The 115,343-nt window shown below is 66.6% G+C and carries 69 protein-coding genes (1 of these 69 running past the window's edge); 14 read left to right on the top strand and 55 right to left on the bottom strand.

Going from position 1 to position 115,343, the window contains the following annotated elements; all coding sequences use genetic code 11:
* From ACQR1F_RS17815 to ACQR1F_RS17700, 24 genes are all read right to left on the bottom strand, one after another.
* Positions 1–53, bottom strand: the start of a protein-coding gene (locus ACQR1F_RS17815) for a (2Fe-2S)-binding protein (protein WP_316180567.1). The gene continues 427 nt to the left of window position 1, outside the view; the window shows 53 of its 480 coding nt (coding positions 1–53); it begins with the start codon at positions 51–53; its stop codon lies beyond the left edge, outside the window.
* 3 nt (positions 54–56) lie between these two features.
* Positions 57–878 carry an FAD binding domain-containing protein gene (locus ACQR1F_RS17810; protein WP_434913554.1) on the bottom strand — a complete coding sequence of 274 codons (822 nt, stop codon included), beginning with the start codon at positions 876–878 and terminating at the stop codon, positions 57–59.
* Between the two features lie 15 nt (positions 879–893).
* Positions 894–1,337, bottom strand: coding sequence for an SRPBCC family protein (locus ACQR1F_RS17805; protein WP_315802954.1), 444 nt, complete (start codon positions 1,335–1,337; stop codon positions 894–896).
* A gap of 4 nt (positions 1,338–1,341) precedes the next feature.
* Positions 1,342–1,779 (bottom strand): SRPBCC family protein, encoded by a 438-nt coding sequence (locus tag ACQR1F_RS17800; RefSeq protein WP_315802953.1) that lies wholly within the window; start codon positions 1,777–1,779, stop codon positions 1,342–1,344.
* Between the two features lie 6 nt (positions 1,780–1,785).
* On the bottom strand, positions 1,786–4,683 hold the full coding sequence (locus ACQR1F_RS17795; RefSeq protein ID WP_434892579.1) for a flotillin domain-containing protein: 2,898 nt from the start codon (positions 4,681–4,683) through the stop codon (positions 1,786–1,788).
* Between the two features lie 74 nt (positions 4,684–4,757).
* Positions 4,758–5,603, bottom strand: coding sequence for a phosphoenolpyruvate hydrolase family protein (locus ACQR1F_RS17790; protein ID WP_315802951.1), 846 nt, complete (start codon positions 5,601–5,603; stop codon positions 4,758–4,760).
* Between the two features lie 5 nt (positions 5,604–5,608).
* Positions 5,609–7,828, bottom strand: coding sequence for an ABC transporter permease (locus ACQR1F_RS17785; protein WP_434838932.1), 2,220 nt, complete (start codon positions 7,826–7,828; stop codon positions 5,609–5,611).
* Positions 7,821–8,603 carry an ABC transporter ATP-binding protein gene (locus tag ACQR1F_RS17780; RefSeq protein ID WP_434913553.1) on the bottom strand — a complete coding sequence of 261 codons (783 nt, stop codon included), beginning with the start codon at positions 8,601–8,603 and terminating at the stop codon, positions 7,821–7,823. The genes ACQR1F_RS17785 and ACQR1F_RS17780 overlap by 8 nt, the downstream gene beginning before the upstream one ends.
* Positions 8,596–9,684 carry a branched-chain amino acid ABC transporter permease gene (locus tag ACQR1F_RS17775; protein ID WP_434899059.1) on the bottom strand — a complete coding sequence of 363 codons (1,089 nt, stop codon included), beginning with the start codon at positions 9,682–9,684 and terminating at the stop codon, positions 8,596–8,598. The genes ACQR1F_RS17780 and ACQR1F_RS17775 overlap by 8 nt, the downstream gene beginning before the upstream one ends.
* A gap of 1 nt (position 9,685) precedes the next feature.
* A complete protein-coding gene (locus ACQR1F_RS17770; RefSeq protein ID WP_434913552.1) occupies positions 9,686–10,696 on the bottom strand; it encodes a branched-chain amino acid ABC transporter permease in 1,011 nt (336 codons plus the stop codon).
* Between the two features lie 199 nt (positions 10,697–10,895).
* Entirely contained in the window at positions 10,896–11,720 is an 825-nt protein-coding gene (locus ACQR1F_RS17765) for an AraC family transcriptional regulator (RefSeq protein WP_315802948.1), read from the bottom strand.
* Between the two features lie 119 nt (positions 11,721–11,839).
* Complete coding sequence (locus tag ACQR1F_RS17760) at positions 11,840–13,090, bottom strand: ABC transporter substrate-binding protein (RefSeq protein ID WP_434884342.1); 1,251 nt, start codon at positions 13,088–13,090, stop codon at positions 11,840–11,842.
* Positions 13,091–13,407: 317 nt separating this feature from the next.
* Entirely contained in the window at positions 13,408–13,761 is a 354-nt protein-coding gene (locus tag ACQR1F_RS17755; protein ID WP_315803163.1) for a hypothetical protein, read from the bottom strand.
* A 182-nt stretch (positions 13,762–13,943) separates the two neighbouring features.
* Positions 13,944–15,275, bottom strand: coding sequence for a lysine N(6)-hydroxylase/L-ornithine N(5)-oxygenase family protein (locus tag ACQR1F_RS17750; protein ID WP_434913551.1), 1,332 nt, complete (start codon positions 15,273–15,275; stop codon positions 13,944–13,946).
* 18 nt (positions 15,276–15,293) lie between these two features.
* A complete protein-coding gene (locus tag ACQR1F_RS17745) occupies positions 15,294–16,355 on the bottom strand; it encodes a GNAT family N-acetyltransferase (protein WP_434913550.1) in 1,062 nt (353 codons plus the stop codon).
* A gap of 133 nt (positions 16,356–16,488) precedes the next feature.
* Positions 16,489–18,222 carry a cyclic peptide export ABC transporter gene (locus tag ACQR1F_RS17740; protein WP_434913549.1) on the bottom strand — a complete coding sequence of 578 codons (1,734 nt, stop codon included), beginning with the start codon at positions 18,220–18,222 and terminating at the stop codon, positions 16,489–16,491.
* Positions 18,219–19,202 carry an alpha/beta hydrolase gene (locus ACQR1F_RS17735; protein WP_315802944.1) on the bottom strand — a complete coding sequence of 328 codons (984 nt, stop codon included), beginning with the start codon at positions 19,200–19,202 and terminating at the stop codon, positions 18,219–18,221. The genes ACQR1F_RS17740 and ACQR1F_RS17735 overlap by 4 nt, the downstream gene beginning before the upstream one ends.
* Positions 19,203–19,209: 7 nt before the next feature.
* Positions 19,210–35,610 carry a non-ribosomal peptide synthase/polyketide synthase gene (locus ACQR1F_RS17730; protein WP_434913548.1) on the bottom strand — a complete coding sequence of 5,467 codons (16,401 nt, stop codon included), beginning with the start codon at positions 35,608–35,610 and terminating at the stop codon, positions 19,210–19,212.
* Positions 35,603–42,184 carry an amino acid adenylation domain-containing protein gene (locus tag ACQR1F_RS17725; RefSeq protein WP_434913547.1) on the bottom strand — a complete coding sequence of 2,194 codons (6,582 nt, stop codon included), beginning with the start codon at positions 42,182–42,184 and terminating at the stop codon, positions 35,603–35,605. The genes ACQR1F_RS17730 and ACQR1F_RS17725 overlap by 8 nt, the downstream gene beginning before the upstream one ends.
* The gene (locus ACQR1F_RS17720) at positions 42,181–51,903 is read right to left on the bottom strand and encodes an amino acid adenylation domain-containing protein (protein WP_434913546.1); all 9,723 of its coding nucleotides are present in this window, start codon (positions 51,901–51,903) and stop codon (positions 42,181–42,183) included. Before ACQR1F_RS17720 ends, ACQR1F_RS17725 begins: the two co-directional genes overlap by 4 nt.
* 43 nt (positions 51,904–51,946) lie before the next feature.
* Positions 51,947–52,873 (bottom strand): TauD/TfdA family dioxygenase, encoded by a 927-nt coding sequence (locus tag ACQR1F_RS17715; protein WP_434913545.1) that lies wholly within the window; start codon positions 52,871–52,873, stop codon positions 51,947–51,949.
* A 122-nt stretch (positions 52,874–52,995) separates the two neighbouring features.
* The gene (locus tag ACQR1F_RS17710) at positions 52,996–53,724 is read right to left on the bottom strand and encodes a thioesterase II family protein (RefSeq protein WP_434873067.1); all 729 of its coding nucleotides are present in this window, start codon (positions 53,722–53,724) and stop codon (positions 52,996–52,998) included.
* A gap of 20 nt (positions 53,725–53,744) precedes the next feature.
* Positions 53,745–53,975 (bottom strand): MbtH family protein, encoded by a 231-nt coding sequence (locus tag ACQR1F_RS17705; protein WP_315802938.1) that lies wholly within the window; start codon positions 53,973–53,975, stop codon positions 53,745–53,747.
* A 355-nt stretch (positions 53,976–54,330) separates the two neighbouring features.
* Complete coding sequence (locus ACQR1F_RS17700) at positions 54,331–56,625, bottom strand: TonB-dependent siderophore receptor (protein ID WP_434881123.1); 2,295 nt, start codon at positions 56,623–56,625, stop codon at positions 54,331–54,333.
* Between the two features lie 252 nt (positions 56,626–56,877).
* Here ACQR1F_RS17700 and ACQR1F_RS17695 point away from each other — a divergent pair, with 252 nt between their 5' ends.
* Positions 56,878–57,222 carry a hypothetical protein gene (locus ACQR1F_RS17695; RefSeq protein ID WP_316180539.1) on the top strand — a complete coding sequence of 115 codons (345 nt, stop codon included), beginning with the start codon at positions 56,878–56,880 and terminating at the stop codon, positions 57,220–57,222.
* Between the two features lie 67 nt (positions 57,223–57,289).
* Here the strand turns inward: ACQR1F_RS17695 and ACQR1F_RS17690 are convergent, their stop codons facing one another.
* The 7 genes from ACQR1F_RS17690 to ACQR1F_RS17660 form a co-directional block, all read right to left on the bottom strand.
* Entirely contained in the window at positions 57,290–57,538 is a 249-nt protein-coding gene (locus tag ACQR1F_RS17690; RefSeq protein ID WP_316237919.1) for a hypothetical protein, read from the bottom strand.
* Positions 57,535–58,665 (bottom strand): PepSY-associated TM helix domain-containing protein, encoded by a 1,131-nt coding sequence (locus tag ACQR1F_RS17685; protein ID WP_316180733.1) that lies wholly within the window; start codon positions 58,663–58,665, stop codon positions 57,535–57,537. Before ACQR1F_RS17685 ends, ACQR1F_RS17690 begins: the two co-directional genes overlap by 4 nt.
* Before the next feature lie 346 nt (positions 58,666–59,011).
* A complete protein-coding gene (locus tag ACQR1F_RS17680; protein WP_434913544.1) occupies positions 59,012–60,463 on the bottom strand; it encodes an aldehyde dehydrogenase in 1,452 nt (483 codons plus the stop codon).
* A complete protein-coding gene (locus tag ACQR1F_RS17675) occupies positions 60,460–61,218 on the bottom strand; it encodes an ABC transporter ATP-binding protein (RefSeq protein ID WP_434913543.1) in 759 nt (252 codons plus the stop codon). The genes ACQR1F_RS17680 and ACQR1F_RS17675 overlap by 4 nt, the downstream gene beginning before the upstream one ends.
* Positions 61,211–62,878 (bottom strand): branched-chain amino acid ABC transporter ATP-binding protein/permease, encoded by a 1,668-nt coding sequence (locus tag ACQR1F_RS17670; protein WP_434907794.1) that lies wholly within the window; start codon positions 62,876–62,878, stop codon positions 61,211–61,213. The genes ACQR1F_RS17675 and ACQR1F_RS17670 overlap by 8 nt, the downstream gene beginning before the upstream one ends.
* Positions 62,875–63,750, bottom strand: a complete 876-nt coding sequence (locus ACQR1F_RS17665) for a branched-chain amino acid ABC transporter permease (RefSeq protein ID WP_315752511.1) — start codon at positions 63,748–63,750, stop codon at positions 62,875–62,877. The genes ACQR1F_RS17670 and ACQR1F_RS17665 overlap by 4 nt, the downstream gene beginning before the upstream one ends.
* A 75-nt stretch (positions 63,751–63,825) precedes the next feature.
* Positions 63,826–65,046 (bottom strand): amino acid ABC transporter substrate-binding protein, encoded by a 1,221-nt coding sequence (locus ACQR1F_RS17660; RefSeq protein WP_434887604.1) that lies wholly within the window; start codon positions 65,044–65,046, stop codon positions 63,826–63,828.
* Between the two features lie 219 nt (positions 65,047–65,265).
* Between ACQR1F_RS17660 and ACQR1F_RS17655 the strand changes: the two genes are divergently transcribed.
* Together ACQR1F_RS17655 and ACQR1F_RS17650 are read left to right on the top strand one after the other, a co-directional pair.
* Entirely contained in the window at positions 65,266–66,159 is an 894-nt protein-coding gene (locus ACQR1F_RS17655; RefSeq protein ID WP_434838914.1) for a helix-turn-helix domain-containing protein, read from the top strand.
* A 1,069-nt stretch (positions 66,160–67,228) separates the two neighbouring features.
* A complete protein-coding gene (locus tag ACQR1F_RS17650) occupies positions 67,229–70,294 on the top strand; it encodes an ATP-binding protein (protein WP_434887603.1) in 3,066 nt (1,021 codons plus the stop codon).
* An 8-nt stretch (positions 70,295–70,302) separates the two neighbouring features.
* Here ACQR1F_RS17650 and ACQR1F_RS17645 read toward each other — a convergent pair whose 3' ends face one another.
* The 3 genes from ACQR1F_RS17645 to ACQR1F_RS17635 form a co-directional block, all read right to left on the bottom strand.
* Positions 70,303–73,428 carry an NAD(P)-binding protein gene (locus ACQR1F_RS17645; RefSeq protein WP_434913542.1) on the bottom strand — a complete coding sequence of 1,042 codons (3,126 nt, stop codon included), beginning with the start codon at positions 73,426–73,428 and terminating at the stop codon, positions 70,303–70,305.
* Between the two features lie 360 nt (positions 73,429–73,788).
* A complete protein-coding gene (locus tag ACQR1F_RS17640) occupies positions 73,789–75,165 on the bottom strand; it encodes an ATP-binding protein (RefSeq protein WP_434913541.1) in 1,377 nt (458 codons plus the stop codon).
* A gap of 2 nt (positions 75,166–75,167) precedes the next feature.
* Complete coding sequence (locus ACQR1F_RS17635; RefSeq protein WP_434913540.1) at positions 75,168–75,890, bottom strand: response regulator; 723 nt, start codon at positions 75,888–75,890, stop codon at positions 75,168–75,170.
* Between the two features lie 326 nt (positions 75,891–76,216).
* Here ACQR1F_RS17635 and ACQR1F_RS17630 point away from each other — a divergent pair, with 326 nt between their 5' ends.
* Positions 76,217–78,580, top strand: coding sequence for a polysaccharide biosynthesis tyrosine autokinase (locus tag ACQR1F_RS17630; RefSeq protein WP_434913603.1), 2,364 nt, complete (start codon positions 76,217–76,219; stop codon positions 78,578–78,580).
* Positions 78,581–78,649: 69 nt separating this feature from the next.
* On the opposite strand, the gene ACQR1F_RS17625 is transcribed toward ACQR1F_RS17630, so the two are convergent.
* The 3 genes from ACQR1F_RS17625 to ACQR1F_RS17615 form a co-directional block, all read right to left on the bottom strand.
* Complete coding sequence (locus ACQR1F_RS17625) at positions 78,650–78,910, bottom strand: hypothetical protein (RefSeq protein ID WP_434913539.1); 261 nt, start codon at positions 78,908–78,910, stop codon at positions 78,650–78,652.
* 119 nt (positions 78,911–79,029) lie between these two features.
* Positions 79,030–80,064, bottom strand: a complete 1,035-nt coding sequence (gene opgC, locus ACQR1F_RS17620) for an OpgC domain-containing protein (RefSeq protein WP_434913538.1) — start codon at positions 80,062–80,064, stop codon at positions 79,030–79,032.
* Positions 80,065–80,232: 168 nt separating this feature from the next.
* Positions 80,233–81,441: a WecB/TagA/CpsF family glycosyltransferase gene (locus ACQR1F_RS17615; protein WP_434913602.1), complete on the bottom strand. Its 1,209-nt coding sequence runs from the start codon at positions 81,439–81,441 to the stop codon at positions 80,233–80,235.
* Positions 81,442–81,737: 296 nt separating this feature from the next.
* Here ACQR1F_RS17615 and ACQR1F_RS17610 point away from each other — a divergent pair, with 296 nt between their 5' ends.
* Positions 81,738–83,129, top strand: a complete 1,392-nt coding sequence (locus ACQR1F_RS17610) for an O-antigen ligase family protein (protein WP_316180513.1) — start codon at positions 81,738–81,740, stop codon at positions 83,127–83,129.
* Positions 83,130–83,159: 30 nt separating this feature from the next.
* Here the strand turns inward: ACQR1F_RS17610 and ACQR1F_RS17605 are convergent, their stop codons facing one another.
* The gene (locus ACQR1F_RS17605) at positions 83,160–85,211 is read right to left on the bottom strand and encodes a glycosyl hydrolase family 28-related protein (RefSeq protein WP_434913537.1); all 2,052 of its coding nucleotides are present in this window, start codon (positions 85,209–85,211) and stop codon (positions 83,160–83,162) included.
* 180 nt (positions 85,212–85,391) lie between these two features.
* Here ACQR1F_RS17605 and ACQR1F_RS17600 point away from each other — a divergent pair, with 180 nt between their 5' ends.
* From ACQR1F_RS17600 to ACQR1F_RS17590, 3 genes are all read left to right on the top strand, one after another.
* The gene (locus ACQR1F_RS17600; RefSeq protein ID WP_434913536.1) at positions 85,392–86,342 is read left to right on the top strand and encodes a glycosyltransferase family 2 protein; all 951 of its coding nucleotides are present in this window, start codon (positions 85,392–85,394) and stop codon (positions 86,340–86,342) included.
* Between the two features lie 76 nt (positions 86,343–86,418).
* The gene (locus ACQR1F_RS17595; protein ID WP_434913535.1) at positions 86,419–87,690 is read left to right on the top strand and encodes an acyltransferase family protein; all 1,272 of its coding nucleotides are present in this window, start codon (positions 86,419–86,421) and stop codon (positions 87,688–87,690) included.
* 206 nt (positions 87,691–87,896) lie between these two features.
* A complete protein-coding gene (locus ACQR1F_RS17590) occupies positions 87,897–88,673 on the top strand; it encodes an SDR family NAD(P)-dependent oxidoreductase (protein ID WP_315802918.1) in 777 nt (258 codons plus the stop codon).
* A 46-nt stretch (positions 88,674–88,719) separates the two neighbouring features.
* On the opposite strand, the gene asnB is transcribed toward ACQR1F_RS17590, so the two are convergent.
* The 11 genes from asnB to ACQR1F_RS17535 all read right to left on the bottom strand — a co-directional run bounded on the left by asnB (position 88,720) and on the right by ACQR1F_RS17535 (position 102,551).
* The gene (asnB, locus tag ACQR1F_RS17585) at positions 88,720–90,660 is read right to left on the bottom strand and encodes an asparagine synthase (glutamine-hydrolyzing) (protein WP_434889795.1); all 1,941 of its coding nucleotides are present in this window, start codon (positions 90,658–90,660) and stop codon (positions 88,720–88,722) included.
* A gap of 110 nt (positions 90,661–90,770) precedes the next feature.
* A complete protein-coding gene (locus tag ACQR1F_RS17580; protein ID WP_434913534.1) occupies positions 90,771–91,802 on the bottom strand; it encodes an NAD-dependent epimerase/dehydratase family protein in 1,032 nt (343 codons plus the stop codon).
* On the bottom strand, positions 91,799–92,857 hold the full coding sequence (locus ACQR1F_RS17575) for a Gfo/Idh/MocA family protein (protein ID WP_434889793.1): 1,059 nt from the start codon (positions 92,855–92,857) through the stop codon (positions 91,799–91,801). The genes ACQR1F_RS17580 and ACQR1F_RS17575 overlap by 4 nt, the downstream gene beginning before the upstream one ends.
* Positions 92,857–94,158, bottom strand: coding sequence for a glycosyltransferase family 4 protein (locus tag ACQR1F_RS17570; RefSeq protein ID WP_316216141.1), 1,302 nt, complete (start codon positions 94,156–94,158; stop codon positions 92,857–92,859). Before ACQR1F_RS17570 ends, ACQR1F_RS17575 begins: the two co-directional genes overlap by 1 nt.
* 139 nt (positions 94,159–94,297) lie before the next feature.
* Positions 94,298–95,797, bottom strand: coding sequence for a lipopolysaccharide biosynthesis protein (locus ACQR1F_RS17565; RefSeq protein WP_316216140.1), 1,500 nt, complete (start codon positions 95,795–95,797; stop codon positions 94,298–94,300).
* Between the two features lie 175 nt (positions 95,798–95,972).
* Positions 95,973–97,130: a glycosyltransferase family protein gene (locus ACQR1F_RS17560; RefSeq protein WP_434913533.1), complete on the bottom strand. Its 1,158-nt coding sequence runs from the start codon at positions 97,128–97,130 to the stop codon at positions 95,973–95,975.
* 58 nt (positions 97,131–97,188) lie between these two features.
* Positions 97,189–98,508: a DUF4910 domain-containing protein gene (locus ACQR1F_RS17555; RefSeq protein WP_434838904.1), complete on the bottom strand. Its 1,320-nt coding sequence runs from the start codon at positions 98,506–98,508 to the stop codon at positions 97,189–97,191.
* A gap of 24 nt (positions 98,509–98,532) precedes the next feature.
* Positions 98,533–99,501 (bottom strand): phytanoyl-CoA dioxygenase family protein, encoded by a 969-nt coding sequence (locus ACQR1F_RS17550; RefSeq protein WP_316180496.1) that lies wholly within the window; start codon positions 99,499–99,501, stop codon positions 98,533–98,535.
* A gap of 103 nt (positions 99,502–99,604) precedes the next feature.
* The gene (locus ACQR1F_RS17545; protein WP_316180494.1) at positions 99,605–100,147 is read right to left on the bottom strand and encodes a dTDP-4-dehydrorhamnose 3,5-epimerase family protein; all 543 of its coding nucleotides are present in this window, start codon (positions 100,145–100,147) and stop codon (positions 99,605–99,607) included.
* Positions 100,148–100,189: 42 nt separating this feature from the next.
* Entirely contained in the window at positions 100,190–101,452 is a 1,263-nt protein-coding gene (locus ACQR1F_RS17540; protein WP_434913532.1) for a methyltransferase domain-containing protein, read from the bottom strand.
* A 61-nt stretch (positions 101,453–101,513) separates the two neighbouring features.
* Complete coding sequence (locus ACQR1F_RS17535) at positions 101,514–102,551, bottom strand: NAD-dependent epimerase/dehydratase family protein (protein WP_315802907.1); 1,038 nt, start codon at positions 102,549–102,551, stop codon at positions 101,514–101,516.
* Positions 102,552–102,941: 390 nt separating this feature from the next.
* Here ACQR1F_RS17535 and ACQR1F_RS17530 point away from each other — a divergent pair, with 390 nt between their 5' ends.
* Positions 102,942–104,042, top strand: a complete 1,101-nt coding sequence (locus tag ACQR1F_RS17530) for a hypothetical protein (protein WP_316180490.1) — start codon at positions 102,942–102,944, stop codon at positions 104,040–104,042.
* A gap of 109 nt (positions 104,043–104,151) precedes the next feature.
* On the opposite strand, the gene ACQR1F_RS17525 is transcribed toward ACQR1F_RS17530, so the two are convergent.
* The gene (locus ACQR1F_RS17525) at positions 104,152–104,805 is read right to left on the bottom strand and encodes a PIG-L deacetylase family protein (protein WP_316237937.1); all 654 of its coding nucleotides are present in this window, start codon (positions 104,803–104,805) and stop codon (positions 104,152–104,154) included.
* Entirely contained in the window at positions 104,802–105,599 is a 798-nt protein-coding gene (locus ACQR1F_RS17520) for a glucose-1-phosphate cytidylyltransferase (RefSeq protein WP_315802904.1), read from the bottom strand. Before ACQR1F_RS17520 ends, ACQR1F_RS17525 begins: the two co-directional genes overlap by 4 nt.
* A 490-nt stretch (positions 105,600–106,089) precedes the next feature.
* Here ACQR1F_RS17520 and ACQR1F_RS17515 point away from each other — a divergent pair, with 490 nt between their 5' ends.
* Positions 106,090–107,562: an undecaprenyl-phosphate glucose phosphotransferase gene (locus ACQR1F_RS17515; protein WP_434863896.1), complete on the top strand. Its 1,473-nt coding sequence runs from the start codon at positions 106,090–106,092 to the stop codon at positions 107,560–107,562.
* A 209-nt stretch (positions 107,563–107,771) separates the two neighbouring features.
* On the opposite strand, the gene ACQR1F_RS17510 is transcribed toward ACQR1F_RS17515, so the two are convergent.
* The 3 genes from ACQR1F_RS17510 to ACQR1F_RS17500 form a co-directional block, all read right to left on the bottom strand.
* Positions 107,772–108,158, bottom strand: coding sequence for an H-NS histone family protein (locus tag ACQR1F_RS17510; RefSeq protein ID WP_315802902.1), 387 nt, complete (start codon positions 108,156–108,158; stop codon positions 107,772–107,774).
* Positions 108,159–109,148: 990 nt separating this feature from the next.
* The gene (locus tag ACQR1F_RS17505; RefSeq protein ID WP_434887595.1) at positions 109,149–109,553 is read right to left on the bottom strand and encodes a hypothetical protein; all 405 of its coding nucleotides are present in this window, start codon (positions 109,551–109,553) and stop codon (positions 109,149–109,151) included.
* 427 nt (positions 109,554–109,980) lie between these two features.
* On the bottom strand, positions 109,981–110,307 hold the full coding sequence (locus tag ACQR1F_RS17500) for a hypothetical protein (protein WP_316180484.1): 327 nt from the start codon (positions 110,305–110,307) through the stop codon (positions 109,981–109,983).
* A gap of 670 nt (positions 110,308–110,977) precedes the next feature.
* On the opposite strand from ACQR1F_RS17500, the gene ACQR1F_RS17495 reads away from it, so the two are divergent.
* The 4 genes from ACQR1F_RS17495 (at position 110,978) to ACQR1F_RS17480 (ending at position 114,515) form a co-directional block, all read left to right on the top strand.
* Positions 110,978–112,087, top strand: a complete 1,110-nt coding sequence (locus tag ACQR1F_RS17495; RefSeq protein ID WP_316180482.1) for a polysaccharide biosynthesis/export family protein — start codon at positions 110,978–110,980, stop codon at positions 112,085–112,087.
* A gap of 236 nt (positions 112,088–112,323) precedes the next feature.
* Positions 112,324–112,626 (top strand): hypothetical protein, encoded by a 303-nt coding sequence (locus ACQR1F_RS17490; protein WP_315717381.1) that lies wholly within the window; start codon positions 112,324–112,326, stop codon positions 112,624–112,626.
* A gap of 117 nt (positions 112,627–112,743) precedes the next feature.
* A complete protein-coding gene (locus ACQR1F_RS17485; protein WP_316180480.1) occupies positions 112,744–113,625 on the top strand; it encodes a sterol desaturase family protein in 882 nt (293 codons plus the stop codon).
* Entirely contained in the window at positions 113,622–114,515 is an 894-nt protein-coding gene (locus ACQR1F_RS17480; RefSeq protein ID WP_434913531.1) for an alpha/beta hydrolase family esterase, read from the top strand. Before ACQR1F_RS17485 ends, ACQR1F_RS17480 begins: the two co-directional genes overlap by 4 nt.
* Positions 114,516–114,579: 64 nt before the next feature.
* On the opposite strand, the gene ACQR1F_RS17475 is transcribed toward ACQR1F_RS17480, so the two are convergent.
* Complete coding sequence (locus ACQR1F_RS17475; protein WP_315802897.1) at positions 114,580–114,999, bottom strand: DOPA 4,5-dioxygenase family protein; 420 nt, start codon at positions 114,997–114,999, stop codon at positions 114,580–114,582.
* Positions 115,000–115,343 lie beyond the last annotated feature (344 nt).

Here is a 115,343-nt window from a genome sequence, read left to right as displayed (position 1 = left end):
AACAGCGCGACGTCGCGGCCGTTGTGCCGGAATTGAAGGGGAGTCTTTGTCATGGCCTAGCTCTCCTGCCCCGACAACAGCCGCCGCAGATGCACGCCCGCGACCTCGCGGCGGTACCACGCGCTGGCCAGCGAATTGTCCGTGGGAGCCGTCCCCTCGCCCGCCGCCGCAGCCGCCGCGCTGATCGCGGTCGCATCGAGCGGCCGGCCTTCGAGCGCGCGCTCGGCCGCCTTGGCGCGGATGGCGGTCGGGGCCATCGATCCCAGCGCGATCCGGGCCCCCGTCACGCGACCGCCGCCGAGGGGAACATGCGCCGCGATCGTGATCACAGATCCGCCCTTCGGCTTGATGCGGGCGATCTTGCGATACCGGAACGCATCCACCGATGCCGGCCGAATGCAGGAGACCGCGACGACCAGCGCACCAGCCTGGCGATCGCGCGACTGCAGAAACTCTTCCAGCGGCATGTCCCTGACGCCGAAGCCGCCCTGCACCGAGACCATGCCGTCCAGCGCCAACAGCGCCACGGTGAAATCGCCGAATGGCGCAGGCGCGAACAAATTGCCGCCGACGGTGCCCATGTTGCGGACCGCCGGCCCGCCAATCGAGCGCGCCGCCGGATGCAGGAACGCAAGCTCGCGCTCGGCCAGCACGCGGGCAAAAGTGACCGCGGCGCCGATGCGGATGCGCGCGCCCGCCGCATCGATGCTCTGCAGCGCGCGGTCGGTCGCGCGGACCACGGTCGCAATCGAGACGTCGCCTTCGTTCAGATCGCGCATCACCAGCGTGCCGCCGCCGAGATAGCGGGCTGCGCGATCGGACGACAGCGCCGACGCCGCGTCGCTCGCGGCCTGAAACGTCTTCACCGTGACCGGCATCGGTTCACCTCTTGCTCATGCCGCCTGCTTCAGATGCGATCGGATCGCCTCGAAGCCGGCCTGGTAGATGTCTTCCGCCACCATGCGCGTCAGAGCCTCGGCCTGCTCGGGCCGCGTCGTGAAGCGGCTCTCCCAGTGCCAGAAGGTGCGATCACCATCGGTGACCGGCAGCAGCCGGACATGGGCGACGTAGTTGAACAGCTGGATCGGCGTGTCGAGCAGGCAGTAGCTGAAGCTCTGTTCGAGATCGGACAGCGCCAGCAGTTGCTCGCGCAACTCCGACCCGTCCTTGAGCCGGAAGCGCCTGACGCAGCCGATCTTGTCGGACGTCTGCGAGCGCTCGATCGCCGAGGTCGCCACCGCCGGGTGCCAGCGATCATGACCGTTGAAGTCGCGCAGCACCTCCCACACCCGGTCAGTCGGCGCGTCGATGATGGTGCTCTTGACGACGTGCGGCACGGCGTCAGCCTCCGAACGCCCGCTTGAGCGCATCGAAGCCGCCCTGGAACACGCCGCCGCCGATCGAGCCGGCCAGGTCGGCCTCGCGCTCCGGGGCGCAGTCGAATTCGGCGGTCCATTCCAGGAAGGTCTTGTCGCCGTCGGTAACCGGCGTCAGGCGCAAGGTCGCGACGTAGTTCGACACGCCCATCGGCGATTCCAAAATCGAATAGGTGCAGAACATGTCGTAGTCGGACAGGCCGAGCAGCTTCTCGCGGATGCGGTCGCCATTGCGCAGCCTGAAATCCCTGACACAGCCGATCTTGTCGGCGGGCTCGCCGCCCTCGATGCGGCTCTCGGCAATCGCCGGATGCCAGTTCGGCAGGCCGTTGAAATCGCGCACCCGCGCCCACACCCGGTCGTTGCGGGCATTGACGACGGTGGAGACGTAGACTCTCGCCATGGTGCCTCACCCCTTCTTGCGCGGACCGCGGTCGGCTGGCAGCTCGGATGGGCTGGCATCATTTGCTCCACCTCCGCCGCCTGCATCCTTGCGCGCGGACGTCTCTTTCCGGATGCCCTGCATGTCCCTGGCTTCGCGGATCAGGCCGGGCATCTTGGCGAGGCTGCCGCCCTCGACTCCGATGTCGGAGAGGATGGAGTCGATCAGTGGCGCCTGCACGCGGTAGCGCAGCGCGGAGTCGATCACCTCGTCGGTCGCGCTGCGGCCGCCATTGCCGTTGCCGCCATTGCCGTTCAAGCCGTCGACCTGCAGGATGCGGATGCCCTCGATCTTCTCCATCGGCTTGACGCTCTCGCGCACGATGCCCTCGATGCGGTCGAGCAGCTTGCGCCGGAACAGCGAGTAGCGCGCCTGATCGGTCAGGACGTTCTCGGCCTCGTTGAGCAGCTTCTGCGCTTCGGCTTCGACCGCGGCACGAACCCGCTCGGCCTCGGCCGCGATCCGCGTCTCTTCGGCCTGCTTCTCGGCGAGCAGCACCTCGACGGTCTTACGACGGCGGGCGATCTCGCTCTCGCGCGCGGTGACCACTTTCTCTGCCGCTTCCGTTGCGCGCGTGCGCGCCTCCTCGGCTGCGACCTTGGCCGCGGATTCCTCCAGCGACTTCTGATACAGCGCGATCGCCTTCTCCATCAGCGCAGTCTCGACGTCCTTCTCGCGATTGACTTCGAGCTTGCGCAGCTCGCGCTCGCGGCCGATGCGGGCCTCGTCGAGACCGCGATCGGAGGCGATGCGGGCGCGTTCGACCTCCTCACGGGCCGCGATCTCGGCCTCCTGCAGCGACTGGACGCGCGCGACCTCGAGCTGCTCGATCGCCCGGCGACGCTCCAGCCGGACAGCCTCCAGCGCCTGCTCGCGCGAGACATCGGCGGTCTCGACCTGCTTGCGCGCGACGATCTCGGCTTCCTTGACCTGGCGATCCGCATCGATGCGCTCGGCGCGCTTGGCAGCGAGCTCGATCACGCGGGTTTCGTCGGCGAGCTCGATCGCCTTCTTCTGGTCGATGTTGAGCACCTCGCGCGTCCGCGACGAGGCGATGCGCTCGGCCTCCAGCGCCAGCTCGACCTCGATGCGACGCCGCTCGACCGCCTCCCGACGCTTCAGATCGGCGGCCTCGACGGCCTCCGTGCGCTCGATCTCCAGGCTGCGCGTCTCCTTCTCCGACTGGATCCGCTTGGCTGTTACAGCCAGCTCCTGGGCGATGCGGGCCGCTTCGATCGCCTCGCGCGAGGCGATGTCCGCCTCCTCGATGGTCCGGATGCGCGCGATCTCCAGCGCACGCACCCGCTCCTCCTGCGCGATGCGGCTGGCTTCCGTCGCCTCGCGCGCGGCGATGCCGGCGATCTCGACGCCCTGGTTGCGCTCGATCTCCAGCTTGCGCGTGGCGTGCTCGGCAGCGATCCGTTCTGCCGACAATGCCTGCTCGCGCGCGATCCGGGCGGCCTCGACCGCCTTCTGCGCTTCGATCTCGGCCTCCTGGATGTTGCGCACCTGGGCAATCTCGGTGGCGCGGGTGCGCTCGTCGGAGCTGATGCGCTCCAGATTGACGGTCATGGTCTGCGCGATGCGCGCCTTCTCGGTCGCCTCGCGCGCGGCGATCTCCGCCTGCTCGACCGCGCGGGTGCGTTCGATCTCGCGGCGGCGTGTCTCCTCGTCATTGGCGATGCGCGCATCGGAGACGACGCGATCCTGCTGGATCCGCGCCTTCTCGACCGCCTCGCGCGCCGCGATCTCTGCTTCCTCGATGGTGCGGGTCCGCTCGATATCGCGTTGGCGCACCTCGCGCTCGGATTCGATCCGCGCGGCATCGATGGCCCGCTGATTGGCGATACGAGCCTTCTCGATATCCTCGCGCGCCAGCAGCTCCCTCTCTTCGACGGCACGCGTCCGCTCGATCTCGCGCTGCCGCGTGTCGCGCTCGGCCGCGATTCGGGCCTCGGCAATCGTCAGCTCGTTCGCGATCCGCGCCTTCTCGATCGCCTCGCGCGCCATGATCTGTGCCTGCTCGGCCTCGGTCTCGCGCAGCGCCCGCTCGCGCGCCACTTCCGTCCGCTGCAGGGCGCGGCGCATCTCGATGTCGCGCTCCTGCTCCAGCCGCGCCGTCTCGCTCTCGCGCTCGATATCGAGCGCCTCGCGCTCGGCTTCGAGGTTGCGGGTGCGAATCTTGATCATCGAGTCCTGCTCGATGTCGTTGCGCAGCTTGCGCTTGCTCTCGATGTCCTCCATCAGCCGCGTCAGGCCCTCGGCATCGAACCGGTTCGAGGGGTTGAAGAATTCGAGGTCGGTCTGGTCGAGATCGGTGATCGCGACCGATTCCAGCTCCAGGCCATTCTGCGCCAGCGCCTCGGAGGCGGCCGCCTTCACGCGGGACACGTAGTCGCCGCGCTCCTCGTGCATCTGCTCCATCGTCATCTCGGCCGCGACCGCGCGCAGGGCGGAGATGAACTTGCCGGAGAGCAACGCGTGCAGTTTTTCCGGTTCGAGCGTGCGCCGGCCGAGCGTCGCGGCCGCAATCGACACCGCTTCCCTGGTCGGCTGCACACGTACGTAGAAGTCCGCTTCGACGTCGACCCGCATGCGGTCACGCGTGATCACGGCGTCCTGCTTCGCGCGCGTGATTCCCATCGGCAGCACGTTCATGTTGACCGGCGTATAGTCGTGAATGAACGGCATCACGAAGGCGCCGCCATTGATGACGACGCGCTCACCCATGAAACCGGTTCGGACGAAGGAGACCTCCTTCGACGAACGATGATACAGCCAGTTGACGATGTAGACTGCGACCACGATGACGATGATCGCGATGATCAGCCAAAGGATCAGCTCACCGATCAGAACCCCGGACATCTCATTCCTCCCTCAGTCTCCGTCCGGCGAGCGTGGCGCCAGGCGCCAGGGCTGCCGGATCTCGTGTTGTCACCTCAGACGCGGCGTGGCCGCGCGCTGATTGCCTTGAAATGTCGTACCTGCTCCGTCAGCGCGCGCTCCACCGGCAGCCGCTCCATTGAGGAGGCGCCGTAGAAGCCGTGGCAGTTCTTGGTGTGCTTCATGATGAAGTCGGCGTCGGACGGCTCCGCGATCGGGCCGCCATGGGCCAGAACCAGAATCTCCGGGTTGACGCTGAGCGCGGCCGAGGCCCAGCTGTCGATCAGGCCGGGGCAGTCTTCGAGCTTGGGCGCGGTCTGCGCGCCGATCGAGCCGCCGGTTGTCAGACCGAGATGGCAGACGATGATGTCCGCGCCCGCGATCGCCATGCCCGCGGCCTGGGCTTCATTGAAGACGTAAGGCGTCGTCAGCAGGTCCTTGTCGTGCGCGCGCCCGATCATGTCGATCTCCAGCGCGTAGGAAATGCCCGTCTCCTCGAGGTTGGCGCGGAAAGTGCCGTCGATCAGGCCGACGGTTGGGAAGTTCTGCACACCGGAGAAGCCGAGCGACTTCAGCTCGTCGAGGAACACATCCATGTCGCGGAACGGGTCGGTGCCGTTGACGCCCGCGAGCACCGGGGTCGACTTCACCACCGGCAGCACCTCGCTGGCCATCTCGACCACGATGGCATTGGCGTCGCCATAGGCCATCAGGCCGGCGAGCGAGCCGCGGCCGGCCATGCGATAGCGGCCGGAATTGTAGATCACGATCAGGTCGATGCCGCCGGCCTCCTCGCATTTGGCAGACAGGCCGGTGCCGGCGCCGCCGCCGATGATCGGCACGCCACGGCGCACCATGTCGCGAAACTTCTTCAGCAGCGGTGCGCGCTCATATCTCGGCATCACCATCACCTCGCCTGTCTGCGCCGCGCCGGCAGCCGCCCGAGCAACGGCCTGACGGCACCGACGATCGCTGCTGCGAACTCATTGTCGTTGATGTGATGCGGCACGCGGATCAGGCGCCGGCTCGACGTCTGCCGCACCGTCTGTTCGAGGCTGCGAAACAGCGCCTCGTCCGCCTCGCGATCGAAGAACGGCTGTCCCTGTGCATCGAGGGCCGACACGCCCTTCTCGGGCAGGAAGAACCGGACCGGCCCGTCCATGCGGTTGAGCCGCTCGCCGATCCAGCGCCCCATCTGCGCGTTCTCCGCCGCCGTCGTCCGCATCAGCGTGACCTGCGGGTTGTGGACGTGAAACTTGCGGCCGCGATAGCGCTCCGGAATGGTCTCGGGCGCGCCGAAATTGACCATGTCGAGCGCGCCGACCGAGCCGACATAGGGCACGCGGGTGCGGATGACCGCGCCGAAGCGATCCTCGGTTGCCGGAAACACGCCGCCCATCAGCAGGTCGCAGACCTCAGTCGTGGTGAGATCGATGACGCCGGCGAGCATGCCGGAATCGACCAGCTTCTCCATCGAGCGGCCGCCGACGCCGGTGGCGTGGAAGACGAGGCACTCGTAGTCGTCGCGCAGCTCGGCGGTGAGCTTCTGCACCGCCGGCGTGGTCACGCCGAACATGGTGATGCCGATCGCGGGACGTTGCGGTCGGGTGCGATCAGCGACAGCGGACCGTTGCTCGCGCGCCATCACCATGCCGGCAAGCGCATGCGCGCCATTGCTCAGCACCATCAGCGAAATCGAATTGAGTCCTTGGACGTCGGTGACCGAGTACATCATCGCGATGTCGGCCGGCCCGACATAGGCGCCGACGTCTCCCGAGGCGACCGAGGAGATGATCAGCTTGGGCACGCCGACGGGGAGCTCGCGCATGCCAGGTGCGACCAGCGACGTTCCACCGGAGCCGCCCGCCGAGATGATACCTGCGACATTGTCCTGCCGGCGCAGCCAGCGCGCGAACGCGTCGGCCATCGCGGTGACGGATGCACCGCGATCGGTGCCGAACACGGCGGAGCCGCCGCGCGGATGATTGAGCGCGATCTCCTGGGCCGAGACGTCGCAGCTCGTATGGCGTCCGCTGGTGGAGACGTCGACCAGCCGGGTGCGCAGCCCGTGGCTCGCGACGAGATCGCGAATGAAGCGCAGTTCGTCACCCTTGGTGTCGAGCGTGCCGGCGACGATCACCGCGGGCGGACCTGACGCGATCGGCACGGCGCGCTCACGGCCCTGGCGCGCGGCTTCGTCAAGCCGGCTGACGCTGGTGGAGAGCGTGCGCGCCTTGGCCTCGATCTGCGCGATCGGCACCGGCTGCGACCAGCGCGTCGGCAGCACGGGATTGGAGACGTAAACCTTGACGGGCGCAGCTTTCGGCGTCGTTGGCACCGCCGCACGTGCGGCGGGCGCGTCGCCGTCCTGCCCCGTGCCGAGATCCGTCTCGTCGCCGGCATGCTGGCCGACGCCGAGCAGGCGCTGCTGCAGCTCGCGGTCGGCGGCGAGCCGGGCCGAGTCGATGATGCGGTTGATGCGGCCATTGACCATGATCGCGACGCGGGCCGAGATTGCGGTTGCAACGCCGATGTTCTGCTCGATCACGAGCACCGCCATGTCGCCGTCCTGGCCGAGCCGGATCAGCATCTCCTCGACCTGGGCGACGATCACCGGCGCCAAGCCCTCCGTCGGCTCATCCATGATCAGCAGCTGCGGATTGGTCAGCAGCGCGCGCGAAATCGCCAGCATCTGCTGCTCGCCGCCGGACAACTGCCCGCCGCCATTGTTGCGGCGCTCGGCGAGCCGCGGAAACGTCTCGTAGACGCGCTCGACAGTCCAGGCGCCGCGGCGCTGGCCGGCCGCGAGCCGCAGATGCTCGTCGACGCTGAGCGAGCGCCACAGACGCCGCCCCTGCGGCACGTAGCCTACGCCGAGCCGCGCGATGCGCGCGGGATTGAGGCCCGTGATATCCTCTCCCCGCAGCCGCACCGTGCCGCCGGACGGCCGCAGCAGGCCCATGATGGCCTTGCACAGCGTCGTCTTGCCCATGCCGTTGCGGCCGACCAGCGAGAACACACCGCTGTCGAGCCGGAGGTCGACGCCCTGCAGCGCATGCGAATGGCCGTAGTAGACGTCGAGGCCGCGGACCTCGAGCGCAGGCGCGGAGCGGCGGATATCATTCATGGCCGCCTCCGAGATAGAGCTCCTGCACCTCCGGATCGGATTCGATCTCCTGCGGTGCGCCCTCCTTGAAGATGCGGCCGTTGTGCATCATCGTCACGCTCTCGACGACGCGCAGCGCCACGTCCATGTCGTGCTCGATGATGATGTAACCGATGTGCGGCGGCAACGACGTCAGGATCTCGACCAGCTCGCGCCGCTCGGTCGGCGACAGACCCGCCGCCGGCTCGTCGAACAGGATGAATCGGGGCGCGCCGGCCAGCGCCAGCGCGATCTCGAGCTGCCGCTGCTGGCCATGGGCGAGCTCCGAAACCAGTTGATCACGCACCGACGTCAGATGCACGGCCTCGATCAGGCGCTCGGCCGCCTGCATCAGGGCGTCGTTGGCGTTGGGACGCAGCATCGAGAAGCGCGCGCGCGAGACGCCACGGCATGCCAGATAGACATTGTCGCGAACCGACAGACCGAGGAACAGTGCCGAGATCTGGTAGGTGCGGCGCAGCCCGCGGCGGATCCGCTCGTAGGGCGGAAAGGCGGTGATGTCCTCGCCGAAGAAGCGGATCGTGCCTGACGTCGGCAGGAAGTCGCCGGTCACGCAGTTGAACAAGGTGGTCTTGCCGGCGCCGTTCGAGCCGAGCACCGCGCGCCGCTCGCCAGGCCGCACCGTGATCGTGATATCGGTCAGCGCGGCGAGCGCGCCGAACATCCGCGTCACGCCACGCAATTCGAGGGCTGCGGTCGAGCCGAGCGCTGAGAGCCGGTCCGCGACCCTATCCATGGCCGTGACCTCCCGGACGGGGCCGCTCCTCCGTGCGCTGGCCGCGTTTGCGCCACCGCTCATAGAGGCCGATGACGCCGTCGGAGGACCAGAACACGATGGCGAGGAAGCCGAGCCCGATCAGCAGCCGGAACCGGTTGCCGTCGAGCCCGACCTTGACCAGGAAGTCGAGCGCGAAGGTGCGCAGGATGACGAAGATGAACGCGCCGATATACGGCCCGACCGGCCGGGTGATTCCGCCGACGACGGCGACGATGAGAATGTCGATGCAGCGCTCGACCGCGACCGATCCGGGCGAGATCTGCCGATAGTTCCAGACCTGCAGCACGCCCCCCATGCCGGCGATCAGGGCCGCGAACGCATAGGCGGCGATGCGATGCGCATTGACGTTGAAGCCGAGCGCGGCCATGCGCCTGGGATTGTCGCGCACGCCCTGCAGCGCCAGGCCGAACGGCGCGCGCGATAGATAGAGCACAGCGAAATAGCAAAGCGCGGCCACCGCAAGCGTCAGGTAATAGAACGCGATATCCGTGCGCCAATCGACGCCGAGAACATGCGGCGTGGCGATCGTGTTGATGCCGGTGTGGCCGTTGAAGATCGCCCAGTTCTGGTTGGTGAAATAATAGAACGCCGCGCCGATCGCGAGCGTGATCATGATGGTGTAGATGCCCTCGGTGCGCACCGCCAGCGCACCACCCAGCGTGCCGAACAGCACCGCGAGCACCAGCGCCACCGGCGTCGCCAACCACCACGGCCAGCCGAGGCTGATATTGGCGTTGCCGCTGACGCCGAAAACGGCAACCATGTAGCCGGCAAAGCCCGCGATCGTCAGCTGCATCAGACTGACCATGCCGCCATAGCCGGCGAGGAACATCAGGCTCAGCGCGATGGTGCCGAGGATCAGGGTCGTGCCGAAGATCTCGATCAGGAAGAAGCCGTTGGCGATCAGCGGCATGATCAGCAGCAGCGTGGCGACCGCCCAGGCCCAGGGCTGCTCGGTGGCCGACCATGCGACCGGCTGCCGTGCGGCGCCGCCTGCCAGCATGCTCTCCCGCGCGCGTGCCTCCTGGATCAGCGACATCTCATCGCCTCGCCAGCAGGCCCTGGGGCCGCAGCGCGAGCACCAGCACCATGATCAGGAAGGTCACGACGATCGCATAGGTTGGGATGTAGACCGAGCCGAGCTGCTCGGCGAGCCCAATGATCAGCGCGCCGAGCGCGGCTCCCGGGATCGATCCCATGCCGCCGACGATGACGACGACCAGCGAGGCCAGCAGAAAGCGCGTGTCCTCGCCGGGTGAGATGGACTGGAAGGTTCCGCCGACCACGCCGGCAATGCCGGCCAGCCCCGCGCCCAGTGCGAACACCAGCACGAAGACGAGCTGGATCTGCACGCCGGTTGCCGCCAGGATCTCGCGATCATCCACGCCGGCCCGCACGATCATGCCGACGCGGGTGCGGTTGAGCGCGAGCCACATCGCAATGCCGATCACGACCGAGCCGCAGAAGATCACCAGCCGCACCAGCGGATATTGCAGGAACACAGCCTCGCCCGACGATTTCATCGCCGTCATCAGCGGCAGCTGCACCGGCCCGATCAGCCAGGCCGGCGTCTGGATCTGATAGAAGTCGCCGCCGAACGCCCACAGCATCAGATCGGCGAACACAATCGAGAGGCCGATCGTCACCATGGTCTGGCGCAGGTCCTGCCCCTCCATGCGGCGGAAGACGAGCAGTTGCAGGAGAACACTGATGGCCGCCACGGCGATGAAGGCGGCGGCAAAGGCAAGGATCCATGACCCGGTCGCGGCGGACACGCCGTAGCCCACATAGCCGCCGAGCAGATAGAGTGAGCCGTGCGCCAGATTGACGTTGCGCATCAGGCCGAAGATCAACGTGAAGCCGCTCGCGACCAGGAAATACAGTCCGCCCAGCGTGATGCCGTTGAACACGGCACTCAGGAACACCTTCTTGCGGCCGATCGCCTCCTCGAGCCCCGGCGGCCACACGGCGAAGATCAGCCACGCCAGCAGCGCCAAGGCGAGGAGAATGATGAGGGACCAGATCGGGTGACGCTCGATGAAGCGGCTCATCACCCCTCCCTCAGGATACGAGGGACGGATCCGTCGTCACAGCGGAAAGGCGCATTCAGCCGAAGATCGCCGGGTCTGCCGGCCATCGCTCGTCCTCCCTCGTCGGATCCTTTTGCGGATCACGTTGCCCAGAGTGTAGCGGCAGACGAGAGTGCGCACTTGATCGACAGTCTCTTTTCGCGCAACGCGCAGCAGCAGGTCAGGCGCGCAGAACTTTTGCAGCGCGGCGATAGTCTGTCGGCGCCATGCCGACATTGCCGGCGAAGAACCGCGTGAAGCCGCTCTGCGAGGTGAATCCGAGATCGAAGCCGATATCGGCGATCGGCGCTTCCGTTGCCACGACGGCATCGAGCGCTCGCTCCATCAGCAGCGTATTCAGATAGAGATTGGGCGTCACACCGGTCTGGCTGCGGAACAGCCGATAGAAATGAGGCCGTGACAGTCCTGATTCGCGGGCGATGTGATCGAGCTCGATCTCGGCGCACGGACTGTCCGACATCAGCTTGATGCACTTGCGAACACGAAAGTCCGTCACTTCCGCGCATGGCCGTTCGGGCATCTGCTCCGAGACGCGCCAGCTTTCCTCGTAGCAACTGTCGATGAGCTGCCTCAGCTCGCCATCGAGACAGCCGAGCGATGGCGCGCCACATACCAACGCTGCGGTGCGGCGAATACAGCGATCGAGCGCGGCAGTCCGCCGGAAGCAGGTACGGCCAAACCGCAGGCCCTGCTCGCGCGCAGCCGAGGGCGTGAACCACTCCGCATTGACGTAGAGCACAAAAAAGATGGCGCCGTTGTCGATGTCGTTCGGCAGGAAATTGTGCGGTTCCCACGGATTGACCGCGACGATCCAGTCCTCGCCGATCTGATAGTGCTGGTCGCAGACGTCGATGTCGGCCGGCGTCCCACCAACGTGAAAGATCAGATGTCCCTCGCGATGGGCATGCACATTGAATGGCCGATTGAGCTGATAAACCGTCGCACGGCCGAAGCGAGCATGAAAGACGGCGAGCGCCCTACTCATCACTTCCTCACCGAAATGGCTTTTATTATTCGTCAGCGTCGATCATTGCATGTCAGAAAGCAAGGGACGCGACGACGCGGCCCGAGCCCGCTCGAGCCGCGCCGCTCCCTGTCGAAAGGTCAGTACTTCTTACATTCAGGCACGGTGCGGCTCGGCAGGCCGATCTTCGCGAAGGTCGCGGCGTCGTATCCCAGCGTCTGGTTGACGTCGGGGATCACCTTCACGACCTTGCTGAACAGCGCGCCCTTGCCGTCGTCGACCACCTCGGTGACGAAGTTGGTGCCGATGGCCTGGCGGTTGGCGTCGAGCTTGATCTTGCCGTTGGGGGCATCGATCTCGATCTTCGCCAGCGCCGCCTTAAGCTTGGCCTGGTTGTTCGACAGATCGCCATTGACCTCGCGCAGCGCCAGGATCAACGCCATGGTCGAGCCATAATAGTTGGTCGCCAGCAGCGACGGACTCGGGAAGCGCTTCTCCGGCGGGAACGAGTCCTGATAGGCCTTCACGAACTTCTGCCAGCGCGGATCCTCCCAGGTATCGGCCTGACCCGATGCAGCAATCGTACCGATCAGGGCGTTTTTGGCATTTCCCTTGGACGACAGGATGGTCTGGTCGATCATGATCGAGCCGCCCATCAGGTGCGCCTTGCCGCCGGCCTGTTGATACTGGTTGAGGAAGTTGACGGCATCGGCGCCGCCGAGGCCGAGATAGATCGCATCGACATCATCGGGCAGCGCCGCGATCACCGACGCGAAATCCTTGGTGCCGAGCGGGACCCATTGCCGGCTCGAGATCTTGCCGCCCAGGCCGCAGAACTCCAGCGCCAGGCCGAACACCTGGGTGTAGATGAAGGAATAGTCCTCGCCGACGGTCGCTATCTTGCGGTAGCCCTTGGTCTCATAGGCGTATTTGCCGAGGCCGACCTGCCATTGGGCGCCATCCATGTTGAAGCGGAAGAAGTTCGGCGCGGGATCGACATAGGTGGTCTCCTGCGCACCCGACGCGGCGTTGACGAAGGTCAGCTCGGGGTGCGTCTTGGCGAAGTTCTTGACGGCGATGCCCTCGTCGCCCGACAGCGGCGACAGCAGGATCTGCACCTTGTCCTGCTCGATCAGCTTGCGCACGGCACGGACGGCCGAGTCCGGCGTGGCGTCGGTCGACGCGACGACGAATTCCAGCTCCTTGTCGCCGACCTTCTTACCCAACACGTTCAGCGCGGTGACATGTCCGCGCATTCCGTCCTCGCCGAGCACGGTATAGGTGCCCTCCAGCGTCGCGGTGACGCCGACCTTGATCTTCTCCTGCGCGAACGCTGTGCTGGACAGCAAAAGCGCCGTGAACACGGCGATACCTACACTTCGCATGTGCATCGAACTCCTCCCTTGTCGCCCATTGCTGGGGCACACGAGCGTGTGCCGGCCACTGTTTTCTTGGCCATGTTGGCAGTGGACCTTCCCGTCGCCTCGCGTCATCTCTGACGAGCGACGGTGAGCCCCCATCGACCGCGGAGGCTAGCGGATGAGCCGAGCCCCCGCGCAACCCGCCCGGCCTCGACCTTGACGACGAGTCTCATTTTCCATGATGCGACGCGATAGGGCCCGCGGTGCATTCCGTGTGCATCGCGGTCCCGTCAGTGCCTCGATGGGAGCCTCCGGTGGGCTCGCCGCTCAGGCAGAGCCCGAGCCGTTCAGCCGCCTCGGCCTGGCTCCCTGGGGAGCGTCCTGCCGTTCAATCGTCGCGTTCGTACCGCCACCCGGGAGCGCCGGACACGCCGCTTCCGAAACTCCAATCCGCACATGACGATATCGATGCTTTCATTCGGACGCCGCAAACGGCGCCCATGGAACGCGAGCCATTTCTCGACCTGCCGCACGACCACGCGGCCGAGGTCCAGCCGCCGCACCAACTCGTCGCGCGTATGCAGCGAGGCGATGTCGACGATGTAGTCGAGCCGTTCCGACATGGTCCGCCCGACGAGCCGCGCGTATTCACTCGACACCAGCAAGGTTACGGCCCGCTCAGGCAGATGCGGCTCACCCATTTCCATTCCTGCACTCCACCGCGCCCGCCGGCCGACCCGAGATGTCGGCAATCCAGCAATTGCAGGCACGGCGCCCCCCGATGACAATTCGACCGCGACACGCCAGGGAAGGCCCGATCGTTTCGTCTCATTTCATGACGCCGCGCGCGGCGCGCTCCTCGCGGCTTGCATTCGGCCGTCCATCACGAATACACGCGCTCAGCCTGGTCGTGAGACGGCGCCGCGTCCTGTTCTCTCGCTGTTGCCGACACCAGCGACTGTGTGATCTCCTGTGCCCGCATCGGCAGCACCGACAAGAGTGTATCGCTGAGGCCGTGCGAGGTTTCGGCGCAGCCCTGCACGTAGACCTGCGGACGAAACGCCGGGCTCGTCTGCAGACGATAGTCGCGGTCGAGCGACGCCGATTCGATGTAGCGGCTGATCGGACCAAGACACGCCGGGATCGGAGATCGCTCGTAGCCGGTGGCGAGCACGACAGCATCGTACGCGGCCCGGCGGCGAACCTCTTCGTCCTTGTTGACGATCTCGAGCACCATCCCCTCAGGGGAGGCATAGGCTGCGACGATCTCGCTGCGCGGATGGAGAGCCAGTTTCCGAGCGCCGGCAACCCGCTGCTGGTACGTCATCCGGTAGAGCTGATCGAGCAGATCGGGGTCGACCACCGCATAATTGGTATTGCGGAAGCTGCGGACGATCGTCTCGCGCTGCCGATCGGACCGCGAATGAAAATAATCGGTGTAGTCCGGATTGAAGATCTCGTTCACGAACGGGCTGCTGTCCGCCGGCTTGAGCGCGTGCCCACGGAAGACCAGATCAATCTGGGCGTCCGGAAGCCGCTCGCTCAGATCGAGCGTGACCTCAGCCGCACTTTGCCCACCGCCGATGACTGCCACCCGCGGCGACCGGCCATCCGATCCTGCCGCAAGCGAGGAACTCAGATAGCCGCTGGTGTGCACGACCCGCGGATCCCTCGCGATCGGTTGAAATATGGAAGGGATGTGCGCCACACCGCCGACGGCCGCCACGAGGTGACGCGTCACGCGTGATCGCTCCTTTCCGTCAGCCATGCGCGTGAGCACACGAAGCGCGGTGACGGATTGACCGCTATGCACGGGCTCGACAGACTCGACCGTTTCTCCGTAGGCAACCGTGGTGCTGAACTGGCCTGCGACCCATCGGAGATAGTCGTTGAACTCGATCCGGCTCGGATAGAACGTCTTGCAGTTGGTGAAGTCGAGCAGCCGGCCGGATTTATGCAGGTAGTTGACGAAGGTGAACGGACTGGTCGGATCGCGCAGCGATACCAGGTCCTTGAGGAAGGAGATCTGCATGTTGCTGCCGGGCAGCAGCATTCCGCCATGCCATTTGAAGTCCTGCTGCTTTTCCAGGAACACGGACCGGCATTTCAGACGCTGCTGTCTGAAGCAATCGTCGAGCGCGATCGCCAGTGCGAGGTTCGATGGCCCGAAGCCGACGCCGACGATATCATAGTCAGGGGCAGGATGATACGACATGGTGATGCTCCGTCCGCGCTAGGCTTCTGTGGGTGCTTCCTTGGCCGCCGGCTGCCACAGCCGGTCGCCGAAGAAGCGCTCGCGCAGCAACATGACCAGGGTTGCCCGCTTGTGTGGGAAGTCGAAATTCTTGAGCCGGGCAAACCCCGCCAGATCCAGGTTGCGAAGCTGCTGGGAATGTGCCGCCGCCGGCTCGCCGACGACACGTTCGGTGCGACAGTCGTCGAGGAACATGTAGTGCATGAGTGAGGGAAGCCAGGCCGTGATGAAGCGGCGGCCCCGGAAACCGTCCTCGCCGACGATCACGTGCCAGCCGCGATCATAGTCCGCCGCGTCGTAGAACGGTGCGATACGATTTTCCTTCGCCCAGTAGAGCTCGAAATAGCCGAACGGCTGATCTCCGAAGCAGCCGATCAGCGGCACCATGTGCGGGTCCGACATGATCCGTGACAGATATTGCCGGTGCTTGTCGATGTCCCCCGCTTCGTTCCAGAACGAGTCCACCCGCGGATCGTTGAGCCAGCGGTGGACCAACGGGAGATCGTGAGCGATATCGATGACGCGAAAGCTGACGACGTCGGACAGCCAGGGAATGAAACGGGCGTAGACGGTGCCGACCGGCTTGGGCGGCCGCCGCGGATGGCGCCTGCCGTCGGTCATCGCGTAGGACTGTGGAAACGCCGGGCGCGCGGCGTCCGTCAGCCAGTTCTCGCGAAACTGCATCACCATGTCCGGATACAGCGCCAGCCTGCCGTCGGTCACCACCGCGAGGCCATCGTTCGCAAGGGCCGATGCTGCTGCCGGGTTGTCGTCGAGTGCAAGGTCGAGCCTCTGCAGCGACGGCGTCCAGGCAAAGACCGCTTCGGCCATTGCCGCGGCTCCGCGCGACAGCCGGCGCCAATCATCGACCCCGTCGTGCACGATCAGACGCGTCAGTTCGCCATCCGGCCGAAGCGCCAGCAGTGGCGCGCCGTCCGCGATCACCCGAAGCCCGTCATCGTCGCGAACGACCGACATTGTCGCGTCGATTGCGACAGGGAATGTCCGGATACTGCCCGTAACGCTCGCGGTCGCGCTCATGCGAACTCCCTCCCTCTCATTGATCTGCACGGGCGTCATCTCTGTCCACTCCCGCTCAGGATGTAGATCGGCCGGCACGACGAAGACAACAAAGTCCGTAGCGCTGTTTTTAGATTAACTACAAAGATGCGGCTCACGGCTTCGATGCTCCAAGCGATGCAGCGGGTTCATGCAGAACAGTCGTAAGCGTGCGCTGCCTTTGTGCCGGCTCGCGGCGTTCCGCGGCGTCGCTGGCGTCAATCCGACCGTCGCGCAGACGCACGATCCGATCGGCGCAGTGGAAGTAGCGATCGTCGTGCGAGATCACAATGATCGTCTTGCCGAGACGTTTGAGGTCGGCGAGCAGCTCGGTGTAGAAGATTTGGCGGAACGCTGGATCCTGATCGGCCGCCCATTCGTCGAACACCAGCACCGGCCGTCCCTCGATCCAGGCATTGATCAGGGCGAGCCGCTTGCGCTGGCCCGTCGACAGGTCGGTGGTGGAGAACGCGCCGCCATCGATCGAGACCTTGTGAGCGAGCTCGAGTCGATCGAGATAGCGATGTGCGAGGTCAGGCGGCTGGTTGCTCTGCTGCGCCAGGGTGTCGAACAGGAAATAGTCCGAGAATATCGTGGTGAAGAGCTGCCGATAGTCGTCGCGGGTCTCGCTGACGACGGGATTGCCGTCGCGCAGCAGCACGCCGCGGTCCGGCACATAGAGTCCAAGCAGCAGCTTGATCAGCGTCGTCTTGCCGCTGCCGTTCTCACCGACGATGAAGACGATCTCGCCGCGGCGAATGCGAAGGTCGATCGGTCCGATGACAAAAGGGCGTTCGGATGACGACGCAGGGAATGCGTAGGAGACGCCGCGCAGCTCGATGGATTCGATCTGCTCAGCGGTCCGATCCTGGGGATCATCGAGCAGTTCAGCCTCTGCGGCGGTGAAACGCTCCGACAACTCGGCGATCCGGCGCATCGCAACCTGGGCGCGGCCGAGCGACGGCAGCATGCCGATCAACTGGTCGATCGGTCCGCGCATGAACAGCAGCACCAGCACGAAGCCGCTGGACACCGAGGCCGGGCTGTCGGGCCACAGCAGTGGACGCAGCACCAGCGCGGTCCCGATCACCAGAAACAGCAGAACCGTCCCGAGCGCACGCGCCGTCACCAGCAGATTGATCGCCTTGATCTGCACGTCGCCGATCCGGTCGACCGTCCGTCCGATCAGATCGACATGGACATGGCGCCGGCGCTGGCGATGAAGACGGAGCTCCTTGGCACCGTCGGAGATCGCGCGGTAGTGCTTCTGCAGATCGTCTTCGTATTGGCGCGCGAGATTGAAGCCCGTCATTCCGCGCTTGCGGGCGAGGTAATGGACGAACGACCCGAGCGCGATCAAGATTGCCGTGACCAGGAACAACGGCCACGACAGCACCGCGAGGTAGATCAGGCAGCCGGCGACGATGACGCCGGACACCAGGAAGGCGGGAAAGAAGAAGGCGAAATCGCTGATGGCATCGACGTCCTTGGTCAGGACCGGGATGAGGCGGTGCGACCGATAGGCTTCGAGCTGGTCGATCGGCGCCATCAGGATCTTGGCGGCCAGCGACTTGCGCAACGAGGCCACGATCCGCTGCCCGACGATATTGGCGCTGATGTCAGAGCCAACCGACCCGATCACGATCAGGATGCAGAGACCCGCGAACGAGGCAATCAGGCCGCCGACGTCGCCTGCGCCTGCGTAAAGGCCGCGGTTCACCACGGCGAGCAGACCCGCAACGCTGGCGCCGCCGAGCAGGCCAAGCAGGATGGCTGCCGCCAGCAGCAGCCAATACGGCCGCAGCAGGCTTCCGACGTTGGCGATTGCCAGATTGGATGGCGTCATCATCGGCCGCCGGCTCCCATTCGTGTGGCGAAGACAGCGGCGAGCTTGTCGCCGATGTCGGCGCGGGCCTGGAGGGCGTCGGGCACGACGCTGCCCATGCGCAGGAACTCGTGGACCATGCCGGGATAGACCTTCAAGTCCACAGCGACGCCGGCCTCGCGCAAGCGTGCGGCATAGGCCTGCCCCTCGTCGACCAGCGGATCGAACTCGGGCAGCACGATCAGCGCGGGTGCGACGCGCGTGAGGTCGGAGGCCGCCAGCGGCGCAAATCGCCAGTCGTGGCGATCAGTGCCTTCGGGCAGATAGTGGTCGAAGAACCAGTCGACGGTCTCGCGCTCGAGCAGATAGCCCGAGCCGTAGTTCTCGTAGGAGTCCGAGATCTGCTGCGGGCTGAGCCCGGGATAAGCGAGGACCTGAAGGATCGGCTGCGGCAAGGCCCGGTCGTCGCGCGCGGCGATTGCCAGCGCCGCGGCCAGCGTTCCGCCCGCGCTGTCGCCGCCGATCGCGACTCGCCGCGGGTCGAAGCCAAGCGCCGGCCCCTCGCCCCCGATCCAGGTGAGCGCATCGACGCAATCCTCGAACGCCGTCGGAAACCGATGCTCCGGCGCCAGCCGATAGTCGATCGACAGCACCGCCGCGCCGCTGTCATCCGCGAGGCCGCGGCACAGCGGCTGGTGCGAGTCGAGGCTGCCGACGACGAAGCCGCCGCCATGCATGTAGAGCAGCACGGGCATCGGATCGGCGACATCCAACGGCCGCGTTGCATAGAGCCGCCCTGCAATCTCCGTCCCGTCGCGCATCGGCAGCGCAAGCTGCCTCTCGAACGCCAGCGGCGGCGGATCGACATCCAGCAGCGGCGAGGAGGCGTCGAAATCGGCGCGCGCCTGCGCCGGCGTGAGTTGCGGAAACGGGATGCGCGCGCCGGTTTCGGTTCCGAGCTGGATCATCTCGAGCAGCGCGGCGATATCAGGGTGAAGGCTCATGACCACCTCATTCAGCCGGTTCGGACTGCAGCGCCGGCGATGTCTGCGCCGCCTCGTCCGGCTCCAGCCACGCGCCGAGCGCCATCAGGAAGGATTCGTTGCTCAGGATCGCGAAGTGATCGTCGCCGATCACGCCGAGGTCTGCCGCCTGCGGCAGCCGCGCCGCGAGCCGATCGCGCTGTCGAAGCCGGCCCGAGGTCCACCAGCAGCCGGGCGCGACAGCGAGATCAGCCGGCCATTCGGCCGTTTGCGCCAGTTGCGCGAGATGGCGTCCGACCCTGAAGGCCGCGACGATGTCGTCGATGCCGAGAAGGCCGTCGCGCGGCTGCAGCGGTGCCATGCCGATCGCATCGGCGACGAGGCCCCGGATCACCTCGTCCGTCGCCGGCGCATCGGCGGAGCGGATCGCCGTCACCTGCGACGCGATCGCTGACAATTGCACGCCCGGCGCCGTGACCGAGAGCAGCGCGAGCAAGTCGTCAGTCCAATGCAGCGACGGCTGCTGGCCGCCATGCGGAACGAAGCTGTCGATCAGCGCCAGACGCTCGACCCGCGCGCCGCGCCGTTCCAATTCGGCGGCAACCAGACCCGCGAGCAGCCCGCCGAGCGACCAGCCGATCAGATGATAGGGCCCCTCGCTCTGCGTCTGTACGATCTCATCGGCATAGTCCACGGCCATCGCCGCCAGCGAGCGATCGGTGAAGGACGGCTCGATCAGCGTCCGGCACTGCAGACCGATCAGTTGCCGTTCTCCCTCCAGACGACGCGCCAGCGGCGCATAGTCGAACACCGTGCCGAAGCCGCCGTGAAGGCAGAACACGGGCGCCACGCCATCGACCGGCGAACTCAGGGGCAGCAGCGCCGACGGCCGCGTGGATGATGCTGCGGGCGGGCCGAGCAAGGCGCGAATGGTCGGCTTCTGCAAGAGATCCCGCAGCTTGATCTCGCCATCGAGGACCGGGTCGCGGCGAAGCCGCGCGATCACCTTGAGGCTGAGAATCGAGTTGCCGCCGAGCTCGAAGAAGTTGTCGGTGACGCCGACTTGCGCGACGCCGAGAACCTCCGCCCAAAGCTTTGCCATCGCGACCTCGGCCGGATTTCCCGGCGCGACGAACGCGCGTCCGGCTGCAATATCGGGCGCGGGCAACGCCTTGCGATCGACCTTGCCGCTCGACAGCGTGGGCAGGCGCTCGAGCACGATGATGCGGGCCGGAACCATGTAGGCCGGCAATGTCCGGCGCAGCGTGGCCGTCAGCGCCGCCGACAGGCGCTCGGCCGGAGCAGCGGCGGCGTCGCCCGGCGCCCGTGGCGCCACATAGGCCACGAGCTGACTTCCTCCCGCACCCGCCACCGCGAGCACGGCAGCCTGTGCGACTGCGGGGTCGCTCAGCAGAGCCGATTGGATTTCGCCAAGCTCGATCCGGAAGCCGCTGACCTTGACCTGATCGTCGCTGCGCCCGAGATACTCGATCGTGCCGCTCGCATCCCATCGGGCCAGGTCGCCGGTGCGATAGAGACGTGCGCCCTCCTCCGTCGAAAATGGATCCGGCACGAAGCGTTCCGCCGTCATGCCTGGCTTGGCGAGGTAGCCGCGCGCGAGCCCAAAGCCGCCGACATAGAGCTCGCCGGCTGCGCCTGCCGGAACGAGATTCAGCGCGCCATCGAGGATGTAGGCGGTGCGGCGCCCGACGGGAATGCCGATCGGCGCATAGGCCTTGTCGCATGCCGTGTTGCCATCGACCTTCCACACCAGCGGTGTCACGACGGTCTCGGTCGGACCATAGCCGTTGATCAGTATCCGCGGCTTCAGCTCCCGCCTCACCTTGTCGAAGCCGGCCTTGGGCATGGCCTCGCCACCGAACGAATACAACCGCACCGGCGGCGGATTGCCGGTCTGCTCCACCCATTCGGCGACCTGCTGCAGGTAGGCCGGCGGCAGGCCGATATGCGTCACGCGCTGCGCATGAAGCTCGGCGACCGTCTGCTCCGGCGTCCACAGCTCCGCATCGCGCATGACCAGCCGTGCGCCCTGCGACAGCACCGTAAGCCACCGTTCATGCGCGCCGTCGAAGGCCAGCGATAGGAAATGCAGCTCGGTTGCGTGCTCGTCGAGCTCGTAGAGCGCAGCGGTCGCCCGGCAATGCATCGCCAGCGGTCCATGCGCGACCGCGACGCCTTTCGGCCGCCCGGTCGAGCCGGACGTGTAGATCACATAAGCCAGATTCTCCGGATGCAGGCCCGGATCCGGCGCATGGTGCGGACCGCTGTCGAAATCGAACGAGGCCAGATCGACGGCCTGGACGCCTTCGGTGGCGGCGATCTCATGCGCGCCGGACAGCAGCATGCTCATCCCGGAATCGCGCATCAGATGGGCGATGCGGTCCGGCGGCAGCTCGGGATCGAGCGGCACATAGGCTCCGCCGGCCTTCAGCACGGCGAGCAGCGCGGCCATCGTCGCTTCATTGCGCGCGACGACGACGCCGACGCGCTGGTCTGGCTGGAGCCCGGCGCCGACGAGGCGGAGCGCGAGCCGGTTGGCACGACGATCGAGCTCACCGTAGGACACGTTCCTGCCGCCGATCGTGAGGGCGACACGTTCCGGGTCGCGCTGGGCATGACCGCTGATCATCTCGTGCACGAGCGGACGCGTCGCGGAAGACGCCGCCCGGCCATTGCAGGCGTCAGCGCGCTGCACATCCAGAGCGGTAGCCGCATCGATTGCGCCGAGCGCGGCTTCCGGACTTCGCATGATAGCCGCGAGCAGATGTTCGAATTGCGCCCTCACCTGCTCCGCCTGATCCGGCGTGAAGTGGCTCGGCATATAGGTGAACTCGACCTGCAGCGTATCCTCGACCATGATGGACAGGTCCATCGGATAGTTGGTGACGTCGACATTGCGCAGCTCGCCGAATTGAAGCGAGCCGTCGCCCTGCAGCAGGCCCCGGTCGACGGGATAGTTCTCGAACACGATGATGCTGTCGAACATGCTCTCGCCAGCACGGCCGGCCCAGCTCTGGATGTCGTAGAGCGGCGTCTGCTCGAAATTGCGCATCGCCGCGTTACGGTCCTGCATGGCACGCAGCCAGTCGCTGATCGTGGTGGCCGGCGACGGCGTCTCGATCACCGGCAGCGTATTGATGAACAGGCCGATCATCTGCTCGGCCCCGTCGAGACCAGCCGGACGGCCGGCGACGGTGACACCGAAGGTGACGGTCTGCTGGCCGGTGTAGCGTTGCAGCAGCAGCGCCCAGACGCCCTGGATGAGCGTGTTCAGGGTGATGCGCTCGCGCCGAGCAAACGCCTTCAAGGCCGCGGTCGCGTCTTCGTCGAGCCGCGTGTAGCAGCGCTGGTGCCCGTGCGCATCGTGGCGCCGTGCTCCGAAGGCATCGGCCAGTTGCGTCGGCTGGTGGAAGGCCGTGAGCTGTCCGCGCCAGAAGCGCTCGGCGGCCTGCGCGTCTTGGGCGAGCAGCCAGGCAACATAGTCGCGATAGAGCGCCGGGTGAGAGACGAGCGCACGCCCGGAATAGCGCTGCAGGATTTCGCCGATGAAGCGGGCCGAGCTCCAGCCATCCATCAGGATGTGATGGTAGGTCCAGATCAGGCGATGGCGCTCGTGGTCGAGCTGCAGCAGCCGGACACGCTGCAGCGGCGGCACCGCGAGATCGAACTCGACGTTACGCTCCGCGGCCAGGGCCGACGACAGCCGCGCTTCATCGACGACCTGCCCGCGCCAGTCCTCCATCACGAACGGCGCGTTCGCGGCACGATGGACGGCCTGCAGCGGTGCACCGGACAGCTCGCGCCAGAGAAAACCCGTGCGCAGCATCGGATGGCAAGCGGAGACCTCCTGCCACGCGCTGCGGAGCCGCTCGACGTCAAGGCCGCAGATCTCGACGCTGATCTGGTTGACATAGACACCACTGCCGGCATCACGCAGGCTGTGGAACAGCATGCCCTGCTGCATCGGCGAGAGTGGGTAGACGTCCTCGATGCGATCCCAGTCGACCCCGAGCCGGGCGAGCTCCTCGCTGGTCAGCCCGGACAATGCGCCGCGCGCGAGCGCAATCGCGGGCTGATCTTTCCGCGCCACTCGGCAGGCCGGCGCGAGCAGCTCGATCGTCTGCAGAAGGAATACGTCTCTCGGCTCCAGTTCGAGACCGGCGCGGCGTGCGCGACTGACCATCTGCAACGAGATGATCGAGTCGCCGCCGAGCTCGAAGAAATTGTCGGTGACGCCGACGTCCGGCTGGTGCAGCAGCTCGGCCCAGATCGCGGCGAGCGTCGCCTCGGCGGGACTGCGTGGCGCGGTCCGCTGTCCCTGCCCGGGCCGGGTATCGGGCAATGGCAAGGCCTTGCGATCGATCTTGCCGTTCGGCGTCAGCGGCAGAAGCGGCAGCACCATGACGCGCGACGGCACCATGTAGTCCGGCAGCGCCGACGCGAGCGTCACGCGCAGCTCAGCTCCGTCGAGCCCATCGTCGCCGCTGACATAGCCGACGAGCTGCCGCCCGCCGCCGAGCTCTTGCGCCACCACGACGCTGTCGCGGACGCCGGGCTGCGTGCGCAACCGCGCCTCGATCTCGCCGAGCTCGATGCGGTGGCCGCGAATCTTCACCTGATGGTCGGCACGGCCGACATAGTCGAGCAGTCCATCGGCGCGCCACCGCGCCAGATCGCCGGTCCGGTACAGCCGCGCACCGGGATCGCCGAATGGATCGGGAACGAAGCGCTCGGCGCTGAGCGCCGCCCGGCGCCAATAGCCGCGGGCCAGGCCTTCGCCGCCAATGAAGAGCTCGCCCGTCACGCCGACGGGGGCGCGGTTGAGATCGCCGTCGAGCACGTGGAGCGTGGTGCTGCCGATCGGGCCGCCGAGGACGGGTGCGGGATCGCGCGCATCGAGCCGATGACGAGCCGACCACACCGTGGTTTCAGTCGGCCCGAACAGGTTCCATACCTCGCCGCCGAGCGCGAGCAGCCGGAGCGCCAGATCGGGCGCCAGCGCCTCGCCGCCGCTCAGCAGGCGGCAGCCTTGAGGCAGCCATCCATGCGCGCCGTCGTCATGGTCGAGCAGAATGCGCCAGCTCGACGGCGTGGCTTGGATCATGGTCGCGCCGTGACGGGCCACGATCGCTTTCAACGCCGCGGGATCATGGGCCGAGGCGCGGTCCGCCAGCACGATCTGCGCGCCATGAGTCAGCGGCAACCAGAGTTCGAGCACCGCGATGTCGAACGACAGCGAGGTCAAACCGAGCACGCGGTCATCGCGCGCAATGCCCGGCTGCTCAGCCATGGTCGCCAGGAAATTCGTCACCGCGCCATGACGCACCATCACCCCCTTGGGCAGGCCGGTCGAGCCCGAGGTGTAGATGACGTAAGCCAGGTTTTCAGGATGGACGGCGACATCGAGATTGCCGACGTCGGCAACTTCCTCTCCAGGCGCCTCGTCCAGCAGCCAGACCTCGGCGTGGCCGTCCGCCAGCACCGGCGCGAGCCGGTCGTGGAGCGCCGCCTGCGTCAGCAGCAGCTTGGCGCCGCTGTCGGCCAGCATGTGCGCGAGACGCTCAGCCGGGTAGTCCGGATCGAGCGGCAGATAGGCCCCGCCCGCCTTGAGCACCGCGAGCAGCGCCACCATCATCGTGACACCGCGCTCCAGCGCCAGCCCTACCACGACATCGGGACCGACGCCGCCCTCCCTGAGCCTTTGGCCCAGCCGGTTCGAGCGCGCGTTCAGCGCGGCGTAGCTGAGCGTCTCCTCATTGTGCACGAGCGCGATCGCATCGGGCGCGCGCCCCGCCTGCGCCTCGAATTGAGCGACGACACCGGGCGATATCACGGCGGCCGCTGTCGCGTTCACCCGTGCCAGCAGCGCGATATCCGCGGGATCATCGGCCGCAATGCAGCCGACCGCCTGCTCCGCATCGCGAGCGATGGCCGCGAGCAGTTGCACGAACGCCATCTGCAGCCGACGGATCTGGACGTCGTCGAAATGTTGCTGCTGGAAATTGAACACCAGCCGTAGCTCGCTTTCGAGACCGACACTCACGAACAGCGGGTAGTTGCTGGTTTCGAGGATCCTCGTCCGGCTGACGCTCAGACGGCCATCTCGGGTCTTCAAGGCCGCGTCCACCGGATAGTTCTCGAACACGAGAATGCTGTCGAACAGCGGACGCCCGGCCCGGCCCGCGATCCGCTGGATGTCGGCCAGCGGCATCCAGCCATGATCCCGCAAAGCGAGATTGCGATCCTGCAGGTCCCGCAGCCACGCGCCGATGCGCTGCTGCGGATCCTCGGCATCGACCACCGGCAAGGTGTTGATGAACAGGCCGACCATCTCTTCGGCGCCGGCGAGCCCGGCGGGCCGGTCCGACACCGTCACGCCGAAGCAGACCGTCGGCTGGCCGGTGAACCGACGGAGCAGTTGCGCCCAAGCCGCCTGCACCACCGTATTCAGCGTGACCCGTTCGCGGGTCGCGAAGCGTTGCAGCCGCTCGCTGAGATCGGCGTCCGCCGCCATGGTGAGCGAGCCATGGCCGACGCGAGCACCGGCCGCAGGCTGCGACAGCAGGCTCGGCTCGTCGAGCCCGGCCAACGCCGCTCGCCAGAACTCGGCCGCAGCACCCTGGTCCTGCGCCTGCAGCCAGGCGATGTAGTCGCGGAAGCGCGGCGGCTGTCCCTGCAGCGTCCCCTGCCCCTCTTGCTGAATCACCTCGGCAACGAAGCGGGCCGAGCTCCAGCCATCCATGACAATGTGATGATGGGTCCAGATCAACCAATGCCGGTCGTCGTCGATCCGGACCAGCCTCACACGCTGCAGCGGCGGCCGCGACAGATCGAAGCCGTCGACGCGCTCGCGGTCTGCGGCCGCCATGAGCGCAGCCTCCAGCGCCGCCGGAGCAAGCCCCGCCGCACGCTGCCGCCAATCTTCCACGACGAAGGCAACGTCGGCATTGCGATAAACGACCTGCTGCGGTGGTCCGGGCAATTCACGCCAGAGGAAGCCGGTGCGAAGCACGGCATGGCGATGGCTGACCGCCTGCCAAGCGGCTTGCAGCTTGCCGGCGTCGAGGCCGCGGATCTCTGCTGCAACCTGGTTGACGTAGACCCCGGTGCCGTCGTCGTGCAGCGCGTGAAACAACATGCCCTGCTGCATCGGCGACAGCGGATAGATGTCCTCGACCTCGCGCCAATCCAGCGCCAGCGCATCGAGCTCGGCCTGGCTCAGCTTCGACAGCGGCACATCGGACGGCGTCAGGCCATGGACACCGCTCGTGCAGTGATCGACCAGCTCACGCAGCGCCGCTCCGAAACAATCGGCGACGCGGGTCACGGTCTCGCGTCGATAGCGCTTCCTGCTGAAGCCGAACGACAACTGCAGACGGCCGTCGAGCACTCTCGCATTGACCGCGATATGGTGGCGGAGCGGGCTCGACGCCGCACGCGAAGGTCCTGCGCTCTCGGGCGCGATCGAGAACAGCGCCGTCTCGTCCGTGCTGCCATCGACCTGACCGAGATAGTTGAACCCGATGCGCGGCTGCACGCCCGTCCTCAGCGCCGCACGCTGGGCATCAGACCCCAGGTAGCGCAGCACGCCGTAGCCAAGTCCCCGGTTGGGGACGGACCGCAGCATCTCCTTGGTGGCCTTGATCAGCTCGGCGGGCGGCTGCGATCCAGCCGTCAATTGCACCGGAAAGGCGGTTGTGAACCAGCCGATGGTTCGCGACAGATCGGGCCCGTCGCCGAGATCCTCGCGGCCGTGGCCTTCGAGCTCGATCAACATGAGCTCCCGGCCCGACCACTGCCACAACGCGCGCGCCAGCGCCGACAGCAGCAGATCATTGACCTGGGTTCGGTACGCGCCGTGCGCCGCGCCCAGCAGGCGCGCGGTCAGCTCCGCGTCGATCGCGAGCGGCACGTCGTCGGCGTCGGAGATCGTATCCCGATCCGCATGATCGACATCGCACGGCAGGTCATCCGTCTGCCGGAGACCGGACCAATGATCGAGCTCGGCCGACAGCACATCCGAGGCCGCATGCGCGTGCAGTGCTGCGCCCCATTGGGCATAGGCGTGCGTCTTGGGCGGCAGCGTCGCCTCCTGCCCACGCATGAGCTGCGCATAGGCCGCCGCGAGATCCTCCAGCAGCACACGCCACGACACGCCGTCGATCACGAGGTGATGGATCACGATCAGGAGGCGCTGCCCGCCGTCCGGCAGATCGATGCCGACCATCTGCACCAGACGACCCTGCGCGAGCGAGAGGCTCGCCTGGACCTCAGCGGCCAGCGCGGTGACCGCCTCGCCGTCGGCCAGCTCGCACGATCGGAACAGACCGGAGGCGGCCGGCGCCGGCCCGTGCTCGGCGCGCCAGGGGCCGTCGATGCGTTGGAAGCGCAGCCTCAGCGCATCATGATGGGTGACGACGGCCACCGCCGCGCGCCGCAGCACGTCCCAGTCGAGCCGCTGCTGCGGCCGCAGCAGCAAGGCCTGGTTCCAGTGATCGGGCGCGTCCAGCTCCTGCTCGAAGAAGCGGAGCTGAATCGGCAACAACGGCAGTGGCCCGGAGACGAGGCCCTGCTCCGCCGTCGTCTCCAGCCGAGCGATCTGCCGCGCGTCGCGCGCCAGGGCTTCCAGTGTCTGATGCTTGAAGACGTCGCGCGGATCGATCAGAAGGCCGGCTCGCCGCGCGCGACTGACCATCTGCAGCGAGATGATGGAATCGCCGCCGAGCTCGAAGAAATTGTCAGTCATGCCGACATCGGGCTGATGCAGCAGCTCGGCCCAGATGGCCGCCAGCGCAGCCTCGGCCGCCGTCCGCGGCGCAATCCGCGTGGCTGATGCGGGCGCCTCCGGCGCTGGCAGCGCATTGCGATCGACCTTGCCATTCACCATCAGCGGCAGACGATCGAGCACCATGATCCGCACCGGCACCATGTAGTCCGGCAGCGTCGCGGACAAGGTGTCACGCAGCACGACGCCGTCGAGCGTGCCGTCACCGCAGACATAGCCGATCAGTTGGCGGCCTGCCCCGAATTCCCTGGCGATGACGACGGCCGCAGTGACCGATGGCTGCTGCCGAAGCCGCGCCTCGATCTCGCCGAGCTCGATGCGGAAGCCGCGAACCTTCACCTGATGATCGGTGCGGCCGACATAGTCGATGGCGCCGTCGCTGCGCCAGCGCGCCAGATCGCCGCTCCGGTACAGCCGCGCGCCGGGAGGTCCGAACGGATCGGGAATGAAGCGCTCGGCCGTCAGCGCCGCGCGACCGAGATAGCCGCGCGCCAGCCCGTCGCCGCCAATATAGAGCTCGCCCGTCGTACCCTCGGCGACCGGATTGAGGTCGGCATCGAGAATGCGCAGGATCGTACCCGGGATCGGGACGCCGATCGGCACGCGTGGCCCGCTCGCCTCGCGGCAGCTCCAGAAGCTGGCATTGATGAGCGCTTCGGTCGGTCCATAGCGGTTGTCGAACCGGATCGCTGGAAATACCGCGTAGACTTGGTCCCTCAGCTGGACCGGCAGAGCCTCGCCGCCAGAGAACAGGCGTTTCAAGCTCACGCATCGGCGCGCCTCGGGCTCGGCCACGAATTGCGCGAGCATCTGGGGCACGAAATGCAGCGTCGTGACGCCATGCGCAATGACCGCATCGATCAGCCGCTTCGGCTCGCGATGGGCGCCCGGCGCTGCGATCGCAAGCCGCGCGCCGACCGTCAACGGCCACAGGATTTCCCACACCGCGACGTCGAAGCTGAACGGCGTCTTCTGCAGCAGCGTTTCGCCGGGATCGAGCCCGTACTCCCGCTGCATCCAGGCCAGCCGCGCCGCCAGCGCGCCGCGCGTGCAGGCCACGCCCTTCGGCACGCCGGTCGAGCCGGACGTGTAGATCACATAAGCGAGGCTCTCGGCGTGGATCGGGCTGCGGAGATCCGAACTGTCGGCATCGATCCCATGCGAAGCACGGCTGTCGTCGACGGCGATCAGCTCGGCGCCCGCCCCTGCCGTGATCTCCATCAGCCGATCGCGCAACTGCGGCTGCGTCAGCAGCAGTCTCGCGCCGCTGTCGCCCAGCATCGCGGCGAGCCGCCCGCTCGGATAATCCGGATCGAGCGGCAGGTAGCCGGCCCCGGCCTTCAGCACCGCCAGCACGGCTACGACCAGATCGGCGCAGCGCTCGAATGCGAGGGCGACGGGCGCATCCTGAGCGACGCCGGATTGCCTGATCTGTCGCGCCAGTCGGTTGGCCCGCGCGTTCAGTTCGGTGTAGCTGATCCTCTCCTGATCGGAGATCACGGCCACAGCCGCGGGCGAACGTGCGACCTGCTGTTCGATCTGCGCCACGACGTCGACGAAGCCGTCTTTCGCCGTCGGCGCGGCGGGCCCCGAACTCCAGCCGAGCACCTGCTGCAAAGCGGCGGCGTCCAACCCATGCAGCTCCGCGACCGGGCGGCTGCTGTCGTCGGCGATGCGCCCGAGCAGACAGGCGAACGCCGCCTGCATCCGCTCGATCTGCGGCCGGTCGAATCGGCCGCGATCGTAACGGAATCCGAGCCGGATGCCGCTGTCGGTCACGTACACCGCGACCGTCAGCGCATAGTTGGTGATCGAGATCTGCTCGGCGCGGCTGGCGCGCGGTCCCTCGCCGGCCTGATCGCGTAGCGCCGCGTCGACCGGATAGTTCTCGAACACGAAGATGGAGTCGAACAGCGGCCGGCCGGCCCGGCCGGCAAGACGCTGGATCTCGTGCAACGGCATCCAGCCGTGCTCGCGCAGGTCGACGTTGCGGTCCTGCAGGCTGCGCAGCCAGTCGCCCACCAGCGTTTGCGGTCGCGCGTCCTCGAGCACGGGAACGGTGTTGATGAACAGGCCGACCATCTCCTCCACGCCCGCGATCTCGGGCGGCCGGCCGGAAATCGTGGCGCCGAAGCAGACGACATCCTGCCCGGTCAAGCGCCGCAGCAGCTGGCCCCAGGCCCCCTGCAGCAGCGTGTTCAAGGTCACCCGCTCGCGCCGTGCCACGAGCTGCAGCCGCTCGGTTTTCGCTGCATCGATGACGAGGTCGATCGAGGCATGGCCTTCGGCTGGTGCGGCCGGCCCGCCAAGCGCATCGGCCAGCAGGCTCGGCTCGCCGAGCGTCGAGAGCGAGCGCGACCAGAACGCAATCGACGCCTCGCGATCCTGTCGTTCCAGCCAGGCAATGTAATCGCGATAGCGGCCGCGCGGTGCGCCCAGCGACGCGCCGCCGACATGCTGCATGATCTCCCCGATCAGCCTCGCCGCGCTCCAGCCGTCGAGCAGGATGTGATGATGGGTCCAGATCAGGCGGCAAACGCCGCCGCCGAGATCGATGAGACGGACCCGCTGCAGCGGCGGCCGTGACAGGTCGAAGCCGGCGCGCCATTCGGCCGCCGCCACCTCGGCCAGCGCCGCGTCACACGTGGCTCGATCCATCGAGTCCGCACGGTCGCGCCAATCCTCCTCGACGAAGGGAACAGGAACCTGCCGATGGACGACCTGCTGCGGCGCGCTCGATAATTCCCTCCACACGAACGCGGTCCGCAGCACCGCGTGTCGTGCCGTCACCGCCTGCCACGCCGCGCGCAGGCGCGCCGCGTCCGCGCCTTCGACGTCGACGGCGATCTGGCTGACATAGTTGCCACTGTCGCCGTCGCGCAGCGTGTGGAACAGCATGCCCTGCTGCATCGGCGACAGCGGATAGATATCCTCGACATCGCGCCAATCACGCGTCGCGCCGAGCAAATCGAGCTCCGGCTGGCCGAGGCGCGACAACGGAACGTCCGACGGCGTGAGGCCGTGTGCGTCACCGGTGCAATGCGCGACCAGCTCGCGCAGCGCCGCGGAGTAGCACGCGGCCAGCCGCTCGATCGTCGCGCGGCGATAGCGGCGGCGGCCAAAGCTGAATGTCAGCTTCAGCCGGCCGTCGAGCACTTGGCCGTTGATGCTGAGCCAGCGGCCGAGCGGCGCGCTGGCGCTGCGCGACGGCCCCGCGCCTTCCGGCGCGAGCGCGAAGGCAAGGTCGGAGCCGGCGCCAAACTGGCCGAGATAGTTGAAGACGATCCGCGGCTCGGCTCCATCCGCCAGGGCGGCGCGCTGCTCGGAGCTGCCGCAATACCGCAGCACGCCGTAGCCGAGCCCGCGCGCCGGGATGGCCCGCAATTCCTCCTTGATCGACCTGATGAGGGTGGCGTCGTCGCTCGCGCCAGCGGAGAGCCGAACCGGAAATGCTGTCGTGAACCAGCCGACCGTGCGCGACAGGTCGATGCCTTCGAACAGATCCTCGCGTCCATGGCCCTCGAGCTCGACCAGGCATTCACCGAGTCCGCACCAGCGGCTGACCGCGCGGGCCAGCGCCGCCAGCAGCAGATCATTGACCTGGGTCCTGTAGGCGGCGGGCGCCTGCTTGAGCAGTTGCCCGGTCACGTCGGCATCGAACGACACGGCGACGTCTTCGCCGTCGGCGACGCGATCGGTCTCCCCGTGATCGTCGTCGCACGGCAGATCGTCAGCGACGCTTCGCTGTCTCCAATAGACGAGCTGGTCGGCCAGCTCCTTGCTCGCGGCGTAGTCTTCGAGCCTCTTGCCCCACGACGCCACGGACTGGCTCTTGGGAGGCAAAACAATCGCGGCCGCGCCCTGCGCCGCCTGTCGATACGCCGCGGCGATGTCCTCGAGTAGGACGCGCCACGACACGCCATCGACGACGAGATGATGCACGACGATCAGAAGCCGCTGGCTGCCGTCCGCAACGTCCATGCCGACGAGGCGCAGCAACGGCCCCTGCAAGGACAGGCTCGCCTGCGCGGCCGCCGCAACCGAGGTGATCTCCGCCGCGTCCTGAACAGTGCGGATCCAGAGCAGATCGGCGCTCGCCGGCATCTTGCCGTATCTCGCGTGCCACGTGCCGTCGCTTTGCTCGAATTGCAGCCGCAGGGCATCGTGATGCGCCACCACGGCATCGACCGCCCGCGCCATCACGCGCCAGTCGAACCGCGCCGAGGGTACGAGCATCAAGGCCTGGTTCCAATGATGCCGTTCGCCCGCGTCCTCGGCAAAGAAGCGGCGCTGGATCGGCAACAGCGGCACCGGATCGCCGTCGCGCGCGCCGGGCTCAGCGGAGACAATGACCGCCCGATCGCGGCGCGCGACCCGCGCCAGCTCCTGCAGCGTCTGATGCCGGAACAGATCGCGCGGCTCGATTGACAGGCCACGCTGCCGCGCCCGTCCGACCACCTGCAGTGAGATGATGGAATCGCCGCCGAGCTCGAAGAAATTGTCGGTGAGCCCGATCCGCGAATGGCCGAGCAGTTCGGCCCAGATCGCCGCCAGCTCCAATTCCACGGCCGATTGCGGCGCGACATAGTCTGTCTCGGCACACAATGACTCGGGCACCGGCAGAGCGTCGCGATCGACCTTGCCATGCGCCGTGAGCGGCATCTGCGACATCGGCACGATGCGGGCCGGAACCATGTAGTCCGGCAGCTCCTTCGTCAGCGCCGCGCGCAGCGTTGCCTCGTCGAAGCCATCCTCGCCGCAGACATAGCCGATCAGCTGCTGGCGTCCGCCGATCTCGCGTGCCACCACCACCGCCGACTGCACGCCCGTCTGCCGCGTCAGCCGCGCCTCGACCTCGCCCGGCTCGATGCGGAAGCCACGGATCTTGAGTTGATGATCGGACCGGCCGACATAGTCGATGACGCCGTCGGCACGCCAGCACGCCAGATCGCCCGTGCGATACAGCCGCGCGCCGGGTGCGCCGAACGGATCGGGGATGAAGCGCTCCGCCGTCAGCGCCGGCCGATTCCAATAGCCGGCCGCGAGCCCCTCGCCGCCGATATGAAGCTCGCCGATGACGCCGACCGGAACGATGTTCAGATCGCCGTCGAGAACATAGGCCGAGCGCCGGCCGACCGGATGGCCGATCGGCGCATAGGCGCAGTCGATCTCGGCATCGGCGTCGACCTTCCAGACCAGCGGCGTGACCACCGTCTCCGTCGGACCGTAGCCGTTGATCAGCTTGCGCGGCCGCAGCGCCTGCCTGACCTTGTCGAAGCCCGATTTGGGCATCGCCTCGCCGCCGAACGAATACAGCGACACGGGCGGCGGATCGCCGCGCCACGCCGCGAATTCGGCGAGCTGCTGCAGGTAGGCCGGCGGAAAGCCGGCATTGGTCACGCGCTCCGCGCGCATCACCTCGAGCGTCTTCTCCACCGACCAGAGATCGGCGTCGCGCATCACCAAGGCCGCGCCGCAGCTCAGCGCGGTCCACAACCGCTCATGCGCGCCGTCGAAGGTGAAAGAAAGGAAGTGCAGTTCGCGCGACTGCTGGTCCATCTCGTAGAGACCGGCCGTGGCGTCGCAATGCATCGCGAACGGTCCATGCGCGACCGCGACGCCCTTCGGTACACCGGTGGAGCCGGACGTATAGATCACGTAGGCGAGGCTCGCGGGATGGACATCGACCGCGGGATCAATCTCCGTCGTCTCGGCCGGGATCACGCCGAGATCGACGACTGCGATGCCCGGCATCGGCGGCCATTGCGATCGTCCCGCCGCATCGACCAGCACGACGCGCGCGCCGGCATCGCGAACGGTTGCAGCAAGCCGCGCTGGTGGATGATCGGGATCGAGCGGCAGATAGGCGGCGCCGGCCTTGAGGACGGCAACGAAACCGGCGACGAGATCGGGCGAACGCTGCATCGAGAGCGCGACGAGCTCGCCGGGTCGAACGCCGAGCGCCAGCAGATGCTGCGCGATGGCATTGGCGCGGCGATCGAGCGCCTGATAGCTGATCGTCTCGGCCCCGAACACCAGGGCTGTCGCGCCCGGCGTGTCCTTCGCATGCCGCGCGAACATCCGATGCACCGGCTGGAAGATCGCGCGCGCGGGCGCGCACGCATTCCAGCGCCTGATGTCGTCGCGCTGCCGGTCCGACAACAGCTCCAGCGCCGCGATCCAGCGCGTGGGATCCGCGACCATTTCCTGCAGGATCGTCAGCCAATGCCCGGCGAGCCGCGCGATGGTCGACCGGTCGAACAGCGCCGTGGCAAAGGAAAACAGCGCCGAGACGTCTCCCGACGGCAATTCCTCGCTGTCGAGCGCGAGGTCGAATTTCACCGTCTCGATCTCGGCCGCGATTGTCTCGATCTGCAATTCGGACCCAGCCGGCGCATACGCCGGCCCGCGCCGATGCTGATGGTTGTAGAGCACCTGGAATAGTGGGGTCTGGCTCACGCTGCGCTGCGGCTGCAACACGTCGAGCAGCCGCTCGAACGGAAGGTCCTGGTGATCCCTGGCCTCGAGCGAAGCCGCGCGCAGCGTTTCGATGACGTCGGCGATCGTCCCCAGGCTGTCGATCCGCGTCCGCAGCACCTGGGTGTTGACCAAGAGCCCGATCAGCCGCCGCGTTTCCGGCCGATCGCGATTGGCGAGGGGAACGCCGATGCTGATGTCGTCCTGCCCGCTGTAGCGATAGAGCACCAGTTTCAGCGCCGCGAGCAGCACGACGAACAGCGTCGTGTGATGCTGTCGCGCCAGCTCGCGCAGACGATCGGAAAGCTCGGTGCCGAGCGACAGACGGATAGCATCGCCGGATTGGTCGGTCTGGGCCGAACGCGGGCGATCGAACGGCAGTTGCAACATCGCCGTGTCCTGCAGCCGGCCGGTCCAGTAGCGGAGCTGCCGCTCCTCCTCCACGGCGCCGAGCCACAGCCGTTGCCAGGCGGCAAAGTCGGCATAGTCGATCTCGAGCGCCGGCAGCGAGGTGGTCTCGCCGCGGACCGTGGCGCAATAGAGCTGCCAGAACTCGTCGGTGAGGACCTGCATCGACCAGCCATCGGCGACGATGTGGTGCAGCGTGACCGAGAGGATATGGTCGTGCTCGCCGAGCTTCAGCAGCGCCGCGCGCAGCAGCGGTCCGGATTCGAGATCGAACGGCAGCGCCGCTTCCTGACGCAGCAGCCGGCGCGCCTGCTGCTCGCAATCATCGCCGGCAATCTCGATGCAGCGAAGCGTGACCGGCGCCGGCGGCCCCACGATCTGCTCCGGCTCGCCGCCGTCCTGCCGGAACATGGTGCGGAGCGTGGCATGGCGCATGACCAGTTCGTCGAGCGCCCGTTGAAGCGCGGCGGTATCGAGACGACCCCGCAGCCGGATCGCGACCGGCATGTTGTAGGCGGAGCTGTCCGGATCCATCCGCCACAGGAACCAGAGGCGGGCCTGCGCGAACGACAACGGCGCGCGATCCAGCTGCTGCCGGGCGATCGGCAGAATCGAAAGATCGACGCCCTTGGCCGCCAACTGCGTCAGGAAGGCGCGCTGCTTTGGCGCGTCGAGACGCGCCAACCGGCGCGCGATCTCACTGAGCTGCTGGGCCTGAAGTCCGGACTGATCATTCATTGGCGAACTCGACTTCCTCAAGCAGATCGAACATGGCGGCGATGTCATCGCTGCGCCTGCTCATCGGCGCGTCCGCGGCGAGCGCGGACGCCATGGTCTCGACCGTGGTCAGTTCGAACAACCGCTTCAGCGGCAGCTCCCGCGCGAGATCACGCTTGATGCGGCCGACGAGCTGGACGGCCACCAGCGAGTCGCCGCCGAGCTCGAAGAAATCATCGGTGACGCCGACCTCCGGCTTGTGCAGCAGCTCGGCCCAGATCGCCGCGAGCGCAGCCTCGGTCGGATTGCGCGGACCGACGCGCCGCGCCTCCGGCGGCGTCGCATCCGTCCGCGGCAACGCCTTGCGGTCGATCTTGCCGTTCGGGGTCAGCGGCAGCTCCGGCAGCACGATGACGCGCGAGGGCATCATGTAGTCCGGCAGCGCCGTTGCGAGCGCGGCGCGAAGATCACTGCCATCGAGCGAGGCCTCGCCGCTGACATAACCGACCAACTGACGGCCGCCGCCGAGCTCGTGCGCGACGACGACGCTGTCGCGCACGCCCGGCAGCTCCCGCAGCCGCGCCTCGATCTCGCCCAGCTCGATTCGATGTCCGCGGATCTTCACCTGATGATCGGCGCGGCCGACATAGTCGAGCACGCCATCGGCCCGCCAGCGCGCGAGGTCCCCGGTCCGGTACAGCCGCGCGCCGTCGTCGCCGAACGGATCCGGAATGAAGCGCTCGGCACTCAGCGCCGCGCGTTTCCAATAGCCGCGCGCGAGCCCGTCACCACCGATGAAGAGCTCGCCGGTGACGCCGACCGGCGCGAGGTTGAGCTCGCCGTCGAGCACGTACAGTGCGGTGTTGCCGATCGGGCTGCCGAGCAGCGGCACCGGATTCGCGCCATCGAGGCGGTGGCGCGCCGACCACACCGTGGTCTCGGTCGGCCCATACAGATTCCAGACCTCGCTGCTCGCTGCGTTCAGCCGCCGCGCCAGATCCGAGGCCAGCGCCTCCCCGCCGCTCAGCAGGCGGCAGCCCTTCGGCAGCCATGGATCAGGATTGGCCGCATCGTGATCGAGCAGCATGCGCCAGCTCGATGGCGTCGCCTGGATCATGGTCACGCCGTGCCGTGCGACCATCGCCTTGAGGGCCTCGGGATCATGGGCCGCGGCACGGTCGGCGAGCACGACCTGGGCGCCATTTGTGAGTGGCAACCACAGCTCCAGAACGGCGATGTCGAAGGACAACGACGTCAGCGCGAGCACGCGGTCGCCGGCCGCGATGCCCGGCTGTTCGGCCATCGTCGCCAGGAAGTTCGTCAGCGCGGCATGGCGCACCATCACGCCCTTCGGCAGCCCGGTCGAGCCGGAGGTGTAGATGACGTAGGCGAGGTTCTCGGGGTGCACGTCGACGGAAAGATTGTCGGTCTGGCCGAGGCCATCGCCGGCCGCGACCTCGAGCAGCCAAGCCTCGGCCTCGCTCCGCTCCAGCACCGGCGCGAACCGGTCGTGCAGCGTGGCCTGTGTCAGCAGCAGCTTGGCACCGCTGTCGTTCAGCATGTGCGCGAGACGCTCGGCGGGATAGTCCGGATCGAGCGGCAGATAGGCCGCGCCCGCCTTGAGCACCGCGAGCAGCGCCACCATCATCGCGACGCCGCGCTCCAGCGCGAGCCCGACCACCACATCGGGGCCGACGCCGCGATCCCGCAGCCGCCGCGCCAGCCGGTTCGCCCGCGCATTCAGCGCACCGTAGCTGATCGTCTCCGGTCCATGCACCAGCGCGACCGCATCGGGCGTTCGCGCCGCATGCGCCTCGAACTGTCGATCCACGCAGGGCGCATTCGCAGCGTTGGTCGCCGTCGCATTCCAGGCCTGCAGCAGCCGCGCGCGATCATCGTCCGGAACGACGTCGATCCGGCGCACCGGCGTATGGGGCGCCTCTTCCAGTGCCAACGCGAGTTGATCGAGCGATTGCTGCATCATCGCGCCGACCCGCTCGGGCGCGACCGGCGCCGCGACCTGGACCGTCAGGTGAAGCCCATGGCCGTCATCGTCCACCGCCAGCATCAGCGGATAGTTGGTGCGCTCCTCGCCGCCGAGCCATTCGACGCCTTGCGGGAGCTCAGCATCCACCTGCGCATCCTGTCTCCGGCCGTGCCGATAGTTCAAGATCGCGGAAAACAGCGGCGTCGGCGGCGCGACACCGCTGCAGCGCTGGGCCATCGCCAGCGAGGCATGCTCATGCGCCATCAGCTCCGCCAGCCGCGCATGCGCCGCGCGAACGCTGTCCTCCACCGACGTGCCGTCGAGATCGAGCCGCACCGGCAGCGTGTTGATGAACAGGCCCAGGCTGCGGCCGGTATCGTGACCGGCCTGCATGCGGCCGAGCAGCACGGTGCCGAACACGACCTGCTCGCGCCCGCTGCTGCGCGCCAGCACCTGCCCCCAGGCGACATGACAGAGGCTGGCGAGGCTCGCGCCAAGGCGCCGCGCCTGTGCACGCAGCCGCGCGTCGAGCGCGGCCGGCAGGGGCAGCCTTGCCTCGCGCACGCCGTCGCCGTCGCTGCGCACCTCCATCAATCCGAACGGTGCCGTGGGCGCATCGATGTCGGCGAGCATGCCGCGGAAGAAACGCTGCTGCGCATCCTGCCCGGCGGGCTTGCGCGTTTCGGCGACAAGATTGCGGAATGGAATCGGCGGAGGCAGATCAGCGCGGCGCCCCGACAGAATCAGCTGCACCTCCTCATGCAACGCCTGCAGCGTGGTATGGTCGCCGACCATGTGATGCAGCAGGACCAGCAGCAGCAGGCGATCATTTTCCTCGTCACGGGCGACGATCAGACGCAGCAACGGCGCCTGAATCAGATCGAGCCGACAGGATCTCGGATCGAAGCGGCGGGCCAGCTCGACCTGAGCCGGCGCGTGACCTTCGAGCGCGACTTCGGTGACGCTCAGCGGTGCGTGGCGCCAGACCACCTGCGCCGGAACCGACAACCCATCCCAGAGGAACGACGTCCGCAGCACGTCGTGCCGGTCGATCACGTCCTGAACCGCGGCGAGATAACGATCCAGCAGATCGCGGCCCGCGAATGCCATCTGTGCGACCAGCACGTAAGGATCGCCCTCGGTCGCCAGCAGATGATGGAACAGGATGCCTTCCTGCAACGGCGACAGCGCGTAGATGTCCTGGACGTTGGCGACGCCGCCCGGCACCTGGGCGACCACGCGGTCGATCTCGGGCTGGCTCAGCGCGATCAGCGGCAGCATGTCCGGCGTGATGGCCGCGCTCTCCGGCGTGATCAGGTTGGCGGGGATCGCAATCTCCTCGCCGGGCCGCAGGCTGGCCGCGAGATCGCGCAGCACCGGCCTGGCGAACACCATGTGCGCATCGACCGTCAGTGCATGGCGCTTCAGCCGGTCCAGCATGCGGACGACGAGCAGCGAATGGCCGCCGAGCTCGAAGAAATGATCGTTGCGGCCGACGCGCTCGATGCCCAGCAGCTCGCGCCAGATGGCCGCGAGGGCCTGTTCGATTTCGCCCCGAGGTGGATCATAGGCGCCGCGGCCGAACGCTTCGTCGTCCGGCGCCGGCAGCGCCTGCCGATCGACCTTGCCGTTGGGTGTCAGCGGAAACGCATCGAGGCGGACGATCGCCGAGGGAACCATGTAATCCGGCAGGCACGCCTGCAATTGCCCGCGCAGCTGCGCGGCCCATGCGGCGGCGTCATCGGTGTCGTCTGCCGGCACCACATAGGCGACGAGCCTGAGATCGCCCTGCGCATCGCGCCGCGCCAGCACCGCCGAGTCCCGCACGGCGGCTTGCGCATTCAGCCGATGCTCGATCTCACCGAGCTCGATACGGAAGCCGCGGATCTTCACCTGATGGTCGTTGCGGCCAAGAAATTCGATATTGCCGTCGGCCAGATGGCGGCCGAGGTCACCGGTTCGATACATCCGCGCGTCGGCCGACAGCCCGAAGGGATCGGCAGCAAAGCGCTGCGCCGACAGATCCGGACGGTTGAGATAGCCGCGCGCAACCCCTGCCCCGCCGATCCAGATCTCACCCACGGCACCGCGCGGCACCGGCATGCCCTGGGCGTCGAGCAGATAGATGCGCGCATTGGCGATCGGGCGCCCGATCGGGACGATACCGCCGGCAAAGCCGGCTGGACGACGCCACGCGGTGGCGCAGACGGTCGCTTCCGTCGGGCCGTAGGCGTTGAAGACCGCAATCTCCGACGGCAAAACCTCGAACAGCTCCGACTTCGGCAACTCGCCGGCAAGAACCAGCACCTCGAGCCCGGAGAGCCGCGCGAGGTCCGAGCGGCCCTGCAGCATCGCGGGCGGCAGGGTGGCGTGGGTGATGCGATGGTCGGCGAGATAGTTCAACAGCTCGGCTGCGTCGCGATGCTCGCGGCTTCCGAGCAGATGCAGCTCGGCGCCGGCGCAGAGCGCCATGACGATGTCCCACACGCTTGCGTCGAAACTGAAGGAGGCGAACTGCGCGACCCGGCTGTCCGGACCGGTGTCGAACAGCCCGATCTGGGCCTGCGCGAGATTGACCAGGCCATGGTGCTCGATCATCACCCCCTTCGGCCGCCCGGTGGAGCCCGAGGTGTAGATGACATAAGCGAGATTGCGCGGCGTCACGCCGCGGGCATCAACATCCGGCGCGCTGTCCGGCAGCCCGCTCCAGGCCGGTGCATCGCTTTCCACATCGACCACGGGGCATGCCACGTCGCCGAGCGCACCGGCGCTCTCGCGGTCACGGAGCAGCAGCATCGGCTGGGCATCGGCCACGATCTCGCGCAGCCGTTGCGGCGGATAGGTCGGATCCAGCGGCAGATAGGCGGCGCCGGCTTTGAGGACCGCGAGCACGCTGACGATCGTATCGACGCCGCGCTGCTGGCAGATCGCGATCAGCCGGTCCGGACCGGCGCCCAGCGCGACGAGGTGATGCGCGAGGCGATTGGCGCGCAGCTCGAGCTCCCGATAGGTCAGTCTGACCTCGTCATGGACCAGCGCCACCGCTGACGGCCGGCGGCGTGCCTGCTCGGCAATGAGATCCTGGATGCAGCAGTCGGCCGGCGTGAACGATCGGGTGCAATTCCAGCTGTCCAGCAGCAGCGCACGTTCCTCGGCCGGTAGCAGCTCGATGCGGTCGACCGGCTGGCTGGTGTCAGCGACCATGGCGCGCAGCGTAGCCAGCAGATAGCCGCGATAGCGCCGCACGGTCTCGGCGTCGAACAGCGCCGTCGCGTAGTTGATCTTGCCGGAGATGCGGCCACGGCTCTCACTGAGATCGAGCTCGAGATCGAACTTGACCTTGTGCTGCTCGGTCGCAAGGCGCTCGACCGCCAGGCCGGGCAGCGCCAATGAGCCGATATCATGGCTCTGCCATGCGAACACCACCTGGAACACGGGCGTGTATTCCGGATGCCGCGGCGGCTGGAGCGCCTCGACAAGATGCTCGAATGGCAGGTCCTGATGATCCTGCGCCGCAAGAACGGCCGTCTTCACTCGCTCGATCAGCTCGACCACAGCAGGATCATCCGAGAGGTCGAGCCGCAGCGCCAGCATGTTGACGAAGAAGCCGGCCAGGCCTTCGAGCTCCGAACGCATCCGATTGGCCGTCGGCGTGCCGATGACGAGATCCTGCTGGCCGGCCAGCCGCGACAGCACGATCGCCCAGGCCGCCAGCACGATGACGAACGGGGTGGCGCCGAGCGCGACGCTCAATTGCCTGATATCGGCCGAAAGACCGTCGTCGATCTCGACAGGCACCGCTGCGCCAGCGTCGGATCGCGGCGTGGGACGCGGACGGTCCGTCGGCAATGCCAGCACGGATGGCGCGCCCTGCAGCACGGCGGTCCAATGATCGAGCTGCCGCTGCAACCGATCTGCCGTGAGCGCATGGCGCTGCCATGCTGCATAGTCCGGATACTGAATCGCCAGCGGCGGCAACGGATCGTCGCCGCCTGCGGCGAAGGCGCCATACAGCGCCGAGAGCTCGCGAACGATGACGCCCATCGACCATCCGTCGGAGATGATGTGGTGCTGGCTGAGCAGAAAGACGTGATCATCATCGCCGAGACTGATCAGGTGGCCGCGGATCAACGGACCCCGAGCGAGATCGAACGGCGCGCGCGTCCACGCATTCAGCAGGTCGGCCAGCCGCGTCTCGCGGTCCGGCCGGCTGCGAAGATCGTGCATCTCCAGCGGCAGGCCGGTATCCGGCGGCAACAGCATGGCTCGCGGCTCGCCCTGCTCGGCAACGAAGACCGTCCGCAGCGCCTCGTGGCGGGAGAACAGCCGATCGAGGCTGCGGCGCCATGCGCCGATGTCGAGCCGGCCCCGCAGCCGCAGCGCGACGTCGATGTGATAGTTCGTGCCTCCGCCCTCGAGCTGTGCCAGCAGCCAGAGCTGCTGCTGCGCGAAGGAGAGCGGTAGCCGCCCCCCGCGATCGATGCTTGGGATGGTGTTGACGTCGCGTCTGCCGGCGTTGCGGCCGCGCTGCCGTGCGCGCGAAGCCAGCTGGCGCAATGCGTCCGGATCGAGGTCGCGCAGTCGAGGCTGTCCTGATTGTCCGCTCATGATAGCTCCGCCGTCATCAGGTCCTCGAGCTCATCTTCGGCGAACTCCTGCTCGATCAGCCTGATCGAGACGACGCGCGCGAACTCCGCCAATTCGGGATGAGCGAACAGCTCGGACAATGGCATCGACGTGCCGAACTCCTGCGCGACGCGGCTGAGCAGCCGTACCGCCAGCAGAGAGTGGCCGCCGAGCTTGAAGAAGTGATCCGCCCGCCCGACACGGTCGAGACCGAGCAGCTCCGCCCAGATGCCGGCCAGCGTGCTCTCGATCTCGCCGACCGGAGCCTGATGGTCGTCCCGCGCCTCGCCTTGCGACATCGTCGGCAGCGTCTTGCGGTCGATCTTGCCGTTCGGCGTGAGCGGCAGCCGCGGCAGCACGATGACGCGCAACGGCACCATGTAGTCCGGCAGCGCGGCCGCGAGCGCCGCGCGCAGCTCGCCGCCATCGAGCGTGCTCTCGCTGCTGACATAGCCGACCAGGGTCCTGCCGCCGCCGAACTCCTGCGCGACCACGACGCTGTCGCGGACGCCGGGTAGCGCGCGCAGCCGCGCCTCGATCTCGCCGAGCTCGATGCGATGTCCGCGGATCTTCACCTGGTGATCGGCGCGGCCGACATAGTCGAGCGCGCGATCGGCACGCCAGCGCGCCAGATCGCCGGTCCGGTACAGCCGCGCACCGGGGCGGCCGAACGGATCCGGAATGAAGCGCTCCGCGCTGAGCCCGGCGCGCCTCCAATAACCGCGGGCCAATCCCTCGCCGCCGATGAACAGCTCACCGGCCACGCCGGGCGGCAGCAGATTGAAATTGGCGTCCAGCACATAGAGCGTCGTGCTGCCGACCGGACCGCCGAGCACCGGCGTTGAATCATCGGAGTCCAGCCGGTGACGCGCGGACCACACCGTGGTCTCGGTCGGCCCATACAGGTTCCACACCTCGCCGCTCAGCGCGACGAGCCGCCGCGCCAGATCGGGAGCCAGCGCCTCGCCGCCGCTGAGCGCGCGACAGCCAGGCGGCAGCCTCGCGGCCCCGTCATGATCGAGCAGCATGCGCCAGCTCGACGGCGTCGCCTGGATCAAGGTCACGCCGTGCCTGGCCACGATCGCCTTCAGCGCCGCCGGATCCTGCGCCGACGCCCGGTCGGCCAGCACGATGCGTGCGCCCCGTGTCAGCGGCAGCCACAGCTCCAGCACCGCGATGTCGAACGACAACGAGGTCAGGGCCAGCACGCGGTCGTCGGACGTGATCCCCGGCTGCTCGGCCATGGTCGCCAGGAAGTTCGTCAATGCGCCGTGGCGTACCATCACGCCCTTGGGCAAGCCGGTCGAGCCCGAGGTATAGATGACGTAGGCAAGGCTCTCAGGATGAATGGCAAGGTCGAGATTGTCGGCGTTGCCGCCCTCGTCGGCACGATCCAGCAGCCAGGCCTCCACTCCGCCGTCGGCCAGCGCGCGCGTGAACCGATCCTGCAGCCCGGTCTGCGTCAGCAGCAGTTTTACACTGCTGTCGCCGAGCATGTGGGCGAGACGCTCTTCCGGATAGTCCGGATCGAGCGGCAGGTAGGCGGCGCCGGCCTTCAGCACGGCGAGCAGCGCCACGATCATCTCGGCGTCGCGCTCCAGCGCCAGTCCGACCAGGACATCGGCGCCGATCCCGCGCGCGCGCAGTCGCCGCGCCAGCCGGTTGGCGCGTGCGTTCAACTCGCCGTAGCTGATCCGGCGGTCGCCGCTGACGATCGCAACCGCGTCCGGGATGGTCTTCGCGCGCGTCTCGATCTGCGCCACAAGGCCGGGCACCAAATCGCTGAACGGCGGCCGGCATGAGGTCTCGCCGACCGCTGCTCCGCTCCAGCGCAGGACGCACGCCAGTGTCTCACCGTCGACCATTCGAAGGCTGCCGACCGGACGGGTGGCATCCGCCGATATCTGCGTCAGCCAGTCCCGCAACGACGCGCTCACCTGGCGGACCGCATGGTCGTCCAATTGCGCGCGATCGTAGTTGAAGTCGAGGCGCAGGCCCTCCGGTCCGTCGAACACGATGACCGCGATCGGATAGTTGGTCGGCGTCACGTGGTCGACCCGCCCGATCTGCGGCCTGGCCCGGTCGCGCGCGGTGAGCGTCCGATCGATCGGATAGTTCTCGAACACCATCAGGCTGTCGAACAGTGGCTGCCCGGCCCTGTCGGCCAGGCGCTGGATCTCGTGCAGCGGCAGCCACTCATAGTCGCGCGCCGCGACGCTCTGCGCCTGCAGCGCGCGCAGCCAGTCGCCAGTCGCGGTGTGCGGATGCGCGCGGTCGATCAGCGGCAGCGTGTTGATGAAGAGGCCGACGATGTGCTCGGCGCCGGCCAGCTCGGCCGGACGGCCCGAGACCGTGACGCCAAAGCAGACCGCGCTTTGCCCGGTATACTGCCGCAGCAATTGCGCCCAGGTCCCCTGCAGCAGCGTGTTCATCGTGATGCGCTGCTGTGTCGCGAACCGCCGCAGGCGAGCCGCGAGATCGCCGTCCACGCGCAAAGTCAGCCGGCCATGGCCGCTCGCAGCGTCGATCGCGCGGCTGGCGCGCAAGGCATCGGCCAGCGGCATGGGCTGATCGAAGCCGCGCAAGGTCTCGCGCCAGAAATCAGCGGCTGCCGCCTGGTCGCGCGTCTGCAGCCAGGCGATGTAGTCGCGATAGCTGTTGTGTGCCGCCGAAGCGGCGTCGCCACCGATCTGCTGAAGGACGTCGGCAAGCAGCCGCGCCGAGCTCCAGCCGTCAAGCACGATGTGATGATGCGTCCAGATCAGCCGCAGCCTGTCATCACCGAGCCGGACCAGCCGCAGCCGCTGCAGCGGCGGCCGCGTGATGTCGAAGCCAGGCTTGCGCTCGTGCACCGCCGCCTCCGCGAGCGCCGCATCGATCTCCGCCGCGGCGGCGCCATCAGCGATACGGCCACGCCAATCCTCCTCGACGACGGGAACGTCGAGCTGGCGGTACACGATCTGCTGGGCTGCGCCGGACAATTGCTGCCAGACAAACCCCGTCCGCAGCGCCGCATGCCGCGCGCTCGCCGCCTGCCATGCCGCACGCACCTGCGACGGCGTCACCCCGCGGAGCTCGATCGAGAGCTGGTTGACATAGACGTCATCAGCGCCATCGCGCAGCGCATGGAACAGCAAGCCCTGCTGCATCGGCGACAGCGGATAGATGTCCTCGACGGAGCGACAGTCGATCGTCGCGCAGAGCCTGTCGAGCGCCGCCTGATCGAGCCCCGCGACCGGAACGTCGGACGGGGTCAGACCGCCGGCAGCGCCGAGGCAGTGATCGACGAGACCACGCAGCGCCGCGCGATAGAGCTCCGCGAGCCGTTCGACGGTGGCGCGCCGATAGCGCCGGCTGCCATAGCGGAAGCCGAGACGCAGCTGTCCGTCGCGCACCTCGCCATTGATGGTGAGCCAGGCCCGCAACGGCGTGTCTGCGGCCCGCATCGGTCCCGGATTCTCCGGCGCGATCCGGTACGGCGCCGACGCGCCGAACTGCCCATCGAAGCGGCCGAGATAGTTGAAGACGATGCGCGGGCTTGGCGTCTGCGATAGCGCCTCGCGCTGCTCCTTCGCGCCGAGATAGCGCAGGACGCCATAGCCGAGCCCGCGGTCGGGCACGGCGCGCAAGCTCTCCTTGACGCGGGCGATGAGCGCACGGTCGGTCTCGCTGCCGCCGTCGAGACAGACCGGAAATGCGGTGGTGAACCAGCCCACCGTCCGCGTGAGATCGACGTCCGCAAAGACATCCTCGCGGCCGTGGCCCTCGAGCTCGATCGCGACGCCATCGATCCCGCTCCAATTCCAGAGCGCACGCGCCAGCGCCGCCAGCAGCAGGTCGTTGACCTGCGTGCGATAGGCCGCAGGCGCGGCATCGAGCAGCTGTTCGGTCAGCTCCGCCTCGACGTTGAGCACGACCTCCTCGGCCTCGGCCTCGACATCGGCGCCGCCATGATCGTCGTCACAGGGCAGCGCGCGGCCGCGCGAGGACGCCAGCCAGAAGGCCATCTCGCCAGCCAGCCGATCGGACGCCGCATGCGCGCGCAGCCGCTGCGCCCACGACGACGGCGCGGAGCTCGTGGACGGCAGGGTGACGGCGGCCGCCCGCCCTGCCAGTTGCTCATAGGCCATCGTGATGTCTTCGAGCAGGATCCGCCATGACACGCCGTCGACGGCGAGGTGATGAACCGCGATCAGCAGCCGCTGGCTGCCGTCGGCCATGTCTAACCCGACCGCGCGCAGCAGCGATCCCGCTGCCAATGACAGGCTCGCCTGTGCCGCCGCCGCGATCGCACCGATGTCGGCCGGCTCGGCCGCCGTGCGGATCCAAAGCAGCTCAGCCTCGGCAGGCAGATCGGCCGGCGCCGCCTGCCATTCGCCCGCGACCTGACGGTACGTCATGCGAAGCGCGTCGTGATGCCTCACCACGGCATCGAGCGCCCGCTGCAGCACGCTCCAGTCGATCCGGTCCCGCGGGATCAGCAGCACCGCCTGGTTGAAGTGATCGCGGTTGGGAATGTCGTCGGCAAAGAAGCGCAATTGGATCGGCAGCAGCTCCGCAGCGCAGGCGTTCATTGCGTTGCGTGCTGCTGCCGGCGGCGTCATGGCCGGTGCGGAGGTGGTCGCAACCACACCGGCCAGCGCCGCTATCGTCTGCTGCGCGAACATCTGCTTCGGCGTCAGCCTGACGCCGCGCTTGCGCAGCCGCGCGATGATCTGGAGGCTCAGAATGGAGTCGCCGCCGAGCTCGAAGAAATTGTCATTGCGGCCGATCCGCTCGCGGCCGAGCACGTCCTGCCAGACCTCCGCGATCGCCTGCTCCACCGCGCCGACAGGGGCGGCATAGGACAGCACGACGTCCTCGTCCGGCTGCGGCAGCGCCGCGCGGTCGAGCTTGCCGTTGGCTGTCAGCGGCAGCCGCTCGAGCACGACGAAGCGCGAGGGCACCATGTAGTCCGGCAGCATCGCCGAGAGCTGGTGCCGCAGCGCCTCCGGCTGCAACACGACGTTTGTCGCGGCAACACAATAGGCCACGAGCTCCTGGCGTTCCCGCTCCGCGTCGACGGCGCGGACCACGACGGCGGCATCGGCGACGCCATTCAACGAGCAGACGGCGCGGCCGATCTCGGCGGGCTCGACGCGGTAGCCGCGCAGCTTCACCTGATCGTCGCGCCGGCCCACGAACACGACCCGACCCGCCTGATCACAGCGCACCAAATCGCCGGTGCGGTAGAGGCGTTCGCCTGAGACTCCGAACGGATCGGGGACGAAGCGCTCGGCCGTCTGTCCAGGCGCGCCGCGATAGCCGCGCGCCAGCCCGGCGCCACCGATGTAGAGCTCACCAGCGACCCCGGCCGGCACGATATTCAACGCATCGTCGAGAACGTAGGCGCGCAGGTTCGCAAGCGGCAATCCGACCGGCACCACACCTTCGGCGTCGGCGTCCGTCCACTCATGGGTCATCACGCCGACCGTCGTCTCGGTCGGGCCGTAGTGATTGACGATCCGGCAGTGCGGCCGCAGCCGACGGACCTCTGCGATCAGGCCGGGATCGCAGGCCTCGCCGCCGAGGATCAGCACGTCGCGTGGCAGGATGTCGGCCGAGCGCCGCGCCCGCAACAGGCCGCGCAGATGGCTCGGCACGATCTTGAGGACGCCGATCTCGCCATCGCGCATCGCTTGCGCAAACGCATCCGCATCGAACGCAGCATCGGCCGGCAGCAGGTTCAAGGTCACACCGCTCGCGAGCGCGCCGAACAGCACGGTGTGGCCGAGATCGGCGGCGACCGTCGAGACCATCGCCATGCCGCCGCCGGCAGGCGGCTGCAGTCGGGACAGCAGCGCCTGCACGTAGTTGGCGAGCGCGCCGTGCGAGACGGCAACTCCCTTGGGCGCGCCGGTCGAACCCGAGGTGTAGATGATGTAGGCGGTCTGCGCCGGATGGGGCCGCGGGGCATCGAACGCGGACGCATCGCCGCGCTCAGTGCCGTCGAGTGTACGACAGGCCAGCGCCCTCGCCGCAGCCAGATGCTCGCCGGTTACGATCAGGATGCCAATCTCGCCGTCCCGAAGGATGCGCGCAACGCGCGCCACCGGCCACGCCGGATCGAGCGGCACGACGGCGCCGCCCGCCTTGAGGACGCCGAGCAGCGCCGCGACGAAGGCCGGCGACCGCTCGATCCACAACGCCACCGGCGTCTCGCGCGTGACGCCGGCCGCGACGAGCGCGCCCGCGATGTGGTCCGACCAGCGCGCCAGCCCGGCTGCGCTGACAGTGTCCTGTCCCTGACGCAGCGCGACCCGGTCGTCGCGGCCCGCAAACGCAGTGCCGATCAGATCGAGGATATCCGTCGCGGGGAAGCTCTTCGCCTCCGCTGCGACGGTCTGCCTGACGTCCCGCGCGATCGCGAAGTCGCGTAGCGGCCGGTCGGGACCGGCCGCGATCTGCCGCAGAAAATCGACGAGCTGGCCGCCGATCCGCTCGACCGTGGCAGCATCGAACAGATCCGTCGCAAAATTCAGGCTCGCATCCATGCCCGCCGGGCTGTCGACGATGTCGAGCGCGAGATCGAAATGCGAGCCGGCGAGATCGACGATGCGCGTCTCGGCGCGCAGGCCATCGCCGAGCGCAAGTCCGGCCGGCGCGGCCATGTAGTTGAACTTGACCTGGAACAGCGGATTGTGGCCGCCGGAGCGGGCCGGCTTGAGCGCATCGACGAGACGGTCGAACGGCAGATCCTGATGCGCGAGCCCGGTGATGACCTCCTCTTTCGCCTGCGCCAGCAGTTCGGCGAAGCTCATGCTGTCGGCCACGTCGGCCCGCAACACCAGCGTATTGACGAAGCAGCCGATCAACGATGCCAGCTCGGCCTGCCGGCGTCCGGCGACGGGCACGCCGACGCGCAGGTCGGAGCGGCCGGAGTAGCGGAACAGCAGCAACTGATAGGCGGCGAGCAAAAGCATGAACATGCTGACGCGATGCTCCCTGGCGAGCGCGCGCAGCTTCAGCGCCAGATCGGGCGGGATCGCGAGGTGGAGGGTGTCGCCGCGATAGCTCGGCACCGCCGGTCGCGGCCGGTCGAACGGCAAGGCGAGCGGCGTATCCGCATCGCCGAGCCGCCCGCGCCAATAGGCGAGCTGCTGCGCGGCCTCGGGGCCGGCGAGCCACTCCCGCTGCCAGGCGGCGTAGTCGGCATATTGGATGGCGGATGGCGGCGGCAGCGCGACTGCTCCGCGCCGGAGCCCGTCATAAAGCGTAGCGATCTCAGCCAGCAGCACGTCGAGCGAGAGGCCATCGGCGACGATGTGATGCGCCGACAAAAGCAGTTCGTGGCGATCGTCCGCGAGCTGCATCAGCACCGCGCGCAGCAGCGGGCCATCGACGAGATCGAACGGCCGCGCCAGCTCCTCGCGTGTCCGCGCCGCGGCCCGCGACGCGCGCTCCGCTGCCGGCCTGCGCCGTAGATCCTCGACCGCGACGGGAATCTCGGTTGCCGCATGGATCACCTGCACGACACGACCGTCCGGCGCGGCAAAGCTGGTGCGCAGCGTCTCGTGCCGCGCAATGATCTCGGTCAGCGCCTGCACCAGCAGCGCCTGATCGAGCGCGCCGTCGAAGCGGAGCGTGGAGGCGATGGTGTAGGCCGTGCTGGCCGGGTCCATGCTCCAGAGGAACCACAGCCGCTCCTGCGCGGGCGACAGCAGTTCGCGCACGCCCTCCGGGGCCGGCTGCAGCGGCGCCAGCGCTCTTGCATCGGTGCCGGCCGCATCGACCAGCGCCGCAAGCGCTGCGAGCGTCGGCGCATCGAAGAAGCTGCGCAGCGCGAGCTCGATTCCGAACTGCTCGCGCACCATCGCCGCGACCTGGGCGGCTGCGACCGAATTGCCGCCGAGCATGAAGAAGTCGTCGCCGCAGCCGACGGCCGTGACCCGGAGCACATCCCGCCAGATCAGCGCAAGACGGCGTTCGGTTTCCGTTGCAAGCTCCGAGGACGGCGACCGGTCCGCCGCCTCACGCCGCCGCTCGAACACCCTAAAACTGTCGAGCGTGCCGTGCGCCCACCCGGCGCGGCAGGCGGAGCGCTGCAGCTTGCCGCTGGTGGTCAACGGCATGCCCTGCGGGTTCAGCAGCACGACCACCGCCGGATAATCTTGCGTCTGCCGCATGACCGCATCGCCGATCGCCTTGATCAGCACATCGGCCGGCGTCCGCCGCAGCACCGCCCTGCTGAACTCGGCCGCCACGCCGATGCCTTCGGCGCCATCGATCTCGACCGGGAAGGCCGCGACGCGCCCCTTCCGGACCGAGGCCACGTCGGACTCGACAGCCTGCTCCAGGTCGAATGGATAGATGTTCTGGCCGCGAACGATCAGCAGATCCTTGAGCCTCCCGGTGACGACGAGCTCGCCGTCACGGACGAATCCGAGGTCGCCGGTCCGCAACCAGCGCGCGCCGTCGCGAAGGACGAACGTCTGCTGCGTCGCCTCGGGATTGTTCCAATAGCCCTGCGCGACGCTCGGACCCGCGACCCAGATCTCTCCGACTTCGTTCGCCTCGGCCTGGGCGGACGCATCGGTTCTCATGATGCGGACGGCGTGACCGTCGGCCACGGTGCCGCAGACCATCAGGTCCGTCCCTGCGTCGGTATCGGCAACACGGCCGCCAGCGAGTGCTGCGGAATCGAGCATATGACAAGCCGCCAGGCTCGCGCTGTCGCCTGCGGTCACCAGCAAGGTCGCCTCGGCAAGGCCGTAGCAAGGCGTCAGAACGCGAGGATCGAGGCCCGCGGGCCGGAAGCGCGCGGCAAAGCGATCCAGCGTCGCGCGCCGCACGAACTCCGAGCCGGAGAACGCGAAGCGCCAGCGGCTAAGGTCCAGGTGCGCGATCGCCGCATCCGAGATCCGGTCCGCGCAGAGCGCGAATGCGAAGTCCGGCCCGCCGCTGCAGGTGCCGCCGTGGCGATCGATGGCCTCGAGCCATCGCCGCGGCTGCTCGAGGAAATTGCGCGGCGTCATCAGCACCGCGGTGAAACCCGTGAACAGCGGATTGAGCAATCCGCCCATCAATCCCATGTCGTGATAGAGCGGCAGCCAGCTGACGAACACGTCATCCCGGGTGCCGCCGAGCACCGCCTCCATCGCAATCTCATTGGCGACGAGGTTTCGGTGGGTGACGCAGACGCCCTTCGGCTGCGACGTCGAACCCGACGTATATTGGAGGAACGCGATCGCATCGCCGTTCAGCTCCGTCTCGCGCCAGGAGACGGCCGCGCCGACCGGCACCTCGTCGACGGCAACGACATCGGCCCGGGTCTGGCCCACACAGGCCGTGACGGCGTCGCGAAGCCGCGCCTGGGTGAGAATGAGCCGTGGCGCCGCATCGCGCAGGATGCCGTCGAGGCGGCTGGCGTAGCGCTCCTTACCGGCCTCCGGCGGATAGGCCGGCACGGCAATGACCCCGGCATAGAGACAGGCGTAGAACGCAACCGCATAGTCGGGCCCGTTCGGCAGCAGGATCACGGCACGTTCGCCGGCACGCGCGATCTCCTGCAAATGCGCGGCAAGGGCACGGATGCGCCGGTCCAGCGCCGCGAATGACAGCTCGTCGATGACGTCGTCGCCTTCGATGAAGCGCAATGCCGGATGATCGGCACGCGAGGCGGCATGCTCACGGAGTCGTTCGACGAGGGTCTGTGGCGGCATCTTGCGGAGGTCCGATCGCGGCATGGTGGTCGATTGCGCGGATTCAGTTCACGCGATGGGCCTGCGCCATCGCGACGATCACCCTGCGCGGCCCCTTGAACGGCTCGCGCGCGTGCGCAGTCAGCATGTTGTCGAGCATGACGACGTCGCCGGTCTGCCACGGGAAGACGATCTTGTGCCGGTCGAGCACGCGGCGGACCGTGGCCAGCGTCTCATCCTCGATCGGCGCGCCGTCGCCGTAGAACGCATTGCGCGGCAGCTCGAGCGGATCGCCGACGATGTCGAGAAGACTCTCCCGAACCTCGGGCGCGAGGCTGGAGACATGGAACAGATGCGCCTGATTGAACCACACCATGTCCCCGGTCACGGGATGCACCGCGGTCCCCTGGCAGACCTGCCGTGTCCGCAATTCGTCGCCATCCTTCCATTCGCAGGCGATGGCATGCGCGGCGCAATAGGCCTCGACCTCGGCCTTCGACTCCGTGCCGAACACCTGCCGCCAGTCGACGTCGAGACCGCTGCCATAGTTGCGGACATACATGACGCCGCGCTCGGCGAAACGGTTGCGGATCGCGGCAGGCATGTCGCGGTGAATGAGCCGGCTGTCGGCGACCGGCGTTTCGCCACCCTGCTGCGTCGCCTGCTCGCAATAGAACCAGATCTTCATCGGCCAGTCGCGCGTATAGGCCTGCTCGTTGTGCAGCGGGATGCTCTGGTGCGGCGGATATTCGGTCGATGTGTAGACGCCGGCGCTGACCTTCGATCGCGGCGTCGAGCCGAATTCGTAGGACAGCAGCGGATGGCCGAAGCTCGCGGCAAAGCTCCTGAACGCCTCGGCGCCATCGAGATGGAAGCCACGGAAGAGAATTCCGCCGCAGGCGTAGAGCTGACGCTCGATCATGTCGCGGACGTCGCTGACGGCCTCTATCAGCGGCTGCTGCTCGCGGCTGGCCCGCAGAAGGAACGGCAACGAATCTTGCTCTACTTTAGATTGTGTTGCGAACATGACCTCTCCCCGTCTCCCGTCGATTTCAGCATCAAAGTCTCATCACCAGCCGGCTCGCCGGCTGGGCCACGCTTTCGGCACGCCGCTCAAGGCCCCGCGCGAGCAACGGCGAGCTCCGGCCGGGCCGCGCGTGCCAGCAATGCGGCAAGGAGATTCAGCAGATCCGCCTGCCGGCTATGGATGAAGAAATGGTCGCCCGGCAACGTGTCGCGGCCGAACGCGCCGGAGGTCTCGGCCCGCCACGCCTCCAGCGCCTCGGCGCGCGTCTCGTCGAGATCGCCGCCGAACACGTGCAGCGGACAGGGCAACGGCTGGCGCCGCTGATAGACGTAGGTCCCGCACATCAGGAAGTCGGCCCGCAGGATCGGCAGCGCGCTGCGCATGATCTCCATGCTTTCGAACGCCTCCGGCGGTGTGCCGTTCAGCCTGAGAAGCTCGTCGCGCAACGCGTCGTCGCCGAGCGGCTCGCGCCAGCGGCTGCCGTCGCGCACGGCCGGCGCTTCCGTTCCGGACACGAGCAACATCTGCGGCCGCGGCGCACCGCGCGCGAGCAGCCGGTGCGCGAGCTCGAAGGCGAGCAAGCCGCCAAGACTGTGCCCGAACAGAGCGTAGGGCTGCGCCAACGGCGACCCGATCAGTTCGGACGCGAGCTGATCCGCCAGCACGGCCGCATCCGTCTGCAGCGGCTCGTCCATCCGCGCGCCACGTCCGGGAAGCTCCAGCGGCAGGACCTCGATCCAGGACGGAAGACCTCTCCTCCAGCGCGCGTAGACCATGGCGCTGCCGCCGGCATGGGGCAAACAGATCAGCCGCATGGCAGCCATCCTCCCTCGCTTCAGGATTCGGCAGAGGCCTGCGTGTTCTCCTGCATGAATTTCCGCAGCGAGAGCGGCCGCATGTCGGTCCACACCTGTTCGATATGGTCCAGACACTCCTTCTTGTTCCCGGTGACGCCTATGGCCGTCCACCCGTTCGGAATGTCCTTGAATGTCGGCCAGATCGAATATTGCTCTTCGTGATTCACGACGACGGTGAAGGTGACGTCGTCCCTGTCGAAGACCATCATGACCGGCTACTCCCTACTAACAAGCGACGTTGATGAACTACGAGTAATGCAGTTGATAATGACAGTCAAAAGGATACCGCCGATCGAAGTTTTTAATCTCTCCAAGGTGACACGCGGGTGACGACCCAACATCTGGATGCATCGGCTTCAAGTCGGTGATTCCGGCGGCTCTACAGCAATTGCCGTGTAGTTCGGTGTTGCATCACGCTCCATTCGCTTGCCCGCCTTGGCATGCGCGCCACAGACCGCACACTCTCCGTCGAATGGACATGCAACTCTACGCGTCGCTCTAACTAACCAAGCCGCCGCACATCTGCCGTGCGGCGGCCTGGTCGCCCTCATGTACGTCGACGCTTCAGAAGTTGAACGTCGTGGAAACGAGGTAGGTGCGCGGCGCGCCCAGCGTGATCACGCCACTATAGGCGGACGCCCAATAGGTCTTGTCGAACACGTTCTCGACGCTGGCGCGAACGATGATCGGCTTGCCGTTCCACGGCGAGGTGAACTTGTAGCGCGCGCCCAGGTCCACCCGCGTCCAATCTGGCAACGAGAGCGTATTGGTTGCGTTGACATATTGCGCGGCCGTGTAGACGACCCGGCCCGTCAGGGTCAGGTCGCGTGCGAACGGCGTGTCCCATTCGGCGCCGAGGTTGACCGTCAGTTCGGGCACACCGATGGCGCGCTTGCCGTCCGTCGTGCCGCCTTGCGTCTTCTCCTGCACGCCGTGGGTGTAGGCCGCGCCTCCGAGCAGGCGCAGCTCCGGCGTGATCTCGCCGAACACATTGAACTCGGCTCCGGTATTTCGCTGCAAGCCGTTGAGCACCTGGGCGGGCAATGCCACCCCTGCCGTTGCGACGCTGATGATGCTCGGGCGCGAGATGTCGAAGGCGCTGAGCGTCGTCGTGATGCGGCCGAAATCGACCTTGATTCCGGTCTCCACCTGCTTGGTCTGCCCGGGTGGAAACACCGTGCCGACATTGCTGAAGTTGCCGGTGACGACGGCCGGGGTCTGCAAACCCTCGATATAGTTGGCGTAGAGCGCGACCTGCTGGACCGGCTTGACGACGAGCGCATAGGCCGGCGTCCAAACCGAGGTGTCCGCGAACGGCCTGCTCGACCCCGGCGCGACGAAATTCGTTATCTCGGTCCCCGCGGTCTGGCGGCGCGCACCGACGGTCAGCTGGATCCTCTTGTCGAGAATGGACATCGTGTCGGAGACGCCGACGCTCCAGAGATTCGCGCCGACGATCTGATTGGCTGCCAGCGTCGACGAGAATCCCGGCAGCGCGATGTTCGAGGGATCACGATAGAGATTCCAAGGCGTCGCCGCCGACAGCGTCCCCGTGACCACACGCTGGGTATAGGTGCGATCGGTGACGGAGTAGCCGACATTGATGGCGTGGTTGACGGGCCCGGTGTCGGCGGTCAGCCGAAGGCCGGCTTCGCCCGCCAACGTCTCATAGGTCTCGCTCCCCGTAAGCGGGGTTCCGGTGAGAACGCCGTTATTGCCGAGAACCGGCGACGTATAGCGATAGTTGATGTTGCTGTCGTGATAGCCGAACCCTGCGTAGGCCGTGATGTGATCGCTGAGATCGACCTCGCCCTTGACCGTCGAGAAGAAATCGGTCGGCGCATAATAGGCCCACGGCATCTGGAAGTTGGTGCCGGACGGCGGCGGCGACGCGATGCTCGTCGTGGTCGGGCCGACCGTGAAGAAGCGAAGCGGCGGATTCAGCTTGTCCGCCTGATATCCGATATCGGCGTCGATGCGAACGTTCTCGCCGTGATAGTCGACCGCGAGGTGAGCATTTCCGAACTCGTCGGTCTGGCGGTCCCACGGCGTATTGCCGTTGGAATACTTGCTGTTGAGACGGACGCCCCACTCCTTGTGCTCGCCGTAGCGGCGGCTGACATCGACCTCCTCGCCGAACTGCGATCGCGACGCGAAGGTCGCCGTGAGTTGCGTGATGTCGGTGTCGGGCGCGTGCTTGGTGATGAGATTGACGCTGCCGCCGACCGCACCGCCGCTCGAGGCGCCGGTGCCGCCGACCGTCATGCCGTTGAGCAGAGCCGCCGGCCCCTTGAGCAGCTCGACCCGCTCGATGAAATTGGCGCCCGTCGAATAATACGGCGCAATGCCGGCGAGGCCGTTCAAGGCGTAGTCGCCGCTGTCATAGTAGAAGCCGCGGATGAACAGGCTGTCGGCGCCGCCGCCGGCCGCCTGGATCGTCCGCACCGAGGGATCATTGATCAGCACGTCGCGAATCGTGCGGGCCTGCTGGTTCTGGATGAGCTGCGAGGTGAAGCTCGTCTGGTTGAAGGGCGTGTTCATGATGCCGCGATTGCCGAGGAGTCCGAGGCCGCCGCCGCTGGCGACCTGGCCGCCGGCATAGGGCGACGGCGGCGCGCCGACTGTTCCCGTCGACGGCGTCACGTAGGCCACCGGGGCGGTCGGCGGCAGGTTGCGCGGCGCGACGCGGCGCTGCTGAGCGGTTCGCGTCGCGGTCGCCTGCGGTCTCGAGGCGGTCTGCCGGACTTTCGGCTTCGGCGCGTCGACGGTCACGTCGGGGAGCTTGGTCTGCGCGAAGGCCGGTTGAACGCCTCCGACATTCAGCGTGAGCGCCAATGAGCTCACAAGTCCCAACGACATCGTCAATCCAACGTCTTTATCCAAAATGCGACAAACCATCCTGACACCCCGATCATTCCAAGTTCCAACTCGGCTCGTCGGTGGTCCTAACACACAGGTATTTGAGGATGGCGTCGCGCGACGTAGAACCCGTCTAACGAGCGACAGTCTCGCCGAATCGGTCAGCTCAACAGATTGCCGCTACTACGAGATTTTTTTCCCGCCGCTTCTTTGAAGCCTTCCAAAGAAGCGCATGTCGCGCGGAAGGCCGACGTGATCGTGTCGGCTGATACAACTCAGGACACCAATCGTCTCGAACTCATCGAAATCATTTCGATCAATCGTACGATGATAACTAATCACATTGCCACTTTTGAATCAATCTTTGCGTTCAAATGCGCCGCATCTCCGCCGCGCCGCGCGCAGATCGGAGAGAGCATCGTGACCGTTGTATCTGTTTGTTTCCGGGGCGGAGAGACGCCGCTCGCGGCGGCGCTCACTGCGCGAGACCGATCACGCGCCGCCGACGCAGCGTGCGGCCATCGCGATGACGCGGCGCGCGAGAGAAGACGCGTAAGAGAAGAGATGCGTGGGATCGTTGGCCGGCCGAGCGCGTAGTCCCGCGGCGCGGATCGAGGTCAATGATGCGGGGCGTCTTCCGCCGACCGGCGGCGGACGTCAGCGCTCAGAGCGGCCCATCCTGCGTTCCGGCCTTCGCGACGCGGCTCCTTTTCGTGCCGTAGGCGAGCGACAGCAGGATCGGAATCGACAGGCCGAGCCAGCACAGGCCATCCCACAGGCCGTCGCCGAACAGTCCGAAGGCGAGCCCGGCCGCGGCAACGAGGCCGATCAGCAGCGGCGCACGAAACACCTGCCAGGTCGAGAGTTGCGCGACGCGGGAGGACGGCGTCGCCGAGGCAGCGGAGGAGCTCATGTCGACACCACTGCCGGCGCGGCCGATGCCACGACACCTGACGCCTTCCTGCGGAAGCCCCAGCGCTTGGCGGCCCACAGATAGAGTCCACTGCACAGCACGATGATCGTGATCACGTCGAGAGCGGCCCAGATGATCTTCAGCGGCAACCCGCCATAATCACCGAAGTGCAGCGGCCGCGATACCTGCAACGCGGTGAGGTACCAGGCGAGCTCGGGCACGACCATCTTGCTGCTGTCCTGGGCGTCGACCAGGACCGGCTTGAACATGCGCGCGGTGAACGGCGTGCGGCCCTTGGTCCAGATCATCAGGTGCTGCGGGCTGCCGAACCGCGTCGTCGTCGGCAGGGTGATGGACGTCACCAGCCGGTCCGGGAATGCGGTGCGGACGGCGCCGACGGCGGCCTCGATCGACTTTGCTTCCGCCAGCGGCTTGCCCTGATAGGGCGCGAGCAGCGCCGGCATGGTCTTTGCGCGCCAGAGGTCGAACAGCGGCACCGCCAGCGTGTTGATGGTGCCGGTCAGACCGACCGCGAGCGCCCAGCTCACCGTGACGATGCCGAGCAGATTGTGCAGGTCGAGCCATTTCAGCCGCGCCGAGCGATCCCGCACCGTGCCGAACTGCAGGCGCCGCATGAAGGGCCAGTAGACGACGACGCCCGAGACGATGGACGCCGCGAACACCAGTCCCATCAGTCCGAGAAAGAGCTCGCCCGGCAGGCCGGTGAACATGTCGCGGTGGATGCGCAGGATCACGTCCATGACGTCCTGATGCGGCGCCTCCTCGCCGAGCACGACGCCGGTGCGCGCATCAACGGTGAGCCGATGAAACTGCCCGGGCACCGGAATGGCGGTCGGCGACATCGCGACCACGATCAGCGGCTCCGCCTGCTTCAGGCTCACGAACAGCGCATGCTGCTGCGGCAACTGCTGCTTGGCCGCCGCGATCAGGCGGTCGAGCGGCAGCAGCGGCGTGTCGGCCGGCATCGCCGGCGCGGCGATCTCGTCCTCGAACAGATGATCGATTTCCTCATGGAAGATCAGCGGAAGCCCGGTCAGGCACAGCATCAGCAGGAAGATCATGCTGATCAGCGACGTCCACGTATGAACCTGAACCCACAGCCGCATGCGCTCGAACCCACCCTTCGTCATCGACGTTGCACGTGTTGAGCCGAACGTCCGGCAAGAGAAGGGCCGCAGCAAACTGAATCGATCTAAAGCCGTTGGAATTTCTTTAAAGTAGCGCGCCTGTCTGCCGCAACCAGCGGAGCCGCAACGTGAATTTCGATCGTGCCTCGCACCATCGATGCCCGGCGGGGGCGCGTCTCACCGCCGCGACGTCGCGCGCCGACGTCGCTGCTGCCGATGTCTCGGACACAGTTCGAATCGTTTCCGCGCATGGCCGCGCGGAATGCAACCGGCTCCGGCTGCATCCGACGATGCGCCAGAGCCGGGCCACGGATGAGTTCCCGCCTCAGAATGGGTAGTGCCGCTCGCCGGTCTGCACCGTGATCCAGCGCAGCTCGGTGAACTCGTCGATCGCGGCCTTGCCGCCGAAGCGGCCATAGCCAGAGGCCTTGACGCCGCCGAACGGCATCTGCGGCTCGTCATGCACCGTCGGCGCGTTGACGTGGCAGATGCCGGATTCGATCCGCTTGGCGACAGCGATCGCGCGAGCGATGTCGCGGCCGAACACCGCCGACGACAGGCCATATTCGGTGTCGTTGGCGACGCGCACGGCCTCGTCGACGCCGCTGACGCGCACGACGGTGACGACGGGACCAAAACTCTCCTCGCCATAGATGCGCATCGCCGGCGTGATGTGATCGACGATGGTCGCGGGCATGATCGTGCCGCTGCCGCGGCCGCCGGCCGCCAGCACCGCGCCCTTGGCCACCGCGTCCTCGATCAGGCCGCCGACACGGTCGCAGGCGGCGGCGCTGACCAGCGAGCCCAGCACCACGTCGCCCTTGCGCGGATCTCCGTAAGGCAGGCTGTTGGCCTTGGCGGCGAACTTCGCGACGAATGCATCCGCCACCTTGTCGTCGACCACGATGCGCTCGGTCGACATGCAGATCTGGCCCTGGTTCATGAAGGCGCCGAACGCGGCGGCATTCACCGTGGCGTCGAGATCGGCGTCGTCGAGAATGACCAGCGGCGCCTTGCCGCCGAGCTCGAGCAGCGCGCGCTTCAATTGCCTGGCACAGGCCATGGCGATGAGACGGCCGACGCGGGTCGAGCCGGTGAAGTTGACGCGGCGGATCGCGGGATGGGCGATCAGCGCCTCGACCACGGCCTGCGCATCCTCGGGCGCGTTGGTCACGACGTTGACGACGCCGTCGCCGAGACCACCTTCGGCCAGGCACGCGCCGATCAGCCGATGCACGCCCGGGCTCATCTCCGAGGCCTTCAGCACCACGGTGTTGCCGCAGGCGAGCGGCATCGCCACCGAGCGGACACCGAGGATGACCGGCGCATTCCACGGCGCGATGCCGAGCACGACGCCGACCGGCTGGCGATGCGCCAGCGCGATGTTGTCGGGCACGTCGGTCGGAATCACCTCGCCCGCGATCTGCGTCGTCATCGCCGCGGCCTCGCGCAGCATGCCCTCGGCGAGATGCACGTTGAAGCCGGCCCAGCCCGCGGTGGCGCCGGTCTCGGCCATCATCAGCGCGACGAACTCCGGTGCATTGCGCGCCAGCGCATCGGCTGCCGCATTGAGCCGCTTGCGGCGTTCGCCAGGGCCGAGCCGGGACCACGCCGGAAACGCCGCCGCGGCGGCATCGGCGGCGCGCAGCGCGTCGTCGATCGACGCCGCCGCGACGATGGTTGCGATCTCGCCGCTGATCGGATTGAGGCGCTGGAAGGTGCGCTGATTGGCGGCGGACTGATCCTTGCCGCCAATCAGGAGATTGATCGCGTTCATGGAAGACTCCCGGGTTCGCTGGAGGTTGCTGGAGATTTCGGCGCGCGCGACTGGCCGAGATAGGCGCGCTGGATGTCGGGATTGTTCTTCATCTCGGACGCCGCGCCTTCGCCGGCATTGCGCCCCTGCTCGATCAGGTAGACGCGGTCGGCGATGTCCAGGCTGGCGCGCGCGTTCTGCTCGACCATCAGGATGCCGACGCCGTCGCCGCGGATCGTCTTGAGCGCCCGGAACACCTCGCGGCTCAAGAGCGGCGACAGTCCGAGCGACGGCTCGTCGAGCAGCAGCAGCTCGGGCCGCGACATCAGCGCGCGGCCGATCGCGACCATCTGCTGCTCGCCGCCGCTCATGGTCCTCACGGCCTGGCTCATGCGCTCGGTAAGGCGCGGAAACAGTTGCAGCACGTGCGCGAGCCGCGCGGCCTCGCCGTCGCGGGCGCGCGCCGGATAGGCGCCGAGCTGGAGGTTCTCGGCGACGGTGAGATCGCCGAAGACGCCGCGGCCTTCCGGCACCAGCGCGATGCCGCGCTCGACGATCAGATGCGGCGCGAGCGAGGCGATGTCCGTCCCGCCGAGCCGGATCACGGCCCCGGGCGACGGCCGGATCAGTCCCGCGATCGCCTTCAGCAGGGTCGACTTGCCGGCGCCATTGGCGCCGAGGATGGCGACGATCTCGCCGCGCGCGACCTCGAGCGCGACGTCGGTGAGCGCCTGGTGCTTGCCATAGGCATGCGACAGCCGCGTGATCTCAAGCATCGGGCTCTCCGAGATAGGCCGTGATCACGGTGGGATCGGCGAGCACCTCGCCCGGCGTGCCGCGCGCGATCACGTTGCCGGCGCTCATCACGACGCAGCGGTCGCACAGCGCGCGGATCGCATCCATCACGTGCTCGACCATCACGATGGTGATGCCGCGGTCGCGCAGCGAGGCGATCAGCCCGATGCCGGTCTCGAGCTCGGTCGGATTGAGCCCGGCCAGCCATTCGTCGAGCAGCACAACACGCGGATGCAACGCCAGCGCGCGGGCGAGCTCCAGCCGCTTCTGGTCGATGTAAGTGAGATCGCCCGCCAGCATCTCCGCCATGCCATCGAGGCCGACCAGGGCGAGCAGCTCATGGATCGATTCCGCGGCCGCACCGGTCTGGCGCGTGCGGAACAACGCCGACGCCGCGACATTCTCGGCGACCGTCAGGTCCGGCATCACCCGCACCAACTGGAAGGTGCGGGCAAGCCCGAGCCGCGCGATCCGGTGGGCGGCCATGCCGTTGATGACGGTGCCGTCGAAGCGGATGGTGCCGTCCGACGGCACCAGCGCGCCGGAGAGCATGTTGAGCAGCGTCGTCTTGCCGGAGCCGTTGGGACCGATGACGCCGAGGATCTCGCCGGCGCGGACGTCGAGACTGACCTTGTCGACGGCGCGCAGGCCGCCGAAGGATTTGCCGACGGTCTCGGCGATGAGCAGCGTTCCGCCCTGCTCCGGCTTGGCGCCGGCGACCTTGGGCTCGCGCCGCCAGACCCGATCGACCACCCCGATCACGCCCTTCGGGAGCGCCATCACGATGCCGATGAAGATGAGGCCGAGCACGATGCTGAAATGGTTGGGCAGCGCGGCTGTCAGCACCTCGAACAGCAGCACCAGCGGGATGACGCCGAGCACCGGGCCGATCAGCGAGCCGGCGCCGCCGAGCAGCGCCATGATCACGACCTGGAACGAGATCATCGGATTGAAGGCGATCGCCGGATCGATATAGGTCCAGCGCGGCGCCATGATCGCGCCGGTCACCGACATGAACATCGCGCTGAGGATGAAGACCCCGAGCTTCACCGCCGTCGCATCGATGCCGGAATGGCGCGCGGCGGTCTCGTCGGCGCCGATCGCGCGCAGCGCGAGGCCATAGCGCGAGCGCGTCAGCAGAAAGCCCGTGAGGAAGACCAGCGCCGTCAGCGCGCAGAGCTGCCAGTACAGCATCTCCTGGGTGATGTCGCTGAACAAATAGCGGCCGACCGATTTGTGGATGTTGACCTCGTACCAGATCACGAGCTGGCGGATCAGCTCGGCCAGGCCGAACGAGAAGATGATGAAGTAGATGCCGGACAGCCGCAGCGTCGACAGGCCGGTGATGGCCGCGACGACGGCGCCGACACCCGCAGCGGTCATCAGTTGCAGCGGCCAGCTCAGCGTCTCGCCCGTCGCCGCCGCCGTATAGGCGCCGATGCCGAAGAACGCAGCCGTCGCCAGCGAGACGTAGCGGGTCGGTCCGGAAAACATGGCCCAGGCGGTTGCCAGCACGGTGAAATAGAGAATGCTGATGCCGAGCGCGAGATAGTAGCCGTTGGCATAGAGCGGCAGCGTGACCGCTGCGGCAACGCCGACGAGCCCGATGCACCAGGCGAGAATCTTGCCAGGGCTGATCACGACGCCGCCTTTCCGAACAGTCCGGTCGGCCGGATCAGCAGCACGGCGAGAAACATCGCAAACGTCGCGGCCAAGGTCAGCCCGGGATCGACCAGCCGCGCCACCGCGGTCTCGACGACGCCGAGCAGCAGCCCTGCGGCCAGCGCGCCCATGACATTGCCGACGCCCCCCATGATCACGACCACCAGCGCCTTCATCGTGAAGACGACGCCCATCGAGGCGTTGAAGGTGAGGAACATGCTGACGAGCACCCCGCCGGCGGCGACCAGTCCACCACCGAACGCAAACGCCAGTCCTGCGAGCCAAGCGACATCGATGCCGACGAGCCGCGCGGCATTGGCATCGACCGCGACGGCACGCACGGCCGTACCGATCCTCGTCCGCGTCAGCGCGAGATAGACGCCGGTGCCGATCAGCGCGGCGAAACCGAGCGCGACCAGCCGGTTCACCGCGAGCGTCGAGCCGAGCACCGTCACGGGAATGGAGAGATAGCTGTAGCTGTAATACTGCCCGCCAAAAGCGACCAGCATGATGCCCTGGATCACGAACAGCACGCCGAAGGTGACGAGGATGCTGTCGACCTCCTGGGCACCGGCGTCCTTGCCGCGGCGGATCAGGCGCTGCAGCAACAGCCTGTAGAGCAGCCAGTTCAGCAGTCCCGCGGCGGGCATCGCCAGCAGCAGCGCCAGCAGCGGACTCAGTTGCAGGCCGGAATAGAGCGACAGCGTGCCGAACGCGGCCGCGACCAGCGACTCGCCATAGGACAGGTTCATGATGCGCGCCACGCCATATTGCAGCGTCAGGCCGAGCGCGATCAGGGCATACATGCCCCCCAGCACCAGACCGGGCAGCAGGATGTCGAACAGCAGCATGGGATGGTGCCTCTTGCGCGAGGCCCGCGGACGCGCGCATTGACGCGCGTCCGCAAGCTCACGACCTCGTTCCGGCTATTTCCACTCGGGCTTCGGCACGACCGCGGCGCGTGCGCCGGGCAGCGAGGCCGGCGCCAGGGCGTAGAACTCGCCGTTCTGCCACTGGCCGACGCTCCAGACCTCCTGCAGCAGGCCGTCCTTCAGCTTCACCTTGCCGATGATGGTGTCGAAAGAGCCCTCGCGGATCTCCTTGGCGACCGCGGTACGGTCGACCTTGCCGACCTTCTCGATCGCCTGCTGCAGCACCTGCAGGCTGGCATAGGTGATCGGGCTCGCCCAGCGATCCGGCTCCTGCCCGGTCGCCGCCTTGTGGCGGGCGAGATAGTCCTTGAGCGCGGGCGCGTCGGCGTTCCAGCCGCCGATGCCCATCACGCCGTCGCTGCCCGCGCCGAACTTGCCCTTGAACAGCGGGAACGCCGTGCCGACGCCGACATAGAAGACCTTCGGATTGTACTTGAGCAGTTGCGCCTGCTCGGTCAGCCCGATCGTATCCGGCGGATAGCTGAAGGCGACGAAGGCATCGGCTTTGCTCGCGATCGCATCCTTGAGCAGCGGCTGCAGATCCTGCGAGCCCATCGGATAGGTCTTGTCGTAGGCGACGGTCAGTCCGGCCTTCTTGAAGGCCTCGCGCCCGGCGGCGGCCAGCTCGATGCCGAACTGATCGGCGACGCTGACCATCGCGACGCTGCCGCCGATCTTGCCCTCGCTCTTCAGCTTGCCGAGCAGCTCGGCGAGCCCGTTGGAGATCTGCGCCGACGTGCCGAGCCAGAAGGTGGCATTGGCCCAGCGCTTGGCGAGCTCTGGCGCCTTGTCGGTCACCGACGTCACCGCGAGATGCGGATAGCCGAGCCGGTTCAAGGTCGGACCGACCGCAAGGTTGAGACCGGTGCCCCAGGGCGGCAGGATGAAGTCGACCTTGTCCTGGTTGGCGAGGCGCTCGATCGCCTTCACCGCCTCTTCCGACGAGCTGCGGTCGTCATATTCGACGATCTCGACCGGCAGCCGCTTGTCGCCGAGCTTGATGCCGCCGGCCGCGTTCACGTCCTTCACCCAGAGCTGATAGTTCGGCAGCGTGGTGATGCCGGCGCCGCCGGCATAGGGGCCGGTCTTCGAGATCGCATAGCCGATGCGGATCTTGTCCTGTGTCTGGGCCTGCGCGGCCGATACGGCAAAGCCGGCTGCGATCGCCGCCGCTCCCGCGATCCGTAGCACCTGACGACGGTTGGTCGAAGTCATGTCCTTGTCCTCCTCCCATGTTCACGCGCGCGGACCGCGCGGGTGAATCGGTGACGTTCCTCTGCCCCGGCGTCGTCCGCGGTTTTTTGTTTGCGGTCGTCGGGACTTGACGAGGGAAACACCGCAGGCTTGGGTGGCGCAATGGACAGTTCCGGCAAAAGAGTGCACTTTTCTGGGGCGACGACTGCGCGTAATGCCGCGCCTCGGACGCTGCCGCCGGTGGCTCGCGGCACCCCGGCAGCGCTCGGCGCCGAAGCCATTCCCACGCATTTCGAGGCACGGCGCTGGGCCCTGCGGTCGGATGCCGCGCGGCCGTTCGTCCACCTGCTCTGCCTCTCCGCCGGGGCTGCCTCGGCGCGCTTCGCCGATGACGAAATCCAGACCTGGTCCGGTCCGGCGCTGGTCTGGCTGCCGGCGGGAGAGGCCGAGCATCTCGACGTCGCGGCCGGCTCGGCCGGCCATCTCCTGCGGCTGCGCTCCGGGCTCTGGCACCGCCACCTGCCCTCCTCCGCCGAGCCCGCCTATCTCGACCTCGCAGGCACCGAGGCCGTCCTGGCCTTCTCGGTCACGGCCGAGTTCGCCGCGGTCATCGCGCGCTCGATGGCGGCGATCGCAGCCGAGATCGAAAATCCGTCACGGCGCGGCGCGGCCTCGATCACGTCATCGGAGCTGACCCTGTGCGTGCTGCGCTTCTGGCGGCTGTTTGCCGACGACAGCGCCGGCGAGGCGCAGGGCTCCAGCGCCGAGATCCTGAGCCGCTTTCGCCGGCTCGTCGAGGAACGCTTTCATCAGCAACTGCGGGTCGCCGACTACGCTGCGTTGCTCGGCGTGACGCCGGATCGCCTGCACGCGCTGTGCACCCGGGTGCTGCAGCGGTCACCGAGCGCGCTGATTCAGCAACGCGTCATTCAGGAGGCGGCGACCCGGCTCGAAACCACCACCGCGACGATCAAGCAGATCGCCTTCGCGCTCGGCTTCAAGGACAGCGCCTATTTCAACCGCTTCTTCGTCAGGCACACCGGCCAATCACCGGGCGCGTGGCGCAAGGGCGTTTCGTCGCAGCGGACCAAAGGCCAGCCGCGGGCCATCCTCAACTTCGCCGACTGGCCGTGACGGAGCGGCGCAGCCAGGCGCCTCGGTCGTCCTCCTTGTCGGTCCAGGACGACGCGTCAGCGTCGGACCAGAAAATCCCGAGGTTCGGACGGGCGGCGCAATCGTTGGATGCTCGATGCGCCGAGAAACTGATTTCCGCTGCGCGATCAAGCTGATTTGGCCTGTCCAGTCCCCGCGCCGAAAATATTTCTCTTTCGTTTTTCCGAAAATCATGGTTCTATTCCTACATCCCGTCTCGAACTGAGGGGCGTATCGCGGTCGTCACGACATGCGAGGCGGGGAGCGGTGGGCGGGGTGGATTGCAGCGCGCGTTGCTCGCGCCGACGAACAATTCGCCACGCACGGTCAAGTCGCGCGGTCCTGATATCCCGATGCTGATATCAACTCACGTCGAGGCCCTGGCTTCGCGTGGGGATGGTGGCCAGAAAGCCCGGCGCACCAGGGAGAACGCGAAGCAGCCGTTCAACCATCGCGCAGGGAGGGCCGGGTTTCCGGCTGACCTGTGGTACCTGCCGCCTGCATTTTTTTCGCAGGCGGGCCACGGGCCTCAGTCGAGGTCCGGCTCTCCCTGCGCCCTCACGCTTTCCGAGGGCCTCACGACGCATCACCCGGACGGGCCATCCGCCGCGGGATCGCGCGATCATGCGCGCCTTTCCGCAAGCGAGGCAACCTGATGCTTCCACATTGATGTCAAATCGTCGCAGGCTTGAACGGTCCCGCCGGCATCGAGGACACCCGAGGGAGCCGTCCGACATCGTTCCCCCCTCCCCGGAGCGACCGCGAGCAATCCGGCACCGTTGCTACTCTGCCACGAATGCGCTATGAGTTGAACATGATCAGCCGGTCCTGGTCGCACTCGAAATGCCAGTACCGCAAACCGATGCTTCGCGCTCGGCGCGCGACGTCGGTCGATACGGGCGCCGCGATCGCGCCCTCATCGCAAGCTCCGCGCTTCGCGCTCATTCGCATTCCGTAATCGTGTCCGGGAGCCCGAACGCAGATGGATTGTGAAACCTGTGGTCGGCCCAATCCACCGGGCTCGGACGTCTGCGGCGGGTGTGGTGGGGCGTTGCGACAGCCGTCATCCGATACGACGACGAGCTCGCGCCTGCTCGGCATGCATCGCGCCGAGCGGCGGCAGGTCACGGCGCTGATCTGCGATCTCGTCGGCTCCGTCTCGCTCACGGTCAGGCTCGATCCGGAAGATATGACCAGCGTCATCGACGCTTTCCTGACGACCTGCGAAAACGTCATCGGCCACCATGGCGGCGCCATCACGCAATATGCCGGCGACGGCGTGCTCGCCTATTTCGGCTATCCGCGCGCGGGGGAAGACGATGCAGCCACCGCGATCCGCGCCGCCATCGCGCTGCGCGACGCCGTCGGCCGGCTCGAGGCCCCGCATGGACAGAAGCTGCGCCTGCGCATCGGCATCGCCACCGGCCTCGTCGTGGTCAGCGACCTCATGCCCCGCGCCGACGGCCGCCCGGTCGACATCGTCGGCGAGACGCCGAATCTGGCGGCGCGGCTGCAATCGATCGCCGCCCCCGACAGCATCGTCGTGGCCCGGACCACCGAGCGCATCGCGCGCGGCATGTTCGACTTCCGCGATCTCGGCACGTTCGCGCTGAAGGGATTCGCCGCACCGGTCGAGGCGTTCGAGGTGCTGGAGGAAGCCGCCGTCGCGAGCCGTTTCCACGCCCGCATTCGCGGCGAAAGCTCCCCTCTGGTCGGGCGCGACCAGGAGCTGGCGCGTCTGTTCGATTGCTGGGCGGCGGCGCGGTTCGGCAGCGGACAGGTGGTGCTGCTCCATGGCGAGCCGGGCATCGGCAAGTCGCGGCTGGTCGAGGAGCTGCGTCGGCGCGTGGCCGACGTCTCCCAGCTGCAGATGATCTGGCACTGCAGCCCCACCCGTTGTGACAGCGTGCTGTATCCGATCTCGGAGCAGCTCGCGCTCATCGCCGGCTTCGACCGCTCCGACGGCGCAGCGACGCGTCGCGACAAGCTCGATCGCTTCATGAACGCGCACGGCGTCGGCGACGCCACGGCGCGCGCCGTGCTCGCCGATATCCTGGGCGTCGCTCCCGAGCCGGACAGTCCGTTGCAGACGATGACCGTCGAGAAGCGCTCGGAGGTCACGCGAGAGACGCTGCTCCGGCTGATCGACATGATGGTGCCGACCGGGCCCGCGCTGCTGGTGCTGGAAGACGCGCATTGGAGCGACACGACCACGCTCGAGCTGCTCGATCGGGCGATCCGGCGCGCCGCACAACGCCGCTGGCTGATCGTGGTCACGGCCCGGCTCGAATATGAGCCGCCCTGGGCCGGGAGCCCGCAGGTCACGCGGCTCCCGCTCGGGCGATTGAGTCACGGCGACGCCGAGCGGATCTGCACCCATGTGGCCGCTTCGGCCGCGCTGCCGGCAGCGACGCTGCGCCAGATCGTCAGCCGTGGCGAAGGCATTCCGCTATTCCTGGAAGAGCTGGCGAAGTACGTCGTCGAAGCCTCCGCGGCGCCCGCACGGGACGGCCATGCGAGCGTGGCCATTCCTGCCTCGCTGCAGGACTCCCTGGTTGCGCGGCTCGACCGATTGGGGCCGGCGCGCCGGATTGCCAATCTCGGCGCCGCCATCGGTCGCCGCTTCAGCTACGATCTGTTGTCGGCCATCGTGGCGGAGCCCGAAGCCAGGCTCGGCGAGAGCCTGGATCAGCTCGTCAAGTCCGGCCTCGTGGAGAGCAGCGGCGCGCCGCCCGACGGCCTCTACACGTTCAAGCACGCGTTGATCCGCGACGCCGCCTACGAGTCCCTGCTCCGGCGCGAACGCCAGACATTGCATGGCAGGATCGCCGCGGTGCTGCGCGATCGCTTTCCCGAGACGCGGGACACCGAGCCGGAGTTGCTGGCCTACCATTTCACCGAGAGCGGCGCGATCGCCGAAGCCATCCCGCTATGGGCGGCCGCGGGCCGGCGCGCCGCCTCGCGCGCCGCGCATGTCGAAGCGGCGCGACATCTGCAAACGGCGCTCGACCTGCTGCGTCATCAATCCGCCGACGGCGAGCGCGCCGACTTGGAGCTCGAGCTCCTGATCGGGCTTGCCGTCAGCCTCGCCGCCTCGCGCGGCTACACCGTGCCCGAGGTCGGCAAGGCGCTGTCCGAGGCACGGGCGATCTGCGACGCACTCGGCAACACCGCCGGCCTGTTCGCCGTGCTGCGCGGCATCTGCAGTTTCCTGATCATCGCGGGCGATCTCGACGGTGCCGAGGAGATGGCGCATCTGTGCCTGGGAATCGGCGAGCAGACCGGCCTTCCCGAGCACCGCATCGAGAGCGGCGTTGCGTTGGGCTACATTCTCTTCGCCAGAGGCGACCTCCCCGCCGCGCGCCGGCTGCTGGCCGCCGCGGTGCAGCTCTATCAGGCGTCGGACGGCGCGCGGCTGCCGCAACTGTCCTCGCAGGATCCGCTGGTCGCCGCCCAGGCCTCGCTGCTGCAGGTGCTGCATGCGATGGGCGACGACGCTGGTGCGGCCGCGGTCGCCAGCGATCTCATCGCGCATGCGCGCCGGCTCGGACGTCCGTTCGACCTCGCCTGGGCGCTGTCGTGGCTCGCCTTCTATCAGCTCGCACGCGGCGACTACGAGGATGTCCTCCTCGCCACCGAGGAAGCCCTGACCATCTGCCGCGACCATGGCTATCCGCTCTATCAGCTGGTGGCGGGCAGCCTGCAGGCGCACGCCCGCGGCCATCTCGGCAGGAATCCAGACGAGGCGCTGGCGGCGGCGTGCGAGGCGCTGCCGGCGTTCCAGACGCTCGGCATGATGCATTTCTCCTGCTTCTATCTCGGCGAGGTCGCCGGCCTGCAACTGATCGTCGGCAACACGGCCGAGGCGATGCAGACGATCGATGCGGCGATCGACGCCGCGCGGCGCTATGGCGACGGCTATTTCCTGTCGCCGCTGCATCGGCGGCGCGCCGAGATCCTGGCCGCCGTTCCGGATCATGCGCCGGGCCAGGTGACGGCCGCGCTGCGCGAGGCCGTCACGGTGGCCGAGGCGCAGGGCGCGGCGGCGTTCCTGCGCCGGGCGGCGGCGCGGCTCGCCGCCGTCGATGATGACGCGCCGAGGCGACAATCGGCGTGACGACCTGTTCAGGCCATGGGGGTGGCCGTCGCGACGGTGAAGTCGATCTCGGCCCAGATGCGCGTGGTCGCGGTCAGGACGAGCTTGCCGTCGACGGGCGTGCCGAGCCCGAGGTCGCGAATGAACGGCAGGCTGTCGAGCGCGCTCATCTCGATCGTCCAGTTGCCCGATTGCAGTTGCCAGCTGCGCAGCGCCGTCAGGTCAAGCGCGCCGTTCAACAGCGTCTTGTAGCTCGCCGCGGTGAGACTGTCCGCCGACCGCGCCTGCTTGAGATAGAACACGGGAATCGGCAGGCCCCAGACGCCGCCCAGGAACGACGCCATGCCGGGCCCGGTCGTCACCTGCTTCAGCCGCTCGTCGTCGGCTCCGGCACAGAGCCGCCGGAACGCATCCGCCGGCGAGGCCACCGCGGTCGCGGTCGGGGGCGATCCGTCCGTGCCTTCGATTCGGATGACGCGCTGCTGGCAGGCATGGGCATCCGGCCCGTAGCAGGCAATCGCCAGCCCCGAGACGTCGAACGGGTCGTTCGATGGCGCGCTGGCCGGCTGGACGATGGTCGCGTGATATTTGGGAAAGCCCCAGACCTCCTGCCCCGCAACCACCGACCAGGCATTGTCGACGAACAGATAGGCAGGCACGAAGCCGATCGATTTCGGCAGCAGGGCACCCCGCTCATAGCTGCCGACCAGGAGCCACAGCCCGATATCGGTCTCGGACATCGTCCCCTGCTCTGCGAAGGGCGGCGTCGCGGCCTGGCTCTTGCGCACCTGGATGACATTGACGAAGGCCATGTCCAGCATCACGCGGAACTGGTCGCGGCCGGCGACGCGGTTGAAGGAGCGGTCGAGAAACCGCTGGCAGGCACCGAGGTCGGCCGGCACGGCGAAGCCGTAGAAGGTCGAGTCGTTGCAGAGATAGGGCGCCGGCGGAAGCGTGATCCATCCGGCGTAGTCGACATAGGCGTTGGTGATGTACGGCTCAGGGCTGGTGGAGACGATCGGAATGTAGACGCCCGACAGCGCCGACGCCGCGGCAAGGCCGGACATCGCCGCGACCTCCACGCATCCGGCGTTGATCTCAGGCACACGGGTCCAGTCGCCGGCGAGGAAGAGATTGTCGTAGCCGGACTTGCCGGGCTCCATCCGGTGCCGCAGCGTGCCAGGCAGGCTCAGCACATAGCGTTCGCTCGGATTGATGTTGGCGCGCCAGAACTGGAAATCGAGCCGCGCCGATCCGCTGATGTCGCTCGGCGCGTGCAGCAGATCCCATCGGAACGAGCTGCCGCTGCCGATGTTCGTCCACAACGTATCGAGCCAGGATGTCATCCAGTCCTTCGATGCGCTCTTCACATAATCCGCCGCCAGCTCTTCGTTGTCCGGCGCGCTCTTGTCGCTCATGACGGCGCAATAATAGGCGATCGAGCGCGGCCCCGGCGCCGGCCAGTCCTCGGCCGGCAGCAGTTGCGACATGTCGGAATAGGTGTCGAGCGGCGGCTTGCAGGTGGTGACGATCGGCCCCATCGTCTCCAGCGACGGTCCGGGCGCCACATAGGGGCCGCCGAGATCCCCGACCGGGCAGTCGAGCCAGAGCTGCAGCGCCATGGTGCGCACGGTTGGGAGATTGCCGACCATGTCGGCCCAGGCCGGCTTCTGCTGCACCAAGGGCCGGCAGATCTCATCGAGCGCGCCGACCGCGATGCCGAGCACCACCTGGTCGAAATCCTGGCCGAGCTGCAGGCTGAGCCGCGCCGCCGGAGGCGGCTGCGGCGGATTGGGAGGACCATAGGCGTTCTCGAAATTATAGCCCTTCAGCGCGTAGTACTCGCCGTTCTCGATCTCCTGCCATTTGGGCTCGGACGGCCAGCACCAGTAGTTCTTCACCAGGACCAGCGGATCATATTTGCCATCGACGAACTCGACCTGCTTGTCGATATGGATGGTCGCGATGTTGCTACCGTCCTCGGTCGGCTCGAGACTCGTGACCTTGTGGAAGAACTTGAAGTTCACGCCACGCCCCGCCAGCAGCTGGTAGATCGGGGTGCAGATCGTATCCCCCATACCGACGACGGACTTATAGAAGAACGCGCCCTTGTAGGTGAAGAACAGCCGCAGCAGTCCCTGAACGGCCGAGCAGGCAGACACTTGCTGCTCCGACGGCTCGCGGGAGCCGCTGCGAAAGGCGAAGATGTATTCATAGAGAGCGGTCACGATGGCGTTGTTGGCAGCCTCTTCGTCCTGCTGCGCCAGAAAGCTGCGGAATTCGAACCTGTCGAGGACTTCCAGCCCGTCCGTCAGGCAGTCGTTCTCGATGATGCCGAGCAGCATGCAGATGCCGAGATTGGTGAGGATCAACAGCCGGCGCAGGCTTTCCTCGAGGCCATCGATCTTCTGATGCTCCTTGACGATGCCGCGGAACGCATGGAGCAGCGCCGCCATGTCGCCCTGGGCATCGCGGCGGATCGCTTCGACGTCACTGTGCAGCTTCTCACCGACGCGGTGAGCCAGCAGCAGCAGCGGATGGCCCTTGCCATTGGACGGGACGGCCGCCAGCCGGGCCCGCCGCTCGGCGGGCATGGCGGCGATCGCCTTCGTCAGTTCGGCATTCAGGTCACCCGGCCAATCCTCGAGATAGTAGTTCAGGTTGAAGATGATGCTGGCGATGGTCCGCAGCAGCAGGGTCGAGAGCGGTGGCACGATGTTGTCGGCGGGCGCCCACAGGCTATCCCGACCGGGATAGACCGATTCGTCGACATCCGGCTGAAACCAGAATGGCCAGGGCAGCCATTGGCCGTCGGTATACTCGGCGTAGAAGATCTCGTTCTGCCGCTTGAAGGCATCATCGATCGTCCTGATCGGGTCGCTCGGCGGTGCATCGAGTGCCTTCAGCGCGGCACGCAGGATGGTGAAGGCGTTCTCGTAGAAGCCGGCCCAGATATGCAGCCCATGCTCCTCGATGCGCTGTCCCTGCTTGGCGTTGCGTCCGCTGGCGGTCTTGCCTCCGAGACGCCAGCCGAGCTGATACAAGGTGATCTCGTAGAGCTCGCCGCGCGGATCGATCTCGCTCAAGGCAAAGGCCGCGCTCAACGCGCCGATGCCGCCGCCCAATATCGCCACGCGGGTCTTTCTTGCTGCCATGTCGATGATCCTGCCCTGACCTCGGACGTTCTCGCCCGGGCGAGCCGGAACGACGTCGTCCATTGGCGCACGAGTCCGCGGTCCGCGCGGCCCGTGCGGTTGAATGACATTCGGTACGATGGGTTTACAAAATCGGCGCCGCGCCCAGTTCAATCCGCGTGGCGATGCAATGAGGATGCATCGAATACCTATCACAATCTCCACGCGATCATCAAGCGGGCGCATCGTCGACGTCGCGTAAGGCGAAGACCAGGCCGCCGCGTCCTTCCCGCCCGCTACGTCGTTGTCTCAACTTTTGCGAGAAGAACGGCGAATTGCCACCGCCTGAAGACAGTGCTCCGATCACCACGCTGCCATCGATCACGTCAGATCGGAATGCACATCGCCGGGCCCGTCGAGAAACAGCGGCAGCCGCACGACGATGCGGGCGCCGCGCGGCGCGTCGGTGATCTCGATGCTGCCACGATGGGCCTCCACCAGCGTCCGCACCACCGCCAGTCCGAGCCCGGCTCCTCCGGTGCCACGATTGCGCGACGTGTCCAGGCGCGTGAACGGCTCCAGCATGGCCTTGCGCTGGTCGCCGGGAATCCCGGGCCCTTCGTCATCGACCGTCAGCACGGCGTGCTCCGGCTGGCGGAGCAGCGAGACATGCGCAGCCTCGCCATATTTGAGCGCGTTGTCGATGATGTTGGCGACGATCCGGCGCAGCGCGACGCGGTCACCGAGCATCAGAAGCTCGCGTCCATCGCCCGCATGGTCGAGACGCACCCGCGCCCGGTGCGCGCGGCGATCATCGACCTCGGCCCGCACCAGCTCGTCGAAGGCGATGAGCTCCTGCGGCAGCTCGCCGGCCCCCGCCCGGCTCGCGAGCAGCGCGTCGTCGAGCAGACGGATCATGTCGGAGATATCGACCACGGCGCGCTGCCGCTCGGCGTCGTCCGGGATCTGGTCGATACGCAGCCGCAGCCGCGTGGCGAAGGTGCGGACGTCGTGAGCAATGCCGCCGACCAGCGCCATGCGCGCCTGCATCAGATCGGCGAGCCGGTCCTGCAGCCGCCCGAACGCCGTGACCACGGCGCGGACCTCGGGCGCGTTGCGGCGGACGTTGGGCAGTGGCACCGCCGCTCCGCCGAGGTCGACCCGGTCGACGGCGGCGGCAAGGCGTGCCAGCGGCCGCGTCTCGCGCTGCATGATGAGGAGCGCGAACAGCGCGACGACCGTTCCGAACAGGCCCGCGCCGAGTCCGATCGGCAGCCCCTGCTGCGTCAGCACCAGCGACGAGCGCGAATCCACGACGAGCACGTCGCCGCCGTTCAAGCCAATGCGAAACTCCAGGGCATTCTGCGGCGCCCGCGAGAGCCGCGGAAACCACCGCCCCTCCGGCTCCGGCACGGAGGTGATGGCCAGCGGGCGCGCACCGAGCGCCTCGGCATAGGCCTCGCGCAATCCGGACCGGACCCGCGCGGGCTCCGTCCGCGGAAGCCGGGCCGCCGCGTCGGCCCCGACCAGCCGGACCTCGAAGCGGTCGGAGGACACGGCATCGACGACCCGGCCCCGCTCCGTCCGGGGCGTTCGCTCGATCAGCTCGGTGAGCGCGGCCAGCCGCATCGGCAGCGGCGTCGCGCCTTCGAGCTCCGCGGTACGGGCGCGGTAGAACCGCGCCAGGGTGACGATCCAGATCGCCAACAGGCCGATGATGACGATGAGGCCGATACGCATCGCAAGCGTCAGCCGCATCATCACGCCACCGGCCTCACCGTCGCCGTGAACAGGTATCCGCCGTTGCGGACGGTGGTGATCAGGTTCGTTCCCGGGCTTGCGGCCTCGAGCTTGCGCCGCAACCGCGAGATCAGCATGTCGACGGTGCGGTCGAAAGGCTCGGCGGAGCGGCCGCGCGTCCAGTCCAGGATCTGGTCGCGGCTCAGCACCCGCCGCGGCCGCTGCACGAAGCAGGCGAGCAGGTCGAACTCCGCCGAGGTCAGTTGGATCGGCGCGCCCTGCGCATCCACGATCTCGATGCTGCGGGCAACAACGTCGAGCACGAAGCGGTCGAAACCGAAACGCCGGCTCGCGTCTCGCGGCGGGCTCGCCTGGGTACGCCGCAACAGCGCGCGCACGCGGGCCAGAAGCTCGCGTGGCCCGAAAGGCTTGACCATGTAGTCATCGGCGCCGAGCTCCAGCCCGACCACGCGATCGATCTCGTCGCTCTTGGCCGACAGCATCAGGATGGGAATGTCGTCGCTCGCCCGCAGCCGGCGGCAGATCGAAAGCCCGTCCTCTCCCGGCAGCATCAGGTCGAGAATGATGAGATCGGGGCGCAGCCGCCGCAGCACGGCATCCATCGCCGCCGCCGTGGCGGCGACCTCGATCTCGAACCCTTCCCGGCGCATGAAATCGCTCACGAGCCGGCTGATCTCCGGGTCGTCCTCCACCATCAAAAGCGTGGCCGCAGGCATGCTCATCGCCAGGACTGATGCCCAAAACCCGCGGCTTGGCAATGGTCCGGCGACGGCTGTTACCCACCGTTACGCCACGGCCAAATACCGAGACGCAGGCGAGCGGGACGCCGGTATCCGCCGGCCGGATAAGCCCTTGCGGGCGCGCGGGCGCGCTCCGCACCGGCGATATTTAATTCGAAAGGCCACTTGCTGAGCAAAACCTTATTTAATATAAATTAAATTAAGCGGCAGTCCCAGATCATTTAATGGCTCCGAATATATAAATTCTCGTTCTCGCAGGCAATCGGACGGCTCCGACGTCCGAAACGCAACTGATGAAGCTTCAAAACATGCTGCACAATCCCAACGCGAGCACGGCTGCCTACCCCCCTCAGCAGGAGCAGGGCTGGGACCGGAATGGACCCGGGCCGTTCGACATGGCACTGGGATTCCTGCGCCGGCACTATCTGGTGATTGCGATCACCACCGTGCTTTCGCTCCTGGCCAGCTTCGCCCTGCTGAAAATCCTGCCGCCGACCTACTCGGCGGACGTCAAGATCATGCTGGGCACCTCGAAGGCCGCGGCCGTGCAGCCGCAACCTGCGGTTCAGGACGAGCCGCCGCTCGACATGGAATCGCAGATCGAGATCCTGAAATCCAAGTCGATCGCGACCGCCGTCATCAAGCAGTTGAACCTGGCCGACGACCCCGACTTCAACGGTAAAGGCAGCCCGCTGCACGGTGCGGTCAACGCGGTCCGCAGGCTCGTCGGTTTGGCGCCGGAGCCAAACGCGCCGTCCATGGACGATCTCCTCGACGAATTCCAGCGCCGGATGAACGCCTTCAGGATCGGCACCAGCTCGGTCGTCGAGGTCGATTTCAGCGCCAGCGATCCCCATCGGGCGGCGATGATCGCCAATGCCATCGCCAAGGAGTATTTCGATCAGCAGCTGAAGGCGGAGGCCAACGAGCAGCGCACCATCACGGCCTGGCTCCACGACCGCCTGCAGGACCTCGGCAACGACGCGACGACGGCCGAGCGCGCCGTCAACGAGCTGAAGAGCCGGTACAATATCGTTTCGGCAGACGGCAAGCTCATCGACCAGCAGCAGGTCACAGAACTCACCAACCGTCTGGTGGCGGCGCGCACCCATACCGCCTCGCTGATGACCCGGCTCAATCGGTTCGACGACATGCTCGCGACGAGCAATGCCGATATGCCGGTCGACCGCATTGCCGCCGTCTCCGACTTCTCCCCGGCGGAACTCAGCGGCAATCTCAATCCGCCGGACGGCCTCTCCTTGAGCAATTCCAACAGCACGACGATCATCAACAGCCTGCGTCAGCAATATCTCGATAACGCCAAGCGCGAGTACGAATATGCTGCGAAATATGGCAACGATCACGTCGCCGTCGTCAATATCCGTGCGACGATGAAGAGCATCCGTCAGGCCATGCTCGACGAGGTGCGGCGCCTTGCCGACGTCGCCAAGCATGACTATGCGGAGGCCAAGCAGCAGCAGCAGGAGATCGAGAGGCAGCTGGCGCAAGCCGTTGGCAAGTCGCAGGACACCAGGGCCGCGGAGGTCAGCATCCGCGAGCTGGAGACGAGCGCCAAGAGCTATCGTGCCCTCTACGACACCTTCCTTCAGCGCTACATGGGCTCGGTCCAGCAGGGCTCCTTCCCGATCGCCAAGGCGCGTGTGATCTCCGCCGCCACACCACCGAAGAAGAAGATCAAGCCGAAGTCCATCGTGCTGATGGCGATCGGCCTGTTCGGCGGCCTGGCGCTCGGGGGCGGCCTTGGCCTGCTCGCAGAGGCCAAGGACCGCAGCTTTCGAACGACCGACCAGGTCGAGGATCGCCTGCGCCTGCCCTGCCTCTCGGTCGTCCCTCTGCTCAAACGAGGAGAAGTCGACAAGTTCACCAAGAAAGCGACGGCCAACGCCGTTGCCAAGGTCGAACCGGACTGCAGCCAGCGAATGGTCTCGAGAGGCCCCGGGACCTGCTGGGCCGCATCCGCGATGCCCACTTCGCGCTTCGCCGAATCCATCCGCTCGTTGAAAGTCGCCATCGACCAGGATCCGAACCGGACGTCGCGGAAGGTCTTCGGACTGACGTCCGCCCTGCCGAACGAGGGCAAGTCCATCATCGCCGCGTCGCTGGCGCAGTTGATCGCCAATTCAGGCAAGCGGGTGATCGTGGTCGACTGCGACCTCAGGAATCCGTCGCTGTCCGCCATGCTCGCCCCCGATGCCGGGACCGGGATCGCCGACATCGTCTCGGGAGGGCGTCAGCTCGCGGACGCCGTCTGGACCGACCCGGTGACGCGCCTGGATTTTCTGCCCGGAATGGGCGCCGCACAGCGCGACACCAGCGATATCCTCGGCAACGAGCAGATGCGCAAGCTGTTCGAGCAGCTCCGCGAAGCCTATGACTACGTCATCGTCGATCTTCCGCCGCTCGCTCCCGTCGTCGACGCGCGGGCCATCTCGGCGCTGCTCGACAGCTTCGTCCTTGTCGTGGAATGGGGACGGACGCCCGCGGAGGTGGTCGAGCATGCGCTGAACACGGCGCCCAACGTCTACGATGCCCTGTTCGGCGTCGTGCTCAACAAGACCGACATGAAGGCGCTGAAGCGCTACGCCCATCACTTCGGCGACTACTACAACCACAAATACTATGCCCGTTACGGGAGCGTGATGGCCGAGTAGGTCCATCGGCGCGCGCTTGCCGGTGCGCGCGCCATGGACGGCGACCGATGACGGAGATTCAATCGGCCGTCAGCGCTGGTGCTCGGCGCGAATGGATGGCTGGGCGATTCCGGCACGCTCCAGAGCGCTGCGAACGTAGATCCCCGAGAGATAGCCGACCTGGAGTGCAACCAGACCGGCGCCGGCATAGAGCGCGGCCGGCAGCCCGCTGACGATCGACGCGGCGATGCACTCCATGAAGACGATCGCGGCGAGCGCCAGCAGCGTGCGCACCGTGAACATGGTCCCGGCAACCACCCCGGCTGCAAAATGAAGCGCTATCACCCACATCAGTTCATGCCTCCTCGGGCGTCTCGAGAGGCTAGCGGCCAATGGTTAGCGATGAGCTAAGCCGCCCGGGAGGATTCGAACAAGCGCATCGGAGCAACACTTTCAGGCGAAAGATGCGCCTACGGCCCGCTGAGCGGGTGCAGCATTGTCTGGCGGTTCTGCCAGTGCGCCCGGTAGAGCCAAAGCACCGCGGTCACCAGGACGACATCGAACAGACCCATCACGGTCTGGCCGTAAACCTGCGGGTGGACGCCGCCCAGGAGGAGCGCGAGTTTTACCGATTGCCGCACCACCTCCGACCCGAGGAACGCGATCAGCGAGTTCTGGCCGACGTTGAGGATGAGCGCGACTGCCGGCGATCGCCGGGTGCGCGCGTACACCGCCCACAGCAGCGCCAACAGCAGCGGCAACGTCCAAAGCAGGTTGAGGAGCTTGTCGAACCGATAGGGGTATTTTTCGCCGTTGCTGGGAAAGCCGAGGCTGTAATCGAGCAGCAGCCCGAAGATGAATATCCCCGCCAGCGCCGTGTAGAACGCGGGTCCGATCAGACGGTTGGACCGATGGAGATCTCCGAGCCAGATACCGACCACGAAGAACATCTGCGCCTGGAGCGAGAACAGCAGCAGAATGACGGCCGGATTCTCGAGCTCGGCGGCCGTGCTCGTGTTGCTGAACCAGGTGCACGCCACGAAGATCGCAGCCGACAACGCGAGCACCTGGAGCCTGCCGCGCTTAAACACCGGCAGGATCACCGGCAGCAGCAGGAACATCAGCCCGTAGAACTTGAGGATCGTGATGGCGGTCGGCTCGGACTGAAACGTCAGCACGTCGAGAATCGCCTGCCCCACCGGCTCTCGCTTCTTCCCCAGAACAGCCATGCCGACCGCGACCGGCACCGAGATGACGAAATAGGCGGCGAGCACCTTCAAGCCGCGGGCGACGAGCTCTCCATGTCTCTCCTTCTGCAGATAGACGTAGCCGACCATGAATCCCGAGATCACGACGAAGAGCTCGGCGAAGGGATTGAATTTCGTGAACAGATCGACGGAGTCCGGAAAGACGTTGGCCGTGTGATGATAGAACACGAACAGCATCGCGCAGCTTCGATAGAAGTCGACCAGAAGCTCGCGCCTCTTCTGGCCTGCCGCACTCACCGCTCAATCTCCGAACACGCGTCGCTCGATGGGCGACCGTCAGCCGGTGGGCGCCGGTCGGACTGACGGCTCAGGCAATCCTTCGCAACGCGGGCGAGCGTCGCGGCGGCGATCATCGAACCACCGACTGTTGAAGCCGTGGTGCGACCGATGACAGGCCTCCCCCGCTCATTGCCGGTCCAGACCGCCGAAGCGGAAGATGCGGGCCATCAGCGGCGAAACGCCCACGAAGGTCGCGGTACAGCCCTGGGCTTCCAACTGCTTCCTCAGCATCAGCAGCAATCCAAGAAAGCGCGCATCGATGGCGCAGACGTTGGAGAAATCGACCGTGACCGGCTTACGGGACGCCGTCGCGGCGCGGAAAACCGGAATGGCCCGGTCGACGTGGCGCGAGTCGGCGGGCCCCGACAGGCTGAGCGTGACCACACGTGTCCCATAGTCCTGCGTGATGGTCAGCGCCTCACCCCGCTCATGCGTGCGGCGCATCCACCAGGTCCACACCACGAACGGCAACACGTGGGTGAGCATGAGGCCGAGCATCGCCGTGCCGTCCTTCCAGTAGCGGCGCCAGAGATAGGGCTCCTCCTTGATGCGCCACAGCCACTCGAAGCCTGATCGGCGCAGGAACGCCGGTGCGCGCTTCACGGTCCCGGCCTGGAAGTTGAGCGCGGCGCCGAGGTGGGCGCGAACCGGAATCTCGAGGCGCTCATGGTTGCGCTGCAGCCATGATTGTCCCTTCACGCTGCTCAGGGAGGCAACCAGGAAGTCCGCCCCGCTGGCATTGATCTCGTCGATGATGTGATCCCGGCTCAACTCCTCGGCTGACAAATAACCGGGGTTCGACCAGCCCACGCACTCCAATCCCGCCGACTGACCGTTCAGCGCCCGGGCGGCCCGTTCGGCGGCCCCCTCCGGGCCACCGAAAAGAAAGAGCTTCAGCGCGCTCGCCGGCGCGGCCTCCGACTTCAGCGCGTCGAAGATGTCCGCGCCGGCCGTCCGGCTCTTGATCGGAATCCCGAGCAGCCTGGCGATCCAGACCACCGGCATGCCGTCCACCGTGCAGAGATCGCTCAGGATCAGCGACTCCCTGAAACTCCTGTTCGACTGGCTGGCGACAAGGAAGTTGAGATTGGGGGTCGAAATGAGAAGCCGCGTTCTTTGTTGAGCAGCATCGCGGATGCGGCGCAGCACGCCGCGCATGTTGATGGCATCGACCGGTATTCCGAGGACGCAATAGACGTCGCGCGCGAGGTCGTCGGGAATTGCGGCGTCGGCCGGGGCGACAGCATCGACCTCCGGCCGATCGCGACCCGCCCCGGAGCGCCCCACGCGATAAAGGGAGGATCCCGGCTCCTGCAATTCATGCGTGGTCAGCATCAACCGCTCTCCCTCAATCTGCCCCGCCGCACGAGGCTGCCGGGCCGCGGACCCTTGCCGCACCTCCCCGACCGAAAAACGTGCGACCTAAAAGCCACTATTTAATTTTAAATCACATGATTTATTTAATACGATTTATTTGTGAATGCCAGAGCAGATTTGCGGCGCGTCCGCAGCGATACCTTCCGAGCACGTGTCGAAGGTTCTTTTATTTAATTCCATCTCTGGATAATATCATGGACGGTATTCCCGGCGGCTGCCGGGGGCCGCCCCGTTCGAATATCCGAGTGAGATTGATGCCGAGAATTGCAGCGAGCACGTCGATGTCGGCCGGGCCGCAGGCCTCCGCGGGGACGTTCGACGTCTGCGCGCTGATTCCGGTCCTCGCCTTCGCCTACTCGTCGCTCATTCAGCCGCTGATCTATTTCAGCTTCCCGCCATCGCCCGGACTCCAGGGCTTGCTCGAGAGCAGGGTCGAGAACCGGGTCTTCTGGCCTGTTCTCGCGGCCGTCGCCATCATCGTTACGATGCAACGCCTCGCCCGCGGCGAGCGGTTTGCCGTTCCGCCCAACATCATCAGTCTCTGCGCCTATTTTGGATTGGCTGGCGCCAGCATTGCGTGGGCATTCAAACCCGAATTCGCCTTCGTCCGTTTCGTCCAGGAAGCGATGGTCCTCACCGCCATCGTGCTGCCCGCCCTGCTATCGAGGCCGAGCGCCGACATCCTGCGCGGCATGTTCCTCTGCTTTGCAGCGGGGGCGATCCTCAATGTTCTGCTGATCCCCGGCGGCTACGCGACCTACGCGCAGTACGGCAACGCGCTGGTCGACATCGGTTATCAGGGCTACTTCTCGGGCAAGAACCTGCTGGGCGAGTTTGCTGCCATCGCCTTCCTGCTGTCGGTTCACGAGCTGCTCTATCCCGGCACGCGCCGCGCGCTTGGGATCGTCGTCGCCGCCGCTGCCGTCGTCCTGATCTTCTTGTCCAGTTCGAAGACCGCGCTCGGCCTCGCTCTGGTCGCCCCGATCCTGGCCGTCCTGACGCTGGCGCTTGCGAGAACGCTGCGGGTTGCACCGCTTCTGATCCTGATGGCGATCATCCTCGGCTACTTCGTGGTCGGCGAGCTCGCGGGCTTCACGACCGGCCGCATCGCCTATCTGCTGACGGGTGATTCCAGCTTCACCGGCCGGACGACCATATGGGCCTTCTCGAATCTGGAGATCGCGAAGCGGCCGCTCCTGGGATGGGGCTATCAGAGCTTCTGGCTGGTCGGCGCCGACGCACCAAGCATCACCGATGCGCCCGGCTGGGTGAAGGCCATGCCGAACTCCCACAACGGCTACTACGATGCGATGCTGGAGCTGGGCTATGTGGGCTTTGCCTTTCTCCTCGTCTTTCTGGCGGCCACCGTTCACGTCATCGGCCGCGTGATGAAGCACGACTACAAGCGGGCGTGGATCCTGCTGTCCGTCGCGCTGTTCGTCATGCTCTACAACCTGCTCGAAACCCTGTGGCTGCGCGCGTTCGACGTGACCTGGGTGGTGTTCGTGCTCGTCACGGTCGAGGCCGCGCGATACTGGCGGAGGTCACAACAGAGCATGCCCGCCGCTCAGCCGGCGAACAGGCGGCCGGCTCGTTGGAGCCGTACACGGCCGGCTTGGCGCCCGCGGCTCGGCGTCCGCACCTGACGGAAACCCGTTGGACGTCTCACGCCGGCTCTATTGCGTTGATCCCGGCGCGGCCGCGAATGGCGCGCCCGCCTCGAATCTCGCCTTGGCCGGCAACGTATGCAGCTTGGTATCGCTGGTCGGGTCCACCCAGGGCCACGGATGATCGCCGAAAAAGCCGGGTTTGGCTCTGAGATACAGCGACGCCGGCAGCGGCTGCGCCGCGAGAGCGTCGGTCCAGACCACCTTGCCGGTGAGATAGTCGAAATTGCCGCCGCGGATCACCGTGGCCAGCGTCTTCGGATCGGGCGCCATGGTCCATCGCTCCGGGTCGTAGCCAAGCATCCAGACGTTGCCGACACCGCCCTGCCCCCAGGCGGCCGTGCCGGCCCGCATCGATGGATCGTCGTAGGTCCAACCGCCCATGCGTCCGGGTCGGCCCAGCACATTGCCGGCGAACGAATCCCACCACGAGCCGTAGGCGAGACCCACGGCCCGGATGCCCGAGCGATCGACGAAGCGCTGGCGCTGGCCGGTGAGATGGTTGCGGAAAAAAGTGAGATAGATCGCGTTGCCGTGCGTGTAGTCGCTGTCGGCATTGTGGGACAGATTGCCTTCGAACAGGACGTGATGCGCGCCGGCCATGTGCGAGGCGTTGATGCCGACCTCGACCCAGCCGGGATTGTCGAAATCGAACGAGTCGTCGGCATAATTATAGCCGACGACGCTGCCGGCGCCCGACGACCGAAACACCATGTTCTTGCAGACATCGACCAGGATGTTGTTCTCGATCAGGACCTCCGAGGAGCCCGCCGCCAGGCTGATCGCGTAGCCCGCCCCGCCCGGCTGCGGCCACGAGCCGGCGTGAATGTAGGAGTCGCGGAGCTCGATCCGGAACGAATTGTTGATCGCCACGCCCTCGCCGAGCCATTGTGTCACCTCGACGGATCTGGCCCAGGAATAAGCGGCGGCTTCGAACCGCAACGCGCCGTCCGCCCCGCCGATGATGCTCAGATCTTCGACACCCACCCTGGCAACGTGGATGTCGCGATTATTGGCGGCGTGGCGACCGCTGTTCGGGTCGGTGCTGTAGGGCGTGAGCTGCGCCTGGTGATCCCTGCGATAGCTGATCGTGAGCGGCGAGGTGAATGTCACCGTGCTGCCGGTGACCGAGGCGATCTCCTTGATCTCGGCGGTCGCCCGGTCGGTCCGGGCGAACCACGACATCGACTTCGGCAGCACACCGGGGGTCTGGTCATATGGACCTCCGGCATTCGCGCCGGCATTGTCGTCCCCCGGCTGAACCGGATCGTGCATGTTCCAGGCGACCCGATCGCCTTGCCAGACCTTCGCTCCCGCCGGAAAGCCGGCCGGTGTCGCCTGCCACGATGCGCCCGAGACCTCGTCGAGCAGAACGAAATCCCCCGGCTTCAGGTTCGCGGTGTTGGCAAGGGTCACAGTCGACGTTCCCTGAACGCCGTCGGCCAGCAGGTCCTGCGACGCGCTGCTGTCGGAGCCATTGTTCCAGCGCGAAGGTCCGACGATGATGATCGGCTTGGGATCATAGCTGTACGTGCTCGGATCGACCGGCGTCAGGATTCCCTTGGTGCCGGCAATCACGGCCGACGTTCGTGCCCGTGCACCGTTGGTTTTCACCAGCCTGGTCACACCCGCGCCCGCGCCGCGCAGCGTCACCGGCCGTCTGATCAGGAGCGGCTCGTTGACGATGAACGTCCCGGGGCCGAGCATCACCACCTGGCCGGCGGGCGCGGCGGTCAGGGCGGCCTGGATCGCGCCGCTGTCGTCTCTCCCGCTCGGAGACAGCGCGCGATAAATGATGGTGCGGTTCGGAATACCGCCGGCTGACATCAGCCCGGGATTCCAGGCTGCGAGACGCTCCACCGGCAGCAGATTGCCGGCCAGTGACGGCCCGGCGGACGCGGTCGGCTCGGCGGCTGCGGCAATGCCGCGGACAGACAGCAGGGCAAGCGCTGCCGTGAGCAGCGCCGGGATGCAGGCGGCGTCGATCCGGCGCGTCCCACGCGCGACCGGCCGGGCCGAAGCCTGGGTGCAGCCGGGGATCACGGGGCCGATGCCATCCATGTTAACCTCTCGCAGGACCGGTCACAGCGAACGAGGGCGCCGATTTAAAAACACCATGACTTTGACACGCGCCCTGACATAATATTAATTCACGATTTAATTTATTGAAAGGCGGCCGGCGACGCCCCTGCTCGGCAGAGATTCGTCGCAATCTTCCGCCTTCGGCAAGGGATTTGATACGTGACGCCATCGCGCCGCTACCTGCTCATCTCGCCCTGCCGGGACGAGGCCCAATACCTCCGCCGGACTCTCGACAGCGTCGCTGCGCAATCGGTGCCGCCGGCGCTGTGGATCGTGGTGGACGACGGATCGACCGATGACACCCCGGCCATTCTCGACGAGTACGCCCGGCGCCTGCCCTATCTGCGCGTGATCCGCCGCGCCGATCGTGGCGGACGCAAGGTCGGGCCCGGCGTGATCGAGGCGTTCTATGCCGGGCTGGAGAGCGTGCGGCTGGAGGATTTCGACTATCTCTGCAAGCTCGACATGGACCTCGATCTGCCCGCGCGCTACTTCGAGCTGCTGATGGAGCGGATGGAAAGCGATCCGCGGGTCGGGACCACCTCGGGCAAGCCGTGGTTCGTCCATCCCCAGACCGGCGCGCTCGAGCCGGAGGTCTGCGGCGACGAGATGTCGGTCGGGATGACCAAGTTCTACCGCGTCGCCTGCTTCCAGGAGATCGGCGGTTTCGTGCGCCAGGTGATGTGGGACGGCATCGACTGCCACCGCTGCCGCATGCTCGGCTGGATCGCCGAGAGCATCGACAGCGAAGCGCTGCGCTTCATCCATCTGCGGCCGCAGGGCGCCAGTCACAAGGGCATCTGGACCGGGCGGCTGCGCAAGGGTTTTGGCCAGTACTTCATGGGAACGTCGCCGCTGTATCAGTTCGCGGTGGCGGTCTATCACCTGCCGGCCTATCCCGCCCTGATCGGCAGCACCGCGATGCTGTGGGGCTATTTCCGGAGCTGGCTGACGGGCCTGCCGCGCTACGACGATCTCGAATTCCGCCGCTTCCTCCGCGCCTACCAGCACGCCTGCCTGCGCCTCGGCAAGCGCGCCGCCACGGCCCGGATCAACGCGGAGCGGGCCCAGCTCTGGCGGGCCAGCCACGCCGCGGCCGACACGCGATGACGCTCGGCGGCCGATCGCCGCGGCACTGACACGACGATTACGAAGCTACGTGTTTCTCCGACACCGTCTGGACAGCATGGCCAAGATTCTCGAGCTCAGCCGCCTTCGTGCCGCTTCCGCCGCGCCGCCGATGACGGCTCCCGGCGGCGAGGGGACCGCGCCGGCAGCGTCCCGCAGCACGAACGCCCATGGCAGCGCATCCCCGATCATTCCATCACTCGACGGCATCCGCGCGCTCTCGGTGCTGATCGTGGTGCTGGGCCATTCCGGACTTCAGGCCATCGTCCCCGGCGGCTTCGGCGTCACCATCTTCTTCTTCCTCAGCGGCTTCCTGATCTCCACGCTCATGCTGGCCGAGCACGAGCGAACCGGGGAGCTCGACGTTCCCAGTTTCTATGCGCGGCGCGTGTTCCGGCTGATGCCGCCTCTGCTGCTGTCCCTGGCGATCGCCTACGGCCTGACCGCCGCCGGCCTGCTGGACGGCGGAATGACCGTCAAGGGCCTGGCCGCCCAGGTGTTGTATTTCGCCAACTATTACGGCCTGTTCTTCGATCCCGGCAACACGGTGCCCGACGGCACCGGCATTCTCTGGTCGCTCGCGGTCGAAGAGCATTTCTACATCGTTTATCCCTTGCTGATGACGCTGCTGCTCGGATCGGCGCTGCGGCCGCGCACCATCGGCGCGCTGCTCGGGCTCGTCTGTCTCGGCGTCCTCGCCTGGCGCTTCCATCTCGTGCATGCGCCTGGGTTCTTCTCCGACCGCACCTATTACGCCTCGGACACCCGCATCGACTCGATCGCCTATGGCTGCATTCTGGCGCTGGTCATGAACCCGGTGCGGCAGCGCTCTGCCTCGGGGCGGATGTCGGCGGCCCAATGGGCGCTGCTGGCCGGCGCCGTCGCGGCGCTGCTGGTCTCGCTGGTCTACCGTGATCCGGTGTTCCGGGAGACCGCGCGCTACAGCCTTCAGGGCCTGGCGCTGATGCCGTTGTTCTATTTCGCGGTGCGTTTCGCCGACGCGCCGCTGTTTCGTGATCTCAACCGCTCCTGGGTGATGACGCTCGGCACCTATTCCTATGCGATCTATCTGATCCACAACGTCGTGATCCGAACGATCGACAAGAACCTGCCCGCGATCGCCGCCAAGCCGTACCTCCTGTTTCCGCTCGCGCTCCTGATCTCCGTCATCTACGCGGCGGCGATCGAGCGCTTCATCGAGCCGTATTTCAGGCAGCTCCGGCACAAGTTCAGGCCTGCGCCTGCTGCCGGAGCGGTGCATGACGCGTCCGGCGCAGACTGGCCGCTCGGCAACCGTCTCGCCGAGAGTCCGACGCCGCGCGCATCCTGAGCGGATCGACCCACGTCACCGCTCGATCGGCTGCGGCACAAATGCGTCAAATTGTGCAATTTAAATAATTAGTCCCGCATTTAATACTGCGACCCGGGCGAATGAATACTTTCGGGGACGGGTGGATGCGGATCGCGCGCGCGGTTGCACGACGAATTCGGCGAAACACGCTCGGTCCCCTGCCGGACGATCCGGCGCTGCGCCCGTTGAAGTCCCCGCTCCAGATCAATCTCTCGGGCAAGGTCGCGCTGGTCACCGGAGCGGCCGGAGAGCTCGGCCGGCCGATCGCCCGGACGCTCGCGGCCTGTGGTGCGAAGGTCGCGATCCATTATCTGACGGCGCGGGCTGCCGCCGAAAGACTGTGCGAGGAGCTGAACGAGCTTCAGCCGCAACATGCCTGCACGATCTCGGGCGACGTCGCCGAGCTCGAGGACGTGCAGGCCATGCGCCGCGCCACCGAGCGCGCGCTCGGTCCTGTCGATATCGTCGTGAACAATGCGGTGACATGGTACGACGAACGTCCCGTGGTCGAGCAGACACCCGACCAGTTCGACAAGGTGTTCCGCTCTTCGGTCCTGCAGGCCTGGGCGACCGCGCGGGTGTTTTCCGGACCGATGATCGAGCGGAAATGGGGACGCCTCATCTCTCTCGGCACGGAGATGACGAGCCTGGCCCTGCACAACCGCGCGCCATACACGGCGGCCAAATGCGCCATGGACGGCATGCTCCGATCGCTGGCGCGGGAGCTCGGAGGGCATGGCATCACGGTGAATCAGGTCGCCCCGGGCTGGGTCATCTCCGACAGGGACCGCCGCGACCGCGACGAGGTGCAGCCGCTCTACGAGCGGTCAGTGCCGCTCGGGCGGCGTGGCTACGATCAGGACGTCGCCAACATGATCGCGTTTCTGGCCTCGGACCTCGCCGGCTTCGTGACCGGCGTTCGCGTGCCAGTGTGCGGCGGAATCGTCATGCCGGAAGCCTGACCACGCGCGCTTCGATGCAGCCAGCTCACCTGATGTCGATCGCGCCTCAGCGGAAGACGCGATGACGGTGGCACCAACGCACGAACACGTAGATCGACCAGACGCGCGACCAATAGATCCCCGGCGCGCCATCGAGGAAGGCGCGCCAGAGGCGCTCCACGGCCGCAGGCTCAAGCCCCACCGGCGCAATCGCCTGCGGGTCGCGCAGGGTCCGGTCCATCGCATCCTGCAGGCCGCGCCGTATCCAGCGATCGAGCGGCAACACGAAGCCGCTCTTCGGCCGGTCGAACAACGACGGATCGAGGCCACGCAGGCCGATCCGCCTGAGCATCGCCTTGCTTCGCAGCGGCGCGTAGCGCGTCGCATCGGGCAGCCGGTCGACGCTTTCGAACAGCACCTGATCGACCAGCGGCACCCGCTGCTCCAGCGAGGCCGCCATGCTCGCCACGTCATTGTCGCGCAGCAGGCGCTCGCCGAGAAACAGGCGCTGCTCCATGACGCTGATCGCCGACAGCGGGGTGCGCGCGCGGGTCTCCGCGGTGATCTTCGCTCTCATCGCGGCGGGCAGCCCATCGTTCAGCGTGTCGACGAGATCAGGCGCGAGCAGCTCGCGCTGAAAGCCGGGGAGGAACAGCGCATAGGCCATTTGGTACAGCGCCAGGAGATCGTCGCCGCACCGGACCATCTCCGGCAGCTTGGCCCAGCGCGTCTGCGGCGCCACCGTCCCGCGCGACGGCGACAGCATCTGCGCGGCCAGCTTCGCCGCAGCGGCTTTGACGCCGGCCGGCACCCAGGCGGTGCGCTCCGACCATCGCTGCAGGATGGGCAGGTCGCGAAATGACGTGTAGCCGCCGAACAGCTCGTCGCCGCCGGTCCCCGACAGCGCCACCGTGAAGCCTGCGCCGCGGATGGCGTGCGACATGAAGTAGGAGTTCAAGCCGTCGAAGGTCGGCTGGTCGAGGCTGTCGAGCGCGGCATCGAGGTTGTCGACGAAGTGCTGCTCCGTCAGCACCACCTCATGATGCTCGGTGCCGATGGCGGCAGCGATCTGTCGCGCGATCGGCCCCTCGTTCAGCTCCTGCTCCTCGAACGCCAGCGTGAAGGTGTGGATCGGGCTCCTGGCCGCACGCTGCGCCAGATTGGCCATGACCGAGGAATCGATGCCGCCCGAGAGAAACACCGCCAGCGGCACGTCGCTGGCGAGGTGCAGCCTCAGCCCCTCCTCGAGGATCTCGGCAAGCTGGTCCTCATCCATCGTCGGATCCGGAGCCCGCTCCGGGATCGACCAGAAATCCTCATCGCGGACGGTGTTGCCGACGCCGTCGAATGCGGTGAGATGGCCGGGAGGCAGCAGCTCGACGCCCTTCACCGCGGTACCGGGGCCGACCACGAAACCGTTCCAGACGCCGCTGGCGACGGCCTGCGGATCGAGCTGGGCCCTGCCCAGAAGGCCCGACGCCAGGAGAGCACGCAGCTCGGATGCGAAGGCGACCGACCACCCCGCGTCTGGGTTCGAGGCGCGGGCGACGTACAGCGGCTTGATGCCGAGCGGATCGCGCGCCAGCAGCAGCCGGCGCTGCTTCGGATCCCAGCAGGCGAACGCGAACATGCCGCGCAGCCACGCCACCGCCTCCGGCCCGTGAAGGCCGAGCGCGCGCAGCATCACCGCGGTATCGCCCGTGGAGCTGAAATGCTGGCCGTCGGCGACCAGACGCTGCCGCAGGTCGGCGAAATTGTAGATCTCGCCGTTGAAGACGATGACGTGCCCGCTGACCGGGTCGATCATGGGCTGCACACCGGCCGGCGACAAATCGAGGATCGCGAGCCGGCGGTGCGCCAGCAGCGCGCCCCAGCCACGCTCGTCCGCGGGCGAGGTCCAAATTCCGCCGGCATCCGGACCGCGATGGAGCATGGCGTCGTTCATCCGCTGCAGCGCGGCGCGGTTGTCGTCGTCCACCCGTCCGATGATCCCAGCGATGCCACACATCAGAACAATCCGTTTGGGACGCGCGACGTCGAAATGACGGGCAAGGAAACGCCTCGCCCGCGAGATCGCTGACTAACAGAGCACGGGCATCGCAGGACCATCTTCGGCGCTCAAATGGAAGCAGCCGTTCCGGACGACCAGGACGCCGGCGCTGGCGCCGAAGCCGGCAGCGGACCGTAGGTCCGCGCCAGGCATTGTTCGTAGTCGAGCGGCGGCGTCCAGCCGAGCGTCTCCCTCAGCTTGCGATTGTCGAAGCGCAGCGGCTTGAGCATCGCATCGAATTTCTTGGGCGTCAGGATCGCCGGCACTTTCGTGGCCCGCCTGAACACGGTCGCAAACGCCAGCCGCACGACGGCGCTGGCCAGCCAATGAGGGATGGGCAACCGCAAGCCGCGCGCGCCGGTGCCGCGCATGTAGTCCGACAGATAGGACCAGACCCGCTCGCCGGGACCATCCACGACGTTCAGCGTCTGGCCGATCGCCCGCGAATCCCTGGCCGCCAGCGCGAAGACGTCGGCGCAGTTCTCGACATGGGTCATCGGGATGCGGGTCAGCGGCCCGATCACGACGTGGTGGCGTCCGATCTGCTGGCCGAGCGCGGCGAGATAGCCGTGGCCGCGACCCCAGATGAACCCGGGACGCAGCACGGTGAGATCCCAGCCATGCGTCTCGACGTAGCGGCGCGTCACCCGCTCCTGCCACCATTTGGCGACGGTGTATCCGCCACGGGTGTAGACGTCAGGTGTCTGCTGCAGCGGCGCGCTTTCGTCGAGGACATCGCGCGTCGCCGTGTAGTCGTAGACCGAGAAGCTGCTGCACAGCACCAGCCGGCGGCAGGCGCTGCCCGCCATCGCCTCGAGCAGCCGCTCGGTGCCGCCCACGGTGCCGGCGAATTGCGCGTCCTCGCCGCCGGAGACCACGGCCGCCAGATGGATCAGCACGTCCACATTCTCGAACGCGCCGACAAGGTCGCGCGAGGTGCGCAGGTCGGCCCTGACGACGTCGACCGACGACGGCCAGCCGAGCGCATCGACGCGCGTCGCCGGGCGCACCATGGCGCGAACCTCGACGCCGCGGGCGAGCAGCGCATCGACGACATGCCGGCCGAGAAAACCGTTGGCGCCCGTGACCAGGGCTCTCATATCGCCAGCTCCCTCATGTCCGCCTGCTCGGTCGGCTTCATTGCCTCGACCATCCGATTGACCGCGAGGACGTCCTCGATCGTGATCGGCAGGGCCGTTCCCGCGTTGAGCGCCTGATAGGTGCGCGCCAGGCACTCCCACAGCCCCTCATAGGCGCCCGGGCCCTTGAACTTGCGCAGCAGGGTCGAGAGCGCCGCGCGGCGGATGTCGCGGCCCTCCTCCAATCCGCTGAAGAACGGGCGCAGCGGCTTCGGCACGTTGCGCGGGCCATCGAAGGTCAACCGCGTTTCGAACAGATTGGCGGTCGCCTGCATCCGCTCGCCATAGACCCGCAGCCAGAACGCGTCGGGCTGAGCGCTGGCGCTGAAGCCGAGCGTCGCCGTGCCGCGCTCGGCTTCGACCACACAGCGAAACTCGTCGTACGGCAGCGGCGACGGCTTGCGCTTGCTCCAGACCGTCTCCGCCTTGCGGTGCGGGCCGACGAACGCATGTGACAGCGAGGCGAGATGCGGCAGGAAGTCGGCGATCGCGCCACCCGCCAATTTGAGCGCCGGATGCGGCGAGTTCGGATCGGCAAAGCCGTCGGGGCCGAGGATGTCGAGGCAGATCAGCACGTCGACATGGGTCACGGCGCCGAACTCGCCGGTCTCGATCCGGCGCAGGATGTCCTGCGGCGCCCGGTTGAAGACGTAGTTGTAGTCCTCGACGACGTGGCGGCCGGTCTGCTTGGCGCGCAACGTCAGCGTCTGCAGCTCGTCGAAGGTCGAGGTCGCGGGCTTCTCGACGATCACATGCGCGCCGGCCTCCAGCGCGTCCATCGCGAGCCGGAAATGCGAGGTCGGCGGCGTCGTCACATGCACCACATCGGGCCGCACGGTCTGCAGCATCGCGCGATGATCGGTGAACCAGGACGGGATCGCGTAGCGCTCGGCCGCGGCCTCCGCGGTCGCCGGCGACAGGTCGCAGATGCCGGCCAGTTGAACGCCCGGCAAGGTGTTGAGGCAGGCAAGATGCTGGCGGGCGATCTGCCCTGCCCCGATGAGCACGGCCTTCATCACGAACTTGCCTCCAGGATCTCGCAATAAAAGTCTTCCAGCGCCTGCGCCGCCGCGCTCCAGGCATACTTCTCGACCGCGACCTGCCGCGCCGAGCCGCCGATCCGCGCCGCGAGATCGGGCTCGGCGAGCAGCCCGCTGACCGCATCTGCAAAGGCATCCGGCTCGTCTGCGATGAGGATGTCACGCCCGGGCATGGCCTCGATGCCCTCGGCACCCAGGCTGGTCGAGACGATCGCCTTGCCCATCGCCATGGCCTCGACGATCTTGAGCCGCGTGCCGCCACCGAGACGGAGCGGGACGATCACCGCCGCCGCGGCGGCGAGGTGCGGCCGCAGGTCCGGCACGAAACCGGTCAGCTCGATCCGCGGCCCGGCCAGTGCCGTCAACGCCTGCGGCGGCCGGCCGCCGATGATCTTGCAGCGCGCATCCGGGTGCCGCGCGGCGATGCGGGGCCAGATGTCCTGCACGAAATGCGTGACCGCATCGATGTTGGGCACCGTCGACAGCAGGCCGAAATAGACCAGCGTACGGCCGTCGGGCGCGGGATCGGTACCGCGCGGCTGATAGAAGTCGACATCGGCGGCATTGGGGATGACCGCCGTGCGGGCGTTCGGAATGTCGTCATGCAGACGCTTCTCATCGTCCGTGCTGCAGAGATAGACGCCGTCAGCTTGGCGATAGGCTGCGATCTCCTCGCGGCGCAGCTTGCGCCAGTTCGCGCCGGCATAGAGCCGGCGGCCCAGGCTCGCCCCCGTGGCCGCGAACTGCCGCGCCAGATCGTAGGCGATCTCATGCGAGTCCACGATCAGCCGCGGCGGCGTTGCGCCTGCCGGCGCCTGACGGAACAGGCAGTGACCGAGATAGGGAAATTCGAGATTGACGATGTCGAACCGCGTGGACCGCAGCACCCGATCCAGCACCCGCTGCAATTCCGGCAGGGCCACGCGCAACCGGTCGAAGCTCCGCACCGAGACCAGCGAGCGCAGCTGCAGCAGCCGCTTCGCGAGACCGTCACGGCCGTAGGGGTTCGGCACCAGCACCACGTCGCGGCAATAGGACTGCATGGCCAGCCGGCACTCGTCGATGTCGAAGGCGTCATCGACCAGCATCACCGCCGTGAGGTCGTGGCGGCGCGCGAGCTGGGTCATCAGCCCGTGCATGCGCGCCTGTGCCCCGAACCGCGGCGGGCTCGCCGGCATATGCGAGACGCAGAGGATGCTGAGCCGCCGTCGGTCGGCGAAACCGGCCACCGACCATTCGGGATCGCGCTGCGCCGGCGGCGCAGGCTCGACCTCCATCACATCCAAGCCTTGGTGGTTGTCGCGGGCCATGACCATTTAAAGCATTTAAATCACGGTATATTTTATATGTGGCATTTAACGATTGCGATAGTTAATCGCGACGTGCGGTGCTGTCCGAGGCCCCCTTCGTTCCATCTCAGCGCCTGCCGGCGAAATCATGGATGATCGTACCTGCGATCCTGAGCGGCTCGCGGACCCGGAACATTCCGACCACGATCGCGAGATAGAGACAGCCGCAGAAGCAGCCGGACAGAACCATGCGCACGAGCGCGGGATAGGCTCCGAGAAGCGTCGCTTGCATCCACCAGCCCGCAGCCGCAGTCGCAACGGCGCCGACGGTCTGCGGACCGACGGCCCGGATCACCAGTTCCGCACCGATCCCGATCGGACGTCCGGCATACATCACCGACGGCAACGCGATCAGCGAGTATCCGGCCACGACGCCCCAGGCGACGCCGACCGGCCCAAAGGGCAGTCCGGCCAGCACCGCAACGACCTGCGCAAAGAGAGAGATGATGCCCCAGGTCTGCCAGCGGTCCGCCCTCCCGAGCGACAGATGCAGCCAGCCCTGCGAGCCCTCGACGACGTGCGAAATGCCGCGCAGCGCAATGATGCTGAGCAGCCCTCCCGCAGCCTGCCACTTCTGCCCCAACAGCACGACGGTGAGGTCCTCCGCGGTGACGGAGAGGATCGCCGCCGCCGGCATCAGGAAGAACGCCAGCATCGAGAGTGCCACCTCGTACTTCTGCCGAAGCGCAGCCGGATTCGCCTGCAGCTTGCTCAGCGCCGAGCTTCCCACCGCATGTGTCTGATTGAGCGCCGCATAGATCGAGTTGTCGTACAGGTTCATCGCATTCTGGTAGTAGCCGACCTGATCGGGCCGGTAGAGCAGCCCGAGCGCGATCCGGTCCACCGCCCGCGACAAGGTATAGGCCACGGTGAAGCCGACCACGTGCAGCCCGAACCGGACCATCGACCTCACCTCAGCATCGAAAACGGGGACGCCGGGCCTCCAGCGACAGGCCGACCACGCGGCGACCACGACGCAAATCGATGTCACGACGGGACGAATGACCAGCGCCCAATAGCCGTAGCCCTCGAACGCCATGGCGACGGCGGCAACCGTCCCTGCCAGCGTGCCGAACAACTGGATCCGGCCGATGCGACCGAACTGCAGCGTGCGCCGGAGCAGCGCCATATGCTGGTTGGTCAGCCCGGACAGCACGAAGGTGATCGCGACGCAAAGCGCGATCGGCTCCAGTCGCGGATCACCGTAGACCCAGGCAATCAGCGGGCTGGATGCCGCGACGACGATCGCCACCGCAACGCCGATGCCGGTGCTGACCCAGAACAGGCCGCTGACCTGGGCCGGCGTGATCCTGCTGCGCTGAGCGGTGGCATCGAGCAGGCCGAAGTCGATCAGCAGCGGCGCGAAGCTCGTCAGCACGGTGACGATGGCGACGAGCCCGAAATCCTCCGGCGCGAGCAGCCGGGCCAGGACGATGGCCGCTCCGATCTGGAGCACGGCATTGCCGTATTGGATGACGATGGAAATCAGGCCGCCGCGCAACGCACGGCGTCCGAGATCGCTCGATTCCCGATGTTCCTCGAAGTAAGCGGCGACGGCTTCCGACATCTCCGTTCAATCGCTTTCAATCATCGTAACCAACCTTTCGATTCCCAGTCACGGCCAAACAGATCCGTCCAGGGCAATGAAAATCCGATCGTCGAAAATGCAGCCGGTATAAAATAGCTCGCGGAGGCCGCTGGAGCGATGACGCCACTTTGTGGCGGAGAAAAGGATTGAAACGTCACTGCGCCAACAATACCGGCTTGCGATTTAATTCCTGCTCGCGAGCCATCCCCGAGCCAGCCGCCATCTCCGCCAGCCTCTTCAGCCGATCCTTGCGGGCAGCGAGGCCCGGCATCGGCTGCAGACCCGTGGCCTCCAGGATCGTCTCCCACCGATACACCCAGTCGTGCCGCATCAAGGTCTGGGCCATGCCGGTTCGCCGCATCCGGTCCTGGCGGACCGGATCGCCGTCCAGCTCCCTGATGACCCGGTCGATGTCGGGCGATGTGTGCGGCACGTCGATCATCACCTCGGGCCAATCGAACAGCCGCGGAAACAGGTCATTGTCGGGACGCTCGCCGAGCATGATGGCGCCCGCCGCCGCGCCCTCGAAATACCGGTAGCCGAACTCGACTTGCCGCCCGGTCTCCTGCGGCTCGTCGAACTTGCCGGGATTGACCAGAAAATACCTGCTTCTCTTGGCGAGGTTTGCCATCTGCGTCCGGTGCTCCCGGAGGTCGATGGCCTGGCTGCCGCCGATCGTGTCGTGGAGATAGAACAGGCCGCTCTGCTTCGCCATCGCGAGCAGCGACTGGTGGGTGACACGGGAGCGACGCCCCATGCTGAAGACGTCGATGACCCTCTCGGGCGGATCGGGATAGGGACAAAAGCGGATCGCGTCGATGGCGAGCGGAAGATGCACGCAAGCCTTGCCGATCTCCTCGCCGAGCGGCTTCACCGTGCCGATCTGGAACGGCATCACGACATCGAACTTGGCGAGGATCTTCAGGAAATGCCGGTGCTTGGCGATCTCCTTGATCCAGAGCTCGTCCAGCAGACACACCGAGGTCCCGCACGCACCTCTCAGATCCTCGATCGCGTCGAACATGATCAGGTCCTGCGGGAACCCGCAGATCGCGAACAGAACGTCGTATTGCTGCTGCGGCTTGATCCGCGTGAGCCCGGGATTCAGCAGCACGGGCGCGTGGTAGCCCAGCCGGGTCGCGAAGCTCGCCCGTCGGCTCGACGGGTCGAGTTCGGGCGCGAACAGCTCGGCGGAATCGACCTCGCAGATGATGTCCTCGAACTCGACATGGGGACCGCGGTTGAGGGCTTTGCCGAAGATGTTTCGGAGTGAGAAGACGGCGATACGGGGCTTGCCCGGCTGCGAACTCATGACGCCTCACTCTGGTGTTGTTGGACCACTTGCACGGTGCTGTACGAAGGCGGCGACGTCACGATGATGAAACCGGTGTTCTGATGAGATCGGCGTCCAGCGCGATCCGCGCAGCGGCCTCGATGCGCGCGAACGGAACGTCGGCCCGGATTGCCATGTCGAGCAGGCTGTGCCTGCCATCCGCAAGGTTGAGGACCCATAGCAGGTCCATCTGCGTCGCCCCGCCCGCCTCGCGCTGGCCGGCAATCGCGCGATACAGGCCGCGCCGTCCCAGTTGCGGCTCCCCTCGCCCATCGACGCGCTCATAGATGCGGTCGCGATCGAGCAGATCCAGCACCTCCTCGATGACCGCGTAGGACTGCTCGAGACAGTCCGGCTTGACGAAATCCAGATTGTCCGCCGAGGTGTGATATTCGGGAAACGTGCCGTGCACGCCGCGCATCAGGCACCCGACCGGCAGATCGAATCCCGGCGAGCAGAACTGCCGCTCGTCATATCCATAGGGGCTGAATGGCAGAATCTCATGAGGATGGCCTGAGTGCTTCAGGACATGCGCGACGGCGCGATCGATGCTCGCCCCGCTCCGGCTCTGCTTGTAGTGAAATCCACTGGAATCGCCGAGACAGGTGAGGACGAGGCCGTGTTCGACACGTCCGAGATTCCGCTCGTTGCGGTCGAGCCACGCGAGCGCGCCGATGGTCGCCGGCAGGAACAGAAATCGGTATCCGAGTCGGCGCGGCTGCTGCGCCTGCCGCATCGCCAGCGCCGTCATGACGGCAATCCCTGAGAGATTGTCGTTGGCGAGACTCGGGTGACAGATATGGCAGGTGATCAGGACTTCCTTGTCCGTCTGCCCGGGGACGAAGAATTCGCCGTAGGTCAACGCCCCCTGCGAGAGCTCGCTGTCGATCTCGACGCGGTAGCTGTCGTCCGTCATCCCCCGCCACAGACGATCTTGCAGGCAGAAGCCCCAATCGTCGGCATAGTAGCCGGTCCGGTAGGGAATGAGATCAGGCTGGTCCGGCAAGGTATGGACGTGCTTGGCAAGCTCGGCACGGCTGAGCACCGCCTGGACTGGCTTGCTGTAGCCCATCACGTGCAGATTGTTGTCGGCGAAGTCGACGAGAACGCGGCCCGACAGGGTCGAGATCGTCGCGCGACGAATGTTCCACTCTGCCGGCACGTGCCAGTCCAGGACCGGCGTGCCGGACGGCACCTCGTGAATCGCAAGCCCGACATTCCGCGCGACGATGCCGAGCGTCTGACGGACACCCGCCCCGGTGAGGCTGCGGTTGATCGGAAACAGTTCGGCGACCAGATCGTGGAGATCGATCGCCGGCGTTCTCGGACCAGCCGGGGATTTGAGGATGTCCAGCATGACGCGTCAGCCCTACTTCATCGGTCAGGCCGACGCCTGCGCGGCATCGGCCGCGAGATCGCCGGCCGGCAGCGGCACGATCGTCGGCTGGTAGACCAGATGCTCCGCCGGAGCTTCCACCTGATCGTATGGCGTGACGATCTCCTCGGGCAGCCGCGCGAGATCGGCCACCCGCAGGAAGTCGCGCAGGTTCGTGCCGGTCGATTCCGAGTCGATGTTGACGGCGCCGCGCCGGCTGCTGACATCGGCAAAATGCACGGTACGGAAATCGATGCTGAAGCGCGTCACGCCCGAGGTGTTCGGGACGGACGAATGCAGATGCGCTCCGGAGAAGATCGTGACGCCGCCACTCGGCGCGATCACCCGGATCTGCGGATCCAGTGCAATCTCCTGCTCCGGCTTCGGCTGCACCCGTGTATCCGTCTTGATGTGCTGCGCCGCCGACGCACGCGAGGTCCTGTTCCACTCATAGTAGTTATAGGTCCTGGAGCCGTTCTTGATCGCTTCATCGAAATAGCGCGGATGAAATGCAAGGCCGTTGTCCGGCGCGATGTCATACACCGGCAGCCACCAATTGAGCTGGCACGGCGGCGCCGAGTACCAGGTGTCGCGATGAGGGTGGAATGCGAACGCGATCCCGGTGGTGAGATAGTCGTTGCTGGTTGCCGACCGCAGCCGCGGCACGTCGAAATAGGTCAACTCGGGATCGCAGCCGAACTCGCGGAGCGTGCCCTGCACCAGCTCCTTCGACCGGGCGTGATGGATGAAGAACGGCTTCAGCCTGGCGAGGATCTCGACGTAGCGCTCGACCGGGAGCTCGAATTGCGCCGTCCGGGGATCATAGGGATGAAACGCCTCCTCGATCAGCTCCCTGGCGAACGCGACCAGCGCATTGAGCGAGGGCGTCGGCGAATGCAGGAACAGCGCGCCCTGATACAGTTTCTGGCGCCGCTCGTCATCGGGCATCGTGGCATCAACGAAAATGTTCGTCATTCCGTGATCCTCCTCGACAAATCGTCAGAACGTTCGAGACGATCGGGCCGCTCCGTGGCCGCCAGATCCCTCCCCCAGGATACCGCGCTGTCGTCATGCTGCTTCACCAAAGACCCCGTTCGGCAAGCGAGGGCCAGGCGGCATCCTTGGCTGACAACACCGTCACCGGCTGCGGCCATCGGATGCCGATCATCGGATCGTCGTGCCGGAAGCCGTCCGAGAGCTGCTCGACATAGTCTTCGCCCATCAGATACTCGACCGTGACGTCGTCGGTCAGCGTCTGGAATCCATGGGCAAAACCGGCGGGAACGTAGAGCATCCGCGCCGTCGAGGGGCCGAGCTCGCAGGCATAGACCTCGCCGCGCGTCGGCGAGTTCGGCCTGATGTCGACGATGACGTCATGGATCAGCCCGGCGCTGCAGCGGACGATCTTGGCGTCAGGCTTCGGCGCACGCTGGAAATGCATGCCGCGGACGCTGCCGCGGAGACGCGTCACCGAGCTGTTGCCCTGCATCGGGACGAACGCGATGCCCTGCTCGGCAAAAGTCTTCGCGCACCAGGTCCGCGTGAAGCTGCCGCGCTCGTCGGAGCGAACGGTCAGCTCGATCAGCCGCGCATCCGACCGTCCAAGCGGGACAAACCTCATGGCTCAACACTCTTCGCGCATATGGTGCGGCAATGCCCTGCTCTACTCCTCGATCGTCGCCTTGGGGACCGGCACGATGAAGCGGCCGCCCCAGTCGCGGATCGCCGCCATCTGTGCCTTGATCTCGCTCTTGATGTTCCACGGCAGGATCAGGACGTAATCTGGCCTGGCTTCGAAGATCGCTTCCGGCGGCAGGATCGGTATGCGCACACCCGGCATGTAGCGGCCCTGCTTAGACGGGGCGCGATCGACCGTGAAGTCGAGAAAATCGGTGCGGATGCCGCAATAATTCAGCAGCGTCACACCCTTCGCCGGGGCACCGTAGCCGACGATCTTCTTGTTGTCGCGCTTGAGCGCCGTCAGCAATTCGAGCAGCGCACGCTTGGTCTCTTTGACCTGCTCGTTCCAGGCCATGTAGATGGCATCGTCATGCAGCCCATAGGCCCGCTCCCGCGCCAGGACATCGGCCACGTTCGGGCTCTCCGCATGAGCGGCCTCCGCGTGGCAGACGAAGAACCTGATCGAGCCGCCATGCGTCTCCGGAAGCTCGACGTCGAACACCCGCAGGCCCGCTTGGGCGAAGATGCGCAGGCCCGCGATCAGCGACAGATACGAGAAATGCTCGTGATAGATGGTGTCGAACTGATGCCGCTGCATCAAGGTCAGCAGGTGCTGGACCTCGAAGGTCGCGACGCCCTCCGGCGCCAGCAGGATTTTGACGCCGCCGACGAAGTGGTTGATGTCGGGAACGTGCGCGAGCACGTTGTTGGCCGTGAGGAGATCGGCCGACCAGCCCTCCTCCCGGAGACGGGTCGCATAGTCGCGGCCGAAGAATTCGACCCGGGTCTCGATGCCCTTGGCGCGCGCGGCCAGCGCAACGCTTTCGCAGGGTTCGACGCCGAGACAGTTGATGCCCTTCTGGAGCGAGTATTGCAGCAGATAGCCGTCATTCGACGCGATCTCGACATGCCGCGAGGCCGGGCCGAGCTTGAAGCGATCGGCCATGGCTTCGACATAGCGGCGCGCGTGCTCGAGCCATGAGGTCGAGTGCGAGGAGAAATAGGCATAGTCGGCGCGGAAGATCTCGGACGCGGCCAGGAGGTCGCGCGTCTGCGCCAGACGGCACTCGCGGCAGACGAAGGTCTCCAGCGGATAGAACGGCTCCGCCCGCATGTAGTTGGCCGGATCGATGTAGTCGTTCGCGACCGGCGAGGCGCCGAGATCGATCAGCTTGAGGGTCAGGTCGTCGCCGCAGTGCCGGCACTTGGGCGCGACGCCGACGGCGGTGGGAAGGGTCAGTTCCATGGTGTCTCCGTCACTGTCCTTGCCGGCTGAGGCGAGCATCTGCCCGGCGCGGCCGGCGCGATCACGTCCATTGCAGCCTGTCGTTGATCCGGGCCGTCTCCATGTGGTCCTGCAGGACCTTGAGACGGATCAGATCGGACGAGCGAAACTCGGCATCCTTGAACTGCATCCTCTTGAGACCATCGACAAGGTTCTGGATCGACTGGTCCAGGGTGACCTGCGGCTGATGATCGGGGGCCAGCGAGCGGTACAGGCCGAAATCGACCTTGTAGGAGCGGCTGTCCACCGGCGCGGAGGTGTTGATCGACACGCTGGTCCCCGGCACGCGCGCGGCCACCGCGTTGGCGAGATCCTTGACCTGGTAGTTGCGGTCGTCCGAGCCGGCATTGATGGTGAGGAAGCGGCCGCCCGTCGCCGCCGGCCGGTCGATCGCCCAGTCGATCGCCCGCGCCATGTCGGCCACGTCGATCAGGGGGCGCCACGGCGTGCCGTCGGAGAGCACGCTGATCTGGCGGCGGGTGAGCGCGCAGGCCACGAAATCGTTGAGGACGAGGTCGAGCCGCAGCCGATCCGACATGCCGCAGGCGGTCGCAAAGCGCAAACAGGTGATGGTCATGCCGGTGTCGATCGCGGCGAGCTCCTGCTCCGATCCGATCTTCGACTTGGCGTAGGCCGTGATGGGATTGAGAGGATCGCCCTCCTTGCGCGGCGGTCCGTCGGCGATGCCGTAGACGCTGCAGCTCGACGCGAACACGAAGTTCTTCACACCGGCCGCCGCAGCTTTCCTGGCAAGCGACACGGTGGTGTTCTGGTTGATGTCGAGCGTCACGTCCTGGAAGCGATTGCCCATCGGATCGTTGGAGATCGCCGCCAGCTGGACCACGGCATCATAGCCGCGGAGGTCGAGCGACATGTCGCGAACGTCGCCATGGATCTGCTCGTCGAGATATCGCTCGGGAACGACGGGCGCTCCGGTCAGGCAGTGCGCGAAATAGGCGTTGTCGAAGCCGTGCAGCGTCGCATCCGGGCGCTGCGCCCGCAGATGCCGCGCGACGACCGGACCCACATAGCCCATGTTTCCGGTGATCAGGACCTTCAAAATCTCACCCTCTACGATACCGACCAAAACAAAATTTAAATCACCTGCAATCGATTATAATTTAATATTCCAGCCGGCGTCCAGTGAATCCGTCGGCAGCGGCGGTGCCGCCCGCCTTCTCCGGCGGGATACGCAAAACTCGGTAAAAATCCCTTCTCCGCCATCTCGATCCGCCTGTTACCGTGCCCCATCCGGACGGCGCCGATCGATGCGGCATCAGGCAACCTCTCCCATTTAATTTATTTTACCAAATTAAATAATGCCACAATAGGAACAAATGTTGACCGCAAATCTCGGCAGCTTTAATTCGATCCATGGAAATGAGGACGTCCCGCGTGCGGGAACGCCCCGGCCTGACGACGCATTGATTGAAGCATTGAAAGACAGAGCATGACACTATCCGCCGGCGACTGGGTCGAAGTGCGCAGCAAGGAAGAGATCCTGGCGACGCTCGATGCCAACGGGCGCCTCGAAGGGTTGCCGTTCATGCCGCAGATGTTCAAATGGTGCGGCCAGCGCTTTCAGGTCTACAAGCGCGCCCACAAGACCTGCGACACGGTCACCGGATACAACACCGGCGAGTGGCTCGGACGGCGCCTTCCCAACGCGGTGCATCTCGAGCATCGCTGCGACGGCGAGGCCTATGGCGGCTGCCAGGCGGCCTGCCTGATCTTCTGGAAAGAGGCGTGGCTGACCCCGGTCGATCCGGCCAAGCCCGCCGCGGCCATCCCGGACCGCGCCGCTGCGCTTCAACCGCCCGGCGGATGCACGGTGCGCGCGGTGTGGGATGCGACCAAGTCGCCGGACCAGCAGCCGGGAAAAGGCCCCCGCTATGCCTGCCAGGCGACCGAGCTGCCGACCTACACCCAGCCGCTCAAATGGTGGGATGCCCGGCAGTACGCCGAGGACATCGCGTCCGGCAATGTCTCGCTCGCGAAGATGTTCAAGGGCCTCCTCTACTTCGCCTATGTCGGCGCCACCATGGCCCGCCGTCCGCGGCTCGGCCGGCCCGCGCGCTGGATCTACGACCGCATCCAGTCGCTGTGGGGCGGCGTACCGTTCCCGCGCAAGCGCGGCGTCCTCCTGACCGACAAGGACGCGCCGATCGCCGATCTCGGGCTGCAGCCCGGCGATCTCGTCCGGGTGCGCCCGCACCAGGAGATCCTGGCCACCATCGACAAGCAGACCAACAACCGCGGCATGGGCTTCGACGCCGAGATGGTGCCCTATTGCGGAAAGGTGTTCCGGGTACGGACGCGGGTCGAAAAGTTCATCGACGAGCGCACCGGCTACATCCGGCGGATGAAGACACCGGCCGTCATCCTCGACGGCGTCTATTGCCAGTCGCGCTACAGCGAGAACCGGTTGTTCTGCCCGCGCGGCATCTATGCATGGTGGCGCGAGGTCTGGCTGGAGAAGGTGCCGGCCACCGCGATCGAGCGTCCGCCGGCAGAGGAGATCGTCGAACTTCCGCGGCGGGCGGCCGGCTGACGGCAGGCCGCCGCCGGGCAAAGCGGCCGGGCGCCGCTCATCGCCTCGCCCATCGGGCATGGATAGACCGTGTGCGAGGGCCTCGCGGCGAGGCGGCTTCAGCCGCCGTTCACCCCAGTGACAGCTTGCGCGCGACGAAGGCCTCGGCGTAGCGCTCGGCGGCGCGGCATTCCATGCCCCGCAACCGCGCCAGGCCCATGAACGTTTCCGGATCGAACCATTGCTTGGAGCGCTGGCTGCCGAAATGCGTCATCAGCAGCGCGACCTTCCGCTTCATGATCCGCTCGGAGAGGGGCATGTAGACGTTGGGCCGTCCGAGATCGCCGTCCCATTTCGGAATCTCGTATTCCAGGACGAGATGATCGCGGAATGTGTTCCAGACCAGGCGGTTGACCTGCCGATGGTCCTGATGGGCGTCGTCGCGGCGGTGCGCGAGAATGACGTCCGGATTGATCCGGCCCTTGAGCTGCTCGAACCAGGCCTTGATCTCCTCGCCCTGCTCGGGGAAGAAGCCGTCGCGGAACTGCATGATCTCGAGATTGCGGCTGGCGACCTCGGCGAGGAAATCATCGGCCGACGCCCGCGCCTCGACGCCGCGCTCGCCATTGCCGCTGAGCACGCACCAATGAACATCCAGGCGGATGCCCTGGTCGAGCCACGACAGCAGCGTGCCTCCGGCCCCGATCTCGATGTCGTCGGAATGCGCGCCGAGACACAGGACCGACAGCCGATCGCCGCGACCGGCGAGCTGCAACGCCCTCATCCGTTCACCACCGCCGGAAGACTGGAGCCGAGATGCCAGGGCGTGTCGCCGCGCTCGATCATCTCCTCGAGCACCTGGCGGTCGCGGAGCGTGTCCATGGCCCGCCAGAACCCTTCGTAGCGGTAGGCCATCAACTCGCCGCGGTCGATCAGCCGCTTGAACGGCTGCACGACGAGCTCGTCCCCTTCCTCGATGTAGTCGAATATCTCCTTGCGGAAGATGAAGTAGCCGCCGTTGATCCAGATATCGGAATCGTTGCTCGCGGCCATGCGGCCCACGGTGCCGTCGGCGTCGAATTCGGCGAGGTGAAAGCTGATCGGCGGATGGATGGCGATGAAGCAGCCGATCTTGCCGCTACGCTTGAAGCGATCGATCATCTCCGGCAGCGGCGCGTCCGTCAGGCCGTCGCTGTAGTTGGCGAGAAAGATCTCCTCGCCCTCGACCAGGTGCCGGACGGCCCGCAGTCGCTGGCCGATGTTGCGCCAGATGCCGGTGTCGACCAGCGACACCCGCCAGTCCGGCGGGCGGTCGCCCAATAGCTCGACCTTCTTGCCGAACTGCGAGATCGTGCAGTCGGTGGTCGCCGCCTGATTGTAGTTCAGGAAATAGTCCTTCACCACATTGGCCTTGTAGCCCAGGCACAGAACGAAATCCCGGTGCCCGTACTGGCTGTAATACTGCATGACGTGCCAGAGGATCGGCTGGTGGCCGATCGGAATCATCGGCTTCGGAATGCTCTCGGAATATTCCCGGATCCGCGTCCCGAGTCCTCCACAGAACAATACGACCTTCATGGCGCGACGTCCTTCGGGTTCTCAATCTCTGAAATGAGCAGCACTATCTTCAACCTCGCCGGCGGGCCTCGACGACAGCTCGCCGTGCCCTCGTGTCGCCCTTCCGTCCGCGCAGGGAAAAACTCCCTCCGCATCCGGTCGGCTACGGACGCCACCCGCGTCACGGGCGCCCGGCACCGGATTAATAATCCAATTATATCTCTTTTTAAATGCCATTCTTGGCGGCAAGCATCGAAATATCCGCCGCCTCAAATATTAATTTGACTACCTTAATTTTCCGGAGGAGCCGCTTCCGTAGCGGGCACGGGCGGTATCTTTCGGCGCCTAAGCGCCACCGTCAGGCGTCACGCTGCCCGCGACGCAGGTATCGGGGGATAATCCGACCGCGCGAATAAATTCCAATGGCAATTTTTCATTGTTTAAATTAAATGCCAAAACATATAATAAATGGCTAATCGCTATTTAACCGAGTTTCGAACACCGACATCCCATGCATTACGTGGATCAGCCCGAGACTCTCGATCGAAACGGCATGCCGGCCGTCCTGGTGGAACGGCAGTTCCAGGGGCGCAAATGGCCCGTCCACTACGACTCGGTGGAGCCGTTCGCGATCGTGGCGGACATTGCGACGATCACCATGTCGAGCGTCCTGTCCGGGTTTCTGTATCACCTGCAGGATGCGGCGGGCGCCAACGACGTCAGCAAATCGCTCGGCCTGGCGATCCTCGTGTCGGCGCTGTTCGTCTCGCTGATGAAGATCCGCGGGATGTACCGGCCGGCCGAACTGCTGATCCTGCCGCGCCAGATCCGCGCGGCCTGCCTGACCTGGGTCACGGCGTTCCTCGTGCTGGCCGGCGCCCTGTTTGCGCTCAAGATCGGCAGCGAATTCTCGCGCGGCACGAGCATCGTCTTCGCGATGTTCGGGCTCGCGGCGCTGATCCTGCATCGCCGCACCACCGCATATCTGCTGGCAAAGGGCTTGGCGGAGAGACGGTTCTCGGGCCGAAACATCGTTCTGATCACCGATGAAGCAAGCAAGGACAACGCCGGGCTGACCCAGGTGCTCACCGACACCGGCTTTCGCGTCCAGCGGCATTTCCTGCTTCCCGAGCCCGGTGCGGATCCGGATCAGCGGCAGCGGATCGTGTCCAGCGTGATCGACTATGTGCGCGGCTCCGACATCGAAGAGATCGTCGTCGGCGCCAATCCCGAACCCTTGTCCGACCTGCGCACGCTCGGCGCCGAGCTGAGAGTCCTGCCGTTTCCAGTGAGCTTCGTGCCGGTCGGAGCGGCGTCGGACATCTTCAAGCGGCCGTGCCGCGAGCTCGGCAATGCCGTCTCCATCGAGCTGCAGCGCGGCCTGCTGAGCCCGCTCGAACACGCCACCAAGCGGCTCATGGATGTCATGCTGGCCGGCATCGCGCTGGCCTTGATGTCGCCGCTGCTGCTGCTGGTGGCGATCGCCATCAAGCTCGACTCGGCCGGACCGGTGCTGTTCCGGCAGCAGCGTTGCGGATTCAACGGCCGGGCGTTCCAGATCTACAAGTTTCGCACGATGTCCGTGCTCGAGGACGGGCCCTCCATCGTCCAGGCCCAGATCGGCGACAGTCGGTTCACCCGGCTCGGGACCTGGCTGCGCCGGACCAGCATTGATGAGCTGCCGCAGCTGCTCAACGTTCTGGACGGCAGCATGTCGCTGGTCGGCCCCCGCCCCCACGCCTTGGCGCACGACAACGAATTCGACAAGCTCGTGCGCAACTACGCATTCCGTCGCCGCGTCAAGCCCGGACTGACCGGCTGGGCGCAGGTGCATGGCTGCCGCGGCCCGACGCCCACGCGTGCGTCGATCGAACAGCGCGTCGAATTCGATCTCTGGTACATCGACAATTGGAGCCTGTCGCTCGACGTCGCGATCCTGCTGAGGACGCCGATCGAGCTGATCCGCGGCAACAATGCCTATTAGCGCATATTCGCAAGGGATGATGATCGCAAGCCTACCGGCGGAGCCGTGCGGGCGGATCGGACCGATCTCAGGCTCGAGACTGCGGATCGCGACGCGGGGGCATCAGACCGCTCACATGTCGTTCGCTGATGTTGAGGGAGCGAATCAGGTGCAGAACCGACGCTGCGCGTCGCTCGGGCTATCGACGGGCTTGACTCAGTCGGCCCCGATTAGGCCCGCTGACGGCGACTTTTCGAACCGCCCGCCGCTCCATTGATCGCAAACTCCTCGATCCGATGCCCGGTCTTGATCGCCGCCACCAGCCAACGCGGCTGCTTGCCTCGGCCGGACCAGGTCTCGGAAGTCTGCGGGTTGCGATACTTCGGCAGAACCCGGGGATATTTGCGCCGCGCCTTGCCGCTCGTGGTGTAGGACTGCCCACCCTCACTGCCGGCACCTTCGATGGCACCGCGGCTGCGGTTGAGAACCGCCAGACGACGTTCGAGCTCGCGCTTCTCCGACGTGATCCTCACGGCGAGGATCTGACTGATCTGCTCGTGGAGAGACCAGAGGTCATCGAAAGACATCGCCTCGAAATCGATCTTCTTGGTGGACATACAGCGACCTTTGTCTGTGATCTCTATCCTGCCGGATTAACGTCATATAATTCGGTATTTCGTTCCGCAAGTGGCTCGCGGTCGGAAAAACTGAATATTTGAGTTATACCAACCCGGCCAAGCCATATGGTTGTAACTCAAATAAAACTCAACCCGCAACCCCATTTCCGAAACGATGTCGCGCCGCCTTCGAGATTGCGGCAGCATTCGTTTGCACGCCGGAAGAAGCCACCGAATCAACACGATCTGCAACGGATTCGTCGCATACTACGGCAAGACCGCGTCAAAGTGACGTAGTTTCGATGATCGAACTTGCGCGTATTTGATAGCTGACATTCTCACCACGACATGGTTTTCAAAGCTGCCGCGACGGACTTACAACCTTTTCGAGCGAGCACCCTGAAGACCCGGATCGAGATATTTTTGCATGCGCACAAAATGCCGCCACCGGGTTTAATTGAGCACGCCACCGTGAATATGCCGCAAAGCAGCCGACATCGTTCCGGCGAATCAAACGCCTTCCCTAAATATTGGATCCTTCAGGTGCGCTCACGCAGATCAGACTTGCGCACGTCGCGCCGACAGCGGGGCGCGCGGCGTCAGACAGGCACACACCGGCAGCGGAACTAACTGCCGCTGCGATCGGCCGTGAGGTTGAGGACGGCTGCGGACACCCGGCGGCCGATCCCGAAAACCCGTTGTCCAAAGTCATCGTCCGTGGAGGCGACATCAGCGGCCTGTGCGCCAGGTGAAGCGGCCGCATCGCATGGCTCGCCGCGATATGGTTTCGGGCCCGTCTCGGAGCGCCGTCCTTGCCCGACACGACGGCTGAAGGACGTCCAGATGACGTCCGGCCGTCGAGCGGCCGCCGACAGCAGCACGGGGCGACCTGACGCGTCATCAGGGTCAATGCCGAGCGGCTGTCGTCTCGCGCCGGCAAGCGGCGCGGCCATGACGGCCGGCCGCCGCAGCGATCAAATTCCGATGCGATTATTTCTGCTGCCTGGTTCGACCCGGCACCGCCGGCCGGGGCGGAATCACGTGCGCCGTCCCGCGGCCGTGCCGCGTGGCCATCGGGCGACGCCTGGGTGCCGCGGACTTCTTCGCGCGTTTGCCGAGGCTGGTGCTGATGGATTGGATCTCATCGAGCAGGACATCACAAAGCTCGATCTGCGACCGCAGCACGGATTGCTGCGAACGGCCCGACCTTGGCCGGCCGAAACGTAATTTGGCAAGGCGTATTTTATTCAGCGATTTCAGGACGGCATTCAAAGCGCTACCGGCGCCATCCATCTCAATATCCTCAATCAACGCGGCACCAAGCTCGTCACACAAGGACGGACCCCACTCGTTGGCGAGTTTTGAGGGCATCTTCCCCGAATGCCGAACCGTCATCGCGATGATGCACGGATTCGATTTTCGGCATTAAATTAACCACTCGCGACAAGTTAATTTACCATCTGACAGCAAGACATTAAATACTTCTGGCACTCGCTACGGTTTGCCGTAAAATGCTACCGCGTTGCCAGAAAGACCTTTTTAAGCACCTTTCGTCCGGTACAATTGAAGCTTTAGTTTGTTCAGTCTACCCTTTTATGTCTCCGACCGTGCAGAATCGTCTCTACACAATTAATTTAATTCTAGATTACGTAAGAATACGGTGTGGAACTTGCCCATTTAATCGTCTGAGCGACGATCGACGTTGCCGAACGCGGCCGGACCGGCCGAGCACGGCCCTCATCAGTCCTCGCCGCCAAGCTTGACCATGACTCGGCCGAGCGGAGCGTCCAGCTCCTTCGGAGACGACGAGGAAGGGGTCGGGTTACCACACCATGGGCCGCTCCGGCGCCCCGCACACCACCGCGCGGCGGTACAGCACGCCCTGGGGCGTCTCGACGGCGACACGCCGAATGCACCCGGGATGAATCGCAAGATTGTAATGAAACGGAGTGGCCTCGAATGTCCCGTGCAGCCGGCAGAGTCTGCTGAGATCCGGCCCGCACTCCGTCAGCGGATAGAGGCCGCGCGCCGACGCGGGATCGGATAGGCCCGTGAAGGCGATCGCGAAAGCGGCTGCGGCGATCCTGATCACGTTCGACAATTGCGTGCTCCGTTGCAAAAAGAGCCTCAAGGGCTGGCGCAGCAGCATAGACTTGATCGGCGGCCTTGGACAACCGGCCGCCGCTTGCAGTCCCGACGCCCGCACGGCCTTCGAATCTCGCCAGCTACAGCCGCCTTGGCGGCGCCGGTCCCGCCTCCCTCGGCTGTCCGGCTGCCTCGGCTCACCGACGCGCTGCGCGGGCTGCGATGTCGTCGCCCCCCTGCGCGAGCAAGCGACTCGGGCTAACCGTTGCGCAACGGCTTTGTGCTTAAAATTGTTCGGACCCTGTTAGGTCGAATGGATCATCCCTTCACCGTGGGACCTCCGGCGGCGCCGACAGCTTGGGGCGGTAATATGGTGATGTCAGACTGTGACCTAATTGGCACGGCCGGGCAAAAGCGGACCAATCCGAACGGCCGTACGCTTTCGTCCAGTATGGCCGCCGGGTAGGTTGAAACACGTGGGACGTTCTCCCTTCTTGGTGGAGGGAGCAGCGTGGGGAAATGTATTTTTGCTGTATTCGGGGACGCGTTTGAAGGCCTTGATCAATCCGCCCGGGCCGACCGGCGGCGGGGGGTCTCCTGTGCGCAGCAGTACAGTGGACCCGCGCAGCTTTCATGGCCTTTGCCGCCGCTCGCGCGCGCTCCTCACCCTGGCGATCTTGGCGCTTCTGCCCGCCTGTTCCTTGCTCCCCGGGACAGGGCCGACCAGCGACGCCGTGAACGACAATGCCACGGCCAGCGTGCGGTCGAACACGGCGCTTCCCTATGCGCTGGTCGACGTCAGCTCCGAAACGATCGGCTTCCTGTCGCAGCCCAATCTGATCACGTTCCAGGGCGTATTCCCGGACAAGCGGCCGAAGCCGGTGCAGGTCGCGGGCGTTGGTGACGTGCTGAACGTTTCCATCTTCGAAGCGGCGCCCGGCGGACTGTTCACGCCCCCCACGGCCGCCGGTGCCCGCCCGGGCAACTTCGTGGATCTGCCGGCGCAGGCGGTGGACCAGCAAGGCAATATCCGCGTGCCCTATGCGGGCGAGATCGCCGCCGCCGGCCGGACGCTGCCGCAGATCGAGCAGGAGATCGTCTTCCGGCTGCAGAAGCGCGCGCTCGAGCCGCAGGTCGTGGTCAGCCTGAACCAGCAGCATTCCAGCGTGGTCAGCGTGCTCGGCGACGTCAATACGCCGGGCGTGCTTGCCCTCAACAGCGTGGGCGAACGCCTGCTGGCCGTGATCGCACGTGCGGGCGGCCCGAAGCACGAGGCCATCGAAAGCTATGTGACCCTGCAGCGGGACGGCAAGCGCGTGCGCGTGCTGCTCAGCCGCGTCGTGCAGGATCCGCGCGAGAACATCTTCATCCGTCCGAACGACGTCGTCTACATCACGCGGGAATCCCCGACTTTCACGGCCCTCGGTGCCCTCAATCAGAACGTCTTCGGCTTCAATTCCGAGATTTCGTTCGATACCGAGACCCTCACGCTGGCGCAGGCGATCGGCAAGGCGGGCGGCCTGAACGATCAGCAATCTGATCCGGCCGAGGTCTTCCTGTATCGCTACGAGGAGCGCCCGCTGCTGCAGAAGCTCGGCGTCGATACCAGCCGCTTCATCTACGACCGCATCCCGACGATCTATCACATCAACCTGCGCGATCCCTCCGGCATGCTGCTGGCTTCGGGCTTCCAGATGCGCAGCAAGGACGTGATGTACGTCGCCAATGCCAAGGTCGTCGACTACTACAAGCTTCTGACCCTGATCAACACCACGGCGACGACGACGTCCAACACGGCGACTTCGGTGATCAACGTCAACACGGCGACCAAGACCCGGTGGTGAAGCGCAACGGCGGGCCGGTAGCGGCCTGAAGGGGCGCCGGAGCGTCGGGGGCGGCGGACCGGAGTCCGCCCCGCGCGATGTCGTGGCATCGGACGGCCGTCGTGTGACAAGCCGTTACAATCCAGCCAATCACCGCGACCAAACGACACCGGCGGTGCATCAGGCCGCGACATCGAACGCGCAGTATCCCTCTGCAGGCGACGCGATCGCCCGCGCGAACGAATTGGGAGACTGACGTGAAGACATCCATCGCGACATTTCTGCTCGTGGCAGTGCTTTCGGCGGCAGCAGCGGTCGACGCGAATGCCTGGACCCGCAGCGGCTCGGTCACCGGACCGCGCGGCACCACCTCATTTGGCGGCTCAGGCAGCTGCTCCGGCGGCGCCTGCGCCTGGCAGGGTGGCGGCACAGGTCCCGCCGGCCGCAGCTGGTCGCGCTCCGGCTCCGCGAGCTGCAGCGACGGCAGCTGCACCCGGCAGGGCCAGGGCACGGGACCGCGCGGCAATTCCTACAGCTACAGCCGCACCGTCACGCGCTGAGCAGACGCCGCGGCGCCGCTGGCCGCGGCCCTCCGGAAGCATTGACATCGCCGGTCCGCCTGCTGTTCCGGAGCGGGCCGGCGCGCCGTCTCCATCCGATGACGCCGGACACGCGCCATGCCCATCCTCTCTTCCCTGCCCCCGTCGACGCGCATGATCGTGCTGCTGACGGCGATCGGCTTCATGACGCTGGAATATGGGCTCAGCCGGCTCGCCGGTCGCGAGACTCACGACCTGCGTGAGACCGCAGCCTCGTTCGCCGTCGCGGTCGGACAGCACCTGATCCGCGCAATGGTCGCGCTCGTCGCGGCCGTTCCCTTCATCATCGCCTATCGCCACAGGATCTTCGATTTCGATCCGAGCCGGCCGCTGGCCCTGCTCGCATTGTTTCTCGCCAGCGAGTTCGTCTATTACTGGCACCATCGCGCCTCGCATCGGGTTCGCTGGCTGTGGGCCACGCATGCCGTGCATCACTCTTCCACGCGTCTGAACCTGACCGCAGCGATTCGTCTCGGCTGGACGAGCGAGATCTCCGGTCATTTCCTGTTCTATCTGCCGCTGGCGCTGCTCGGCTTCCATCCGCTCGCCATCATCGCCATGCTCGGCGTCAATCTGCTCTACCAGTTCTTCATCCATACCGAGCTCGCGCCGCATCTCGGTCCGCTCGAATCTGTGCTGAACACGCCGCGGCATCACCGCGTCCACCACGCGGCCAACGCGTCCTGTCTCGATCGCAACTATGGCGGCGTGCTCATCATTTTCGACCGGCTGTTCGGCAGTTTCGCCGAGGCCCCGGCCGGCGAGACGCTGCGCTATGGCCTCGTCGGCGTTGAACCGAGCTTCAATCCGTTGCGGATCGCATTTGGCGAATGGATTGCGATCGCCCGCGACCTTGCGGCGGCGCGGAGCTGGGCCACGCGGCTGCGCGTGCTGACCGCGGCCCCCGGAGACAAGCGCCACCGCCGGGAGTCATCCGACAACCGAGAAGGATGCTCATGACGTCACATCTCCGATCGTCCATGGCCGCCATGGCGGCCGTTCTGCTCGTCTCGACCACGGCCGTCGCCGCGGAGCGCGGCATCACCATCGACACAAGCGACGGTCCGCGCCATGCGCTGGTGATGACCGCGGGCAGGACGCCGCAGCCGACCGTGATCGTGCTCCATGGCGCGCTCGGCAGCGGCGCCGGCACCGCCCGCACGACGGGCTTTGCCGAAGCTGCGGCGGCCCATGGCTTCGCCGCGGTCTTTCCCGATGGCATCAACCGGCAATGGAATGACGGCCGCGACGGCCGCTCCGGCGGTCCCGATGATATCGGTTTCATCCGTGCCCTGGTGCGACAGCTCGTCGCCGACGGCACAGCCGATTCCCGGCGCATCTATCTCGCCGGCATTTCGAATGGCGGCATGATGAGCTTCACCCTGGCCTGCAAGGCGCCGGAGCTGTTTGCCGGCATCGGCACGGTGATCGCCAACATGCCTGAAGGCATCGAGCCCTGCGCCGCGCGGCCGGTGCCGGTGGTGATGATCAACGGCACGGCTGATCCGATGGTGCCCTATCGCGGCGGCGAGGTCGGGCTGCGCGGCGGGCGCGGCCGGGTGTGGAGCGCTGACAGGACGGCGGAGTTCTTTGCACGGCGCGACGGTTGCGGCGCGCGCCAGGCCGTCGCGCTGCCGCATCGGGATCTCGCCAGCGACACCTCCGTCACGCAACTCAGCTGGCGCGATTGCCAGGTGATCGGCGGCGTGTCGCTGTATCGCGTCGAAGGTGGCGGACATGCCCTGCCCGGCCGCCGCCCGCTGGCGCCGCGCCTGCTCGGCCCGAGCAATTTCGACATCGATGCCGCCGAGGTCATTCTCCGCGCGTTCGATCTCGCGCGCACGCTGTAGTCCGGCAAGTCCGCCCAGGCTCCGAGCGTGACGAGACGGAGCGGTCACCCGTGGGCACGCGAGCTCAGGCGGCGATCGTCGGCGTGGTGTTCGGCTCACGCGCCAGCTCTGCCTCGCCGTGCGAAGGAAGATTCTCACTGCGGATGCCGAGCGGCGATCCGATCCACAACGCATGCGCGGTGTGATCGGCCAACGGCTCGGTCGTGTTCGGATGCACGAGCACGCTGAGGCGACCATGATTGAGCATCAGCCATGGCACCAGCACTGGAAACACGTCGACCGCGAAGGCGACTTGATACATCGGCCGCTCGTGAGGCCCGACCAGCGCGTCATGCCAACGCCCGAGCGTCACGAGGAAGCGGTCGGCCATCCACTGCCGTAGCCGTGCGGCTTCGGTTCGAGTGGCATCATCGAAATAGATGTGGGCATGAAAGCTCGCAATCGCGCTCAGGCGATGCGGCTGCGCCGCCGAGGTCGTTTCCATCCGCGCCTCTCGATCATTTCAATCGCGTTGGCCGCGCAGGCGAACCGATGCAGCATGGTCATCCTCGCATCGCTAGCCTGCCCTCGGTTGCGCCGCGAGTCATCGCCGGCGGACGCTGGCCTCGAGATCTCGGCGGGGCTCGAGCTTCGACCCAGACAGCATGTCGCCGCGCGAACGACCGCACCGAGACAAACGACACCGAGACAAACGACACCGAGACAAACGACAACGCCGCGCTGAGGTTTCAGCGCGGCGTTGTTGTTTTGAGTGTGAAGAGGGGATGTCCTTTGCAGGCCTGGCAGCGACCTACTCTCCCAGGGCTTGAGCCATAGTACCATTGGCGC

The sequence above is a fragment of the Bradyrhizobium sp. HKCCYLS3013 genome, assembly GCF_051167615.1.
In the GTDB taxonomy this organism is placed as follows: domain Bacteria; phylum Pseudomonadota; class Alphaproteobacteria; order Rhizobiales; family Xanthobacteraceae; genus Bradyrhizobium.
The sequence above is the reverse complement of the archived record's forward strand: the minus strand, read 5'-3'. Positions and strand labels throughout refer to the sequence as shown.

Excerpts from the sequence above, each read along its gene's own strand:
- ACQR1F_RS17645 (WP_434913542.1), bottom strand. The coding sequence starts at position 73,428 with ATGGCAGCAAGAAAGACCCGCGTGGCGATATTGGGCGGCGGCATCGGC.
- ACQR1F_RS17755 (WP_315803163.1), bottom strand. The coding sequence starts at position 13,761 with ATGGGTGAGCCGCATCTGCCTGAGCGGGCCGTAACCTTGCTGGTGTCG.
- ACQR1F_RS17760 (WP_434884342.1), bottom strand. The coding sequence starts at position 13,090 with ATGCACATGCGAAGTGTAGGTATCGCCGTGTTCACGGCGCTTTTGCTG.
- ACQR1F_RS17530 (WP_316180490.1), top strand. The coding sequence starts at position 102,942 with ATGACACTATCCGCCGGCGACTGGGTCGAAGTGCGCAGCAAGGAAGAG.
- ACQR1F_RS17475 (WP_315802897.1), bottom strand. The coding sequence starts at position 114,999 with ATGGAAACGACCTCGGCGGCGCAGCCGCATCGCCTGAGCGCGATTGCG.
- ACQR1F_RS17775 (WP_434899059.1), bottom strand. The coding sequence starts at position 9,684 with ATGTCGCTGATCCAGGAGGCACGCGCGCGGGAGAGCATGCTGGCAGGC.
- ACQR1F_RS17735 (WP_315802944.1), bottom strand. The coding sequence starts at position 19,202 with ATGAGCCTTCACCCTGATATCGCCGCGCTGCTCGAGATGATCCAGCTC.
- ACQR1F_RS17810 (WP_434913554.1), bottom strand. The coding sequence starts at position 878 with ATGCCGGTCACGGTGAAGACGTTTCAGGCCGCGAGCGACGCGGCGTCG.
- ACQR1F_RS17575 (WP_434889793.1), bottom strand. The coding sequence starts at position 92,857 with ATGAAGGCCGTGCTCATCGGGGCAGGGCAGATCGCCCGCCAGCATCTT.
- ACQR1F_RS17615 (WP_434913602.1), bottom strand. The coding sequence starts at position 81,441 with ATGCTGACCACGCATGAATTGCAGGAGCCGGGATCCTCCCTTTATCGC.
- ACQR1F_RS17690 (WP_316237919.1), bottom strand. The coding sequence starts at position 57,538 with ATGAGCTCCTCCGCTGCCTCGGCGACGCCGTCCTCCCGCGTCGCGCAA.
- ACQR1F_RS17740 (WP_434913549.1), bottom strand. The coding sequence starts at position 18,222 with ATGATGACGCCATCCAATCTGGCAATCGCCAACGTCGGAAGCCTGCTG.
- ACQR1F_RS17665 (WP_315752511.1), bottom strand. The coding sequence starts at position 63,750 with ATGCTGCTGTTCGACATCCTGCTGCCCGGTCTGGTGCTGGGGGGCATG.
- ACQR1F_RS17640 (WP_434913541.1), bottom strand. The coding sequence starts at position 75,165 with ATGCGGCTGACGCTTGCGATGCGTATCGGCCTCATCGTCATCATCGGC.
- ACQR1F_RS17660 (WP_434887604.1), bottom strand. The coding sequence starts at position 65,046 with ATGACTTCGACCAACCGTCGTCAGGTGCTACGGATCGCGGGAGCGGCG.
- ACQR1F_RS17725 (WP_434913547.1), bottom strand. The coding sequence starts at position 42,184 with ATGAGCGGACAATCAGGACAGCCTCGACTGCGCGACCTCGATCCGGAC.
- ACQR1F_RS17485 (WP_316180480.1), top strand. The coding sequence starts at position 112,744 with ATGCCCATCCTCTCTTCCCTGCCCCCGTCGACGCGCATGATCGTGCTG.
- asnB (WP_434889795.1), bottom strand. The coding sequence starts at position 90,660 with ATGTGTGGCATCGCTGGGATCATCGGACGGGTGGACGACGACAACCGC.
- ACQR1F_RS17555 (WP_434838904.1), bottom strand. The coding sequence starts at position 98,508 with ATGCTGGACATCCTCAAATCCCCGGCTGGTCCGAGAACGCCGGCGATC.
- ACQR1F_RS17540 (WP_434913532.1), bottom strand. The coding sequence starts at position 101,452 with ATGGAACTGACCCTTCCCACCGCCGTCGGCGTCGCGCCCAAGTGCCGG.
- ACQR1F_RS17505 (WP_434887595.1), bottom strand. The coding sequence starts at position 109,553 with ATGACGGTTCGGCATTCGGGGAAGATGCCCTCAAAACTCGCCAACGAG.
- ACQR1F_RS17750 (WP_434913551.1), bottom strand. The coding sequence starts at position 15,275 with ATGTCGTATCATCCTGCCCCTGACTATGATATCGTCGGCGTCGGCTTC.
- ACQR1F_RS17565 (WP_316216140.1), bottom strand. The coding sequence starts at position 95,797 with ATGTCGGAAGCCGTCGCCGCTTACTTCGAGGAACATCGGGAATCGAGC.
- ACQR1F_RS17625 (WP_434913539.1), bottom strand. The coding sequence starts at position 78,910 with ATGTGGGTGATAGCGCTTCATTTTGCAGCCGGGGTGGTTGCCGGGACC.
- ACQR1F_RS17675 (WP_434913543.1), bottom strand. The coding sequence starts at position 61,218 with ATGCTTGAGATCACGCGGCTGTCGCATGCCTATGGCAAGCACCAGGCG.
- ACQR1F_RS17480 (WP_434913531.1), top strand. The coding sequence starts at position 113,622 with ATGACGTCACATCTCCGATCGTCCATGGCCGCCATGGCGGCCGTTCTG.
- ACQR1F_RS17780 (WP_434913553.1), bottom strand. The coding sequence starts at position 8,603 with ATGGATAGGGTCGCGGACCGGCTCTCAGCGCTCGGCTCGACCGCAGCC.
- ACQR1F_RS17560 (WP_434913533.1), bottom strand. The coding sequence starts at position 97,130 with ATGAGTTCGCAGCCGGGCAAGCCCCGTATCGCCGTCTTCTCACTCCGA.
- ACQR1F_RS17800 (WP_315802953.1), bottom strand. The coding sequence starts at position 1,779 with ATGGCGAGAGTCTACGTCTCCACCGTCGTCAATGCCCGCAACGACCGG.
- ACQR1F_RS17705 (WP_315802938.1), bottom strand. The coding sequence starts at position 53,975 with ATGATGGTCTTCGACAGGGACGACGTCACCTTCACCGTCGTCGTGAAT.
- ACQR1F_RS17545 (WP_316180494.1), bottom strand. The coding sequence starts at position 100,147 with ATGAGGTTTGTCCCGCTTGGACGGTCGGATGCGCGGCTGATCGAGCTG.
- ACQR1F_RS17710 (WP_434873067.1), bottom strand. The coding sequence starts at position 53,724 with ATGCGGCTGATCTGTTTGCCCCATGCCGGCGGCAGCGCCATGGTCTAC.
- ACQR1F_RS17630 (WP_434913603.1), top strand. The coding sequence starts at position 76,217 with ATGCTGCACAATCCCAACGCGAGCACGGCTGCCTACCCCCCTCAGCAG.
- ACQR1F_RS17515 (WP_434863896.1), top strand. The coding sequence starts at position 106,090 with ATGCATTACGTGGATCAGCCCGAGACTCTCGATCGAAACGGCATGCCG.
- ACQR1F_RS17790 (WP_315802951.1), bottom strand. The coding sequence starts at position 5,603 with ATGCCGAGATATGAGCGCGCACCGCTGCTGAAGAAGTTTCGCGACATG.
- ACQR1F_RS17595 (WP_434913535.1), top strand. The coding sequence starts at position 86,419 with ATGGCCAAGATTCTCGAGCTCAGCCGCCTTCGTGCCGCTTCCGCCGCG.
- ACQR1F_RS17745 (WP_434913550.1), bottom strand. The coding sequence starts at position 16,355 with ATGAGCGCGACCGCGAGCGTTACGGGCAGTATCCGGACATTCCCTGTC.
- ACQR1F_RS17570 (WP_316216141.1), bottom strand. The coding sequence starts at position 94,158 with ATGGAGGTCGAGCCTGCGCCGCCGGCGCAGCGCGATCCCGAATGGTCG.
- ACQR1F_RS17730 (WP_434913548.1), bottom strand. The coding sequence starts at position 35,610 with ATGAATGATCAGTCCGGACTTCAGGCCCAGCAGCTCAGTGAGATCGCG.
- ACQR1F_RS17720 (WP_434913546.1), bottom strand. The coding sequence starts at position 51,903 with ATGCCGCCACAGACCCTCGTCGAACGACTCCGTGAGCATGCCGCCTCG.
- ACQR1F_RS17500 (WP_316180484.1), bottom strand. The coding sequence starts at position 110,307 with ATGCTGCTGCGCCAGCCCTTGAGGCTCTTTTTGCAACGGAGCACGCAA.
- ACQR1F_RS17550 (WP_316180496.1), bottom strand. The coding sequence starts at position 99,501 with ATGACGAACATTTTCGTTGATGCCACGATGCCCGATGACGAGCGGCGC.
- ACQR1F_RS17685 (WP_316180733.1), bottom strand. The coding sequence starts at position 58,665 with ATGCGGCTGTGGGTTCAGGTTCATACGTGGACGTCGCTGATCAGCATG.
- ACQR1F_RS17785 (WP_434838932.1), bottom strand. The coding sequence starts at position 7,828 with ATGAATGATATCCGCCGCTCCGCGCCTGCGCTCGAGGTCCGCGGCCTC.
- ACQR1F_RS17680 (WP_434913544.1), bottom strand. The coding sequence starts at position 60,463 with ATGAACGCGATCAATCTCCTGATTGGCGGCAAGGATCAGTCCGCCGCC.
- ACQR1F_RS17700 (WP_434881123.1), bottom strand. The coding sequence starts at position 56,625 with ATGTCGTTGGGACTTGTGAGCTCATTGGCGCTCACGCTGAATGTCGGA.
- ACQR1F_RS17765 (WP_315802948.1), bottom strand. The coding sequence starts at position 11,720 with ATGAGTAGGGCGCTCGCCGTCTTTCATGCTCGCTTCGGCCGTGCGACG.
- ACQR1F_RS17510 (WP_315802902.1), bottom strand. The coding sequence starts at position 108,158 with ATGTCCACCAAGAAGATCGATTTCGAGGCGATGTCTTTCGATGACCTC.
- ACQR1F_RS17605 (WP_434913537.1), bottom strand. The coding sequence starts at position 85,211 with ATGGATGGCATCGGCCCCGTGATCCCCGGCTGCACCCAGGCTTCGGCC.
- ACQR1F_RS17635 (WP_434913540.1), bottom strand. The coding sequence starts at position 75,890 with ATGAGCATGCCTGCGGCCACGCTTTTGATGGTGGAGGACGACCCGGAG.
- ACQR1F_RS17525 (WP_316237937.1), bottom strand. The coding sequence starts at position 104,805 with ATGAGGGCGTTGCAGCTCGCCGGTCGCGGCGATCGGCTGTCGGTCCTG.
- ACQR1F_RS17610 (WP_316180513.1), top strand. The coding sequence starts at position 81,738 with ATGCCGAGAATTGCAGCGAGCACGTCGATGTCGGCCGGGCCGCAGGCC.
- ACQR1F_RS17520 (WP_315802904.1), bottom strand. The coding sequence starts at position 105,599 with ATGAAGGTCGTATTGTTCTGTGGAGGACTCGGGACGCGGATCCGGGAA.
- ACQR1F_RS17795 (WP_434892579.1), bottom strand. The coding sequence starts at position 4,683 with ATGTCCGGGGTTCTGATCGGTGAGCTGATCCTTTGGCTGATCATCGCG.
- ACQR1F_RS17580 (WP_434913534.1), bottom strand. The coding sequence starts at position 91,802 with ATGAGAGCCCTGGTCACGGGCGCCAACGGTTTTCTCGGCCGGCATGTC.
- ACQR1F_RS17770 (WP_434913552.1), bottom strand. The coding sequence starts at position 10,696 with ATGAGCCGCTTCATCGAGCGTCACCCGATCTGGTCCCTCATCATTCTC.